The 112167-nt window shown below is 61.2% G+C and carries 112 protein-coding genes and 2 tRNA genes (2 of these 114 cut by a window edge); 51 read left to right on the top strand and 63 right to left on the bottom strand.

Features of this window, described 5'->3' with window-relative positions; genetic code table 11:
* From FHT28_RS19600 to zwf, 3 genes are all read left to right on the top strand, one after another.
* Positions 1-653 carry the end of a TerC family protein gene (locus FHT28_RS19600; RefSeq protein ID WP_168597089.1) on the top strand. 907 nt of this gene lie to the left of the window's left edge, so the window shows 653 of its 1560 coding nt (coding positions 908-1560); its start codon lies off the left edge, out of view; its stop codon occupies positions 651-653.
* Between the two features lie 15 nt (positions 654-668).
* On the top strand, positions 669-1439 hold the full coding sequence (gene tam / locus FHT28_RS19595) for a trans-aconitate 2-methyltransferase (protein ID WP_047559658.1): 771 nt from the start codon (positions 669-671) through the stop codon (positions 1437-1439).
* Between the two features lie 171 nt (positions 1440-1610).
* A complete protein-coding gene (gene zwf / locus FHT28_RS19590) occupies positions 1611-3131 on the top strand; it encodes a glucose-6-phosphate dehydrogenase (RefSeq protein ID WP_168597088.1) in 1521 nt (506 codons plus the stop codon).
* A gap of 51 nt (positions 3132-3182) precedes the next feature.
* Here zwf and FHT28_RS19585 read toward each other — a convergent pair whose 3' ends face one another.
* The 3 genes from FHT28_RS19585 to FHT28_RS19575 all read right to left on the bottom strand — a co-directional run bounded on the left by FHT28_RS19585 (position 3183) and on the right by FHT28_RS19575 (position 5618).
* Complete coding sequence (locus FHT28_RS19585; protein WP_168597087.1) at positions 3183-3506, bottom strand: hypothetical protein; 324 nt, start codon at positions 3504-3506, stop codon at positions 3183-3185.
* A gap of 200 nt (positions 3507-3706) precedes the next feature.
* Entirely contained in the window at positions 3707-5062 is a 1356-nt protein-coding gene (locus FHT28_RS19580) for a metallophosphoesterase (RefSeq protein WP_168597086.1), read from the bottom strand.
* A gap of 160 nt (positions 5063-5222) precedes the next feature.
* A complete protein-coding gene (locus tag FHT28_RS19575) occupies positions 5223-5618 on the bottom strand; it encodes a hypothetical protein (protein ID WP_037193654.1) in 396 nt (131 codons plus the stop codon).
* Between the two features lie 219 nt (positions 5619-5837).
* On the opposite strand from FHT28_RS19575, the gene FHT28_RS19570 reads away from it, so the two are divergent.
* The gene (locus FHT28_RS19570; RefSeq protein ID WP_168597085.1) at positions 5838-7352 is read left to right on the top strand and encodes a helicase HerA-like C-terminal domain-containing protein; all 1515 of its coding nucleotides are present in this window, start codon (positions 5838-5840) and stop codon (positions 7350-7352) included.
* A 124-nt stretch (positions 7353-7476) separates the two neighbouring features.
* Here the strand turns inward: FHT28_RS19570 and FHT28_RS19565 are convergent, their stop codons facing one another.
* Positions 7477-8253 (bottom strand): VOC family protein, encoded by a 777-nt coding sequence (locus tag FHT28_RS19565; protein ID WP_037193650.1) that lies wholly within the window; start codon positions 8251-8253, stop codon positions 7477-7479.
* Between the two features lie 219 nt (positions 8254-8472).
* Entirely contained in the window at positions 8473-9195 is a 723-nt protein-coding gene (locus FHT28_RS19560; RefSeq protein WP_168597084.1) for a thioredoxin family protein, read from the bottom strand.
* A 71-nt stretch (positions 9196-9266) separates the two neighbouring features.
* Here FHT28_RS19560 and FHT28_RS19555 point away from each other — a divergent pair, with 71 nt between their 5' ends.
* Complete coding sequence (locus FHT28_RS19555; RefSeq protein WP_168597083.1) at positions 9267-9713, top strand: MarR family transcriptional regulator; 447 nt, start codon at positions 9267-9269, stop codon at positions 9711-9713.
* Positions 9714-9717: 4 nt separating this feature from the next.
* Here FHT28_RS19555 and FHT28_RS19550 read toward each other — a convergent pair whose 3' ends face one another.
* From FHT28_RS19550 to FHT28_RS19540, 3 genes are all read right to left on the bottom strand, one after another.
* Positions 9718-10470 (bottom strand): RES family NAD+ phosphorylase, encoded by a 753-nt coding sequence (locus tag FHT28_RS19550; protein WP_168597082.1) that lies wholly within the window; start codon positions 10468-10470, stop codon positions 9718-9720.
* Positions 10430-10813 carry an MbcA/ParS/Xre antitoxin family protein gene (locus FHT28_RS19545; protein ID WP_113119239.1) on the bottom strand — a complete coding sequence of 128 codons (384 nt, stop codon included), beginning with the start codon at positions 10811-10813 and terminating at the stop codon, positions 10430-10432. Before FHT28_RS19545 ends, FHT28_RS19550 begins: the two co-directional genes overlap by 41 nt.
* A 129-nt stretch (positions 10814-10942) precedes the next feature.
* Complete coding sequence (locus tag FHT28_RS19540; RefSeq protein ID WP_092572891.1) at positions 10943-11365, bottom strand: organic hydroperoxide resistance protein; 423 nt, start codon at positions 11363-11365, stop codon at positions 10943-10945.
* Between the two features lie 132 nt (positions 11366-11497).
* Here FHT28_RS19540 and FHT28_RS19535 point away from each other — a divergent pair, with 132 nt between their 5' ends.
* Entirely contained in the window at positions 11498-11962 is a 465-nt protein-coding gene (locus FHT28_RS19535; RefSeq protein ID WP_113119240.1) for a MarR family transcriptional regulator, read from the top strand.
* A 103-nt stretch (positions 11963-12065) separates the two neighbouring features.
* On the opposite strand, the gene FHT28_RS19530 is transcribed toward FHT28_RS19535, so the two are convergent.
* Together FHT28_RS19530 and FHT28_RS19525 are read right to left on the bottom strand one after the other, a co-directional pair.
* Complete coding sequence (locus tag FHT28_RS19530; RefSeq protein WP_037193632.1) at positions 12066-12797, bottom strand: L,D-transpeptidase; 732 nt, start codon at positions 12795-12797, stop codon at positions 12066-12068.
* 159 nt (positions 12798-12956) lie between these two features.
* A complete protein-coding gene (locus FHT28_RS19525; protein WP_037193630.1) occupies positions 12957-13763 on the bottom strand; it encodes a L,D-transpeptidase in 807 nt (268 codons plus the stop codon).
* A 156-nt stretch (positions 13764-13919) separates the two neighbouring features.
* Between FHT28_RS19525 and FHT28_RS19520 the strand changes: the two genes are divergently transcribed.
* Both FHT28_RS19520 and scpA read left to right on the top strand, forming a co-directional pair.
* Positions 13920-15272, top strand: a complete 1353-nt coding sequence (locus FHT28_RS19520; RefSeq protein ID WP_168597081.1) for a methylmalonyl-CoA mutase family protein — start codon at positions 13920-13922, stop codon at positions 15270-15272.
* 67 nt (positions 15273-15339) lie between these two features.
* A complete protein-coding gene (scpA, locus tag FHT28_RS19515) occupies positions 15340-17472 on the top strand; it encodes a methylmalonyl-CoA mutase (RefSeq protein WP_168597080.1) in 2133 nt (710 codons plus the stop codon).
* Positions 17473-17581: 109 nt separating this feature from the next.
* Here the strand turns inward: scpA and FHT28_RS19510 are convergent, their stop codons facing one another.
* From FHT28_RS19510 to FHT28_RS19495, 4 genes are all read right to left on the bottom strand, one after another.
* On the bottom strand, positions 17582-18568 hold the full coding sequence (locus tag FHT28_RS19510) for an alpha/beta fold hydrolase (RefSeq protein WP_168597079.1): 987 nt from the start codon (positions 18566-18568) through the stop codon (positions 17582-17584).
* Positions 18569-18657: 89 nt separating this feature from the next.
* Entirely contained in the window at positions 18658-20295 is a 1638-nt protein-coding gene (locus tag FHT28_RS19505) for a cisplatin damage response ATP-dependent DNA ligase (RefSeq protein WP_168597078.1), read from the bottom strand.
* Entirely contained in the window at positions 20295-21305 is a 1011-nt protein-coding gene (locus FHT28_RS19500; RefSeq protein WP_168597077.1) for a ligase-associated DNA damage response exonuclease, read from the bottom strand. The genes FHT28_RS19505 and FHT28_RS19500 overlap by 1 nt, the downstream gene beginning before the upstream one ends.
* Before the next feature lie 28 nt (positions 21306-21333).
* Positions 21334-22080 (bottom strand): carbon-nitrogen hydrolase family protein, encoded by a 747-nt coding sequence (locus FHT28_RS19495; RefSeq protein WP_246704898.1) that lies wholly within the window; start codon positions 22078-22080, stop codon positions 21334-21336.
* A gap of 242 nt (positions 22081-22322) precedes the next feature.
* On the opposite strand from FHT28_RS19495, the gene FHT28_RS19490 reads away from it, so the two are divergent.
* Positions 22323-23693 (top strand): TIGR03808 family TAT-translocated repetitive protein, encoded by a 1371-nt coding sequence (locus FHT28_RS19490; protein ID WP_168597075.1) that lies wholly within the window; start codon positions 22323-22325, stop codon positions 23691-23693.
* Here FHT28_RS19490 and FHT28_RS19485 read toward each other — a convergent pair.
* The 7 genes from FHT28_RS19485 to FHT28_RS19455 form a co-directional block, all read right to left on the bottom strand.
* Positions 23690-24478: a crotonase/enoyl-CoA hydratase family protein gene (locus FHT28_RS19485; RefSeq protein ID WP_037193611.1), complete on the bottom strand. Its 789-nt coding sequence runs from the start codon at positions 24476-24478 to the stop codon at positions 23690-23692. The two genes, FHT28_RS19490 and FHT28_RS19485, sit on opposite strands and share 4 nt — an antisense overlap.
* The gene (locus tag FHT28_RS19480; protein WP_047559605.1) at positions 24475-25344 is read right to left on the bottom strand and encodes a hydroxymethylglutaryl-CoA lyase; all 870 of its coding nucleotides are present in this window, start codon (positions 25342-25344) and stop codon (positions 24475-24477) included. Before FHT28_RS19480 ends, FHT28_RS19485 begins: the two co-directional genes overlap by 4 nt.
* Positions 25341-27329, bottom strand: a complete 1989-nt coding sequence (locus FHT28_RS19475) for an acetyl/propionyl/methylcrotonyl-CoA carboxylase subunit alpha (protein WP_168597074.1) — start codon at positions 27327-27329, stop codon at positions 25341-25343. The genes FHT28_RS19480 and FHT28_RS19475 overlap by 4 nt, the downstream gene beginning before the upstream one ends.
* A gap of 9 nt (positions 27330-27338) precedes the next feature.
* Positions 27339-27722 (bottom strand): RidA family protein, encoded by a 384-nt coding sequence (locus tag FHT28_RS19470; protein ID WP_047559598.1) that lies wholly within the window; start codon positions 27720-27722, stop codon positions 27339-27341.
* Between the two features lie 10 nt (positions 27723-27732).
* The gene (locus FHT28_RS19465) at positions 27733-29340 is read right to left on the bottom strand and encodes a carboxyl transferase domain-containing protein (protein WP_168597073.1); all 1608 of its coding nucleotides are present in this window, start codon (positions 29338-29340) and stop codon (positions 27733-27735) included.
* Positions 29341-29375: 35 nt separating this feature from the next.
* Positions 29376-30539, bottom strand: a complete 1164-nt coding sequence (locus FHT28_RS19460; protein ID WP_037193601.1) for an isovaleryl-CoA dehydrogenase — start codon at positions 30537-30539, stop codon at positions 29376-29378.
* A gap of 69 nt (positions 30540-30608) precedes the next feature.
* Positions 30609-34127, bottom strand: coding sequence for an indolepyruvate ferredoxin oxidoreductase family protein (locus tag FHT28_RS19455; RefSeq protein WP_348644998.1), 3519 nt, complete (start codon positions 34125-34127; stop codon positions 30609-30611).
* A 391-nt stretch (positions 34128-34518) separates the two neighbouring features.
* Here FHT28_RS19455 and FHT28_RS19450 point away from each other — a divergent pair, with 391 nt between their 5' ends.
* Complete coding sequence (locus FHT28_RS19450) at positions 34519-35178, top strand: glutathione S-transferase family protein (RefSeq protein ID WP_168597072.1); 660 nt, start codon at positions 34519-34521, stop codon at positions 35176-35178.
* Positions 35179-35185: 7 nt separating this feature from the next.
* Here FHT28_RS19450 and FHT28_RS19445 read toward each other — a convergent pair whose 3' ends face one another.
* Positions 35186-36082, bottom strand: coding sequence for a LysR substrate-binding domain-containing protein (locus FHT28_RS19445; protein WP_092572901.1), 897 nt, complete (start codon positions 36080-36082; stop codon positions 35186-35188).
* Positions 36083-36231: 149 nt separating this feature from the next.
* On the opposite strand from FHT28_RS19445, the gene FHT28_RS19440 reads away from it, so the two are divergent.
* Entirely contained in the window at positions 36232-36417 is a 186-nt protein-coding gene (locus FHT28_RS19440; RefSeq protein WP_168597071.1) for a hypothetical protein, read from the top strand.
* A 27-nt stretch (positions 36418-36444) separates the two neighbouring features.
* On the top strand, positions 36445-36807 hold the full coding sequence (locus FHT28_RS19435; protein WP_168597070.1) for an MmcQ/YjbR family DNA-binding protein: 363 nt from the start codon (positions 36445-36447) through the stop codon (positions 36805-36807).
* Here the strand turns inward: FHT28_RS19435 and FHT28_RS19430 are convergent, their stop codons facing one another.
* Both FHT28_RS19430 and FHT28_RS19425 read right to left on the bottom strand, forming a co-directional pair.
* The gene (locus FHT28_RS19430; protein ID WP_168597069.1) at positions 36808-37428 is read right to left on the bottom strand and encodes a glutathione S-transferase N-terminal domain-containing protein; all 621 of its coding nucleotides are present in this window, start codon (positions 37426-37428) and stop codon (positions 36808-36810) included.
* 154 nt (positions 37429-37582) lie between these two features.
* Entirely contained in the window at positions 37583-37939 is a 357-nt protein-coding gene (locus FHT28_RS19425) for an NUDIX hydrolase (RefSeq protein ID WP_037193584.1), read from the bottom strand.
* Between the two features lie 123 nt (positions 37940-38062).
* Here FHT28_RS19425 and FHT28_RS19420 point away from each other — a divergent pair, with 123 nt between their 5' ends.
* Positions 38063-38818 (top strand): DeoR/GlpR family DNA-binding transcription regulator, encoded by a 756-nt coding sequence (locus FHT28_RS19420; protein WP_168597068.1) that lies wholly within the window; start codon positions 38063-38065, stop codon positions 38816-38818.
* A gap of 142 nt (positions 38819-38960) precedes the next feature.
* Positions 38961-39437: a DUF2127 domain-containing protein gene (locus tag FHT28_RS19415; RefSeq protein ID WP_051963340.1), complete on the top strand. Its 477-nt coding sequence runs from the start codon at positions 38961-38963 to the stop codon at positions 39435-39437.
* Positions 39438-39469: 32 nt separating this feature from the next.
* Here the strand turns inward: FHT28_RS19415 and FHT28_RS19410 are convergent, their stop codons facing one another.
* On the bottom strand, positions 39470-40477 hold the full coding sequence (locus tag FHT28_RS19410; RefSeq protein ID WP_168597125.1) for an asparaginase: 1008 nt from the start codon (positions 40475-40477) through the stop codon (positions 39470-39472).
* Between the two features lie 258 nt (positions 40478-40735).
* On the opposite strand from FHT28_RS19410, the gene FHT28_RS19405 reads away from it, so the two are divergent.
* On the top strand, positions 40736-42160 hold the full coding sequence (locus FHT28_RS19405; protein ID WP_168597067.1) for an MFS transporter: 1425 nt from the start codon (positions 40736-40738) through the stop codon (positions 42158-42160).
* Here the strand turns inward: FHT28_RS19405 and FHT28_RS19400 are convergent.
* The 4 genes from FHT28_RS19400 to FHT28_RS19385 all read right to left on the bottom strand — a co-directional run bounded on the left by FHT28_RS19400 (position 42141) and on the right by FHT28_RS19385 (position 46260).
* A complete protein-coding gene (locus FHT28_RS19400; protein WP_168597066.1) occupies positions 42141-43139 on the bottom strand; it encodes an NAD(P)H-quinone oxidoreductase in 999 nt (332 codons plus the stop codon). The two genes, FHT28_RS19405 and FHT28_RS19400, sit on opposite strands and share 20 nt — an antisense overlap.
* A gap of 78 nt (positions 43140-43217) precedes the next feature.
* On the bottom strand, positions 43218-45023 hold the full coding sequence (locus FHT28_RS19395; protein ID WP_047559776.1) for an EAL domain-containing protein: 1806 nt from the start codon (positions 45021-45023) through the stop codon (positions 43218-43220).
* Between the two features lie 210 nt (positions 45024-45233).
* Positions 45234-45485 (bottom strand): amino acid ABC transporter, encoded by a 252-nt coding sequence (locus tag FHT28_RS19390; protein ID WP_047559563.1) that lies wholly within the window; start codon positions 45483-45485, stop codon positions 45234-45236.
* Between the two features lie 226 nt (positions 45486-45711).
* Entirely contained in the window at positions 45712-46260 is a 549-nt protein-coding gene (locus tag FHT28_RS19385; RefSeq protein ID WP_168597065.1) for an HdeD family acid-resistance protein, read from the bottom strand.
* A gap of 154 nt (positions 46261-46414) precedes the next feature.
* On the opposite strand from FHT28_RS19385, the gene betI reads away from it, so the two are divergent.
* The 4 genes from betI (at position 46415) to betA (ending at position 50929) form a co-directional block, all read left to right on the top strand.
* Positions 46415-47002: a transcriptional regulator BetI gene (betI, locus tag FHT28_RS19380; RefSeq protein ID WP_113119244.1), complete on the top strand. Its 588-nt coding sequence runs from the start codon at positions 46415-46417 to the stop codon at positions 47000-47002.
* Between the two features lie 5 nt (positions 47003-47007).
* Positions 47008-47649 carry a glutathione S-transferase family protein gene (locus tag FHT28_RS19375; RefSeq protein WP_113119245.1) on the top strand — a complete coding sequence of 214 codons (642 nt, stop codon included), beginning with the start codon at positions 47008-47010 and terminating at the stop codon, positions 47647-47649.
* Entirely contained in the window at positions 47649-49112 is a 1464-nt protein-coding gene (gene betB, locus FHT28_RS19370; RefSeq protein ID WP_047559773.1) for a betaine-aldehyde dehydrogenase, read from the top strand. Before FHT28_RS19375 ends, betB begins: the two co-directional genes overlap by 1 nt.
* Positions 49113-49279: 167 nt before the next feature.
* A complete protein-coding gene (betA, locus tag FHT28_RS19365) occupies positions 49280-50929 on the top strand; it encodes a choline dehydrogenase (RefSeq protein WP_168597064.1) in 1650 nt (549 codons plus the stop codon).
* Between the two features lie 12 nt (positions 50930-50941).
* Here the strand turns inward: betA and FHT28_RS19360 are convergent, their stop codons facing one another.
* On the bottom strand, positions 50942-51241 hold the full coding sequence (locus FHT28_RS19360) for a type II toxin-antitoxin system RelE/ParE family toxin (protein WP_047638856.1): 300 nt from the start codon (positions 51239-51241) through the stop codon (positions 50942-50944).
* Positions 51238-51510, bottom strand: coding sequence for a YlcI/YnfO family protein (locus tag FHT28_RS19355; protein ID WP_113119281.1), 273 nt, complete (start codon positions 51508-51510; stop codon positions 51238-51240). The genes FHT28_RS19360 and FHT28_RS19355 overlap by 4 nt, the downstream gene beginning before the upstream one ends.
* A 182-nt stretch (positions 51511-51692) precedes the next feature.
* On the opposite strand from FHT28_RS19355, the gene FHT28_RS19350 reads away from it, so the two are divergent.
* A complete protein-coding gene (locus FHT28_RS19350; RefSeq protein WP_037193561.1) occupies positions 51693-53054 on the top strand; it encodes a chloride channel protein in 1362 nt (453 codons plus the stop codon).
* Between the two features lie 3 nt (positions 53055-53057).
* Here the strand turns inward: FHT28_RS19350 and FHT28_RS19345 are convergent, their stop codons facing one another.
* Positions 53058-53504 (bottom strand): Rrf2 family transcriptional regulator, encoded by a 447-nt coding sequence (locus FHT28_RS19345; protein WP_037193559.1) that lies wholly within the window; start codon positions 53502-53504, stop codon positions 53058-53060.
* 490 nt (positions 53505-53994) lie between these two features.
* On the opposite strand from FHT28_RS19345, the gene FHT28_RS19340 reads away from it, so the two are divergent.
* The 3 genes from FHT28_RS19340 to cysN all read left to right on the top strand — a co-directional run bounded on the left by FHT28_RS19340 (position 53995) and on the right by cysN (position 57307).
* Positions 53995-54732 (top strand): phosphoadenylyl-sulfate reductase, encoded by a 738-nt coding sequence (locus tag FHT28_RS19340; protein ID WP_092572905.1) that lies wholly within the window; start codon positions 53995-53997, stop codon positions 54730-54732.
* Positions 54733-54858: 126 nt separating this feature from the next.
* Entirely contained in the window at positions 54859-55812 is a 954-nt protein-coding gene (gene cysD, locus FHT28_RS19335) for a sulfate adenylyltransferase subunit CysD (RefSeq protein ID WP_047638858.1), read from the top strand.
* A 1-nt stretch (position 55813) separates the two neighbouring features.
* The gene (gene cysN, locus FHT28_RS19330; RefSeq protein ID WP_047560559.1) at positions 55814-57307 is read left to right on the top strand and encodes a sulfate adenylyltransferase subunit CysN; all 1494 of its coding nucleotides are present in this window, start codon (positions 55814-55816) and stop codon (positions 57305-57307) included.
* Positions 57308-57490: 183 nt separating this feature from the next.
* Here the strand turns inward: cysN and FHT28_RS19325 are convergent, their stop codons facing one another.
* A complete protein-coding gene (locus tag FHT28_RS19325) occupies positions 57491-58063 on the bottom strand; it encodes a TetR/AcrR family transcriptional regulator (protein ID WP_047560561.1) in 573 nt (190 codons plus the stop codon).
* A gap of 143 nt (positions 58064-58206) precedes the next feature.
* Between FHT28_RS19325 and FHT28_RS19320 the strand changes: the two genes are divergently transcribed.
* Both FHT28_RS19320 and FHT28_RS19315 read left to right on the top strand, forming a co-directional pair.
* Positions 58207-58569 (top strand): DoxX family protein, encoded by a 363-nt coding sequence (locus FHT28_RS19320; protein WP_047560565.1) that lies wholly within the window; start codon positions 58207-58209, stop codon positions 58567-58569.
* Positions 58570-58758: 189 nt separating this feature from the next.
* Entirely contained in the window at positions 58759-59337 is a 579-nt protein-coding gene (locus FHT28_RS19315) for a flavodoxin family protein (RefSeq protein WP_168597063.1), read from the top strand.
* Positions 59338-59646: 309 nt separating this feature from the next.
* Here FHT28_RS19315 and FHT28_RS19310 read toward each other — a convergent pair whose 3' ends face one another.
* Complete coding sequence (locus tag FHT28_RS19310; protein ID WP_047560571.1) at positions 59647-60570, bottom strand: LysR family transcriptional regulator; 924 nt, start codon at positions 60568-60570, stop codon at positions 59647-59649.
* A 179-nt stretch (positions 60571-60749) separates the two neighbouring features.
* Between FHT28_RS19310 and FHT28_RS19305 the strand changes: the two genes are divergently transcribed.
* The 4 genes from FHT28_RS19305 to FHT28_RS19290 all read left to right on the top strand — a co-directional run bounded on the left by FHT28_RS19305 (position 60750) and on the right by FHT28_RS19290 (position 65890).
* Complete coding sequence (locus FHT28_RS19305) at positions 60750-62312, top strand: MFS transporter (protein ID WP_168597062.1); 1563 nt, start codon at positions 60750-60752, stop codon at positions 62310-62312.
* Positions 62313-62466: 154 nt separating this feature from the next.
* Positions 62467-62856: a hypothetical protein gene (locus FHT28_RS19300; protein WP_245297423.1), complete on the top strand. Its 390-nt coding sequence runs from the start codon at positions 62467-62469 to the stop codon at positions 62854-62856.
* A 436-nt stretch (positions 62857-63292) separates the two neighbouring features.
* On the top strand, positions 63293-64354 hold the full coding sequence (locus FHT28_RS19295) for a porin (protein ID WP_037193535.1): 1062 nt from the start codon (positions 63293-63295) through the stop codon (positions 64352-64354).
* Between the two features lie 474 nt (positions 64355-64828).
* Positions 64829-65890: a 3-deoxy-7-phosphoheptulonate synthase gene (locus FHT28_RS19290; RefSeq protein WP_348644997.1), complete on the top strand. Its 1062-nt coding sequence runs from the start codon at positions 64829-64831 to the stop codon at positions 65888-65890.
* A gap of 30 nt (positions 65891-65920) precedes the next feature.
* Here the strand turns inward: FHT28_RS19290 and FHT28_RS19285 are convergent, their stop codons facing one another.
* The 6 genes from FHT28_RS19285 to FHT28_RS19260 form a co-directional block, all read right to left on the bottom strand.
* Positions 65921-66364: a DUF6314 family protein gene (locus tag FHT28_RS19285; protein WP_037193531.1), complete on the bottom strand. Its 444-nt coding sequence runs from the start codon at positions 66362-66364 to the stop codon at positions 65921-65923.
* On the bottom strand, positions 66333-66860 hold the full coding sequence (msrA, locus tag FHT28_RS19280; RefSeq protein ID WP_168597060.1) for a peptide-methionine (S)-S-oxide reductase MsrA: 528 nt from the start codon (positions 66858-66860) through the stop codon (positions 66333-66335). The genes FHT28_RS19285 and msrA overlap by 32 nt, the downstream gene beginning before the upstream one ends.
* The gene (msrB, locus tag FHT28_RS19275) at positions 66857-67306 is read right to left on the bottom strand and encodes a peptide-methionine (R)-S-oxide reductase MsrB (protein WP_037193527.1); all 450 of its coding nucleotides are present in this window, start codon (positions 67304-67306) and stop codon (positions 66857-66859) included. Before msrB ends, msrA begins: the two co-directional genes overlap by 4 nt.
* A 179-nt stretch (positions 67307-67485) precedes the next feature.
* Positions 67486-67983, bottom strand: a complete 498-nt coding sequence (locus FHT28_RS19270) for a GAF domain-containing protein (protein WP_168597059.1) — start codon at positions 67981-67983, stop codon at positions 67486-67488.
* Positions 67984-68025: 42 nt separating this feature from the next.
* Complete coding sequence (locus tag FHT28_RS19265) at positions 68026-68844, bottom strand: pentapeptide repeat-containing protein (RefSeq protein ID WP_081938704.1); 819 nt, start codon at positions 68842-68844, stop codon at positions 68026-68028.
* A 278-nt stretch (positions 68845-69122) separates the two neighbouring features.
* Positions 69123-69199 (bottom strand) — tRNA-Pro (locus tag FHT28_RS19260).
* Between the two features lie 301 nt (positions 69200-69500).
* Here FHT28_RS19260 and FHT28_RS19255 point away from each other — a divergent pair.
* Positions 69501-69905: a hypothetical protein gene (locus FHT28_RS19255; RefSeq protein WP_037193522.1), complete on the top strand. Its 405-nt coding sequence runs from the start codon at positions 69501-69503 to the stop codon at positions 69903-69905.
* A 71-nt stretch (positions 69906-69976) separates the two neighbouring features.
* On the opposite strand, the gene FHT28_RS19250 is transcribed toward FHT28_RS19255, so the two are convergent.
* The 3 genes from FHT28_RS19250 to FHT28_RS19240 form a co-directional block, all read right to left on the bottom strand.
* Positions 69977-71701 carry a hypothetical protein gene (locus FHT28_RS19250; protein WP_168597058.1) on the bottom strand — a complete coding sequence of 575 codons (1725 nt, stop codon included), beginning with the start codon at positions 71699-71701 and terminating at the stop codon, positions 69977-69979.
* Entirely contained in the window at positions 71701-72774 is a 1074-nt protein-coding gene (locus tag FHT28_RS19245) for a glycosyltransferase family 2 protein (protein WP_168597057.1), read from the bottom strand. Before FHT28_RS19245 ends, FHT28_RS19250 begins: the two co-directional genes overlap by 1 nt.
* A gap of 178 nt (positions 72775-72952) precedes the next feature.
* Positions 72953-73027 (bottom strand) — tRNA-Gln (locus FHT28_RS19240).
* Positions 73028-73183: 156 nt separating this feature from the next.
* Between FHT28_RS19240 and FHT28_RS19235 the strand changes: the two genes are divergently transcribed.
* Together FHT28_RS19235 and FHT28_RS19230 are read left to right on the top strand one after the other, a co-directional pair.
* Positions 73184-73486 (top strand): cupin domain-containing protein, encoded by a 303-nt coding sequence (locus tag FHT28_RS19235; RefSeq protein WP_092572912.1) that lies wholly within the window; start codon positions 73184-73186, stop codon positions 73484-73486.
* Positions 73483-74391, top strand: coding sequence for an MBL fold metallo-hydrolase (locus FHT28_RS19230; protein WP_092572913.1), 909 nt, complete (start codon positions 73483-73485; stop codon positions 74389-74391). Before FHT28_RS19235 ends, FHT28_RS19230 begins: the two co-directional genes overlap by 4 nt.
* Before the next feature lie 6 nt (positions 74392-74397).
* Here FHT28_RS19230 and FHT28_RS19225 read toward each other — a convergent pair whose 3' ends face one another.
* Positions 74398-75330, bottom strand: a complete 933-nt coding sequence (locus FHT28_RS19225) for a DUF1499 domain-containing protein (RefSeq protein ID WP_092572914.1) — start codon at positions 75328-75330, stop codon at positions 74398-74400.
* Between the two features lie 242 nt (positions 75331-75572).
* Between FHT28_RS19225 and FHT28_RS19220 the strand changes: the two genes are divergently transcribed.
* Both FHT28_RS19220 and FHT28_RS19215 read left to right on the top strand, forming a co-directional pair.
* Positions 75573-75989, top strand: a complete 417-nt coding sequence (locus tag FHT28_RS19220) for a hypothetical protein (protein WP_092573021.1) — start codon at positions 75573-75575, stop codon at positions 75987-75989.
* Between the two features lie 93 nt (positions 75990-76082).
* Positions 76083-76364 carry a hypothetical protein gene (locus FHT28_RS19215; RefSeq protein WP_037193513.1) on the top strand — a complete coding sequence of 94 codons (282 nt, stop codon included), beginning with the start codon at positions 76083-76085 and terminating at the stop codon, positions 76362-76364.
* Positions 76365-76492: 128 nt separating this feature from the next.
* On the opposite strand, the gene ppdK is transcribed toward FHT28_RS19215, so the two are convergent.
* The 5 genes from ppdK to FHT28_RS19190 all read right to left on the bottom strand — a co-directional run bounded on the left by ppdK (position 76493) and on the right by FHT28_RS19190 (position 85866).
* The gene (gene ppdK, locus FHT28_RS19210; RefSeq protein WP_047638867.1) at positions 76493-79159 is read right to left on the bottom strand and encodes a pyruvate, phosphate dikinase; all 2667 of its coding nucleotides are present in this window, start codon (positions 79157-79159) and stop codon (positions 76493-76495) included.
* A 206-nt stretch (positions 79160-79365) separates the two neighbouring features.
* On the bottom strand, positions 79366-80691 hold the full coding sequence (locus tag FHT28_RS19205) for a hemolysin family protein (RefSeq protein ID WP_168597056.1): 1326 nt from the start codon (positions 80689-80691) through the stop codon (positions 79366-79368).
* 134 nt (positions 80692-80825) lie between these two features.
* Positions 80826-84287, bottom strand: coding sequence for a chromosome segregation SMC family protein (locus FHT28_RS19200; RefSeq protein ID WP_113119256.1), 3462 nt, complete (start codon positions 84285-84287; stop codon positions 80826-80828).
* A gap of 186 nt (positions 84288-84473) precedes the next feature.
* Positions 84474-85202 (bottom strand): DsbA family protein, encoded by a 729-nt coding sequence (locus tag FHT28_RS19195; protein WP_037193498.1) that lies wholly within the window; start codon positions 85200-85202, stop codon positions 84474-84476.
* A gap of 169 nt (positions 85203-85371) precedes the next feature.
* On the bottom strand, positions 85372-85866 hold the full coding sequence (locus FHT28_RS19190; RefSeq protein WP_047560593.1) for a DUF721 domain-containing protein: 495 nt from the start codon (positions 85864-85866) through the stop codon (positions 85372-85374).
* Positions 85867-85964: 98 nt separating this feature from the next.
* Here FHT28_RS19190 and mutY point away from each other — a divergent pair, with 98 nt between their 5' ends.
* The 3 genes from mutY to FHT28_RS19175 are packed head-to-tail and all read left to right on the top strand — an operon-like array spanning position 85965 to position 88055.
* Positions 85965-87053 (top strand): A/G-specific adenine glycosylase, encoded by a 1089-nt coding sequence (gene mutY / locus FHT28_RS19185; RefSeq protein ID WP_168597055.1) that lies wholly within the window; start codon positions 85965-85967, stop codon positions 87051-87053.
* A 17-nt stretch (positions 87054-87070) separates the two neighbouring features.
* Positions 87071-87685 carry an HAD family phosphatase gene (locus FHT28_RS19180; protein WP_168597054.1) on the top strand — a complete coding sequence of 205 codons (615 nt, stop codon included), beginning with the start codon at positions 87071-87073 and terminating at the stop codon, positions 87683-87685.
* 4 nt (positions 87686-87689) lie between these two features.
* Positions 87690-88055, top strand: a complete 366-nt coding sequence (locus tag FHT28_RS19175; RefSeq protein ID WP_047560602.1) for a nuclear transport factor 2 family protein — start codon at positions 87690-87692, stop codon at positions 88053-88055.
* A 188-nt stretch (positions 88056-88243) separates the two neighbouring features.
* Here FHT28_RS19175 and FHT28_RS19170 read toward each other — a convergent pair whose 3' ends face one another.
* A complete protein-coding gene (locus FHT28_RS19170; protein WP_037193489.1) occupies positions 88244-89374 on the bottom strand; it encodes a site-specific DNA-methyltransferase in 1131 nt (376 codons plus the stop codon).
* Between the two features lie 349 nt (positions 89375-89723).
* The gene (locus FHT28_RS19165) at positions 89724-90623 is read right to left on the bottom strand and encodes an SDR family oxidoreductase (protein WP_168597053.1); all 900 of its coding nucleotides are present in this window, start codon (positions 90621-90623) and stop codon (positions 89724-89726) included.
* 98 nt (positions 90624-90721) lie between these two features.
* On the opposite strand from FHT28_RS19165, the gene FHT28_RS19160 reads away from it, so the two are divergent.
* The gene (locus tag FHT28_RS19160) at positions 90722-91546 is read left to right on the top strand and encodes a helix-turn-helix transcriptional regulator (protein WP_047560605.1); all 825 of its coding nucleotides are present in this window, start codon (positions 90722-90724) and stop codon (positions 91544-91546) included.
* An 18-nt stretch (positions 91547-91564) separates the two neighbouring features.
* On the opposite strand, the gene FHT28_RS19155 is transcribed toward FHT28_RS19160, so the two are convergent.
* Entirely contained in the window at positions 91565-91930 is a 366-nt protein-coding gene (locus FHT28_RS19155; RefSeq protein ID WP_037193485.1) for an antibiotic biosynthesis monooxygenase, read from the bottom strand.
* A complete protein-coding gene (locus FHT28_RS19150; RefSeq protein WP_037193482.1) occupies positions 91927-92256 on the bottom strand; it encodes an NIPSNAP family protein in 330 nt (109 codons plus the stop codon). The genes FHT28_RS19155 and FHT28_RS19150 overlap by 4 nt, the downstream gene beginning before the upstream one ends.
* Before the next feature lie 71 nt (positions 92257-92327).
* Here FHT28_RS19150 and FHT28_RS19145 point away from each other — a divergent pair, with 71 nt between their 5' ends.
* Positions 92328-93026 (top strand): helix-turn-helix transcriptional regulator, encoded by a 699-nt coding sequence (locus tag FHT28_RS19145; RefSeq protein WP_168597052.1) that lies wholly within the window; start codon positions 92328-92330, stop codon positions 93024-93026.
* Here FHT28_RS19145 and FHT28_RS19140 read toward each other — a convergent pair.
* From FHT28_RS19140 to FHT28_RS19130, 3 genes are all read right to left on the bottom strand, one after another.
* Positions 93023-93448 (bottom strand): DUF1284 domain-containing protein, encoded by a 426-nt coding sequence (locus FHT28_RS19140; protein ID WP_047638873.1) that lies wholly within the window; start codon positions 93446-93448, stop codon positions 93023-93025. The genes FHT28_RS19145 and FHT28_RS19140 overlap by 4 nt on opposite strands.
* A complete protein-coding gene (locus tag FHT28_RS19135) occupies positions 93445-94035 on the bottom strand; it encodes a biotin transporter BioY (RefSeq protein WP_047560617.1) in 591 nt (196 codons plus the stop codon). The genes FHT28_RS19140 and FHT28_RS19135 overlap by 4 nt, the downstream gene beginning before the upstream one ends.
* A 285-nt stretch (positions 94036-94320) precedes the next feature.
* Complete coding sequence (locus tag FHT28_RS19130; protein ID WP_168597051.1) at positions 94321-94989, bottom strand: GntR family transcriptional regulator; 669 nt, start codon at positions 94987-94989, stop codon at positions 94321-94323.
* Between the two features lie 235 nt (positions 94990-95224).
* On the opposite strand from FHT28_RS19130, the gene FHT28_RS19125 reads away from it, so the two are divergent.
* Positions 95225-95917: an HAD family hydrolase gene (locus FHT28_RS19125; protein ID WP_037193470.1), complete on the top strand. Its 693-nt coding sequence runs from the start codon at positions 95225-95227 to the stop codon at positions 95915-95917.
* Between the two features lie 124 nt (positions 95918-96041).
* Here the strand turns inward: FHT28_RS19125 and FHT28_RS19120 are convergent, their stop codons facing one another.
* Entirely contained in the window at positions 96042-96668 is a 627-nt protein-coding gene (locus FHT28_RS19120; RefSeq protein WP_037193468.1) for a hypothetical protein, read from the bottom strand.
* A 313-nt stretch (positions 96669-96981) separates the two neighbouring features.
* Between FHT28_RS19120 and thrC the strand changes: the two genes are divergently transcribed.
* The 4 genes from thrC to FHT28_RS19100 are packed head-to-tail and all read left to right on the top strand — an operon-like array spanning position 96982 to position 103272.
* Positions 96982-98403, top strand: a complete 1422-nt coding sequence (gene thrC / locus FHT28_RS19115; RefSeq protein ID WP_092572919.1) for a threonine synthase — start codon at positions 96982-96984, stop codon at positions 98401-98403.
* Positions 98400-99698 (top strand): pitrilysin family protein, encoded by a 1299-nt coding sequence (locus FHT28_RS19110; RefSeq protein WP_037193460.1) that lies wholly within the window; start codon positions 98400-98402, stop codon positions 99696-99698. Before thrC ends, FHT28_RS19110 begins: the two co-directional genes overlap by 4 nt.
* Before the next feature lie 50 nt (positions 99699-99748).
* Positions 99749-100363, top strand: a complete 615-nt coding sequence (locus FHT28_RS19105) for a GNAT family N-acetyltransferase (RefSeq protein WP_034508238.1) — start codon at positions 99749-99751, stop codon at positions 100361-100363.
* On the top strand, positions 100360-103272 hold the full coding sequence (locus tag FHT28_RS19100; RefSeq protein ID WP_047560630.1) for a sensor domain-containing phosphodiesterase: 2913 nt from the start codon (positions 100360-100362) through the stop codon (positions 103270-103272). The genes FHT28_RS19105 and FHT28_RS19100 overlap by 4 nt, the downstream gene beginning before the upstream one ends.
* Before the next feature lie 28 nt (positions 103273-103300).
* Here the strand turns inward: FHT28_RS19100 and FHT28_RS19095 are convergent, their stop codons facing one another.
* The 3 genes from FHT28_RS19095 to FHT28_RS19085 all read right to left on the bottom strand — a co-directional run bounded on the left by FHT28_RS19095 (position 103301) and on the right by FHT28_RS19085 (position 105384).
* Positions 103301-104356, bottom strand: a complete 1056-nt coding sequence (locus FHT28_RS19095; protein ID WP_168597050.1) for a putative zinc-binding metallopeptidase — start codon at positions 104354-104356, stop codon at positions 103301-103303.
* 135 nt (positions 104357-104491) lie between these two features.
* Positions 104492-104683 carry a CsbD family protein gene (locus FHT28_RS19090; RefSeq protein ID WP_037193442.1) on the bottom strand — a complete coding sequence of 64 codons (192 nt, stop codon included), beginning with the start codon at positions 104681-104683 and terminating at the stop codon, positions 104492-104494.
* Positions 104684-104778: 95 nt separating this feature from the next.
* Positions 104779-105384: a YqgE/AlgH family protein gene (locus tag FHT28_RS19085; protein ID WP_037193441.1), complete on the bottom strand. Its 606-nt coding sequence runs from the start codon at positions 105382-105384 to the stop codon at positions 104779-104781.
* Positions 105385-105524: 140 nt separating this feature from the next.
* Here FHT28_RS19085 and FHT28_RS19080 point away from each other — a divergent pair, with 140 nt between their 5' ends.
* Positions 105525-106364, top strand: coding sequence for a protein-disulfide reductase DsbD domain-containing protein (locus FHT28_RS19080; RefSeq protein WP_210255797.1), 840 nt, complete (start codon positions 105525-105527; stop codon positions 106362-106364).
* Between the two features lie 82 nt (positions 106365-106446).
* Positions 106447-106932, top strand: coding sequence for a peroxiredoxin (locus FHT28_RS19075; RefSeq protein ID WP_037193438.1), 486 nt, complete (start codon positions 106447-106449; stop codon positions 106930-106932).
* Between the two features lie 87 nt (positions 106933-107019).
* On the opposite strand, the gene FHT28_RS19070 is transcribed toward FHT28_RS19075, so the two are convergent.
* Positions 107020-107397: a VOC family protein gene (locus tag FHT28_RS19070; protein ID WP_047560637.1), complete on the bottom strand. Its 378-nt coding sequence runs from the start codon at positions 107395-107397 to the stop codon at positions 107020-107022.
* Between the two features lie 222 nt (positions 107398-107619).
* Here FHT28_RS19070 and FHT28_RS36680 point away from each other — a divergent pair, with 222 nt between their 5' ends.
* From FHT28_RS36680 to FHT28_RS19055, 4 genes are read left to right on the top strand one after another with little or no spacing between them, the layout of a single operon-like run.
* Positions 107620-107748, top strand: a complete 129-nt coding sequence (locus FHT28_RS36680; RefSeq protein WP_280518117.1) for a hypothetical protein — start codon at positions 107620-107622, stop codon at positions 107746-107748.
* Positions 107745-108527, top strand: coding sequence for a metal ABC transporter ATP-binding protein (locus FHT28_RS19065; protein ID WP_168597048.1), 783 nt, complete (start codon positions 107745-107747; stop codon positions 108525-108527). The genes FHT28_RS36680 and FHT28_RS19065 overlap by 4 nt, the downstream gene beginning before the upstream one ends.
* The gene (locus tag FHT28_RS19060) at positions 108524-109396 is read left to right on the top strand and encodes a metal ABC transporter permease (RefSeq protein ID WP_092572925.1); all 873 of its coding nucleotides are present in this window, start codon (positions 108524-108526) and stop codon (positions 109394-109396) included. The genes FHT28_RS19065 and FHT28_RS19060 overlap by 4 nt, the downstream gene beginning before the upstream one ends.
* Positions 109397-109415: 19 nt before the next feature.
* Complete coding sequence (locus tag FHT28_RS19055) at positions 109416-110318, top strand: zinc ABC transporter substrate-binding protein (RefSeq protein WP_047638881.1); 903 nt, start codon at positions 109416-109418, stop codon at positions 110316-110318.
* Between the two features lie 82 nt (positions 110319-110400).
* Here FHT28_RS19055 and FHT28_RS19050 read toward each other — a convergent pair whose 3' ends face one another.
* Both FHT28_RS19050 and FHT28_RS19045 read right to left on the bottom strand, forming a co-directional pair.
* Positions 110401-110709, bottom strand: a complete 309-nt coding sequence (locus FHT28_RS19050) for a Dabb family protein (protein ID WP_113119269.1) — start codon at positions 110707-110709, stop codon at positions 110401-110403.
* A 162-nt stretch (positions 110710-110871) separates the two neighbouring features.
* Positions 110872-111756, bottom strand: coding sequence for a LysR family transcriptional regulator (locus FHT28_RS19045; protein ID WP_168597124.1), 885 nt, complete (start codon positions 111754-111756; stop codon positions 110872-110874).
* A 237-nt stretch (positions 111757-111993) separates the two neighbouring features.
* Here FHT28_RS19045 and FHT28_RS19040 point away from each other — a divergent pair, with 237 nt between their 5' ends.
* Positions 111994-112167 carry the 5' end (the start) of an alpha/beta hydrolase gene (locus FHT28_RS19040; protein ID WP_168597047.1) on the top strand. The gene runs 645 nt beyond the window's last position, so only the first 174 of its 819 coding nucleotides appear in the window; its start codon is at positions 111994-111996; its stop codon lies off the right edge, out of view.

Raw genomic sequence — 112167 nt, 5'->3', positions numbered from 1 at the left:
CCCGCTCGATCATGACACCGCGCACGGATATCGTCTGCCTCGACCTCGACAAGCCGCGCGAGGAGCAGCAACGCCGCGTCATCGAGATCGGCCATTCGCGCTTTCCGGTCATCCGCGGCAGCTTCGACAATTTCGTCGGCATCGCCAGCGCGCGCGACGTCATGCGCGATCTGCTGCAGGACGGCGAGATCGATATTAAGCGCTCCATCCGTCAGCCGCTTGCCGTGCATGAAAGCATCAATGTGCTGAAGTTGATGGAGCGGCTGCGCCAGTCCAACCAGGCGATGGCGCTTGTTCTCGACGAATATGGCGAAATCGAAGGACTGGTGACGACTACCGACCTCTTCGAAGCGATCGCCGGCGAATTCCCCGATGAGGACAATGAGCCGCTGACCATCGACAAGGGCGAGGACGGATCGTTGACCGTCGACGGCTGGATCGACATTCGCCATCTGTCGAAGCTTGTCGGCACCGACCTCATCGACGAGGCGGATCGCTATTCGACGCTTGCCGGCTTCATTCTATGGGGCCTTGGCCATTTGCCGCATGAGGGCGAACGCTTCAACTCTGGCCGACTCGCCTTCGAAGTGGTCAAACTCAATGGCCGAAATATCGACAAGGTCCGGATTCAACCGATGGAATATGCAATCTAGGTAGAGGATACGCTCATGGCATGGTCTGCTGGCCAATATGTGAAATTCGAGGATGAACGCACGCGTCCGGCGCGCGATCTTCTGGCGCAGGTGCCGCTGGAGCGCATCGAACGAGCGATCGATCTCGGCTGCGGCCCCGCCAATTCGACAGAATTGATCGTCGAGCGCTATGGCGCCGCCGGTGTCTCCGGTCTCGACAGCGATGAGAATATGCTGGAAGCGGCGCGCAAGCGCATGCCCGGCACGACTTTCGTCAAGGCCGATCTTGCCACATGGCGCCCTGAAGAGCCCGTCGACCTGCTCTTTGCCAACGCCGTCTTTCAGTGGCTGCCCGATCATCTTGAGATTTTCGATCACCTGATGGATGGGCTGAAGCGCGGCGGCGTACTGGCTATCCAGATGCCCGATAATCTGACCGAGCCCAACCATCTGATGATGGAGGAAACCGCGAAGAACGGCCCCTGGAGCGACGCTTTCGCGAAAAAAAGCGTGCGCCGCAATCCCCTTCCCACACCCTCGGCCTACTATAACAGGCTGATCGGCAAGTCGGCACGCGTCGATATCTGGCACACCAACTATAATCACGCGCTGGAGAATGCTGCTGCCATCGTCGAATGGGTCAAAGGCACAGGCCTGCGTCCCTATCTCGATCACGCTGGCGCCGAGCATCGGGACGCTTTCGCGGCCGAGTATCTGAAACGCATCGAAAAGGCCTATCCGCCGCTCGTGGACGGCAAGGTGCTGTTGCGCTTCCCGCGGCTCTTCCTGGTCGCCGTGAAGAAGTAGGCGACACCCCATCCCAAAAGTCGGGCTGACAGCGGTCTGTCGATCCCATCGACAACCGGCGTTGGCCCGCGCTAGAACACGAGCAGCCAAAGCTGAAACAGCAATAGCTCCGAGGAGATAGTCGATGTCGTCCAGAAGCCCCTTGTATGGCCGCCAGAAGGAGATGCGCTCATGACCAGCCCCGACGTTGCACCGGCCCCGCCGCTGACATTCGTAATCTTCGGCGCGACCGGCGATCTTACCCGGCGCCTTCTTATTCCGACACTGATCAACATGACCTACAACGGGCTTGTGGGCGAAGATCTGCATGTTCTCGGCATCGGCATCGAACCCGGCAACGTCGAAATGCTGCTGGAGCGCCTGGATGCATTCTTGAAAACATCAGGCGACATCGAGGATCAGGAGCGAAAAGCGGCGTGGCAAAGCCTGCGCAAGCGCATCAGCTACATCTCCGGCGACTTCACCCAGAATGCTGTCTACAAGAGTATCGCGGATTATCTTTCGCATGCGCCGAGCGCCAATGCGGCTTTCTATTTCGCCGTGCCGCCGAGTTTCTTCGGTGATATCGCCGAAAAGCTTTCGGAAAACGGCCTAACCGACGAAACGACCGGCGCATTCCGGCGCATCGCGATCGAAAAGCCTTTCGGCCACGATCTTGCCTCGGCCCAGGCGCTGAATGCGCGACTCCTCAATCATGCCGAAGAAAGCCAAATCTATCGCATCGACCACTTCCTCGGCAAGGAAACCGTCCAGAACATCATGACGACGCGTTTTGCGAACATGATGATCGAGGCGCTCTGGAACAACAATTACATTGATCACGTCCAGATCACGGCAGCGGAACTGGTGGATGTTGGCCTTCGGGGCAAGTTTTACGATGCGACCGGCGCCTTGCGCGACATGGTGCCGAACCATCTCTTCCAGCTCCTGGCGATGGTGGCCATGGAGCCGCCAAACAGCTTCGACGCAGAATCGATCCGCAACGAAAAAGCTAAAGTTCTGAAAGCTCTGCGCCATTATTCGCGTGAGGAAGCAACCCAGAACGGTGTGCGCGGCGCCTATACGGCCGGCCCGCTCGCCGGCAGGGATCTGCCCGCCTATACTCAGACCGCCGATATTGCGCCTGACAGCGATACGGAAACCTTCGTGGCACTGAAGCTCCTGGTCGACACTTGGCGCTGGGCCGGCGTGCCCTTTTACCTGCGCACCGGCAAGGCGATGAAGACGCGCGATACTGAGGTGGTCATCACCTTCCGGCAGGTGCCCTTCGCACAATTCCCCCGCCACGATTCGCGCCCTCAGCTGCCGCCGAACAGGCTCATCATCCAGGTGCAGCCCGATGAGGGGCTGGACATGGAAATCTCGATCAAATCGCCGGGGCTTGTGCTGAAAACCGCGCCGATTTCGCTCGATTTCCGCTATGCCGATCGTTTCGATATCGGCAAGCAGACGGGCTATGAAAGCCTGTTCTACGAGCTTTTCGTCGGCGACCAGACCCTGTTCCAGCGCGCCGACGGCATCGAGGCCGGCTGGGCAGCCGTGCAGCCATTCCTCGATCTCTGGGCCGAGGGCGGCAAGCCCGATCCTTACGCGCCCGGCAGCATGGGGCCGGCCTGCGCCGACGAACTCATCGGACGCGACGGCCGCATCTGGCATCAGCCGGGCGATAAACCGGGCAGAAAGACGGTTTGAATGTGCACGGGCCGGTATCGATAGATGCCGGCCCTTATCGCAATGATTTTATTACTTTTTCGCTGTTGATTTTGAACAATTTACAGCGGCAATGGTATTGTTATCCGAATTCTGAACTGTCTCTCTAAGAACGGTGCAGCCAGTAGCTGCTTCGATAGCTTTCACATTCCCCGCATAGATGGTCGGATCTATAACGATCAGCGACGCGCCACTCGGGCGATTTAGGCTAGCTTGCCAGGAGTTCTTGCTTGAAAGCGGCCTGACCGAATATTCTATGCCGTCAACGATTGCGACCTTAGCATTTGGAAAAAAACTTGATACACCTTGGCAACCAGCCAGTCCAACGAGCGCAATGACTGTTAAAAACCGCTTCATATTTACCCCTCTGCCCCCCAAAAGATTTGCTCTCAACTACAATGCACGCGCAATAGTTGCAAGCTTGCTTCCGGCAACGGACGGAATATATCTTTTATATCCCGCAATAAGGGTGTCAAAAAAATTTAGGCTCTCTTGGATAGAATACCCGCATCCCCGGCGACGGCATTTTCAATTTCAACCGATCCGAGGCTTGGCAATCATACCGCCGCCGTAATCTGAACCTGCAGGCCATCCCCTATGAAGGGGCGATCCACCGGACCGCCCTGACCATGTCCCACGCTCCATTGCGCCGGCCAGACCATATGCTCGAGGCCGGTTGCGGAGGCTCCGTGGAATGAATTCCATCGGTGATCCTCGTGCTTACGATAGAGCATGCCGCCCGGTCCCATGCCGGCATGCAAGGCGATGTCGATATCGAAAGGCTGGCCGGGGATCAGATCGGGTCCGAACCAATAATGAGGGCTGCGGCCGGGCTTGCGGCCGAGAATCAGGGTCAAGGTCTGATGCGGGCCGCGCAGGCCGAGCCAAAGCGGCGCGATGATTTGAGGATCGAAGGCGGAGAAGAGCGTTTGCGCCGGTGCATGCGGCCCATCTGCCATGAACCCCGTAATCCGCAGTTCGACGACATGGTTCGGCCCTTTGGAGCCGCCGAAGCCTGCCGCATGCGATCCCGGCGACAGATTCTGCCAATTCTCGGCCGGCTTGAAAGGCCATTGCAGTTTCTCGCGAACCACGCCATCGGTGTCCAGCACCTGATAGCGAAACCCGTCCGCATCCAGCGCGGCCTGGATGCAATGCAGATATTCCACCTCCTCCGGCATCCGATGCGCAGTACCTGCCCCTGCCGTGCAGAGCTGCAGGACGCCACGATGAACCTGAACGTCGAAGGCGAGCATATGGCTGCAGACATAGGCAAGCACATCGGCTTCCACGAGAATATCCCAGAATCGCCCGGCATATTCGGGACCGATTTCGCGTTGGTATGCACCGGAAAAGCCGTTGACCGGGAAGACCGGATGATGGCCGAGGACGATCTTGTGCCTGACATCGGCATGCTCCCTCAGCGTCGCCTCCAGCCATTCCGTCTCGACATGCCCCTCGCCGCCAAGACCTGTCCATAGCGTATGGACGAAAACAAGCAGAAGATCGCCGCGGCGGACCCAATAGGACAGTCCCTCCTGCCCCGGCGGCCCGTTTTCCGGCAGCTGAAGCACCTCGCGGAACACCCGCTCGCTCATCTCGTCATAGGTCGTGTGGTTGCCGGTGGTGTGCCAGAGCGGCGTCGCCTGCCGGTCGAGCCATGCCATTTCATGATCGAGCCAATGCCGCCATTGCGCCCGCAGCGCTTCCGGATCGGCCGTCAGCCCGATGATCTCGTCACCCGGAAACAGAATGAATTCCGGCGGCGGATCGAGCCGGCGCAAGACGGCGTTGACGGCAGCGAAGGTGCCTTCATGCAGGGCACCCGGAACGCCGGAGCAGGAATCGCCGTATAGCACGAAACGATGCCCCGGCCCTCCCGGCAAAAGGGAGGGAATAGCGCTGACGGACATGAGGCGACCTCCCCAAAAGCCACGGCCCTCGCCTCACAAGGGATGGCGAAGGCCGGAAGACATGAAGATTAGACCATCGCTCGCTGGCGGCGCCTGCAAAAATCGACGCGCGCCGGTGGCTGCCGGCCTCTCCGAGCTTTCCGGAAAGGCCTTACCTATCTCAGAGGAACTGATGCAGGCCAGGAACGGAGTTGACGACCTGGTCGACCACTTCGTCGCCGGCATGCTGGCGGGCGGTTGCGATCGTTTCCTTGGCGAGCGAGGTGATCTCGCCCATGCTGAGACCGCTGCTCATCAATTGCTGGCCGAGCGCCATGAGGCCGCCACCGCCGCCAACGGCGCTAAGGAGGCCGCCGAGCAGGCCGCCGCCCGATGTTTCCTCGCCATTGTATTGCGCAACGAGATCAGACGCGCCGGGGATCGATTCGATCATCTTGGTGACGGGGCCATCCGGAGCCTCGCGTTGCAGAAAGCCAAGGATCATGCCAACGGCCTTCTCTGCGAGATCAGGAGCAATGCCGGCTTTGGTCGCGATCTGATCAATAACTTCGTTCACTTTGGCCTCCTGCCTTTTTACGACGTTAACGTCAACGTAACTGAACGGGCCAACCGACACAAGCCGCGCCGGACCTCGTTATACTACCAGAAACATAACCGTGACGCGAATGGTTGTCCCCGTTCAAGTCAGTTCTTATAACAGTGTCAGGACAAATCGATGAACGGTTCTGGCAACCTTTAAGCGTTGCTGTGCCGCCGCCCAAAGGGAGACGACACCATGCCGCAGCAGGATGGACAGATTTTCGTCGGCGCCAGCCGCAATCCGGACGAAAGCATCAACAAGGACGAATTCCTGACGCTGAAATTCGGCAACCGCCACGGCCTCGTCACCGGTGCGACAGGCACAGGCAAGACGGTGACGCTGCAGGTGCTGGCGGAAGGATTTTCCAAGGCCGGCGTGCCTGTGTTTTGCGCTGACATCAAGGGCGACCTCTCCGGCATCGCCGTCAAGGGCGAGGCCAAGGACTTCCTGCTGAAGCGAGCCGAGGAAATCGGCCTGTCCCCTTATGAATTCGATCAGTTCCCTGTCATCTTCTGGGACATCTACGGCGAAAAGGGCCACCGCGTGCGCACGACCATCGCCGAGATGGGGCCACTGCTGCTCGCGCGCCTGATGGACGCTTCGGAGGCGCAGGAGGGCGTGCTCAACATCGCCTTCAAGATCGCCGATGAAAACGGTCTGGCGCTGCTCGATCTCAAGGACTTCCAGGCGCTGCTGAACTATATGGGCGAAAACGCCAGCGAGCTTTCCAGCAAATACGGCCTGATCTCGAAATCGTCAGTCGGCTCGCTCCAGCGATCGCTTCTGGTGCTGGAGCAGCAGGGTGCTGAAAACTTCTTCGGCGAACCGGCGCTGAAAATTTCCGACATCATGCGCGTCAGCAACGACGGCTACGGGCAGGTCTCGGTGCTGGCCGCCGACAAGCTGATGATGAACCCCCGCCTCTATGCCACCTTCCTGCTCTGGCTGCTGTCGGAACTCTTCGAGGAACTGCCTGAGGTCGGCGATCCGGAAAAGCCGAAGCTCGTCTTCTTCTTCGATGAGGCGCATCTGCTCTTCAACGACGCGCCGAAGGTGCTCATCGAGCGTGTCGAGCAGGTCGTGCGCCTGATCCGCTCCAAGGGCGTCGGCGTCTATTTCGTGACGCAGAATCCGCTCGATGTGCCAGAAACGGTGCTGGCGCAGCTCGGCAACCGTGTGCAGCATGCGCTGCGTGCCTATTCGCCGCGCGAGCAGAAAGCCGTGCAGACCGCAGCCTCGACATTCCGGCCCAATCCCGCCTTCGACTGCACTGAAGTCATCACCACACTCGGCACCGGCGAAGCGCTCGTTTCGATGCTCGAGGGCAAGGGCGCGCCGTCGATCGTCGAGCGCACGCTGATCCGCCCGCCGTCAGGCCGTATCGGGCCCGTCAGCGATGCGGAACGTCGGGCCGTCATCAACGCCAGCCCGGTCGCAGGCTTGTACGACCAGACGATCGATCGCGAATCCGCCTATGAAATCCTGACCGAACGCGCGCGCAAGGCAGCCGCGCCGCAGAGCGATAATGCTGGCGATGGCTGGACGCTCCCCGGCTTTGGCGGAGACAGCAACAAGACATCAAGCCGCGGCCGCTCCGGCTATCAGCGCGAGACGATCATGGAAGCGGCCTTGAAGAGCGTGGCGCGCACGGTCGCCACGCAGGTCGGCCGCGCGCTGGTCCGGGGGATTCTGGGAAGCTTGAAGCGGTAGAAGGGTACCCTCCCCTTGAGGAGGTCGCGGCAAAGCCGCGGGTGGGGGTGACATGCCGCAAACTTGGAGATCACCCCACCCCGGCCCTTTGGGCCGACCCTCCCCCTCAAGGGGAGGGTAGAGATCACCGTATCGGCGCGACCAGGGAGAAAAACGCTCCCTGCGGGTCGGTGGCTTGGACGATCCAGCTACCGCCGGGAACCTCCATCGGGCCGTTGACGATCGCGCCGCCGCCCTCGCTGATACGCGTGATCGCCGCATCGATCGCCGGCACGTTGATGTAGAAATTCCAGGCCGGCACCGGCATTTCCGCGGGCTTGGTCATGATACCGCCGAAGTCCCGATCGCCGATCTTGAAGATCTTGTACGTGCCCATCGGGCCCATATCGAAGTCGGAACTCGATTCCCAGCCGAACATCTCGCAATAGAAATCGAAGGCCTTCTGGCCGTCGCCGGCATAGAGTTCATGCCAGCCGATATAGCCGGCAGCAGCGGGCTCCGACGGACCCCAATCCTGCCCGGGTAGTGGCGTGAAGATGCAGAAGGCGGCTCCATAGGGATCGGCCACCACAGCAAACCGGCCGATGCCCGGAATATCCGTCGGCTCGCGATAGACCTTGCCGCCCTTCGCGACGATGGTCTTGGCTGCCTCGTCGACGTTAGGCACGCCGATATAGCCGGTCCAGCAGGGGGGCGTCCCCATGGCCTTCGCCTCTTCAGGCAGCACCATCAATCCGGCGACGGGACCCGCACCGGCGCTAAACAGTGTGTAGGCCATGCCGACATCCGGCATGCCGGCGTCCTCTGCGTCCCAGCCGACAACCTTACGATAGAAAGCCTCTGCCGCTGCCATGTCGGTGGTCATCAACTCGTACCAGACAAAATAACCCTTCTCAGCCATCGAATCTCTCCCTATTCGTTTGTGGCATTCGTCCAGCTCAATTTGAGCCGGTTGTCAGCGCGAGCCATCATCGCCGATGAAAGTGACGGCCGAACGATAATCGATCAATCGACCTGTTTGTTTCGCTGCAAGCAAACGCTACGTCTTACCTAAATACAAAACACAATATTTCGACCCCTGCTCCCACGGAATCAACAAATATCACAGTCCTGTAGCGTCTCAATGGCAGGAATGCGCCTTGGCGGTATCCTCATATTCATCATGACGACGAACGAAATTCATCGTGCTGCTTTCGTTGCGCCCCTTGGGTGCGCGATCAAGGATCATCAGCGTGCCGATCAACTCTTCCGGGCCGCGGGCATAGCTTGAATAGGTATGGAAAATATTACCAACCTCGTCCTTGTAGAAAGCGCTGAGACCAGGCAGCTCGTCATTGCCTTCAGCCGAATCCATGGGCGTGAAATTGTAGAAGACCGTCTCGCCGGCAAGCTGCTCCTTCGAGAAGGAGACATGATAATCGAAGTTGAAGTCGTTGGCGAAGGACGATACCCAGGGGAAGTTCCAGCCCATCCGTTTTTTGTAGGCCTCCACCTTGTCGATCGGGGCACGGGAAACGACGACCAATGTGACGTCATGATGGTTGAGATGCACAAGCGTTCCATCGAGATGATCCGCGAGGAAAGAGCAGCCAGGGCATCCAGCCTCCCAATCCGGACCGAGCATGAAGTGATAGACGATCAACTGGCTGCGGCCATCGAAGAGATCGGCAAGCGATTTCCTGCCGGTCGGCGTATCGAAAACATAGTCTTTCTCGACCTTCACCCAGGGCAAGGCCATGCGCTCCGCATTGACGCGATCGCGCAAATGCGTTGCCTCCTTCTCGCTGGCAAGCAATTGACGGCGGGCCTCCAGCCATACGTCTCGGGAAACGACCTGGTTCATTGTCAGCGCCCTCCTCCGGCGTTTTCCAGTCCAAATCTTGACAAATATATTGATATCAATATTAATGAATCATGTCAAACGCGATCGAAATTCCCTTTGAAACTACCCTGTTGGTGCGTGACACCTGCCTTTGCCTGCATGTCCAGCGTGCGGCGCGAGCTCTGGCGCGACGTTTCGACGAGGCGCTGAGGCCGCTCGGGCTCACCAACGGGCAGTTTTCCCTGATGATGTCCTTGAACAGGCCGGAGCCCGCGCCCATGGGTCCTGTCGCGACACTGCTTGCAATAGATCAGACGACGTTGACGGCAGCCTTAAAGCCGCTGGAGCGGCGCGGATGGGTGAATATCATGCCCAATCCCAAGGATCGCCGCGCCCGCCTGCTCAGCCTCACACCATCAGGCAGGGCGATGCTCGCCGCCGCCGTGCCGATCTGGAAGACAACGCATGCGGCCTTGGAAGAGCGTCTGCCCGATGGCAATGGCGACCGGTTGCGGAGTGACCTGGCGGCGTTGCTCTGAGCCGCTATCCCGCCAGGCGGGGATCGCTGCCAAAATCCTTCCGTTCGAAGCCGATACGGCGCCTGGGGAATTCACAAAGCGCCTGAACACCGGCTCGCGACAGCCTGATGCGCCAGGTCTGTCGTTCCACAGGTTCGCGCGCCGCGAAGGCCCTGGCAGTTAGAAGCGCCATGTTTCTGCCGCCTTGCGGATCCCGGACCGAGCGATAGAGGATCGCCTCGATGCCCCCTGCCCGCGCTGCCACGGCAAGCGATTGACATGCCTCGTAATTGACCGGATCGGTCCATTGCCGCTGGTCGCGATCCAACGGCGGCCTTGTCAGATCGATCGCCTCCTTCGTCGCGATCGCCGCGGCAAAGGCAGTATATTCCGCAGCATTGGTGGGCAGTGGGGTATCCGGGGAATCGCGGAAGAAGAGCAGCCGATAGAAGCTCATTTCCGCTAGGGACGTCTCCACCTGTTCGGAGGCGTAGAAAACGCCGAGCGTGCGGCCGGCACGGCGGAAGCGGGAACCGTGCGGATAGATCGCGCCATAGCGAAAGGGCGTGGCGAGCAGATAGTCGAGCCCGGCACATTCCGGCGGCAGGACCGGCTTGCTTTCTTCCAGAAGATTTTCGAGGAGCGCCTGCTCTTCCAGCGTATCGACCAGTTTCAGCGTCGAGACCTGATGCTGCGATTCCACCAGCCGCCAATAACGGCCGGAAATTGCCCCCGCCTCAGATGAGAGCGCGGCGGGCGTCCAGATAGGCAAGGACATCGGTCAAACCAGAAATAGAGGTGATCTTATCTTGCGGCGCGGCGCCAAGGGCGAGATTGCCGTTGCGCAGCCATTGGCGCGCCACCATCTCATCGCCGCCCACAATGGCATCGAGCGAGCGAAAGAGACGAACGAAAAGCACGGCAAGTTCGAATGGCTTGCTGTCACGCTCCAGAAGGTGATCCTGCCGTTTCATGCGCGAGACGGTCGCCTCGGAAACGCCGATCACCGCAGCCAATATGCGCGCATTCAATCCCAGCCGCTCGGCGGCATTGACAACGGCCTTGGTGATGACGGCAGCCTCACCAGGCGCCGAATGACCTGCTATTTGAGCTTTTGCCATCGCCTTATCCTTTCCTGAGAAAATATATAGCATCTTTCTTGCAAAAGAAAAGGAGCGGCAAGCAAAAAGCTCACCGCTCCCAATTTTGATTTGTCCGCCTCTCACGCGGCCGCGTGGGAGGATTTCGTTTTAGGCGACCGTGACCGGCACTTCGGTCGACGTGCGCAGGGCGTGGCTATAAGGGCAGACGATGTGGGCGGCGGCGGCGAGCTTCTCAGCCTCGGCCTTGTCCATGCCGGGAATGTGGACGGACAGAGACACCTCGATGCCGAAGCCGCCGCCGTCCTCGCGCGGGCCGATGCCGACAGTCGCGGTCACCTTGGCGTCTTCCGGAATCTTGACCTTCTGCTGGCCTGCCACAAATTTCAAAGCGCCGAGGAAGCAGGCAGAATAGCCAGCCGCAAAGAGCTGCTCGGGATTGGTGCCGGTAGCGCCATCGCCGCCGAGTTCCTTCGGCACAGTCAGAGTGACGTCGAGGACGCCGTTTTCGGAAACAGCGCGGCCAGCGCGGCCACCGGTGGCGGAAGCTTTGGTGGTGTAGAGAATAGGCATGTCATCTCTCCTTCGGGTTGGATGTCGATTTTATATATCACGATTTAATCGTGCGCAATATATATTTTTGCAATTTGATTTCGCAAAGTGAATTTGTGACAATGCACCCAACAAAAAAATGGCGGAGCAGCAATGACGGACAAGCCAAATGGGCAAAGCATGATCCCCGACGAAGAAAAGCGGCTTGAAAGGCAGCTTTGTTTTGCCGTCTACAGCGCCGCACATGCCTTCAACCGTGCTTACAAGCCGATCCTCGATCGCGTCGGCCTCACCTATCCACAATATCTCGTCATGCTCGTGCTGTGGGAAAAGGGTCGCCTTTCGGTCAAGACCATCGGCGAAAAGCTGGATCTTGATTCCGGCACACTGTCGCCCCTGTTGAAGCGATTGGAGCAGGCTGGCCTGATCAGCCGCACGCGCGACCCGAAGGACGAGCGGCAGGTGATCATTTCACTGACGGAGAAGGGTACCGGTATGAAATGCCAGGTCGGCACCATCATGGACGCCATCGGCGAGGCCACCGGCTGCGACATGACTGAAATCGCCAATCTGCGCGACAGGCTACAGCAATTGAAGATCAATCTGACGGCCGAGTGAGCGGCGGCTGCCTTAGGTCATCTCGCCCGCCCGTTCGGTAGGATAGAGGGGCGAGGAAGGACGCCCGCATTCGTGGCGTCCCGCTTACGACAATAACTCGATGTTAAGACGTCACCAGGATCGGCGCGCGTTCCGGCACGCGATCATAGAGATCGATGACGTCCTGGTTCAGCAGACGGACGCAGCCGGAAGAAACGGCCTTGCCGATGGAGCGCCAGTCCGGGTTGCCGTGCAGGCGATAAAGCGAATCCTGCTTGCCCTCGAAGATATAGAGAGCGCGCGCGCCGAGCGGGTTCTTCAGACCCGGATCCATGCCGCCATTGGCGATGGAGAACTTGACGAGCTCCGGCTGGCGGGCAACCATTTCGTCCGGCGGGTTCCAACGCGGCCACTTCTTGCGCCACTGAATGACGCCGCGGCCCTGCCAGGCAAAGCCTTCGCGACCGACGCCGATGCCGTAGCGCATCGCCGTGCCGCCCTGCTCGGTGACGTAGAGCATGCGCTGGGTGGTATTGACGATTACACTGCCCGGCGCTTCGCCTGTGGGATCGACGACGCGCTGGCGATAAAAGCGCGGATCGATCTGCTGATAGGGAATCGCCGGGAGATGGAAGCCGCCATCGTCCATGGCCGCATAGATCACGGCTGGATCCGGTTGCTCACCGTCATAGCTGGAGAGCCAGGTACGGAACGGCCTGGGCGCGCCGGTATATTGCACCGGGCTGACGACAGGGCCGTTGTCGATGGTGGAGGCACAGCCGGCGAGCGTCGAGACGGCACCGATGCCAGCAAGGGCGAGGAAATTACGTCGGGAAAAGGATGAAGGCAGGCTCATGTCGACAGCATCGTTCCTATTGAAGGGAAGCAAGAACCCGCAACAAAAAGCTGATTCGGCTGCCCCGAGGTTCGCAGAGACAGGAGCAAAACTAAAGAGCGCAGCCGAGCGCGGCTATCGCACTTATGCAACATCACGAAAATTTGTGGTAAATTACCGCTACAAAACGACGATTTCCGCTTTGTCGGGCACGCGGCTGTATAAATCCATCACATCCTGGTTGAGCATGCGCACGCAGCCGGAGGATGCTGCCTTGCCGATCGACTGCCAATCCGGCGTGCCATGGACGCGGTAAAGCGTGTCCTTGCCATTCTGATAGATGTAGAGCGCACGCGCGCCGAGCGGATTGGTCGGCCCCGGATTCATGCCGCCGCGCTCGGCCGAAAGAGGCCTCATCTGCGGTTCGCGGGCAACCATTTCGGCGGGCGGAGTCCAGCGCGGCCATTTCTGCTTCGACTGAATGACGCCCCTGCCATGCCAGGCGTAACCTGCCGCACCGAGGCCTACGCCATAGCGCATGGCCTTGCCGCCCGGCTCGATGAAATAGAGATAGTGGCTTCTGGTATCGACGACGATCGTGCCGGGCCGCTCGTTGGTCGTGTAGTCCACCTCCTGCCGCAGGAAGCGTGGATCGATGCGCTTGTAGGGGATGGCCGGCAGCGTGAAATCGTCCTCGTCTCGCTGCGCATACATGGCCTGATGCACCGGATTGAAGGTCGGCAGGCCATAGGTCTGATGGAATTGCGTGCGGAAGAGATCGCGCGATTGCGGCACGGGCTGCACCGGCAGGCGCCGCACCTTTTGCGGATCGATGCCTTCGGGCCGATAGAAGACCGGTGACGTTTCCTGCACGAACCGATCAGGATCGGTCGCACCGGTATCGGGAATGACGCTGCAGGCGGACAATGTCGCCAAAGCGGTAGCGGCAAGCAGGTGGCGGGAAACGGGCAGCAGATCGGCCATCATCGGAAACCAGTTGGAACACACGTCGGGTCGGCGGCATGATGACCGGCGCGGCTGGAGCGAGGCTGGCGTCACGGGCGAAGATATTGCACGGATTGGCCAAACTCCTGTTTTCCCCCGCGACATCATGGGCTAGACCATTGCGGGACGGAGGATGGCATGAATATCGACAGTCTCGACCCGAACATCTTCGCTGGAGCCGATCGCAAGACATGGCTCAAGCTGGTGGAACGGGCGCTGAAGGGCAAGGATTTTCAGGAAACGCTGGTCTCGCAAACCGATGACGGCATCGCGATCGAACCACTCTACGAGCGCCGCCGCGATTGCGCGCCGCTATCGCGCGGACGAGCCGATCTCCCCTGGACAGTCACCCAGCGACTGGACGATCCCGACATGGATCGTGCCCTGCAACAGCTCGATGACGATCTTGCCAACGGTGCAAGCGGGATTTGCCTCGTCTCCAAAACCTCGGCCTCAGGCTTCGGCACCGGAATCGACACGGAGAGGGAGGCGCTCGCTAACCGGCTTGTTACGGTGATGTCGGGCAAGAATGTCTCGCTGCGCCTCGATGGCTTCACTCCCGACACCGCGAAGACTCTGATCGCTGCCTTCGGAGAAAAACCGCCCGCGGCGCTGCATCTTGGCCTTGACGCTTTCTCGATGGGCGACAAACAGGCCGAGACAGCAAGGGACATTCGCCGTTTGTCCGAACAGAAGCTGCCCGGCACCACCGTCAATGCAGACGGCCGCTCAGTCCACAATGCCGGCGGAACCGAGGCGCAGGAGCTGGCGGTCATGGCCGCAAGCCTCGCAGGCCATCTGCGGTCGCTGGATGAGGTGGGACTTTCACCGGAGGCCGTTCTGGCCGCAACGAGCCTCTGCCTTTCAGCCGACCAGAACCAATTCACGACCATGGCCAAGGTCCGTGCCGCGCGATTGATCTTCAGCCGCATCGCCGAGGCCTGCGGCGCCTCCGATCCGCAGCCCGCGCATATCTTCATGGAAACGAGCTATCGCATGCTCACGACGCTAGATCCGGAGACCAACATTCTGCGCAATACGATCGCGGTCTTTGCGGCGGGCACCGGCGGCGCCGACGAAATCGCCGTGCTGCCGCACAGCCTGACGCATGGCATCCCCGATCCGCTGGCGCGGCGCCTGGCGCGCAATACGCAGACGATTCTGATCGCCGAAAGCCATCTCGACTATGTCGCCGATCCCGCCGCCGGCGCCGGCGGCATCGAGGCGCTGACGGACGCTCTTGCCGAAAAGGCATGGGAGATCTTTACCGGCATCGAACGCGACGGCGGATTGGCGAACGTCATCGCCAGCGGCCGGCTGGCGGCGATGGTTGCCGAGGCGCGCGCAAGCCGCATCGCCAAGCCGATTGTCGGAACCACATTGTTTGCGATGAAGGCGGACCGGCCGGTTGCGGTCTTGGGGCCGCTGGGTCCGCTCGTTGGCGGGATGGGGCTGACGCCGATACGGCTGGATGAAGGATTGGGGGCATGAGAACGATCATCGAATTCGTCGCAGCTGGGCGTAACGCAGGCTCGGCATTCGCGGAGGTACCGGCCGCATGACCCTGATTCCCGATTTCGCCAATATCCCCTGGGCAAAGCCGCAAGCCAAGACACGCACGACAAGCGCGCCGGCCTGGGACACGCCGGAAGGGATCGCCGTCAAGCGCAGCTACGGTGAGAGCGACCTCGCCGGCTTGCATTTCCTCGATACCCATCCGGGCGCCGCCCCTTTCCTGCGCGGGCCCTATCCGACCATGTATGTCCAGCAGCCCTGGACCATCAGGCAGTATGCGGGCTTTTCCACCGCCGAGGAATCCAACGCCTTCTATCGCCGCAATCTTGCCGCCGGACAGAAAGGCCTCTCCGTCGCCTTCGATCTCGCCACCCATCGCGGCTATGACAGCGATCATCCGCGCGTGGCGGGCGACGTCGGCATGGCAGGCGTCGCGATCGATTCCATCCTCGACATGCGCCAGCTCTTTGACGGTATACCGCTCGACGAGATGAGCGTGTCCATGACTATGAACGGCGCCGTGCTGCCCATCATGGCGCTCTATATCGTCGCGGCGGAGGAACAGGGCGTTTCCGAGGACAAGCTTTCCGGCACGATCCAGAACGATATCCTCAAGGAGTTCATGGTCCGAAACACCTATATCTATCCGCCGCAGCCTTCGATGCGGATCGTTTCGGATATTTTCAGCTACACCAGCCAGCGCATGCCGAAGTTCAACTCCATCTCTATCTCCGGCTACCACATGCAGGAGGCCGGTGCGAGCGCGGATCTGGAGCTCGCCTATACGATCGCCGACGGCATAGAATATGCACGGGCCGGGGTCGCTGCCGGACTGGACATAGACAGCTTCGCCCCCCGCCTCTCCTTCTTCTGGGCAGTCGGCATGAACTTCTTCATGGAAGTCGCCAAGATGCGCGCCGGCCGCCTGATCTGGGCCGCGCTGATGCAGAAGAATTTCGCGCCGAAGGACCAGAAATCCCTGGCGCTCAGGACGCACAGCCAGACCTCCGGCTGGTCGTTGACGGCGCAGGACCCGATGAACAACATCATCCGCACCATGGTCGAGGCCATGGCGGCGACGCAGGGGCATACGCAGTCGCTCCACACCAATTCCTTCGACGAGGCGCTGGCGCTGCCGACCGATCATTCGGCCCGCATCGCGCGCAACACGCAGATCCTGCTGCAGAAGGAATCCGGCACATCAGGCATCATCGACCCCTGGGGCGGCTCGGCCTATGTCGAGCGGCTGACCCATGATCTTGCAGCCCGCGCCCTTGCCCATATCGAGGAGGTCGAGGCGCTCGGCGGCATGGCGAAGGCGATCGAGAAGGGCATTCCGAAGCTCAGGATCGAAGAGGCGGCCGCACGCACGCAGGCACGCATCGACAGCGGCCACCAAATCCTCGTCGGCATCAATTTTTCAAGGCCGGAAAAGGACATCGAAGTCGACGTGCTCAAGGTGGACAATTCCGAGGTGCGCGCCCGGCAGCTCTCGAAGCTGCAGCAATTGAAGGGCACGCGCGAGACGGCTGCGGTGGAAACCGCCTTGGATGCTCTGGCAGATGCCGCGCGCAACGGCACCGGCAATCTGCTCGACTTCGCGGTCAAGGCGGCGCGGGCGAGAGCGACGGTTGGCGAAATTTCGCTGGCGCTGGAAAAGGCCTATGGCCGGCACGTTGCCGAGATCAGGACCATTTCGGGCGTCTATCGCCAGGAAGTCGGCGATGCCGACCCAGCATTCAACAAGGCCGTCGCCAAGGTCGAAGCCTTCCGCAAGGCGCGTGGCGAGAAACCCCGCATCCTCATCGCCAAGATGGGTCAGGACGGTCACGATCGCGGCCAGAAGGTCATCGCAACGGCATTTGCCGATCTCGGCTTCGATGTCATCGTCGGCGCGATGTTCCAGACACCGGAGGAAGTGGCCGATGTCGCCGTCCGTGAAGGTGTTGATATCCTCGGCGCATCATCACTGGCTGCAGGCCACTTGACGCTGGTGCCGGAGCTGAAGGAAGCGCTCGCCCGCCGCCATGCCGGCAATATCCTGATCGCCGTCGGCGGCGTCATCCCGCCCCAGGATTTTGCAGCGCTGGAGGCCGCCGGCGCGGACGCGATCTTCCCGCCCGGAACGGTGATCGCGGAAGCGGCGGCGGCACTGATAGAAAGACTGATGGCATAGCCGATACATAGCGCGGCGCAGCGTTTCACGGACTCGCCGAACCGCTCTATGCGTTGCTCTGAGGCAATTCCGGACGGAAAACCGCTGTGCATTTTTCCTGGAATTACTGTTAGGCGGCCACGCTTTCGAAGAACCGGATGCTTTGCTCGATCTCGCCCGGCAGCGCGGAATTGTGGCTGCCCGGCATGGTTTCCATGTCCATCTTCACGCCGCCCGCCGTCGCCCGCTTGGCGAGCAGAGCGAGCCGCGAGTCGAAATGAGCCTCCTCAGTGCCGTGAAACAGCTTCATCGGGCATTTGAAGTTGTGCGCATAGCAGAGCGGCGAGCGCATCTGATATTCGCGCGGGTTCTTGGTATTGAAGCGGATATCCTGCGGATAACGGCTGAAGAAGGCATAAGCATCCGGATTGCCTGATATCGGCGCGGCCGCGCGGAAGCGCCTGGTCGACATGGCAACGAGCATTGTCAGCGTACCCCCCACGCTATGTCCAGCCAGGAACATGCGATGCGGGTCGACGCCGGGCAGATGCCGCAGCCGGTTGGAAGCGGCCAGCACATCCGAAACCTCGTCATAAAACCCGGAGAAATTGCCCTTCTGGCCGTTTTCACCCCGCATCGAAGGGATCATGACGACGTAGCCAGCCTCGATATAAGGCTTCATCAGCTGCCAATGACCCTGGCCGATCGCGTTGCCGCCATGCAGGAAAAGCACGGCCGGTTTCGGCTTGGCCGTTCGCGTGTAGCGGGAAACCCAGGCGACGAGCTCCAACTCGCTGCCGACGCCGCTGCGATAGAAAAGCTGGTCGGCGGTCGACGGCGTTACCAGCGGTTCGTATATGTCGGGAGCAGGCCCCTTGCTCAGCAGATCCGTGCGGAACAGGTGGCGCTCCTTGGCATAATCGCCCGACAGCAGCGGCGGCGCATCCGCTGCCTTTTCCTCATTCTTTGCGACAGCGCTCTTGCCATCGGCAGGCTTAGGTCCGGCCGTGCTGTCATCGGCAGCCCTAACGATGTTGGGAGCGAAAAGCACGGAGGCGAGGCCGGCAAGAACGCCGCGGCGATTGGGACGGAATGTGTTGTCGTCAGACATGGTCATAGGCTCTGTCCAATTATCCCGGCGCAGTTCAAAATTGCACGGGTTGAAAGGCAGGGCCAACTCACATTGTGGTGAGGAATCGCCCTCACCTATTCATCAACAGCGGGAGCCTTCGCGTCAATCAGTGCGATCAAACTTTCTAGCCGATCCGCCTCATAGGGCGGCTTGTCCGGCCGAAGCCTGGCAATGCGGGGAAAACGCATCGCAACACCGGATTTATGACGGGTGGAGCGGTTTATCCCCTCGAAGGCGACTTCGAGAACGAAGCCGAAATCGCGATCGGCGCGCACCGCCCGCACCGGACCGAAGCGATCGACCGTATTGTTGCGAACGAATTTGTCGAGCACTTCGAGCTCGGCATCGGTGAAACCGAAATAGGCTTTGCCGACGGGCACCAGCTGCTCGCCCTCAGGCGTCATCGACCAGACGCCGAAGGTGAAGTCGGAATAATAGCTGGAACGCTTGCCATGACCGCGCTGCGCGTACATCAGCACGGTATCGACATTGTAGGGGTCGCGCTTCCATTTGAACCAAGGGCCTTTGGCCCGTCCGGCAAGATAGGCGCTGTCCCGGCGCTTGATCATCACGCCTTCGATCACCGGATCGGGCGGCGAGGCGCGCAGCCACTCCAGTTCCTCCCAGGAGGTGAACTCGACAAGGGGCGAAAGATCGAAACGGTCATGGGGTGCCGCCTCGACGATCTCAGCCAGCCGTTCGCGCCGATCGAGAAAGCCGCGGCCGCGCACATCCTCCTCGCCGTCGAACAGCAGGTCGTAGGCGCGGATGAAGGCAGGATATTCCTCCAGCATCTTCGGAGTGACCGTCTTGCGGTTAAGGCGCTGCTGCAGGTCTGAAAAGCTGCGCGTCGGGTTGTTGGAGCGCACCGTGCCGCCGATCAGCAGCTCGCCATCCATGACGCCCTCGAAGCTCATCGCATCGACGATGTCGGGAAAGGCGCCGGAAATATCGTCGCCGGAGCGGGAATAGAGCTTGCTCGTGGACCCGGCACGCGAAAGCTGGACGCGGATGCCGTCCCATTTCCATTCGGCTGCAAAGTCCTTCGGGTCTAGCCCATCGAGATCGCCTGGCTCGACCGGGTTGGCCAGCATGACGGAATGGAAGATCGCCGGCGTCGCCAGCACCGGCCGCTCTGCCCGCCCTTCAAGCCAGCGGAATAGGCTCTCATAGGGTGGCTGCAGACCATGCCACAGGGTTTCGATTTCGGTCACGTCCTTGCCGCTGAGCTCGGCCAGCGCCTGCTTGGCGAGCCGGGCCGATACGCCGATGCGCAAGGCGCCGGTGGCGAGCTTCAGGAAGGCGAAGCGGCCCGAGGTATCCAGCCGATCAAGCAGGTCTCGAACGAAGCCGCGCACCTCGGTACGGCCAAGCGCATTCATGCCGCGGACGACCTCGCCGAGCCTGGGCTGCTCGCCGGCCGGGCGCACGATGTCGCTTTCCTTGTCCCAGACCAGCGATATGGTCTCGGCGAGATCGCCGACATAGTCGTAGGAATAGCGGAACAGCACGTCGTCCATGCGCTCCAGCACCAGCTCGCGCAGCATCGCGGGCTTGACGTTGCGAACCTCGAGCGTGCCGGCGATGGCGGCGAGACCATAGCCGCGATCGGGGTCCGGCGTGTCGCGGAAATAATCGGTCAGCAGCTTCAGCTTGCCGTTGCGGCTCGGCGTCAGCACCAGGCGGTCGAGAAGATCGGCGAAGGCTTTCATCAATCGCCCTCGTCTTCATAGCCGATGAGATGCAAAGGCTTCGCCGCAATACCCTGCAGCTCGCACCAGCGCACGAGCGCTTCCTCGCGTCCGTGGGTGACCCAGACCTCGCCCGGCTTCAATTCGGAAATCGTCTCCGTCAGCTCAGGCCAATCGCAATGATCTGAGATGACGAGCGGCAGCTCGACGCCGAGCTGCTTGGCACGCTGGCGCACCAGCATCCAGCCGGAGGCAAAGGCCGGCAGCGGATCATGAAACCGCCTTGCCCAGCGATCGGAAAATGCCGATGGCGGGCCGACGACCACGGCGCCCTGGAAGATCGACTGATCGCGGCTCTCGACCGTTGCCGGCCGCAACTCGCCGAGCACAATGCCCTGACTGATGTAGTAATCGCACAGGGTCTCGAGCGCTCCGTGAATATAGATCGGCTCGTCGTAGCCGGCATCGCGCAGCAGCCGGATGACGCGCTGCGCCTTGCCAAGCGCATAGGCGCCGATGAGATGGGTCCGCTCCGGGAATTGGCGAAGGGAAGCCAGAAACTTCTGCGTCTCTTCCATCGGGTCGGGATGGTGGAACACCGGCAGCCCAAAGGTAGCCTCGGTGATGAAGATATCGCAGGGAACGGGTACATAGGCGGCGCAGGTCGGATCCGGCCGGCGCTTGTAATCCCCGGAGACGACGATCCGCAGCCCATCCTTCTCCACCGCGATCTGCGCCGAGCCGAGAACATGACCGGCCGGATGGAACCGCACCTTAACCTCGTTGATTGTCACTTCCTCACCGAAGCCGACCGCCTGTTCCGAGCCGGCAAAGCCGGTGCCGTAACGAATACGCATGATATCCAGGGTCTGGCGCGTGGCGAGCACATGGGTATGGCCGGAGCGGGCATGGTCGGAATGGCCATGCGTGACGAGCGCCCGTTCGACCGGCTGCACGGGGTCGATATAGAAGCCGCCGATCGGACAGAACAATCCCTCGGGCGCTGGATAAAGCAGTTGTTCTGGTCTCATGGATGAAAGGATAGCGTGATTTGCGCGATTATGTAGCGATGACACCAGCTTTTTGATCGAATTTGCCTTCATGCTGTCGATCGGGCAGATCGAAGACCAGCACATCCTCGCTGTAAGGCTTCGCCTTCGCGACGACGACGCCGTTGGGATCGACGATCGCTGAGCTGCCATAACTGAGCCAGCCGTCGTCGTTGCTGCCGACGACATCCGACGCCATGACCCAACATCCTGAATGCTTGGCGCATGTCTGCAGGCCTGATATGCCCGGCCTGTGCCACATCTCCGCCTTGTGCGGGCGAAGCATCAGGTTGACAGGATTGCAGATGAGGCCGGCACCCTTTCTGGCAAGCCGGGATGCCGTGTAGGGATATCTGAGGTCGGCACAGATATTGATGCCGAAGCGCCAATCGTCCAATGCCCAGATAGGAAAATCCGTTCCCGGCGTGCAGCCGCTCTCGAGGGGATGCGCCTTGGCATAGACCCCGATTATATGACCTGCCTTGACGACGATTGCGCTGTTGCAGATCGCCTCCCCTCGCCGCTCGAAAAGCCCGATGACCGCGGTCGTCCTTGCCGATGCGCAGCGGCCAATCAAGGTATTCAGGGCGGGATCATCGAGAGAGAGGGCGCGCCGCCTGGCAATCGCCTTGTTGTAGCTGTGTCCCTGAAGGTAGCATTCGGGAAAAAGGGCAAGGTCAATGCCTTGTGTTTCCGCCCACGCCAGATCGCGCGCCAGCACCTCCGTCGTCCGATCGACGGCGTCGAAGAGTGCCATACGTTGAAAGGCTGCGATCCGCATGTGCCAGAGCTAGCATGCGCCGCGATTCGCCCACAGCGCGAACCGATCGAATTCCAGCCATCGTCCGGGCCGGATCGGTAAACGAAACGATAAGCGCGCGACCCGACGCCCAGGAGGAAAGCGTCCAAGTCGCAGATTCGGCGTCGCATGCGTGCCAAAACGGGACAGATGCTCGTGGCACGATTTCTGCTTGCTGAGTGCTATTTCGGGAGTCCGCAATGATCCAGCGCCGCGCCTTCATCGCCTCTGCGGCCGCTTTCGCCGCCGCCGGCCTGTTTGCGCCCCGCCTTTTTGCTGCGCCGCTTGCCGGGATGAACGGCGCCGCGCTGCGCGGCCCGATCGACGCCATCGCCTACAAGGCGACGCCGGGCACGAGCGACATCAAGAGCGGCAAGCTGCAGGCGATGATCGATAGTGCCGCGCGCAACAACGTGCCTCTCCTCCTGCCGCCAGGCAACTACACCGTCTCGAACCTGACGCTGCCTGATAATACCCGCATAACCGGCGTGCCCGGCGCCACGCGCCTCGTCTATGGCGGCGACGGCCACCTGATGAACGCCGATAAGGCCAGGCGCATCGAGCTTTCCGGCATCGTCTTCGATGGCGGCAATCGCTGGCTTGCCGACTATGCCGGTGGTCTCCTGCAATTCACCGGTGTCGACGAGGTGCTGATCGATAATTGCTTGATTGCCGGCAGCCGCAAGCATGCGCTGCAACTGGAGCGCTGCGGCGGCCGGATCGAGCGCAGCCGCATCTCCGGCGCCGCCGAGGCCGGCATCTATTCCGTCCAATCGGCCGGATTGATGGTCACAGGCAATAGCGTCGAGGATTGCGGCAATGGCGGCATCCTCATTCATCGCTGGGAGAAGGCTGAGGACGGCAGCAGCGTCACCGACAACCGCATAGCCCGCATCGGCGCCAATGGCGGCGGCACCGGCCAGAACGGCAACGGCGTCAACGTCTTTCGGGCCGATGATGTTCTGGTTTCCGGCAACCGCATTGCCGATTGCGCCTTCACCGCGATCCGCGCCAATTCGGCATCGAACGTCCAGATATCGGCCAATCAATGCCTGCGCTCCGGCGAGACGGCAATCTTCTGCGAATTCGAATTCGAAGGCGCCGTCATCAACAACAACCTGATCGACGGCGCGGCAAACGGCATTGCCGTCGCCAATTTCGACAAAGGCGGTCGGCTCGCCACCGTGACGGGCAATATCGTCCGCAACCTGTCGCTAACGGCGCCTTACGCTCAGGAAAGCGGTTTCGGCATCGGGATATCGGCCGAGGCCGACACGCTGATTGCCGATAACGTCATCGAAAACGCGCCACTTTGGGGCCTGAAACTCGGCTGGGGGCCTTATCTCCGCAACGTCGTCGCCACAGGCAACATTATCCGCCATGCCGGCATCGGCTGCGTCGTATCGGTAGCGGATGGCGCCGGCTCGGCGCTCATCTCAAACAATCTCTTCCAGGAAATGGAGAAAGGCGCGATCATGGGCTTTCGCTGGGACAAGCCAGCTTCCGGCGACCTGGCGGCGGGAAACAGCGAGTTCCCGCAACTGACTATCGAACGTAACAGGGTCGTCTAGGCCTCTCGCCAGTTCGGTGGCCGCTTTTCGAAGAAGGCGGCAACGCCCTCCTTTGCCTCCTCGCTTTCCCACGCATCCGCCAATTGCTCGACAACGTGATCGATCATGCCGTCGGTAATCGGCCTGCCGACCGAGCGAGCCAGCGCCTTGGCGCGGGCTGCAGCTTGCGGAGACGCGGCAAGGAAATGGCGGACTTCCGCTTCGACGGCCTCGTCCAGCGCCTCCTCGGGGACGACACGGGAAAGCAGGCCGGCGGCATGCGCTTGCCAGGCATCGATGATCTTGCCCGAGAGGAAGAGCGGACGGGCGTTTGCCTCGCCGATGCGGGCAACGACGTAAGGGCTGATGGTGGCGGGGATGATGCCGAGGCGGACCTCCGTCAGACCGAAGCGTGCCGTGGACGCGGCAATCACCAAGTCACACACGCTGAGGATGCCGATGCCGCCACCGAAGGCATTACCGTGGACACGCGCGACCAGCGGCTTGGGCAATTCGTTCAATGCCTTGAAAAGCATGGCAAGCCGGCGAGCCTCAACCATGCGCCCGGCGCGCGTTGCGTCGAATTGGGCGCGCATCCAACCGAGATCACCGCCGGCGCAAAAGCTTGCCCCCTCGCCTGCAAGCACGACGACGCGGACAGTTTTGTCGTGGCCGAGATCATGGATTGCAGCGGTCAAGTCATCGATCATCTCTGCCGACAGGGCATTGTGCTTTTCCGGGCGCGCCAGCGTCAGCTGGGCGACACCACGCTCATCGACAAGGACATGGATCGTTTTCGATATCATGCGGCACTCCTCAGGCTTCGCGCGAAGGCAGCGGCTCGGCCGAGCTTCTCTTCGTCAAGGCCGGTCCGGAAGCCGCGCGAAACCAGATAGTCATGCACGGCCACCGTATCGACATTGCCTTTTGCGCCAGGTGCGAAGGGGCAGCCGCCGAGGCCGCCGGCGGCGGCATCGAACACCCGCAAGCCGCGCTCCAGGGCAACAGCGATATTGTCGAGCGCGCGCCCGGACGTATCGTGAAAATGGCCGGCGAGTGCTGCGACGGGAAGTTCGGCCAGAACCGCCGCGAGCATTCTGTCGACAGCCTCCGGCGTTCCCTTGCCGATCGTATCGCCGAGGCTGATTTCATAGCAGCCGAGCGCCCGCAATTGCCAGGCAACATCGGCAACCTTCTCCGGCGATACCGGGCCTTCATAAGGGCATTCGACAACGCAGCTGACATAGCCGCGCAGAGGAAGTCCGTGATCGCGGCTCGCGGCCGCCACCGGCCGGAAGCGCTCGATGCTCTCGGCTATGGAGCAATTGATATTGCGCATGGAGAATGTTTCGGAAGCAGATGCAAAGATCGCCACTTCGTCTGCACCGGCCGCAAGTGCCGCCTCGAAACCCTGCATGTTCGGCGTCAGCGCAGCATAGCGCACACCTGGTCTACGCTCTATCCCGGCCATGACGGTGGCGGCGTCGGCAAGCTGCGGCACCCATTTCGGGCTGACGAAGCTGGTGACCTCGATGCGCTCGAAACCGCAATCGGAGAGCAGGTTCACCAGCTCGATCTTTCTTGCCGTATCGATGGGTTGCTTTTCGTTCTGCAGACCGTCACGCGGAGCCATCTCGACGATCGTGACATGGTGGGAGGGCTCTTCAATCATGCCGTATCCTCCGGGCGGAGCAACAGAAGGACGGCGCTCTCACTGGTCTGATCGCCCTCGCCGACATGCAGGCTCTCCACGACGCCGTCGCGCATCGCCGTCAGCGTCAATTCCATTTTCATGGCCTCCATGATGATCAGCGCCTGCCCCTTGGCCACCGCCTCGCCCTCGCGGACGCGGACGATCTTGACGAGGCCCGGCATCGGGGCGATCAGTCGATCGCCGCCGGCGGTCGCCTCTTCGCCGCCGTCCAGCGGATCGAGGCGATGGAAATGATGCGTGCGCCCGTCGAGGAACAGCGTCATGCCATGCGATGCCTCGAAGATATCGACGCTCGACTGCCGGCCGTCGATCTCGACGCGACGGACACCATTGCCATCTGCCATGAGGCGGACCGGAATGGTGCGGTCATCGAAGGCGACCCTGAAAAGCTGCCCGCCTTTTGCGATCACGCGGCAATTCGTCTGCTCGCTGCCGAAATGCAGCGTCACGGGCCGGCTCATTTCGCCCCAGAGCTGCCAGGCGCCGAGCGCATGCCAGGGATCACTTCCATCGAGCCGGGCAAAGCCGCCTGCCTCGACAATGGCTGCAATAGCGAGCGCCGCATCGTCAGGCTGTTGCGCCGATGTCAGGGCCTCCGCTTCCCGGTCGATCAGCCCCGTATCCGGACGGCCGGCGCAGAAATCCGGCTGGCGGCTGAGGCGAATGAGGAAATCGAGATTGGTGGTGGCTCCCGCCACCTGCGTCTGCTCCAAAGCCCGCGTCAGCCTGGCAAGTGCTGCCGGGCGATCCGGCGCGTGAACCGTCAGCTTGGCGATCAGCGGATCGTAGTGCGGCGTGATGCTGTCCCCCTCGCGCACGCCCGCATCGATGCGGACATCGCCATCGGGAAACCTCAGATGCGACAGCGTGCCGGTTGCCGGCAGGAAGCCGCGCGACGGATCCTCTGCGTAGATCCGCGCTTCGAAGGCCCAACCGTTTATCGCAAGTTCGGCCTGCGTCTTCGGTAAAGGCTCGCCACCGGCGATCCGCAACTGCCATTCCACCAGATCGACGCCGGCAATCGCCTCGGTGACGGGGTGTTCGACCTGCAGACGGGTATTCATCTCCATGAAGAAGAAGTGATCCGGCGACAGGCCATCAGAGACATCGACGATGAACTCGACTGTGCCGGCGCCGCGATAGTCAATGGCCCGTGCCGCCCGTACCGCCGCCCCGCCCATGGCGCTGCGCATCTCCTGCGTCATGCCGGGCGCCGGCGCCTCCTCGATCACCTTCTGGTGCCGGCGCTGCAGCGAGCAATCGCGCTCGAAGAGATGCACGACATTGCCCTGGCTATCGCCGAAAACCTGGATTTCGATGTGGCGAGGCTGGATGAGATATTTTTCGATCAGCACGGCATCATCGCCGAAGGCCGATTTCGCCTCCCGCTTTGCAGCTTCCAGCGCGGCTGGAAAATCGTCAGGCCGATCGACACGGCGCATGCCCTTGCCGCCGCCGCCCGCCCGTGCCTTGATCAACACGGGAAAGCCGATGCTACCAGCCTGCTCGATCAGGAAGCCCGGCTCCTGCCTCTCGCCGTGATAACCGGGCACGACGGGCACGCCGGCCCGCTCCATCAGCGCCTTGGCCGCATCCTTGAGGCCCATGGCGCGGATCGAGCCCGGCGAAGGGCCGATGAAGATCAGTCCGGCCTTCTCGACCGCCTCGGCAAAATAGGCATTTTCCGACAGGAAGCCATAGCCGGGGTGAATGGCTTCCGCGCCAGTACGCTGAGCGGCCGCGATGATCTTCTCCTTCGAAAGATAGCTTTCGCCGGCGGCGGCCGCGCCGATATGGATGGCTTCATCGGCCAGCGCCACATGCATCGCGCCGATATCCGCATCCGAATAGACGGCGACCGTGCGAACGCCCAGGCGTCTTGCCGTCCGGATGATCCGGCAGGCGATTTCTCCGCGATTGGCGATCAGTATCTTCGAAAACATCAGCGGACCCTATTGCGCGGCGATGACCTCGACTTCGAGGAGCCAGGCCGTATCGAAAATACCGGCAATCACCACCGTCATGGCCGGCGTGAGCGAACCCAAATATTCGCTGCGGATCTCGCGGTTCTCCATCGTGTGGTGACGATCGGCAAGAAAGGTCGTCACCTTGACGATATCGGCCTTGCCCATGCCGGCCGCTTTCAACTGGGCATCGATATTAAGCCAGACCTGGCGGGCCTGGGCCTGGAATCCCTCGGGAAGCGCATCATCGGCGGTCGTCGGAATCTGGCCGCTGATGAACAGCAGTTTCTCGAAATTCTCGAGCTTTACCGCCTGGGCATAGCCGCCGCGCGGCTGCGGCGCATTCTTGGCATTGATGGTATCGCGTTTCATCTCAATCTCCTCACATTCTGAACAGGCCAAAGCGTGTGTCTCCGATCGGCGCATTGAGCGCGGCCGAAAGCGATAGAGCCAGTACGTCACGGCTCTTGCGCGGGTCGATGATGCCATCGTCCCAAAGCCGGGCCGAGGCATAGAGCGGGTGGCTCTGGATCTCGAACATCTTGAGCGTCGGCGCCTTGAAGGCGGCCTCTTCCTCCTTCGTCCAGGGCTTGCCGGCACGGGCCAGCGCCTCGCCGCGCACCGTTGCAAGCACACCGGCCGCCTGCTCGCCGCCCATCACTGAGATGCGGCTGTTGGGCCAGGTCCAGAGGAAGCGCGGCGAATAGGCGCGGCCGGCCATGCCATAATTGCCGGCGCCGAAAGAGCCGCCGATCAGCATAGTGATCTTCGGCACCTTGGTGGTGGCGACCGCCGTCACCAGCTTGGCGCCGTTCTTGGCGATGCCCTCCGTCTCATACTTTCTGCCGACCATGAAGCCGGTGATGTTCTGCAGGAAGACCAGTGGGATCTTGCGCTGCGAGCAAAGCTCGACGAAATGCGCGCCCTTCAGCGCCGATTCCGAAAACAGCACGCCATTGTTGGCAATGATGCCGACCGGAATGCCGTGGACATGGGCAAAGCCGCAGACCAGCGTCGCGCCATAGCGGGCCTTGAACTCATCGAAGCGCGAACCGTCGACGATGCGGGCGATCACCTCGCGCACATCATAGGGCGTGCGCGGATCGGAGGGGACGATGCCGAGGATTTCTTCCGGATCGTAAAGCGGCGGCTCGGGCGCGCGCAGTTCGACCGTCATGGGCTTGCGGCGATTGAGATTGGCGACCGCCTGCCGCGCCAGGGCAAGCGCATGGGCATCGTCGCGCGCCAGATGGTCGGCAACGCCGGAAAGACGCGTGTGAACATCGCCGCCGCCGAGATCTTCGGCCGAAACCACTTCGCCCGTCGCCGCCTTCACCAGCGGCGGGCCGGCGAGAAAGATCGTCCCCTGCCCTTCGACGATGATGGCCTCATCGGACATGGCAGGCACATAGGCGCCGCCTGCGGTGCAGGAGCCCATGACCACGGCGATCTGCGGAATGCCGGCCGCCGACATATTGGCCTGATTGTAAAAGATACGGCCGAAATGATCGCGGTCCGGAAAGACCTCATCCTGGTTCGGCAGATTGGCCCCGCCGGAATCGACCAGATAGAGGCAGGGCAGATTGTTTTCCGCCGCGATCTCCTGCGCCCGCAGATGCTTCTTCACGGTGATCGGATAGTAGGTGCCGCCTTTGACCGTGGCGTCGTTGCAGACGATCATGCAATCGCGGCCGGAAACACGACCGATGCCGGCAACGAGCCCGGCGCCCGGCGCGTCGCCGCCATAGAGGCCATGGGCTGCCGTCGTGCCGATCTCCAGAAACGGTGTTGCGGGATCGATCAGTCCCATCACCCGGTCGCGCGGCAGCATCTTGCCGCGGCTGACATGACGCTCACGCGCCTGCGCACCGCCGCCTTCCGCCGCCTGCAGGGCTGCAGCGTCCGCCACGCCGATCGCCTCCAGCATGGCGACGCGATTGTCCCTGAAGCGATCCGTATGCGTCGATATCTCTGATTTCAGGACGGTCATGCGGCTTCACCGTTAATGGGAATGGAATTGCGCAATCAGGCAGTTTCAGCGAACAGTTCGCGGCCGATCAGCATGCGCCGGATTTCGGAGGTGCCGGCGCCGATCTCGTAAAGCTTGGCGTCGCGCAGCAGCCGGCCGGCGGGATAGTCGTTGGTATAGCCGTTGCCGCCGAGCGCCTGGATGCATTCGAGCGCAAGAGCCGTCGCCTTTTCGGCGGAGTAGAGTATGCAGCCGGCGGCATCCTTGCGGGTCGTCTCGCCGCGATCGCAGGCCGCGGCGACCGCATAGACATAGGCGCGAGCGGCATTCATCGTCACATACATGTCGGCAAGCTTGCCCTGCATGAGTTGGAACTCGCCGATCGACTGGCCGAACTGCTTGCGCTCATGCAGATAGGGCAGCACGACATCCATACACGCGGCCATGATGCCGACGGGACCGCCTGATAGTACGACGCGCTCGTAATCGAGACCCGACATCAGCACATGGACGCCGCCATCGATCTGGCCGAGCACATTTTCCTCCGGCACTTCGCAATCCAGAAAGATCAGCTCCGACGTATTCGAACCGCGCATGCCGAGCTTGTCGAGCTTCTGGCCGACCGAAAAGCCGGCGAACCCTTTTTCGACGAGAAAAGCGGTGATCCCGCGCGGTCCGGCATCCGGCGATGTCTTGGCGTAGACGACGAGAACATCGGCGTCCGGGCCGTTGGTGATCCACATCTTGCTGCCGTTCAGTAGATAACGGTGCCCGCGCTTTTCGGCTTGCAGCTTCATCGACACCACGTCCGATCCCGAGTCCGGTTCCGACATGGCAAGCGCGCCGATATGTTCGCCGGAAACCAGCTTCGGCAGGTAGCGCTCCTTCTGCGCCGTCGTGCCGTTGCGGTGGATCTGATTGACGCAGAGATTGGAATGGGCGCCATAGCTCAGGCCGACGGAAGCGGAGGCGCGGCTGATCTCCTCCATCGCGACGGTATGGGCGAGGTAGCCGAGGCCGGCGCCGCCATAGGCGTCGTCGACGGTGACGCCGAGCAGGCCAAGCTCGCCCATCTCCCGCCACAGATGCGTCGGGAAACTGTTGTTGCGATCGATCTCGTCGGCAAACGGTGCGATGCGGCGGTCGGCAAAGCGGCGCACCTGATCACGCAGCGCATCGATCTCCTCGCCAAGTGCGAAGTTCAATCCCCCTTCAAACATCCGGCTTCTCCTCCCGTGCTTCCCAAACGCATCTGTCGATAGGCTTGTTTCATATCCGCCCGGAAGCCGTCAGGCCGCGTCGGCCGGAACACGTTGCTTCTCCCGCGGCGCCTCATAGGCCTTCAGCTTGTCGACTATTTTGGCCATGATCTTCCGGGCAGCCTCCTCCTTGACCGGGCCGAAGCCTCTTATCTCATCGAACAATGAGAGGATGGCAAGGGCTTCCGCCTCGTTGTCGTGATTGAGGCCCGCAAGCACGCGCCCGGCGATGCCTTCATATTCGGCGATCAGCCGGCGCTCCAGCCGGCGCTCCGCCATGTAGCCAAAGGGATCGAGGGCCGTGCCGCGCAGCCGCTTCATCGGCGCGAGCATGCGAAGAAGCGGCAGAATCCACGCGCCGAATTCGCGCTTCTTCGGCCGGCCGTTCGGATCCTTGCCGCCGAGAATGGGTGGGGCGAGATTGAGGGCCAGCTTGAAATCGCCCTCCATCTCGTCGCGCAGATGTGCTTCGAAGGCGGGATCGGTCAGAAGCCGCGCCACCTCGTATTCGTCCTTGTAGGCCAAGATCCGGGCATAGGTGACGGCAACGGCAAAAGGCACTTTGTCCGAAAGGCGCTCCCTTGCGGCCAGGGCGTTGGCGCGGGCGACGAAGGCGGCGTAGCGGTCGGCAAGCGCGGTGTCCTGATAGGCTGTCAGATGCGCCTTGCGATGCCTGATAAGGTCTTCGAGGCTCATTTCCGCCAGCGTCTTGCCGACATTCGGCTCGGCCATCATGTCGTGTACCGATTGCGGATCATGGGCGAGAAGCCTGCCCCAATGGAAGGCCGCGCGGTTGGCCTTGACGGCGACGCCGTTGAGCTCGATCGCCTTTTCGATCGCTTCGAGCGACAACGGCAACAAGCCGCGCTGCCAGGCAAAGCCCGTCAGCATGATATTGGTCGACATGGCATCGCCGGTGACCTCGGTGGCGACATGGCCGAAATCGAGGAAGACGGACTTATCGCTCACAGTCTTGGCAATCGCATGCTGCACCGAGCCGACCTTGAAATCGAAATCGCGGTTGCGGACGAAATCGGCGACCGGCATCAGGCCCGTATTGACGATGGCCGTGGTGCGCGTCGACGAGCAGAGCGTGATCGCATCCTTGGATGCGCCCACTACCTCATCTGCTGACAACAGCAGGTCGGCGCCGCCATTGACGATGCGCGACGAGGTGACGTCGGCCTGATTGAGGCCGATGCGAAGATGGCTCATGACGGCGCCGCCTTTTTGCGCGAGGCCGGCCATGTCGAGGATCATCGGCACTTTGCCGTCGAGATGGGCAGCCATGCCGAGAATGGCGCCGATGGTCAGAATACCGGTACCGCCGACGCCGGCAATGGCGATGTTCCAGGGCCGTTCGCCGACAATGGGGATCTCCGGCAAGGGCATTTCGACATCCGCGTGTTCCAGCGCCTTCCGCTTGCGGCGCTTGCCGCCATGGACCGTCACGAAGGAAGGGCAGAAGCCTTTGACGCAGGAGAAATCCTTGTTGCAGCTCGACTGGTTGATCTGGCGCTTGCGGCCGAATTCGGTCTCCAGCGGCTCGACGGAAATGCAGTTGGATTGCACCGAGCAATCGCCGCAGCCTTCGCAAACCGCCGGATTGATGAAGACGCGCTTGGCTGGGTCTTCCATCAGGCCACGGCTCCTGCGGCGGCGCTTCTCTGCCGCACATGTCTGCACATAGACGATCGCCGAGCAGCCCTGCGTCTCGCGCAGCGTCAGCATTACCTGATCGATATGGTCGCGGTGCAATACCTTGACGCCAGGCGCAAGCGCGGAGGCTCGATAGACGCCGGGATTGTCGGAGAGCAGGTAGATCGGCGTGACGCCCTCGTCGTGCAGCTGCTTCGTCACCAGCTCCGGCGTCAGATAGCCGTCTATCTGCTGCCCGCCGGTCATCGCGACGGCATCGTTGTAGAGCAGCTTGTAGGTGACGTTGACCTTGGCTGAGACGGATTGACGGATGGCGAGAATGCCGGAGTGGAAATAGGTGCCGTCGCCGAGATTGACGAACATGTGCTTTTCGTCGGTGTAGCGGGCAATCGCCGTCCAGGGCACACCCTCGCCGCCCATCTGGGTGAAGGTCTCGGTGTTGCGGTCCATCCAGGTGACCATGTAGTGGCAGCCGATGCCGGCGATCGCGCGGCTGCCCTCGGGGACGCGGGTGGAGGTGTTGTGCGGACAGCCGGAGCAGAAGAAAGGCGTGCGGTTCACCGGTGCGACATGGCTGCGGCTGATCTGGCCGCGCTCGGCAAGGTAGGCGAGTTTAGCAGCGATACGGTCGTGCAGCGAAGGGTCAAGATCGAGCTTGACGATGCGCCCGGCGATGGCTCTGGCGACAGCGCCGACGGTCAGTGCCGCCGATAGGCTGAGATAGGGTTTGTCGTGTTCGTCGAATTTGCCGACGATGCGCGGGCGGACATCGGCGCGCCAGTTGAAGAGCTGCTGCTTGATCTGGTTTTCGATGATCTCGCGCCGCTCCTCGACAACGAGCACCTCGTCCAGCCCTTCGGAAAAATGCCGCACGGCCTCCGGCTCCAGCGGCCAGGGCATGCGGACCTTGAGGATGCGCAGGCCGATCGCGGCCATTTCCCTCGGACCGATCTCCAGCTCGCGCAGCGCCTGCAGCACATCCTCATAGGCCTTGCCTGAGGAGATGATGCCGAAGCGGGCATTGGGCACGTCATGGGTGATTTCGTCGACGCGATTGGCGCGGGCAAAGGCGATGGCGGCATAGGCCTTGTAGGTCTGCAGACGATCGTCCTGCACCAGAGGCGGATCGGGCCAGCGAAGATTGAGGCCGCCTGGCGGCAGCTCGAAATCGGTCGGCAGCACGAATTGCCGCTTTTCGCTCGAGAGATCGACGGCGGCCGTCGTCTCGACGGTGTCGGCAATGAACTTCATGCCGACCCAGCAGCCGGAATAGCGTGACATGGCGATGCCGAGCAGGCCGTATTCGAGAAATTCGTGAATGGAGGAGGGATAGAGGACCGGAATGACAGCCGACATGAAATCATGGTCGGTCTGGTGCGGAATCGTCGAGGATTTGGCCGAGTGGTCGTCGCCGGCGAAACACAGGACGCCGCCGTGCTTCGATGTCCCGGCGGCGTTGGCATGTTTCAGCACGTCGCCGGAGCGGTCGACGCCTGGGCCTTTGCCGTACCAGATGCCGAGCACGCCATCCTTGCGCGCACCGGGCGACAGCCCGACCTGCTGCGTGCCCCAGACGGCGGTGGCCGCAAGATCTTCATTGATGCCGGGCTGGAAGGTGACGTCGTGGGCGTCCAGGTAAGTCTTGGCTTTCAGGAGCTGCTGGTCATAGCCGCCGAGGGGTGAGCCGCGATAGCCTGAAATGAAGGCTGCCGTATTGAGACCGGCGGCGTGGTCACGCCGCATCTGGGTCATGGGCAGTCGAACCAGCGTCTGCAGGCCGGTCATGAAAACGCGGCCTTCCTCTGCGGTATATTTGTCGTCTAGCGATACGCTGGTTGCAAGCATCTGCTCTCCTCCCGAGATCGCAGTCACCAATTGCGCGTATTTCACCGAATGCCTCCTACCGCACCCGACGAAACCACAACCCCAATGTAACATGCACGGGCGCTAATTTCCGAACGAAGGCTGGGCATCGGCAGCATGATTTGCAAAGATTTCGGGCGGCTTGCGGATATTTTCGTGCTTGCCCCCCAGGGCCCGCCATCCGCCCCGCCCTTCGAGGCTCCAGCACCTGGGCTAACCGCCACTGTTGATCTCAGAGCTCTCTCCAACCCTCATGGTGAGGTGCCTTGCCGGCGAAGCGGCAAGGCCTCGAACCGCGAGGGTTGGCCAGTTGGCCCACCGCTCATCAAAAGCTTTGATCTCAGATATCAGCGCAAGCCTCTTCCGTTTGACAGGACGTACGCATAACGTCCTGCCGACTCAAAAATCGGAGAACGACATGCTGACGATCTATGGCGTTTATCGCTCGCGCGCATCGCGCAACTACTGGATGGCTACGGAGATCGGCATCGCGTTCAACTCCGTGCCGGTCATCCAGGCTGGGCGCGTCGCCAATCCCCTTGCCGCCGATGCCCCGATCAACACGATGTCGCCGGAGTTTCTGGCCATCAATCCGATGGGCATGATCCCCTGCATTAAGGACGGTGATCTCGTCATGCATGAATCGCTCGCCATCAACCTTTACCTTGCCCGCAAATATGGCGGCCCGCTCGCCGGCAAGACTGTCGAGGAGGAAGGCATGATGTCTATGTGGACCATGTGGGCGGCGACCGAAGTCGAGCCCTACAGCGTCGCGATCGTCCGCATCTATGACAATGCCCAGGAGAACAGCGAGCCCGGAAAGGCCGGGATCGCAGTTGCCTGCCGCTCGCTGAAGAAACCGTTGGATGTGCTGGAAAAGCACCTGCAAAACCAGGACTACCTCGTCGGCAATCGCTTTACCGCCGCCGATCTCAATCTGGCGGAAGTGCTGCGCTATGCGCAGACGGAGCACGAACTCTTCGACGCACGACCGAAGGTAAAAGCCTGGATCGAACGCTGCCAGTCACGCGACGGCTACAAGGCCATGCAGGCAAACCGCAGCAAGGAGCCGGTCTGAGTCCCCGCTATTGGAAGAGACGCATGCTTTCTTCCATCTCCTCGCGGATCCAGGCCTTGAAGGCGGTGACCTTCTGCGCCTCGCGCACGCCTTCGGCGGTGATGAAGTAATGGCCGAAACCGGTTCTGGCGCGGATGCCGAAGGGGTCGACGAGGCACTTCTGCTCCAGCGCATAGGCTGCCAGCGTCTGCCAGGCGAGCATCGTGCCCTGCCCCGCCATGGCAGCATCCAGGCAGAGTGATGCGTCGTTGAAGATATGCCGCTCCTCCATGCAACGGCCGGAGAGGCCAGCCTCGCGAAGCCAGACGTCCCATTTGAACATCGCGTGTCCGTCGACGACGGCAGGCACTTTCAATAGGTCGGCGGGCTCGCGAAGCGTCGCTGCGATCTGCGGCGTGACGACCGGAAAGATCTCCTGCGCCAGCAACAGCTCGGACTTGACGCCCGACCAATGCCCGCTACCGACCCGGATGCCGATATCGACATCCGAGGTTGCAGGGTTGACCAGCTGCGTGGTGGCATCGATGCGCAAGCGGATATCCGGATGGCGGCCTGCGAAGCGATCAAGCCGGTACACCAACCAACGAGCAGCAAAAACCGGCGCAACTGAAATTGTGAGGATATTGTCGTCCCTGTGCTGCGCAAGGGCGACTGCAGCCGACAGCGCCTGAAAGCCCTCCCGAAGCCGCGCCAGTATCGAAGCTCCCGTCTCCGTGACCGTCATGCCCTTGGGCGTGCGCTCGAACAGCGGTCGGCCCAGCTGTGCTTCGGACTTGATGACCTGTTGGCTGACGGCGCCGATCGTCACGCCGAGCTCATCAGCGGCGGCTTGCAAGGAGCCCAGCCTGCCGACCGCCTCGACGGCGCGAAGACCATTCAGATGAACGCTGTTGAGATTCTTCATATAGATTATCTATATCAGCATCTCGTCATTCTCAATTGCATAAAGCGGTCATAGGCGCGATTATTGCAGCATGGAATTGAAAACTGCCGCCGCCCGACTGGCCGATGCCCTCGTGGTTGCATCGATGCGGAGATCCAAGGAGGCATGCCATGTCTATATTGAAGCTTTTCTTCAGTCATTTGCTGGATGAGGCTCGCGAAGAAGAAAGCGATCCCCTGCAACATCCTACACTCGCGGCCATGTCGCTCGAGGAGTTGGCCGACTTGCCGCTGATGCCGGAAAATCTGGGGCGGCCTATGGACAAGCGCGCCGTTCAGCCGGAAGAATGCGCGTAAGAGAGACCCTATATCGCCGGCACGAGCATGGCCTCACCTGTCGACATCGATAGCGTCGCTGCCCGCCTGCAGCAGCTCATCACGCAGGCGCAGCTGCCGGGCGTCGAACCTGGTGCGCATTATGGCCTGCCCGCCTTCAAAGTCGGCGGCAAAGCATTCGTTACGGTCAAGAACAACGAGACCGTCGTGCTGGCCATCCCCATCGACCGCAAGGAGCAATTGATGGAGATGGCGCCGGAGATTTATTTTCAGACCGATCATTACGTCGGCTGGCCGTCCCTGCCCCTGCGCATTACCGCGATCGGCGACGAGGAACTGCAGCAGCGCTTGATCGAGGCGTGGCAGTACCGCGCGCCGAAGAAGCTTCTGGCGGCATTCCGCCAGATGTGATCAGCCCTTCTCGACGGCAAGCGCTCTCTGAACGGCCGGGCGCTCGAGCATGCGAGCATAATGAGCGCTGACCTTCGCGAAACCGTCGCGATCAACGCCGTCGCCGGGCAACCAGGTTTCCATGGCGAAGAGATAGCCGTCTGCGACGGTATATTGCTCGCCCATCACCCAAGGCCCCTTCAGCATCTTGTCTTCGATCAATGCGAAGCTTTCGGCCATGGTCTGCGGCACTTTTGCCTTCATCGTCTCGATTGCCGCCGCATCGTCGGTCCAGCGATAGCCGCGTCCCTTGTGCGAATGGTTCACATGGACGGTCGAGACAATATAGCTGTTGAAGGCCTGCATCTCAGCAAATTCAAAGGGATCGTCGAACGGTGCCAGTTTTGCTGCCGGCGCGATCTGAGCGATATAGGTCATGATCGCAATATTCTCAGTGATGACGCCTCTGTCGGTCACCAGTGCCGGCACACGTCCCTTGGGGTTGATGGCGAGATATTCCGGCTGGCGCTGATCGCCGTTGGCAAGGATGAGACGCCGGGGCTCATAGGCAAGACCCGCCTCTTCCAGGGCGATCAAACTGGCGAGCGCGCAGCTGCCCGGTGCAAAATAGAGTGTGAGCATGTTCCATTCCTTGGTTGGATTCCAGCGGAAAGCTAAAGGCAACCTGGCAAATACGGAAGTGGCTGGCGTTGATGGCCGCTACAAAAGGTTTTGATCGATCAAGCCGGCATGCCCATCCGCATGACATCGGATCACGAGGATGGGCGGCTAGCGATCAGGCGCAGCCGGGCACGTCTTCCAGCTTGTACCAGACGGGAATGCCGCGCTCGCGGGCGATGCGGACATCATTGTCGGCGCCCTTGGACTCACCCGGCAATCTCAGAACACCCTCGCAAAGCTGAAGCAGGCGACCGGCGGTCGGATGGAAGATCTCCTCATAGAGGTCGTCGCCGACGCTCCTGCCGCCGGCGGCATGCCAAACCGGCAAGGCCACCCATTCGCCGATGACAGGCAGATGCCCGGCCTTGAACAGGGCATAGGACGGCGCCTCCAGGCGCTTGAGATTTTCGGCCATTTTAACGGGGTTATCCCCGGTGCCGGAACGATAGGGGCCGGCGATCAGGATCAACATGTCACATCTCCTTTTTCTCCTGCTTGCTGCAGGAATTTGCACGAATATGCGCATATTTTCTTGATTGTCGACTCTATTCTGGTAGATTCATGAAAATTCATGAATTATCGTGCGGAAACAAACATGCTCACCAGCCAAAGAAAAGCTCTCATTCTCGATATTCTGCGCCGTGACGGCCAAGTCATCGCCAAGGCGCTGGCCGATGATCTCGGCCTCTCCGAGGACACGATCCGCAGGGACCTGCGGGAAATGGCTGGGGAAAAACTGCTGAAGCGGGTGCATGGCGGCGCACTGCCGCTCTCGCCCGACCTGCCGGACTTTTCGGCCCGGCAAAGCGTCTCCTCGGATGAGAAGCGGCGGCTCGGCGCCCATGCGGCTGGCATGGTTCGGCCTGGCCAGACCGTATTCCTCGATGGCGGCACCACCAACGCCGAGATTGTCCGCCACCTTCTGAAAGATCTGCCCGTCACCATCGTCACCCACAGCCCGACGATTGCCGGCGAGCTGGAACATCATTCCGCCGCCGACGTCATTCTGATCGGCGGCAAGCTCTACAAGCATTCGATGGTGGCAACGGGCGCCGTGGCCATGGCGGCAATCGCATCAATAAGGCCGGATACGTTCTTTCTCGGCGTCACCGCCATCCATCCCGCTCGCGGATTCTCAACCGGCGACTTCGAGGAGGCCGCCATCAAGCGGCACATCGCGCAATGTTCGGCGGAAACCTATGTGCTGGCAACGCGCGAGAAGCTGAATGCCGCCTCTCCCTGCCAAATCCTGCCGATGACGAGCGTCTCCGGCTTGATCGTATCGTCCGATATCCCTGAGGAAAGCCTGGCTCCCTATCGCGATGCGGAGGTGCCCCTCTTGACGGCCTGATGAAAGTGCCACCATTCAACAGCCGGGAAAAATGCGGCATTGGAAATTGCTTCGCAATGATCATGATCCGGCCGAAGATTGATCCTATGCCGGCCTGATACCAGTGCATTTCAAGAGCATCCCAAAGAGGTTACGATCGCATATGAATGAGCGCCGGATTCATCAGCTCTTCGAAATCAGCGTCCTGTTAAAGGGCGCGCATGCATTGATCGAATGCATCGGCGGCATCGTCCTTGGGCTTGTCAGCACCGAGTCGATCCTCCGGCTGGCGAACAGGGTCTCACAGCCCGAACTGCTCAACGATCCGAAAGACTTCGTTGCGACGCATCTGCTTGCCTGGGCGCAGGGTTTCTCCGTCGGCACCAAGAACTTCTATGCCTATTACCTACTGAGCCACGGGTTGGTGAAGATACTGCTCGTCATCGGTTTGCTCAGAGGCAAGATGTGGGCCTACCCGGCATCATTGGTGGCTTTGGCGCTTTTCATCGCCTACCAGCTCTACCGCTTCACCGAGACGCACGGCATCGGGCTCATCATCCTCACCGTCTTCGATTTGGTGGTGATGATCCTGATCTGGCAGGAATACAGGATCGTGCGGCAGCACGTGCCGGCCGAATAGAACGAAAATCGAGCGGAATCAGCTGGGGAATACTACGCCATCAAAGCCGCCGCCGGCCTGATATCCCCGACATGGATGCCGTTCCAATTCCTGAACGGTCTGTTGGCCATGGCCATAAGGCCGGCGTGAACTTCGCCATCTTTTTCGAAGAAACGGGAGAGCGCCGTCGTCACCATAACTTCGGCGGCGCGACCATTGCCGTCGTCGCATTTGACTGAGATGGCGATGCCCTGTTCGGGGATTGCAGCGCAAAAGACGCCTTCGGCACCGGTCTTGGCAAAGATGCGGCCGGGCGCGATCTGCATCAGCTTCGTGCAGGCGCGGTCGGTGCCGGCAACGTAAAAAGGCTCTGCCATGCAGGCCTCGAACAGCCGGCGTGACGCCTTGGCGCGCAGCGGCTCCAGGCCGACGCCGGTTGCCATCCTTGCAAAGCCTTGCGCCAGCCCCTTGAGCGGTACGGAATAGGTCGGGATCGAGCAGCCGTCCGTGCCGCAATTGTCATGGCCGAGAACCGCCCCGGTGAGGCTTTGCATCGTCTCGCGGATCTGCTGCTGCAGCGGATGGTCGTAGCCGACATAATCTGTCGGATCGATACCCTGATGGCAGCAGGCGCAGACGAAGCCCGCATGCTTGCCCGAGCAATTGTTGTGCAGGGCCGTTGGCTTGTCGATGGTGCGCGCCTGATGGATGACCGTCTTCAGATCGGAAGACCAATGCGCGCCACATTCGAGCGTGCCGACATCACGACCGGCGCGGGCGAGCATGGATGCGGCGAGCGCGACATGCTCATCCTCGCCATTGTGGGAGGAACAGGCAAGCGCCAGCTCCCTGTTGCCGAAACCGTATGCATCGGCGGCACCGCTTTCGACCAGTGGCAAAGCCTGCATCGCCTTGCAGGCCGAGCGGGGAAACACGCCCCGTTCGATATCGCCGACCGAAAAGACCAGCTTCCCCTCTCCGTCGACCGCAACGACGGAGCCGCGATGGCGGCTCTCCACCAGGGCACCACGGGTGACTTCGACGCAGACGGGATTGAACATGACGGAATGCAGCCTCTGATTTGCCGGGATGGCCAGTGATAGCCGCTGCACCCCGGATTGCCAATCTCCGATGACATCGACGGCTCTCAAAAAGACCCCAGCCGAGACTGCTCCGAACCCTTGGCTGCGGCGAGAGGTTCCGCCGCCGTCAAATCCAATTTTCCAAGTTATAACTTGTTTTAATTTCGCAGTGATGTAATTTTCCAAATTATAACTTGGAAAATAATTGCCTACTAGGGAAACGCCGAGGATCTTCCGATGTCGAGCATCGAAAACACCATGCCGCCCAAACCCGCCTCCCTCTTCACGCTATTCTCGCCAAGGCTCTTGCCTGCGACGCTGATGCTCGGCGGTGGCGTTACGCTCTATGCCGTGGAAGCCTATATCATGGCCACGGTTGCACCTTCGATCGTTCGGGATATCGGCGGCCTGGAGCTGTTTTCCTGGATGACGACGCTTTTCGTCGCCGCTGGCGTACTCGGTTCAATCACCGTCGCAACTAGGCCGAAAGGCATGGGTCTGCGTGCTGTCTATATCGCGGCCGCCATCCTATTCGGCGCCGGCAGCCTGATTTGCGCCGCCGCGCCGGCAATGCCGGCGCTGTTGGTTGGTCGCGCCGCGCAGGGCTATGGCGCCGGCATGCTGTCCGGTCTCGCCTATGCCTTCATTCGCTTCGTCTATCCCGAACCTCTGTGGCGCAAAGCGTCCACGCTCTATGCTGCCATCTGGGGCGCAGCGACAGTGCTCGGACCGACGCTGGGCGGCTTCTTCGCCGCCGGAGGCGCCTGGCGCGAGGCCTTCATCGTCCTGGTGCCGCTGACCCTGGTCATGGCAGTTTCAGCACGGTGGCTGCTGCCTGACGTCGCCGACGACCGGGCCGAGCAAAGGACGCCGCTCACGCAGATCATGCTTCTGCTTTCCTCGGTGCTGCTTGTCAGCGTCGCCGGCACCATCGAACATGGGTCCTACAAGGTCGTGCTGATCGTAGTTTCAATCGCGGTCATCGCGGCGATGGTAGTCATCGAGCGCAGAAGCAATGCCCGGCTGCTGCCAAATGGCGCCGCCATGATTACCAACCCGATCTCACGGCTCTATCTGACGATGTTCGTGCTCATAGTGGTGCTGACGAGCGATATCTACATCCCCTATTTTCTGCAGACGCTGCATGGCGTGACGCCCCTGGTCTCGGGCTATCTCGTTGCGCTGGTAGCGCTCGGCTGGACGATCGGGGCTTTCTTCAGCGCCTCGTTTTCGGGCAGGCGGGCGGCCGTCGCCATCGTAACCGGCTGCATCCTTGAAACGGCCGCCACCGCAGCCTTGATCCCATTCATGGCGACCACCGCTTCCTTTGGCGATCTTGTCCAGCTCGCGCCCGCCGTCGCCGCCATGTTCCTGATGGGCTTCGGCGTCGGCATCGGCTGGGCACATCTCGTCACCAGGATCATCAGTATCGCCAGCCGGGCCGAGCAGGACAAGGCATCGGCAGCGATCTCGATGGTTCAGTCGCTCGGCGGCGCATTCGGTGCGGCGCTCGCCGGCGTCATCGTCAACGGCGCGGGACTGACCCATCCGGGCGGCATTGCCGGAAGCCTGTCAGCGGCGACCTGGCTCTACGCACTGATGGCACTGCCCGGCCTGATCGCCATCGCCATGTCCGTGACGATCAAGCCAGCTTCAGCATGATCTTGCCGATATGGTCACTGGTCTCCAGCAACCGGTGCGCCTCGATCACATCGTCAAAGGCAAATACCCGATGAATGACGGGGGCAATCGTGCCCTCGTCCAGCAGCGGCCAGACCTGGGAGACAAGGTCGTCGCGGATGGCCCGCTTTTCCTCCGCCGTGCGCGGGCGCATGGTCGACCCGGTCACCGTCAGGCGCTTGACCATGATCGGCTGCAGATTGACCTTGTCAGCCACGGCGCCGCCGAGGAAGGCGATGATCGAGAGGCAGCCGTCGCGGGCGAGCGAGGCCAGATTCTTCTCCAGATAGGCAGCACCGATCATATCGAGGATGATATCGACGCCACGGGTCGTTTCCGCCTTGATGACCTCGGCAAAATCCTCTTGCCTGTAATTGATGGCCCGCTTCGCGCCGAGCTTCTCGCACGCCTCGCACTTTTCTTTCGATCCGGCCGTCGTGTAAACAGTTGCGCCGAAAGCGCGGGCAAGCTGGATCGCCGTCGTGCCGATACCGCTGGAGCCGCCGTGGATCAGCACGCTTTCGCCTTCGGTCAGGCCGGCCATCTGGAAGAGATTGGCCCATACGGTGAAGAAGGTTTCGGGGACCGCCGCGGCGCGCACTGCATCATAGCCATTGGGAAATCGCAGGGCCTGACCGGCCGGCAGCACGCAATATTCGGCATAGCCGCCGCCGTTGGCAAGGCCGCAGACCTTGTTGCCAATGGCGAATTCCTTGACGCCGGGGGCGACGTCGACGACCTCGCCGGCTATTTCGAGGCCGAGTATCGGGCTGGCATCCTTGGGCGGCGGATACGTGCCCTGCCGCTGCGCCACATCCGGCCGGTTGACGCCGGTGGCCTCGACACGAACCAGGATCTCGCCTGCTTTCAGAACCGGCAGAGGCTTCCGGGCGATGGTCATGACCTCCGGTCCGCCGAAAGACGGCAAATCCACGAAACGCATTTCAGACGGCAAGGGCATGGCGTATTTTCCTCTCCAGTAAAGCAGTGGAGATAGTTTAGCGCAGGGCGCTTGAAAAGGCGCGAATGCGGGAGGGCGTCAATTCGTCTCGGCCAGACTGAGGAATGCGACGCCGGCGGCGCTCTCCTTCGCCTTCGTCTTGATGCCTGCGATGGAGGTACTGACGCGGTTGATATTGTCGATCACCAAACCTTCTGGCAGTTGCAGGATGCCGATGGAGCAGCGCATCAGCGGGAACTCGGCCTCGACGCCGCTACGGTCATGACCGCGAATGCGGCCGGCCGCCCGGTCCTCCGCCGAATAGAGATCGAGAACATCAGCATGAAAATCGGCAAGCAGCCGGTCCAGGATTTCGCGAAGCTCCTCCATGCTCCAGCCGGCGACGCCGATGAAGAAATCGTCGCCGCCGACATGGCCGAGGAAATTGCGCTCGGCAAAGAAGTAGCGGCGCATCAGCGCCGCGAACAGCGAGATGGCATGATCGCCCAGATGGAAGCCGTAGGCATCGTTGAACGGCTTGAAATTGTCGAAGTCGCAATAGCAGAAGTGCCTGACCTCATCGCCGTCGCGACCGGCACCCTGCATGAAATCATGGATCGCCCGGTTACCCGGCAGGCCGGTCAGCGGATTCTGATCCTGGGCGATCTTGAGCTGCTTTTCGTTGATGACCTTGATCAGCGACGCAGCCGAAACAATACCGGCATAATGCGTGCCCTCGGTGACGATCAGGCAATCGCTGCTTTCCATATTGGCGAAGATCGCCATCAGCGTATCGGCATCGGAATCGAGGCCGACGATCGGCGCCATCTCGACGAAATGCGAGATCGAGCGCTCGTAGACCTTGTTCTTCAGGAGATCGCGCCCGAAGGGCTGATAGATGTATTCCTTGAGCTGGTATTCATGGATGATGCCCCGCGGCTCGTCATTGGCGTTCACGACCGGGAAATAGGCCCGGCGCGGATTGCGGCGGAAGAGCTCGAAGACGCTGTCCATGCTGTCGCCCTCACGAATGGTCGGCAGCACTTCGATCTGCTTGCGGATGAGAATTTCGTCCAGGGACTGGCTGTTGCGCATCGTTTTGCCAAGGTCCTGCAGATGCGGATAGCTCTGTTTCAGTTCATTGACCAAAACCGTCGGGCGCGCAATGAACCAACCCTGGACGAGATCCACCCCGAATTCGCGGCAGGTCAGGAACTCCGCCTCGGTTTCAATGCCTTCGGCAATGACGCGGGTGCCGAGGACATGGGCGATATTGACGAGGTTTCTGAGAATGTGGCGCTTGCGGGCGCTGCGATCGATATTGACGATGAGATGCCGGTCGATCTTCAGGTAATCGACGGGGTAATCGGACAAAAGCTTCATTTCGCCGTGGCCGACGCCGAAATCGTCGATAGCCAGCTTGAAGCCCGCATTGCGCATCCGTGCAACCAGATCACGGAACTCGGGCACGCTCGTATTGTCGAAGCGCTCGGAAAACTCGAAGCAGACGGAGGAAGGGGCGACACCCGCCTTTCTCATGTGCTGCAGCAAGCCATCGACCAGTGCGACGCCCTGCGGGATCAACCGGACATCGAGATTGAGGAAAAGAGTGGCGGCAACGGCATTGGGCAGGGTGGCGAATTTCGCCAGTGCGCGGCTTGTGACCATCTGCTCCAGCCCGAAAAGCTGGCCGGTGCGCTCGGCTTCGTCGAGTATATCGACCGGGCTGTCGAAACCGATACGCTCCTGTCCGCGCATCAGGGATTCATAGCCGAAAACAGTGCCGGTGCCGGCCTCCACGATCGGTTGGAGCGCATTTTCGATAACGAGTTTGGCGAGAGTGACAATCTGGTCGCTGGCATACCGGCGCAATAGGCCCGGCTCGACTGCGGCAGTCAGGGACATGCCCATCTCCACTTGCGGATTCTTGATCTAATTATTTGAGTAAAACTTTGTATTTACCGCGTTTTCAACCCAAGATGCGCCAGAAGACGTCAACGAAACCTTTCCCCTGTGTGAAAGTTTCGTGAATGGTAAAGGTATATTAACCATCCATTCAGCGGCCACGAGCAAGGGATCCGCGACGATCTTCCGATGTTGCGGAGGCCTTGCGGCTCAGTTGTGCCGGCGTCTCTCCGCCTCGTAGTCGGCGAACATGTCAGCAACGCAACGGCTGCTTTTTACCGCCGTTTCCAGATCTTTGGCTGCTTGGGGCGCATCGCAAATGTCGCCGCGCTTGCGTGCGGCATCCCACATGCGCAGGGCCTCCCGCACGACTTCACTGCTCGAGGCGTAGGTGCCGGTGTCGACTGCGGCACGAATGCCTGCGGCCTGAAGCGGAGAGATGGAAACCGTTACCATCGGCATGATATTCCTCCCTTGACGTTGTTTAAGCGGAATTTTCGCTGGAGACATATTCTGCGGGCTTAAACAGTGCCTGTGAGACACGTCCTTCGGACATGCATGCTCCAGTTGATGGCACCGTCGTTACATTCGTTCGACGCCGTTCCGCCTTACACGGCAACAGGCAAAGAGTAGCGCTGCTCACGCTCCTTGTCAAAAAGTAGTAGTTCGTTACTCCTTAGGAAGCGGTCTACCGCCTGAGGAAGAGGCCGAAGGCCACCTGCGTCCAGCCCTGGAAAATCAGATCAAACGCCAGGAAAAGACCGAGAATCCACAGGCTGTTGACCGGCCAGCCAAGCGCGATGGCGATGCCGGCGATGGCGGTTGCAACGCCGCTGATGACGATCCAGAACCAACCGCTCTCGGGCTTCACCTTGCGGCCGACCCAGACGCGAAATGTGCCGGCGATGAGCAGCGCGATGGCGAGGAACAGGGTCAAGGCCTCGGAGGCCAGCAAGGGATTGGTAAAGGCAAGGACGCCGGCAAGCGTATAGAGCAGGCCGCTGAGCACCCAGAACAGGATATGCTCCCAACCCCGCACCTGAAAGGCATGCGCCAGATGCACGATGCCGCCGATCAGCATCAGCATGCCGACATAGTACACCGAGGCTACGGTGGCGATAAACAGATTGCCGAGAGCTATGCCGCCGCAAATCAGCAGCAAGATGCCGAGGCCAACAAACCAACCCCACTTGTCGCGCATCGCGGATGGGGGAACTTCATTAGGAATATCGACCATGACTGTACCTCCTCCTGTCAGGAAGTATGGCACAGAAATGCAACTCGGAAAGAGGCTGCGGATTTTTTGACGCGGCCCGGTCCGGCACGAGATTTTTTTGTTGATTGATCAGTCAATCAAAAATACACTCGCTCCAAGCCTTCAGGAGTCACGCATGCCGAAAGTCGGAATGGAACCGGTGCGCCGCAAGGCGCTTGTGGATGCGGCGATGCGCGTGATCGGCGATCACGGCTCGCTGACCGTTACCATGTCCGAAATCGCCAAGCAGGCGGGCGTTTCCCCTGCCCTCGCGCATCATTATTTCGGCAGCAAGGAACAGTTGCTGATCGAAACCGTCCGCGCTCATCTACAGCGCCTGCGCGACAGCGTCGTGACGGCGCTCCGGGCCGCGAGAACACCCCGAGAGAAGCTGTCAGCCGTCATTCGCGTCAGTTTCCAGGCGGACCAGTTCGCACCGGAAACGATCGCCGCATGGCTCGCCTTCTATGCCGAGGCGCAACGCTCCGAGGAAACGCGCCGCTTTCTCGTTATCTACGCGCGCCGGCTGCATTCGAACCTGGTGGCAAATCTGAAGCCTCTGTGCCCGGCCGAGGACGCGGAGCGTATCGCCGAAGGTGCCGCTGCCATGATCGACGGGCTTTATATCCGTCAGAGCCTGCGATCCGCTCCGATCAGCATCGAGGCGTCGATCGCGCTGACCGAGGATTACCTGACGACCTACCTCAACGCGCTGAAAGGCTGAAGAGCATGCTGACCGTATGGGGCCGTAAATCGTCATCCAACGTACAGGCGCTGATGTGGTGCATCGGCGAGCTCGGCCTTGCCTATGAACGCATCGATGCGGGCTTCAAATATGGCGTCAACGACACCGCTGAATTTCTAGGGATGAATCCGAACGGCACCGTTCCGGTGCTGCGCGAGGATGATGGCGAGCCGCTCTGGGAAACAGGCGCCATCATCCGCTATCTCGCCGCGCAACATGGCGATGAGGCCTTCTGGCCGGATGACGCGCGACGCCGCGCTCAGATCGACAAATGGGCTGAGTGGGCCAAGCTCAACATTACGCTGAACTTCACCGGCCCGGTGTTCTGGCGCGTGGTGCGCACCGCACCGGCTCTGCAAGACCAACAGGCCATTGCGGCGGCGCTGACTGCGCTCGGCGCGAAACTCGACATCGCCGAGAGGCAACTCGAGCGGCATCGCTTCCTTGCAGGAGATGACCTGACGCTGGCCGATATACAATTCGGCCATGTGCTCTATCGCTATTTCGACATCGATATCCCGCGCCCCTCCCTTCCGCGGCTGGAGCGCTATTACGAAAACCTGACCGAACGACCTGCCTTCCGGGAGCATGTCATGGTGTCTTACGAAGAACTGAGGGTTCTATGATGCGCGCACAACCGAAAGCCTCGCATTTCATCGACGGCGAATATGTCGAGGATACCGACGGAACCGTCATCGAAAGCATCTACCCCGCCACCGGCGAGGTGATCGCACGGCTGCACGCGGCAACACCTGATATCGTCGAGAGGGCCATTGCCAGCGCCAAGCGGGCGCAGCCGGAATGGGCTGCGATGAGCCCGACGGCGCGCGGCCGCATCCTGAAGCGTGCCGCCGACATCATGCGCGAGCGCAACCGCGAGCTTTCCGAGCTCGAGACACTGGATACGGGCAAGCCGATCCAGGAAACCATCGTCGCCGACCCCACTTCCGGCGCCGACAGTTTCGAATTCTTCGGCGGCGTCGCGGCAGCCGGCCTCAACGGCTCCTACATCCCGCTCGGCGGCGATTTCGCCTATACCAAGCGCGTGCCGCTTGGCGTCTGCGTCGGGATTGGCGCCTGGAACTATCCGCAACAGATCGCCTGCTGGAAGGGAGCGCCTGCACTTGTGGCGGGCAACGCCATGGTGTTCAAGCCTTCGGAGAACACGCCGCTCGGCGCGCTGAAGATCGCCGAGATCCTCATCGAGGCCGGTCTTCCCAAGGGGCTCTACAACGTCATCCAGGGCGACCGCGAAACCGGGCCGTTGCTCATCAACCATCCCGACGTCGCCAAGGTTTCGCTGACCGGCTCGGTGCCCACTGGCCGTAAGGTCGCCGCTGCGGCCGCGGGCAACCTCAAGCATGTCACCATGGAGCTCGGCGGCAAGTCGCCGCTGATCGTCTTCGAGGATGCCGACATCGACAGCGCCATCGGCGGCGCCATGCTCGGCAATTTCTATTCGACCGGCCAGGTCTGCTCGAATGGCACCCGCGTTTTCGTCAACAGGAAGATCAAGTCCGAATTCCTGAAGCGGCTGAAGGCTCGCACCGAAGCGATGCTGATCGGCGACCCGATGGACGAGGCGACCCAGATCGGCCCAATGGTCTCCTGGGCGCAGCGCGAGAAGGTGCTGTCCTATATCGAAAAGGGCAAGGCGGAAGGCGCGACACTGGTGGCCGGCGGCGGCATTCCGAACAATGTCTCCGGCGAAGGCTACTATATTCAGCCGACCGTCTTCGCCGACGTGACCGACGACATGACCATCGCCCGCGAGGAGATCTTTGGGCCGGTCATGTGCGTTCTCGATTTCGATGACGAGGCTGAGGTCATCGTCCGCGCCAATGCCACCGAATTCGGCCTCTCCGGCGGCGTCTTCACCGCCGATCTCACCCGCGCCCACCGCGTCGTCGACCAGCTCGAGGCCGGTACGCTGTGGATCAATGCCTACAATCTCGCACCGGTGGAAATTCCCTTCGGCGGCTCGAAGCAATCCGGCTTCGGCCGCGAGAATTCGCTCGCAGCACTAGAGCATTATTCGGAATTGAAGACGGTTTACGTCGGTATGGGGCCGGTGCAGGCGCCTTATTGATCTACCTCCCCTTGAGGGGAGGTCGCCGCATAGCGGCGGGTGGGGGTGACCAGCCGCTATGCGCATACCAACGATCACCCCTCCCCGGCCTTCGGCCGACCCTCCCCTCAAGGGGAGGGTATAGAACCGCCTCGACTTTCGCCGCTATCCACCTGGAGCACATGGTCATGCAAGCAGATTTCGTCATCGTCGGCTCGGGCTCGGCCGGCTCCGCCATGGCCTACCGCCTGTCGGAGGATGGCAAGCATTCGGTCATCGTCCTTGAATTCGGCGGCAGCGACTTCGGCCCCTTCATCCAGATGCCGGCGGCCCTTGCCTGGCCGATGAGCATGGACCGCTACAATTGGGGCTATCTTTCCGAGCCGGAGCCGCAACTTAACAACCGGCGCATCACCGCGCCGCGCGGCAAGGTGATCGGCGGCTCCTCCTCGATCAACGGCATGGTCTATGTGCGAGGCCATGCGGAAGATTTCAATCGCTGGGAAGAACTCGGCGCCCAAGGCTGGGCCTATGCCGACGTGCTGCCCTATTTCAAGCGGATGGAACACTCGCACGGCGGCGAGGAAGGCTGGCGCGGCACCGATGGGCCGCTGCATGTGCGCCGCGGGGACGCCCGCAATCCGCTGTTCCATGCCTTCATCGAGGCGGGCAAGCAGGCAGGCTTCGAGGCGACCGAAGACTATAATGGCAGCAAGCAGGAAGGCTTCGGCCTGATGGAGCAGACGACCTGGATGGGCAGGCGCTGGTCTACGGCGACAGCCTATCTCAAGCCCGCCCTCAAGCGGCCGAATGTCGAGCTCATCCGCTGCTTCGCCCGCAAAATCGTCATCGAAAATGGTCGCGCCACCGGCGTCGAAGTGGAACGCGGCGGCAAGATCGAAGTCATCAAGGCGAACCGCGAGGTGATCATTTCGGCCTCTTCGTTCAATTCGCCGAAGCTGCTGATGCTCTCGGGCATCGGACCGGCGCAGCATCTGCGCGATATGGGCATAGAGGTGAAGATCGACCGCCCCGGCGTCGGCGCCAACCTGCAGGACCACATGGAATTCTATTTCCAGCAGACCAGCCTGAAGCCGGTTTCGCTCTATTCCTGGCTGCCCTGGTACATGCAGGGGATTGTCGGTGCTCAATGGATGTTCTTCAAATCGGGCCTCGGCACCTCGAACCAGTTCGAAGCCTGCGCCTTCCTGCGCTCGGCACCCGGCGTCAAGCAGCCCGACATCCAGTATCACTTCCTGCCGGTCGCCATTAGCTACGACGGCAAGGCGGCGGCCAAGAGCCATGGCTTCCAGGCGCATGTCGGCTACAATTTGTCCAAGTCGCGCGGCGCAGTCACCTTACGCTCGTCCGATCCGAAGGCCGATCCCGTGATCCGCTTCAACTACATGAGCCATCCGGAGGACTGGGAAAAATTCCGGCATTGCGTGCGCCTTACCCGCGAAATCTTCGGGCAGAAGGCCTTCGACGACTATCGCGGGCCGGAAATCCAGCCAGGCCCGGGCGTCCAGACGGACGAACAGATCGACGCCTTCCTGCGTGAGCATCTGGAAAGCGCCTATCACCCCTGCGGCACCTGCAGGATGGGCTCGAAGGACGATCCGATGGCAGTGGTCGATCCGGACACCCGCGTTATCGGCGTCGACGGGCTGCGTGTCGCCGACAGCTCGATCTTCCCGCACGTCACCTACGGCAATCTGAACGGCCCCTCGATCATGACCGGCGAAAAGGCCGCCGACCATATCCTCGGCAAGCAGAGGCTGGCGCGCTCGAATCAAGAACCGTGGGTCAATCCGCGCTGGGAGACGAGCGACCGGTAAGATCGACAGGCATCAGTGATAGTCTTCCTCGCGCTGAGGCCTGATCGCCAATATCGTCACCGTCTCGCTATCCTCGATTTCAAACAGCGCGACGTAACCGGCAGACCCAAACGGAATGACGAGCTCGCGGAGAAATGGATTATCCACCGATGCCTTGCGGCAGCTGAACGGAAAGTCCGCTAACATCTTCATCGCACTTTCAATGACCGAAATGGCACGTTTGGCGGTGTTCTCATCGCGGTCGAGCAGATAGGCATAAAGCCGCTTGATATCGTCACGAGCCGAGCTGGCATAGCGAACTGCATATTTCAATTTGCTTTGCGCGCTATCTTTGCTGCAAGCATCTCCTTCAATTCGCCAACCACCTCATCGGCGCTATAATAGATCCCTGTACGCTTGGCTTCCTCTCGCGCAGCCAAGCCGTGCGCGATGAATTCCGCGTGTGCCCGTCTGTGATCGATTTGAGCCCTTAGCGAATTCTCCACAAAAGCCGAGAGCGTTTCCCCCTCTTTCAGCACACTCTCAGCGGCGGCGCGCAGTTCCGGGTCGACTCTTAACGAAGGAATGGAAGCGGATTTTATGACCCACCTTTGTGCGTTGCAATTGCGATGCAATTGGAACATGTCAACGCTCATGTAAACGTCCGCGGTTAATTGAAGTCTTGTAAGACAGTGTGAGTATCCTCATCCGCCATTTTTAAGCAGACTGTTCAGACTTGAGTCCTAAATGGACACATCGCTCGATCCACCGGTTAAAAAGCCTCATGCCCCCCATCTATCGCAAGTCCAAGCTGCTCCGCCGTTCCCGCGTCTTCTGGGGTTCGTTTCAGCTCTGGCGGCCGCGATTGGTCTTCTGGACGGGGGCTCTGGCGATCGGCGTGATCAGTGTCGGCTTTGCGAAGCTTGCCGATCTGGCGCAGCGCGCCTTTGCGGGTGTTACCCATTCCGGAGAATGGACTTGGCTGCTGCCGCTCGTGCTGACGCCGCTTGGCTTCGTGCTGTCAGCCTATCTGGCCACGACCTTGTTTCCCAACGCGCAAGGGAGCGGTATTCCGCAGGCAATCGCCGCGCGGCATCTGCATCACCCCGAGGACCGTACGAAACTGCTGTCGCTACGGCTTGCCTTCGGCAAGATCGTGCTGACCGTTCTCGGGCTCCTCAGCGGCGCCTCGATCGGCCGCGAAGGACCTACGGTGCAGGTCGGCGCGTCCTTCATGCTGGCCGTTGCCCGGTTCGGCGGTATGGCGCAGGCGAAGGGGTTGATCCTTGCCGGCTCCGCGGCCGGCATCGCGGCAGCCTTCAACACGCCGCTTGCCGGGATCGTCTTTGCCATCGAGGAGATGAGCCGCACCTATGAATCGCGTGCCAACGGCCTGGTATTGACGGCCGTCATCCTTTCCGGCCTTGCAGCTCTCGGCCTTTCGGGCAGCTATAATTATTTCGGCACCGCCGATGCCGCGCCGACGATGCTCAGGGATTGGATCGTCATGCTGATCTGCGGCGTCGGTGGCGGCGCTCTCGGCGCCACCTTCAGCGGATTTGCGCTCTATGCCGGCATCCGCATCCGCCGCTGGGCGCAGCCTCAGCCGCTCCAGCGCATGCTGATCCTTGCCGGCCTGTGCGGCCTCGTCGTGGCCGCCATCGGCGTCTTCTCGGGCGGCCAGACCTTCGGCACCGGCTACGACCAAGCCCGCGGCGCTGTGGAGGGACATGCCCTGCCCGCGCTCTTCTTCGTCGAAAAGCTGCTTGCGAGCTTCCTGTCGATGATCTCAGGCATTCCCGGCGGCATCTTTGCGCCTTCGCTTGCCGTCGGCGCCGGCTTTGGCAGCACGGTCGGCCAACTCGTCGGTGGCGGTGTCGCACTTGCGGCAATTCTCGGCATGGCCGGCTATTTCGCCGGCGTCGTCCAGGCACCGATGACGGCCTTCGTCATCATCCTGGAAATGACGGGCGACCATCAGGCAGTGATTCCAATCATGGCGGTCTCGATGATCGGTTATGTGACGTCGCGGCTGCTATCGCGCGAGCCGCTTTATCACGGCCTGTCGCGCGTCTTCATCGCGGCGGCCATCCGCGCGCGGCGTGCCATGGAGAAGGAAGCGGGCGAGGAAACCGCCGCTCACTAAAGGTCAGGCCATCAGCCTCGTGACCGCGGCACCGTCAGGCTGCGCCACCGCATCGGCGATGGTCGTCGAGAAAAGAACCTTGCGGGTTGCATCGGCGACCCTGGCGAAGACATGCCGGATTTCGCAGGTCTGCTCACCGTCACAATCGTCACAACGACGATAGGCGGTGAGCGACAGACAGGGCAGCGGCGCCAGCGGCCCGTCGATGACGCGCAGGATCTCGCCGAAGGTGATTTCGTCGGCCGGCTTGCGGAGGAGATAACCTCCCTGCTTGCCGCGCCGGCTGATCACGATGCCCTGATGCTTCAGGTCGAGAAGGATCTGCTCCAGAAACTTTTTCGGGATCCTTTGCTGCGCCGCGATATCGGAAATCATCATCGGCGCGCCTGCCTCGGACTGGGCAAGGGCCGATAGCGCACGCAGCGCATATTTTGCTTTCTGAGTAATCATTTCGAACCGCTTACACACACATGCGATACGTTCGGCCGATCGGTTCAGCCGGATCGTTTGAGAACTCTGCAGACTTCGTCCACGGCTAATTCCGGAGCGAAGACACCAATGGGGCAACGTCGGGAAAACGCTGGCAACCCAGCCTTGTTTTCATTCTTTTGTCTCTATGCTCATAGTTTAGCTCAAAATCCGCCAATATGCATCATTTTGGCCATCACTTCCGATTTCCGTTTGACAAGCTATGTGTAACTCTACTATTTCTATAGACATTAAAGCAAGTACTTAAAGATGGCTAGCCATTTCAGGTGCTTCCGAGCAGCCGCTTCAGGTGGCAAAACGCCTTGGTTAACAGCCGAGGCGGTCGCTTTTCCTTATCGGCGCAGCTTCATGGAGATATTTACTCTCCAGCCGCTTGCTTTCGAAATCTATTTTTCTGTCCGCTGCCCCTGCGAGCTGCGATACTCCTGAGAATATCAGGACAGGATCCCCCATGACTGCCATTACCCTTATTGAAGACGCCGCGACGCTGAACAGCCGCTTGGCATCGCTCGATCTTGCAGGCCGTCTGTCCCTGGTCGCCAGCCTTGGCGGCCGCGCCGTGTTCACGACCTCGCTCGGGATAGAGGACCAGGTCATCACGGCGGAGATCGGCAACCATCGCCTGCCGATCGAAGTCGCGACGCTGCAGACCGGCCGTCTCTTTCCCGAAACGCTCACCTTGATCGACGAGACGGAAAGCCAGTACGACATCCATATCGTCCGTTACGAACCGGAAAAGGCTGATATTGACGCCTATGCCGAAAAGTACGGTCTCAACGGCTTCTACGAGAGCGTCGAAGCCAGGCATGCCTGTTGTGGCGTGCGCAAGCTGAAGCCGCTTGCGCGTGCACTGTCCGGCGCCACGATCTGGATCACCGGCCTGCGCCGCGGCCAATCCACCAACCGCGCCGATACGCCGTTTGCCGAATTCGACCCGGAGCGCAACCTGATCAAGATCAATCCGTTGGCCGATTGGGATATCGATGCTATCCGCGCATACGTCGCGGATAACAGCGTCCCGGTAAACCCGCTGCATGCCCGCGGCTATCCGTCGATCGGCTGCGAACCCTGCACCCGTGCCATCAAGCCAGGCGAGCCCGAGCGCGCCGGCCGCTGGTGGTGGGAGAACGACGAAAAGCGCGAATGCGGCCTGCATGTTCACGAAGAGGCCACGGTCGCCGCTCAATAGCATACCTCGCCGGTTCCCGGCTCCGATCTGAAGCGCGTTTCATCGCCGCCGATCTACCGGGAACCAACGCAGCCATTCTTTCCGGCCAAATTTCCGGTCGGGACAATTGAAGTTCTGGAGTCATACATGCCCGATAGCCGTCCGGATACGGAACTTTCCAATCCGCAAAGCGTCAAGCCGCCGCTCGATCCGCACCTGAAGGCGCTGGAAAACGAAGCCATCCATATCTTTCGCGAAGTTGCGGCCGAATTCGAGCGTCCCGTGATGCTCTATTCGGTCGGCAAGGATTCCTCGGTGCTGCTGCATCTGGCGCGCAAGGCCTTCTATCCCGGCCGCATCCCCTTCCCGCTGCTGCACGTGAACACCGGCTGGAAATTTGCCGAGATGATCACCTTCCGCGACGAGATCGTGAAGAAGTACGATCTCGACCTGATCGAGCATATCAACCCGCGCGGCAAGGCGGAGAACATCACGCCCTTCACCCATGGTTCGGCTGGCTACACCGACATCATGAAGACGGAGGCCTTGCGCCAGGCGCTGGATGCCGGCCAGTTCGATGCCGCCTTCGGTGGCGCCCGCCGCGACGAGGAGGCTTCGCGCGCCAAGGAACGCATCTACTCCTTCCGCACGCCCGATCATCGCTGGGATCCGCGCAATCAGCGCCCGGAGCTCTGGAACATTTATAACGGCCAGATCCGCAAGGGCGAGAGCGTGCGCGTCTTCCCGCTCTCCAACTGGACCGAGGTCGACATCTGGCGCTACATCCAGGCCGAGGACATTCCGATCGTGCCGCTCTATTTCGCCGCGAAGCGCCCGATCGTCGAGCGCGACGGCATGATGATCATGGCGGCCGATCCGCGGCTCGAATTGCTGCCGGATGAAGTCAAGCGCGAGGAACTCATCCGCTTCCGTACGCTCGGCTGCTTCCCGCTGACCGGTGCGATCCGCTCCACCGCCACGTCCCTTGAAGAAATCATTGCAGAGCTGGAAATCGCCACGGTTTCCGAACGTCAGGGCCGCGCCATCGACCGCGACCAGTCCGGCTCCATGGAAAAGAAGAAGCGTGAAGGATATTTCTGAGATGACCGCAAACGCCAACGCCGCCGTCACCCTGCCCGCTGTCGGGGCCGCCGCCGAACCGGCCAAGGCCGTCCGCGACTCGCGCCCGCTTCGCTTGCTCACCTGCGGCAGCGTCGACGACGGCAAGTCGACGCTGATCGGCCGCCTGCTCTGGGATACCAAGGCGGTCAAGGAAGACCAGGCCGCCACGCTGCAGCGCGATTCCACCGGCAAGCAGAACGATCTCGGCTTGCCCGACTTCGCGCTCCTGCTCGACGGCCTGCAGGCCGAGCGCGAACAGGGCATCACCATCGATGTTGCCTATCGTTATTTCTCGACCGACAAGCGCTCCTTCATCGTTGCCGACACGCCCGGCCATGAGCAATATACCCGCAACATGGCGACGGGCGCTTCCACCGCCGATCTGGCGGTGCTGCTTGTAGATGCCCGCATGGGCATTCTAGAGCAGACGCGCCGGCACGCGACGATCGCTTCGCTGCTCGGCATCAAGCAGTTCGTGCTGGCCGTCAACAAGATCGACCTGACGAACTACGACCGCGCCGGCTTCGAGAAGATCTCGCACGATTTCCGCGAATTCGCCCTTTCGCTCGGCGTCAAGCAGATCACGGCCATTCCAATGTCGGCGCTGAAGGGCGAAAATGTCGTCTATTCCGGCCAGGCCGCCATGCCCTGGTACAATGGCCCGACGCTCGTCGAGGCGCTGGAATCGGCAACCGTTCGCTCGGCGCAGACGGTCGGCTTCCGTCTCTCCGTGCAGCGCGTCTCGCGCCCCGGCGAAAGCTTCCGCGGCTATCAGGGCACGGTTGCCGGCGGCTCGGTGAAGCCGGGCGACAGCGTCATGATCCTGCCTTCGGGCATGGTCGCCAACGTCTCGAAGATCGTCACCTTCGATCTGGTGCGCAACGCCGCCGTTGCCGGCGACGCGATCACGCTCGTCCTCGACCGCCAGGTTGACGTCTCGCGCGGCGACATGATCGTCGCGATCGACAGTCAGCCGCAATCCGGCCTCTCCTTCGATGCGCAGATCGTTGCGCTGCAGCCTGAGGGCATCGAGCCGGGCAAGCGCTACTGGCTGAAGAGCGGCAGCCGCCGCCAGCGTGTACAGGTGCAGCCGATCGCTCAGCTCGAACTGAAGACCGGCGCCTGGGCACCGGCGCAATCGCTGTGGATGAACGCCATCGGCAAGGTTCGCCTTTCCTTCGACGAAGCCGCCGTCTTCGACCCATACGACCAGAACCGTTCGACCGGCTCCTTCATCCTGATCGATCCCGAGAGCAACAACACGGTCGCCGGCGGCATGATCACCGGCAAGCGCACCGATGTCGGCGGCATCCACAAGGAGGGCCAGCGCGTTCTCCTGTCTCTGCCGGCCGATCTCGCCGAGCAGATCATGGCGAGCGAACTCTTCGCCAGCCGCCGCGACGAGACGGAAGTCCGCCGCGTCACCTCGGCGCAGGCCGCGGAAATCTGGTCGAACGCAGCCAGCGATATCTGATCACGGCTGGGCATTCAGCAGCAGAGAGGCCGACCTCGGGTCGGCCTCTCGCCAATTAATGGAGCAAATGCCACCATCGAACGGCATCTTTCGGCAGCCAAACTCCAAGAGCTTTGGTCCTTTGCCTTGTCCCACATTTTCCAAGCCATTTATGCGTGACCGGATTAATCGCAAGACCCGCTCTCAGAGTTGACCCGACACCATCTGCATGAGGAGCGTGATACGGTGAGACCGGAAAGCGGGCCTTATCCTGCCGTGGCGCTCAAGCTCCGCCAATCCGTGGAGTGCCGCCCAGAAAGTTTCAGTAGCGGTATCCACATCCTGGGAGAACGGCGCGATCACGGTCGCCATGGCTCCGAAACCCGCACGGAGCGGTGCCGGCGTGTCGGACCTGGCGAAGCGAAGGCCGGTTGGAAGGATAAACATCGCCTCGTACATCGCAGGCCGGGCGAAAGCGAAATCGAGGTAGGCGGTCGCGACGCCTTCCACCGACTCCTTTGGCGTGGATGATGGCCGGATCGCGGCACGGAGTATCGTGGCCAATTCGCCGAAGCCCTCAAGAGCGACCGCTCCGACGATCTCATCGCGATTTCCGAAATGCGAATAGAGAACAGGCTGACTGTATTCTATCTCGTCGGCGAGACGCCGGATCGTGACTGAAGCCCAGCCATCACGTTCCGCGATCGTCCTCGCAGCGACGACTATCCGGCGTTCGCGCTCCTCACGTTCCCTGATCTTGCGTTCGCTGCTGCCCACCTCATGCCCTCATCTTCATGCGCGCGAATTTTGTAAGGCCAAAGCTATCAAAAAGAGCAGCGATTGACAAACTAGCGATGCTAGAATATATTGTATTGCTAGAATATCCAGAACGGCATGATTCATCATCGAAGAGAAAATCAATGAATCTTCCAATTCAAACTTTCACGGGCGCAACGGTCCTCGAAAACGTCCTCGTCTGGCTGGCCGCCGCGGCGTTCCTCGTCGGCGCTATCGTCAACGCGAGCGGTCACCCAAAAATCCGCGCGGGTTTCGTGCAACTTGGATTTCCATTCTGGTGGTGTTGGGTAACGTCCGCTCTCGAGCTTGTAACCGCGTTGTTGTTGATCACAGCCGGCACCCGCTACATCGGGGTCGGATTGGGTGCCTGCATCATGCTCGCCGCAATCGCGTCCATTGTCCGTATCCGGAACTATCGGGAACTCCCGCCGCCAATGCTGTTCCTACTACTGCTGATACTGGCCGGTCTCAGCGGCCTCGCCTGAGCATCTTGCGGCAAGCAGAGGCGGCACCATGAGAACCAGCGCGTAACCGGCTGGATAACGGTCTTCATCGCCGCGGCATCGGGTGTCGTCCGAACTCCCGTCATCAATCCATCTCGAAGAAGACGCCAGACGGAGCGAACTCGCTTCCGGACAGCACAAAACAACGGCCCGAAGGAGGCCAAAACCAGCATGTCAAATCGTACAGCAAGCACAGTCGTCGTCTATCATTCCGGCTACGGCCACACCCAGCGGATGGCGGAAGCCGTCGCGGAAGGTGCGGGCGGAGTGCTTTACGCCGTCGATGCAGACGGCAGCCTCTCCGATGACGGATGGGCCGCGTTGGATGCCGCCGATGCCATCATCTTCGGATCGCCAACCTACATGGGTGGCCCGAGCTGGCAGTTTAAGAAGTTCGCGGACACTTCCTCGAAGGCCTGGTTCACCAATAAATGGCAGGACAAGGTTTTCGGGGGCTTCACCAACAGCGCCAGCCTGAACGGCGACAAGCTCAACACGCTTGAATACTTCGTTCTTCTGGCAGGACAGCATGGGGGACTGTGGGTCAGCCTGGGGATAAAGCCAGCGAACGTGAAGGCGTCGACGCGGGACGATGCAAACAGGATGGGATCGTATATCGCGCCCATGGCGCAGTCCGATGCCGACGCAGCCCCGAACGAAATGTCGGTCGGCGATCTGGAGACTGCCCGGACTTACGGCGAGCGCGTGGCACGAGTCGCACAGCGGTTCGCGTTGGCTCAGGACGCCTGAGGCCGTGTCCTGACTCCCGGCATATGAAAGGCAGATGAATCTGGCGAGCAGAGCAGTCGTTTTCAGCATCACCGACCGACCCGCGACGCAGCGGTGCAATCGCGTCAACAAACACGACATAAACGGAAGTCACTCGCTCTGCTCGCCCGGCTACGCCGCCATATAGGGCTCTGCCCAATCGCCAAGCATGCCGCGTGCATCGGCACCTTTGCAAAATCCGCTGTTGGCGCAAAGTTGCCGCCGACACCGTTGCTATCTCATTCCGCAATTTTGCATTGCCGTTGAAGATTGGCCCGGATAGGCCTTGATTCAAGCTTTGAGAGCAGCGGGCAAGACTTCGCAGCTCTTTGCAAAGAGCCGCTCGCCCACAAAATCGACGAACACGCGGACCTTGGGCGACAAATGACGGCTCGAGGGCCAGAGCACATGGAAATGGCCGGGCTCATTGATGAAATCATCGAGAACAGTTCGCAACTTTCCTTCCGCAAGCGGACTGCGCGCGAGGAAATCCGGCATGCATCCGATGCCAAGGCCGGCGACGGTGGCACCGCGCACGGCTTCCATATTATTGCAGGAAAAAGCCGTTCGCATGCGCAGTTCTGGCTCGCCCTCCGGCAAGGTCAGGGGCCAATCCTGCAGCTTGCCGCTGTTCGGAAAGCGAAACCGCACCGCCACATGCTCATTGAGCGCGCGCGGGCAATCGGGAACGCCGTGGCGCTCCAGATAGCTGGGGGCCGCGCAAAGCAGCATCTGAAACGGCCGCAAGGTGCGTGACATCAGACGCGAATCCGGCAGATCGCCACTGCGGATCGCCACATCGACCCCCTCCTCGATCATATCGACGATCCGGTCGTTGAAATCGATGTCGAGCTCGACATCGGGATAGCGGGCCACGAATTCCGGCACGACCGGCAGCAGGAAATGGTAGCTGACGATGGGAACGCTGACACGCAGCCGCCCACGCGGCACCGCCACCGCCTGCGCGAGCGAGGCCTGCGCGTCGTCGAGATCGTCGAGCACGCGTCGGCAGCGCTCATGAAAGAGGCGCCCCTCCTCGGTCAAGCGGATGCTGCGAGTGGAGCGCTGCAGCAGCCGAACGCCAAGCTGCCGCTCCAGATTGCTGACCGCCTTGCCGACCGCTGAGGCCGAAAGGCCAAGCACGCGACCGGCAGCGGCAAAGCTGCCGAGATCTGCCGTCCGGACGAAAGCATTCAAGCCGCTCAAGCGATCCATGCGCACCTCATTCAAGCGTTTTTTTCCGGTATATATGGAGTTATAGCCTTATTATCATCCGATTACAGCAAAACTATCTTCATCGGGTCATTTGAAGCCCATGGGCGAAGGCGTTCAAGCCTTCATCGTTCCCAAGCCGCCCATGGGCTCGCCCTTGCTCAAACCCAACGGAAATCCCGATGACCCTCAGCAAGACAAAGGTCGCAACTGCGACCGAAAAACTCTTCGTCCTCGTCGCAGTCTGCTGCGCCGCAGCGGCGATGCCCCTGACCTTCACCGGCCCGGCCGTTGCCTTGCCGGCCATCGGCCGCACGCTCAGCGGCAGCCCGATCGCCCTCAACTGGGTGACCAATGCCTTCATGCTGACCTTCGGCAGTTGCCTGATGGCGGCCGGCGCGCTTGCCGACAGTTTTGGCCGCCGGCGCATCTTCCTGACCGGGGTCGGTTGCTTCGCGCTGTTTTCGGCCGGACTGGCGTTTGCCGGCAACATCGTCTGGTTCGACATATTGAGAGCCCTGCAGGGCCTCGGCGCCGCCGCCGCTTTTTCGGGCGGCATGGCGTCTCTTGCCCAGGAATTCGATGGCACGGCACGCATGCGGGCCTTCAGCATCGTCGGCTCGAGCTTCGGCGTCGGTCTGGCTTTCGGGCCGATTGCCTCCGGCCTGATGATCGATGCATTCGGCTGGCCCTCTATCTTCCTCCTCGTCGTTATACTGGCTCTAATGGCGCTCGGCCTCGGTGCGCGCTTTCTGCGCGAATCCCGCGATCCGGATGCGGCCGGGATCGACTGGCCGGGAGCGCTGAGCTTCACGCTTGCCCTCACGTTCTTCACCTATGGCGTGCTGCGCGCGCCGGAGACCGGCTGGAGCGACCCGATTGTCATTATCTTGCTGGCCGGCGCCGCATTGCTCCTCCTGGCCTTCGGCATCATCGAACGTAGCGTGAAGCGGCCGATGCTGGATCTCACCTTGTTTCGCTATCCGCGTTTCGTCGGCGTGCAATTGCTGGCGGCAGCGCCGGCCTATGCCTTCGTCGTGCTGCTGATCCTGCTGCCGGTGCGCTTCGTCGGCATCGAAGGCATGAGCGAGATTGCCGCCGGCCGAATGATGATCGCCCTTTCGGCGCCGCTTCTCATCCTACCGATCGCCGCCGGCCTTTTGACGCGCTGGTTCAGTGCCGCCGCGATCTGCGGTGCCGGCCTTGTCATTTCGGCTATGGGTCTCTTCTGGCTCAGCCATTTCGCTGCCGGCTCGGCGTCGTCGGCGCTGATCGGCCCGCTGCTGACGATCGGCGCCGGCATCAGCCTGCCCTGGGGCCTGATGGACGGGCTGGCCGTCAGCGTCGTTCCGAAGGAACGCGCCGGCATGGCGACCGGTATCTTCAGCACTACCCGCGTCGCCGGCGAAGGTGTCGCCCTTGCCGTCGTCAGCGCTGTTTTGAGCGCCTTCATACAGTCCAATCTCGGCACATCGGCGGGCGAGCACGCGGCCACCACGGCGCAACGGCTCGTCACAGGCGATCTTTCCGCTGCGGCAGCGAACGCACCTGCGATCGGACAAGCCACACTGATCCACGGTTATAGTGATGCCTTCAGCGCACTGCTTTGGCTCCTGACCGCGATCACCGCCATCACCGCGATCGTCGTCTTCTCTTCCCTCGGACGAGGATCGTCGAGCGACACCAGCGAAGCCGCAAACCAGGTGCCCGACGACGACGAGGCTCTGACGGCGTCGGAGGCATAAGCCGCCGAGAGGCATGCCAGCAAGGCAAATCGAAGGCCAAAGAACGCAGAAATCTTTGCCATAACGCAACAGAATGTTTCGCCGCCACATAAATTGTGCGCGCCGCATCGCATCGATCGCAGCCTTTGGAATGGCAGGAGACTGGAGTTTAAATGTGCCGCTGCTATATCATATCCCAATGATATCAGACCGGTTTTTTAAGATTATCGCATGGACCTATATCGCGGCGCTCATCGCCGTGACCTTTGCGCATCTCAATTGGCAAGCCGCGTTTGGCAATCCCTTCGACCTATTTCGTGCCGGCGCGCTTTGCGTGGCCGGCATGCTTGCGCGACTGGCCTACCCGCAGTCGCCATCCTTCACCTGCCTCTTGATGATCGGCAGCGTGTTGGCACTTTGGCTTTCGCATTTCCTGGCGAGCGGCGACTCCGGTTCATCCCTTGATATCATCATCGGCATGATCAGCGGTCTTTGGGGCATTATGATCGGCGCGGCGCTCAGCAAGCTGATATCTCCGGCTTCGAAACGAACCGTGTCGTACTGAGCAAACCGGCGCCTGCCTCCTCACGCCAGCTTGACAGCCGCGCAGGCATGCTTGGCTTTTGCCCTCGCCTGAGCGCATGTCGGCTCGGCCTCTCCAGTCGCCTCTGCCACTCCGCTGAGCCATTCGAACGACAGCCGAGGCCGTCCTTTTCAGCGATCTATTCTTAAGAATGACTATTGCGTAGCCAATATTATGGCGCACTTACTATTTGTATTTGCAGATGTTGCTTTCCTGCAACTGGAATTTAAAATTCACGAAAAAGTCATTCCGAGAAAAATATATCATATAACTTTACAGGAATTCGTCTTTAATAGCGAACAGAAGCGGGTGGGGCCCGTTTCTCCCGAGTCGGGGTTTTTAAACAGGGATAGGGTCAAGGCACGTCGATTTTTCGACGCGACAGCCTGTGCCCAATCTATATTGGATTGGAGTTTTTATGAACATCAAGAGCCTTCTTCTCGGCTCCGCTGCTGCTCTGGCAGTAGTTTCTGGCGCTCAGGCAGCCGACGCTGTCGTCGCCGCTGAGCCGGAACCGCTCGAATACGTCCGCATCTGCGACGCGTACGGCGCTGGTTATTTCTTCATCCCGGGCACGGAAACCTGCCTGAAGGTCGGCGGTATGGTTCGTACCGAAGGCAAGTGGTACAACGCTTACAACCCGGCTGACCGTTACGGCACGCTGTGGCACACCCGCGCTCAGCTGAGCGTCGATACCGCATCGGACACCGAATACGGTCCGCTGAAGACCAACACCGTCTATCGTTTCGACTGGCAGGATGGCGGTTCGACAACCACCAAGCTGCTGTTCGCCAATATCAGCCTCGGTGGCTTCACCATTGGTAAGGCCGACTCGCAGTACAACTCCTACATCGGTTACGCCGGCAACGTCATCAACGACGACGTTGTTTATGACGGTCCGTACGAACTGAACCAGTTGACCTACAACTACGACGCAGGCAACGGCTTCACGGCTGTGATCTCGGTCGAAGACAGCAACTCCGGTTCGGGCGCCAAGGGCGTCAACGGCGAAGACAGCTCCGACCACTACGCTCCCGACGTTGTTGCCGGTGCCGGCTACAAGGTTGGCAACTTTGGCTTCAAGGTTGTTGGCGGCTACGACTCGATCGTCGAAGAAGGCGCCATCAAGGCCCGCGCCGATGCCGACTTCGGCGTCTTCAAGGCCTTCGTCATGGGCGGCTGGAACACCGACGGCGACAAGCTGAACAAGTACGCAAGCTCGAACGGCGCTGGCCCGGCCAAGACCATCGGCTGGGGTGACTGGGCTGTTTGGGGCGGCGTCACCGTTCCGATCGACGCCAAGCTGCAGGCCAACGCTCAGGTTGCCTACACCGACTCGAAGATCTTCGCTGCGACCGCCAACCTTCGTTGGAACCCGGTCAAGAACCTCCTGGTTCAGCCGGAAGTTTCCTACACCAACTGGGACTCCATCAATCAGGACCAGTGGGCTGGCGTTCTGCGCTTCCAGCGTAGCTTCTAAGACCTCGTTTTCGAGATCTGATCTGACTTGACCCCTGATCGGATGGGGACTGGTCCGACTTCCAGCGAAGTCGGGCCGGTCCTTCCGAGGCAGGGGTTAAATTTTGGGGTCCGTGCCTCTCAAACGAACAACAGCGGCATCCGTAGAGAATTGTAGAATATCTCACCCAGACCGACGATCCGCAAATAGGCGCTGAAGACCGGATCTGTCAGTAAGATGGAATGGCGGCGCCGCAGCCAATCTCCTTCATTTTGCCCGCATCAACATCATCGACATCAAGCATTTTTTGTCGTAGAGACAACTCATGTCGATCATCTGCGTATACGCCTCGCGATTTTATTCGTACCGCTGCTTTCAGCGGAGGCGGGCCTGTGCGTAGTTAACACTGACGCGACACCAAAGACCCGAACAGCCGCTAGTCTACCTGGCGGCTTTTTTTGTCGCCGCGGTATGATCTTACAAGGAACTGATACCGTGCTGAATTCCACTGATGATTTGCGCATTGTCGAGATCACGGCGCTCACGCCGCCCTCTCGCATCATAGATGAGATCCCCCGCGACGAAGCGGTGACGACAACCGTCACCGAGGCGCGCAACGCTGTCCATAACATCCTGCGCGATGAGGACGACCGGCTGATCGTGGTCATTGGCCCCTGCTCCATCCACGATCCGGATGCCGCGCGTGAATATGCGGCATGGCTGAAGGAACAGCGCGACCGTTTCGTCGACGATCTCGAGATCATCATGCGGGTCTATTTCGAGAAGCCGCGGACCACCGTCGGATGGAAGGGTTTGATCAACGACCCGCATCTTGACGGCAGCTATCGCATCGAGGAAGGCCTGCGCATCGCACGCAAGCTTCTGGTCGATGTCAACGAAATCGGTCTGCCGGCCGGTTGCGAATATCTCGATACGATCACGCCGCAATATATCTCCGATCTCGTAAGCTGGGGCGCGATCGGTGCGAGGACAACCGAGAGCCAGGCGCATCGGCAATTGGCGTCCGGCCTCTCCTGCCCTGTCGGTTTCAAGAACGGGACGAATGGCGATGTGCGGATCGCGCTCGACGCCATCGTAGCGGCTTCGCAGCCGCATCATTTCCCGGCCGTGACCAAGGAAGGTCTGGCGGCGATCGCCTCGACACGCGGCAACGAGGATTGCCACCTCATCCTGCGCGGCGGCAAAGAGCCGAATTACGATGCGACCAACGTGCAGGCCGTATCGGAACTGGCATTGAAAGCCGGGCTCGAGCCGCGGATCATCATCGATGCCAGCCATGCCAACAGCAGCAAGAACCCGGAAAACCAGCCGGCGGTGGTCAGCGCCGTGGCGGAGCAGATATCGGCCGGCGACCGGCGCATCAAGGGCATGATGATGGAGAGCAACCTCATCGCCGGCCGCCAGGATCTCGTTCCCGGCAAGCCGCTGGTCTATGGCCAGAGCATCACCGACGGCTGCATTGACTGGCAGACCTCCATCCGCACATTGGAGGATCTGGCGCAAGCGGCGCAGGCAAGGCGGCGGCTTGCCCGATAAGGCAAGCCCAACCAGAACAGGCGGCTTTGATTAAGCGCGTCGATAGTGCGCGAGGCTGAGATAATGCTTCCGAGGCCCGCGCACGTGCCACATCTCGGCCCAGGCGTCCGGCCCTCGAAAGAAAAAACGGCCCCGGTAAAGATCGGGGCCGCAATGATGAACGACATGCTGTGACGCGCCGTCACCGATACGGATGAATTCGGCAAGATCGGGAAAGCGGACGACGAGATCTTCAACCGCATCGTCAAGCCGATACGCGCGGCTGCTTCTGAGCGTCGCGTGATCGCTGTGCGTGTCGCCATGTTCTTCGAACTGGACAGGCGTCACAAAAGCCTGCCCTTCGAATGTCACCAGCGAATGATTGAGGCGGTCGATGATCCGGCGCCTGACATCCCATGTGCCGAGATAGGGTTTCAGCCGTCCGATTGAGCTGTTCCCCGCGTCAGGACGCCGCGCGCTGCGCTGCGTCGGCATGCCGGACCGGAAGCTTCCAGCCGGGCCTGACGAAGTGGCAGGTATAGCCGTTCGGATAGCGCTCCAGATAATCCTGGTGTTCCGGTTCCGCTTCCCAGAAGTCGCTGACCGGCGCTACCTCGGTGACGACTTTGCCCGGCCAAAGGCCGGAGGCGTCGACATCGGCGATCGTGTCCAGAGCGACCCGCTTCTGCTCCTCGCTCGTGTAAAAGATCGCCGAGCGGTAGCTCATGCCGACATCATTGCCCTGGCGATTACAGGTGCTCGGATCGTGGATCTGGAAGAAGAATTCCAGAAGGTCACGGTAGCTGATCTTCTGCGGATCGAAAACGATCTCGATCGCTTCGGCATGCGAACCATGGTTGCGATAGGTGGCATTGCGGACATCGCCGCCGCTGTAGCCAACGCGCGTCGAGATGACGCCGTTGTAACGACGGATGAGATCCTGCATGCCCCAGAAACAACCGCCGGCGAGAACTGCACGCTCCGTAGTCATCTTACATCCTCCACTTGATCGATATAGGCACCATACCCCTCGGCTTCCATGCGGTCACGCGGCACGAAGCGGAGGGAGGCGGAATTGATGCAATAGCGCAGGCCGCCACGGTCCTGCGGTCCGTCCGGGAAAACATGGCCCAGGTGGCTGTCGCCATGCGCCGAGCGCACTTCGGTGCGCACCATGCCGTGCGAGATATCGGTCAGCTCGCTGACATTGGCTGGTTCGATCGGCTTGGTGAAGCTCGGCCAGCCGCAGCCAGAATCGAATTTGTCGGAAGAGGCAAACAGCGGCTCCCCCGATACAATGTCGACATAGATGCCCGACTGCTTGTTGTAGAGAAGTTCGCCCGTACCGGGGCGCTCCGTGCCGCTTTGCTGCGTCACGCGATATTGCTCAGGGGTAAGCTTGGCTATCGATTCTGCTGTCTTGCTATAATTGCCCATGTTGTTCTCCTTGCCCTTGGCACGCATTTCAAACTTGACCGGTACCAGCGAAAGGAAGCGGGTTGGCGGATATCAAGCTCGATCAGCGTTATGGGAGTGGTTGCGAGGCGAGATATAGGTATCGCCGGTCCAATTTGCCATATCGATCACGAGCGCGTAACACTCCACGGTGTCGGCGCTCAATCGCCCGTTTGGCAAGAGGCGGTGTAGATTGCGGCAAGCGCCTCGATGCCGGCCTGATCATCGCGATCGAAGCGGCCGGCAACCGGACTATCGAGATCGATGACGCCGAAAACCTTTCCATTGCGGACCAACGGCACCACCAGCTCCGAGCGCGAGGCCGCGTCGCAGGCGATATGACCGGGAAAAGCATGAACATCTTCCACGAGGATCGACTGTGCCTTCTCGACCGCCGTTCCGCAGACGCCGCGGCCGACGGCTATGCGAACGCAAGCCGGCTTGCCCTGGAACGGCCCGAGCACAAGCTCGCTACCCGACCGCAGGAAATAGAAGCCGGCCCAATTCAGATCGGGCAACATCTGGAAGATCAGCGCGGATGTATTGGCTGCATTGGCAATCGAATCCGCCTCGCCATCAAGCAAGGCTTGCAGCTGGCCGGCAAGCTCGCGATAGAATTCGGGCTTGCTGGCGTGCTCAATCGTCTTCTCTGCAAACATCGCACACTGCCTTCTTAAGGATCTCTTCTCTCAGGACCAGCGTCAGTCCTTGTCATCCGGATCGTCCGGCGGGCATGGCCAGACGGAGGGCGCCTGCAGCCACGAGGGCAGCTTCGTCGTATTGTCGCCGCAAGCCAGATTGATCTGCGCCTGCTGGAGGCCAGTGGCAGCCGTCAGATCAAGACCTTCGATGCGGGTCAGGTACATGAAGGCCCCGCCGAAGGAGACCGGCCCCTGCATCACCGCGCCGGCCAGCGTCGCGCGGGAGAGATTGGCGAAGGAGAAATTCACGCCCGAAAGGACCGCCTTGTCGAAATCGGCGCGGCCGAGCTCGGCCTTCTGGAAATCCGCATTGGCAAGCTTAGCGCCGCCGAATTCTGCCCGTTGCAGCTCGGCATTGGCAAAAGATGCGCCATTGGCAGAGGCGTTGCTGAAGTCGGAGCGATAGGCCTCGATCCTTGAAAAATTCGCCCCGTCGGCAAGCACTGTCTTCAACCATGCGCGCACCAGCGTCGCCTTTTCAAGATTGGCGGAGGTCAGATTGGCGTCGCTCAGATCCGTGCTGTCGAAGTGAGCGCCGGCAAGATTGGCGCCGTGCAGATCGCTGCTTGGCAACATGATATTGGTCTTGCTGCATCCGCTCCAGTCGAGGCCGGGCGCTGCGACATTGCCGCAATCAGCGGCGCGCGCGGGATCTCCGCCTGAAGCAAGGAGAAATGCGGCACCTAGAGCCAACACACCGACGCCGGTTGCAATCCCCGGCTTTTGTCCGATAGCGTCGCGAGACCACGCGCCATAGCGCTGCCGCCGCCACGCAAGTCCCTCTCCCGCCAACCCAGCCACCCTTTCAACAAGACTCATCCCGTCACTCCGCTTCAACGCCCGCAAGCCGTCCGACGGTCGAGTCGGGTGCATGCGCGCCTCCTTTGTATATGGTGCTTTGGACGACAAAAAGAGCCGGTTTTGCAAAAGCAGATCCTCAACGCGGTCTCGGTGTCAGTGGCGTGCGATAACGGCGCGCACAGCCTTGAAGGCAACTCAACGAACCTCCAAGGGTATGGCCAGCTTCGCCGTAGTACAACGCCGCTGAGACGACTGCTTTGGGTGGATTTTTCGGGAGAAAGATCAGTGTTTTAAGCTGGTCGGAGTGGAGTGATTCGAACACTCGACCCCCACGTCCCGAACGTGGTGCGCTACCAGACTGCGCTACACTCCGTGACCAGCGGCGCTTCTATAGACCAGCCATTTTTGATGCACAAGCACCAATCTCAAAAAACCGTTTGATTTTTGACGAAAAGATTACAGGGCCGCTGCCTAGAAAATCGGCAGGAAACAGGCGCTGGAAGGGCCGGCGTGCAAAAGACGCAACAGATTGACTAAAATCCCACTTGAACACGCGGATGGGAATTTTCTTTTGCCGGCTTTGGCGCTAAAGCCCTAGGCGGGACAGGTGGAAACGTCGTGGGACAGCGGCCTTTCCGCGACCGAATGCGTGACAGAAGCTCAAGGACGACACGATGAATATCCGCATGATCACCGCGGCGGGACTGTTGCTGGCGCTAGCCGGTTGCAGCACCACGACAGCAACGACAACAGGCCTGCCGCTGATGGCGAGCAACCCCGTTCAGGATCGCTGGGAAGGCCAGTCCGCTGGACGCTTCTTCGCGGCCTACGGTCCGCCGCTCTCCGACCGCGACGAAAGCGGCAATCGCGTCTATACGTGGCGCGGCGGCTACAAGACGATCACGATCGCGACCAAGGATGGCAAGAAGGGCGGCAAGCGCTATCTCAGCTGCAAGGCCGATATCGTCACCAATCAGAGCTATGTCATCCGCTCGGTCCACATCCTCGGCGACCAGCCGGGCGTCAGCGGCTCGTCCTATTGCGCCGAACTTCTGGCTCCGCCGGAAAAGGCGAGCTGAAACAGGGACTTTATCGGGAAACCAATTCGACGGGCGGCTCGAAGGAGCCGCCTGCTTGACTTGATGCGGCCTCAGCCATCTGCTGCGGCGAACGCGGCGCAGCTCTTCGGCCGCACCGCATCCGCAGGCGGCACGAAGGCCTTGTCGATGGCATAGAGCTTGGCAAAGGGCGTTTCCGCGGCAAGCCGCACGCCGCTCGGAATCGTGCCGCCAAAACGATCCTCGACATCCGCATTGACCAGCAGAATGAAGTCGAAGCGCTGCCGCCAATTGACGAGATAGGGCGCAAAGCTGCTGACGGTGCCGATCTCATCGGGGCAATCGAGCAGGCCAACGGAGAGGAGATTGCCTTCCGGCACAGCGATATCGCTCCAGGGCGGCAGGACGGTCAATGGCTGCTTGCCCTTGGCGGTAAAGACCGTCGGCACGAAGCTATGCGCATAAGGGATAGCAAGCGTCGGCAAATGCCGGAACGTGTCCTGATTCCACGCAGAGTAACGATGGTCGACGACATGCGGCGCACTCTTTTGCTGCCGCATGACAGGCAGGATCGCCGCGCCCTCCGGTACCGCGGCAAGCACAGTGCGAACATCTGCGACCTCGGCCTCGCCCTGCCACCAGTTGAAACCGATCCAGGCGGTCCTGCCAAGCGCAACCGCTGAAAGCATGGTGACGACAAGCAGGGCCTGCCGGCGCGACAGGCGAGGCAAGGGACATACCATCACCATGGCCGCCAGCGCCGCCATGATCGGGAAGCGCCAGCTGATCCAGCCAGTAGCCAATAGATGGCGCGGCGAGAGGCAGGCGAACAGCAGCAGACCGGTTGCCGTGACCGCAAGCCCCGCATGCAGCTGCAGCCGGCGTGTCCGCACAGCATTGGTGCAGACGAGGATCAGCGGGATCAGGAACAGCATGTCCACCAGGACCGTATAGCTCCAGAACGCCGACATCAGGTTGGCCAGGATCAGAACCAGGGAATCATTCCAGGACGCGCCGAGATTGCCGTTGCCGGCATCGGGCAGCACCGGCTGGTAGAGGAAAAGACAGATCGCCGGCAAGGCGCAGGCCAGCACCGCCATCGCCAGCCTGCCGCATAAGCGCATGAAATCGCGAAATGACTTCATCGCCGCCATGGTGGGCGAAAACTCGAGCCCGCAGACGAGCGCCATATAGAAGCCGAGCGAAAAGATATGCATGGTGGTGAGCAGCAGGCCAGCCAGCAGGCGAAAGACAAACAGCACGGCCCGGTTTCGCGATTGCAGGGCATGATCGGCTGTTGCGAAGAACAGTGCCATGCCGAGCCCAATCTGGAAATTGATGAAGCCGCCGATCAGCGTTGCGCACCAGGCGAAATAAAGAATGGCGATCTGCCAATAGTAGCCGCCGCCAAACAAGCGCCTGTGCAAAGCAATCGCTCCGAGCGGCGGCAGCACGATCGCTAGGAAAAGCAGGCTGCGCGCCAGCAGCAAGACACCGATCAGCGGTCCCAGCCAGTAGGCCATGAGATCGATGCCGACATTGGTGAAGCTCCTGTTCCAATCGATCGCATAGATCCGCTGAAACGGCGGTGTATCGATGCCGCCGGCAAGCAGCCACATGCGCGCATAGTGGTTGGGATAGTCGAGGATCGGCGGGAATTTGAAAATGGCGACGAAGACGGCCACTGCCGCCACGAAGGTAGCGATGACGACATCGGGCCTTTGCCTGACAACGACGGCATCCGCCTCCACAGTGGTCCGCGCCGGAGCCGCGGCCGTCGCCCCGCCCCATGACGAATTGGCGGACTGATGGGACATCAGCGGGCTGCCCTGACTTGCGCCGCGCCGTTGCCCGCCTCACCCGGTCCACCCAAAGCTTGCTCCAGCGCACGGCGTTTGGTCGCTGCATCCAGTTCGGAAAAATCGCCGGGGATATCGAGCGATCGATTGCCCTGCACGAGGCTTTCGATCATGAACATCGGGCGTCTCTTGTTCTCCTGCACCAGCCGGCCGACATATTCGCCGATGATACCGATGCAGATAAGCTGGATGGCGCTGAAGGCGGTGATCGCCGCCATGATGCTCGACCAGCCGACGATCGTCTCGCCCGCAATCCAGCGCGCGAGCGTGTAGACCAACAGCAAGGCCGCGCAACCGGCGCTCGCAAGGCCGAGCCACGTGCTGATCCGCAAGGGCACGGTGGAGAAGCTGGTGATGGCGTCGATCGCGAAATTGATCATCTTGCGCAGCGGATATTTGGTCGTGCCGGCGAAACGCGCATCGCGCTCATAGGGCAGCGCCACCTGCCGCCCGCCGATCCAGCTCACCATGCCGCGAATGAAGCGATCGCGCTCCGGCATCGACAGCAGGATATCGACCACCCGGCGGCTCATCAGCCTGAAATCACCGACATCGCGCGGGATCGTAACCGAGGCGAGCCGCGACAGCAGGCGATAAAAGAGCGAGGCGGAGGTGAGCTTGAACCAGCTCTCCCCCTGCCGGCGCACACGCTGGCCATAGACGACATCCGCGCCCCGATCCATGATCGGCATCATCATCAGCAACAGTTCCGGAGGATCCTGGAGATCGGCATCGATGAGCAGCACCCGCTCGCCCCGCGAGGCGGCAAGGCCTGCGGTGGCGGCAAGCTGGTGACCATGATTGCGCATCAGGCGCACGCCGAGCACCTGCGGCGTCTCCCGCGCAAGCGAGGCGATGATCTCCCAGGTGCCGTCGGTGGAACCATCATCCACCAATATGACCTCGAAGGCTTCACCGACCGCACCCCGCGCCGTCGCCACCGTCCGCCGGCAAAACTCCTTCAGCCCCTCCTCCTCATTGTGGCAGGGGGCAACGATGGAGAGCAGTAATTTGGGGGAGGTCTGGTTCATGATCGCCTGTATCGAGATGATGGCGATGAGAGTGTCTGAAAATGGTCAAACAATATTTAAGCGCTGGGAATAAAGGGGAGCGGATACTGGGATTTCTCGAGCGAATTTCCTTCGTAAGTTAAAGAAAGACTGCCCTTGTGTTCTACAAGACAATAGCCGGAACGGACCCAGAGATATATGGCTGGGGCGCCAGGATTCGAACCTGGGAATGCCGGTACCAAAAACCGGTGCCTTACCGCTTGGCGACGCCCCAACAGAGGAAGTGGCCGCAACTCAGCCAAATCGGCGTCTGATTAGCAAAGGTCGCATCCGGCCACAATCACTAAGTTGCGCGTGGATGCATATTTCTGTGCGCTTCTCGGGTCGCTATGATAGGTCTTGCCGCACTGCAATCCAATCAGGAGATCCGATGAGCCAGTTTCGCGCCCGCCCGCCGGCTGTCCCGACCGTGCTTCTCGACGATGCCGTCGTGCGCATCACCCGCTGGGATTTCGAGCCGGGCGCCGATACCGGTCATCATGTGCATGGCCTCGGCTATGTCGTGGTGCCGATGACGGATTGCCAGTTTCTTCTGGAAGAGCCGGGCGGCAATCGGCGCGTCGATATGGCCAAGGGTGCCGCCTACCGGCGCGAGGCCGGCGTCGAGCATAATGTGGTCAATGCCGGCCCCGAGCCGATGTCCTTTATCGAAATCGAATATAAGCAATCATGAGCACGCCCGACTTCGACCTTGCTTTCGAGCCGGCCTATGGCCGCGCTGTTCCCGTTGCGCCCGGCATCGAGCGGATGACGGTCAACAATCCCAGCGCCTTCACCTTTCATGGCACCAACAGCTACATCGTCGGCGGCTCGTCCGTGGCGGTCATCGATCCCGGGCCGGAGAACGAGGAGCATTTTGCCGGTTTGATGACGGCACTGAAGGGGCGCGAGGTCACGCATATCTTCGTCAGCCACACCCATCGCGATCACTCGCCGCTCGCAAGGCGGCTGAAAGAGGCGACGGGGGCGCTCACGGTCGGCGAAGGGCCACATCGCGCCGCGCGGCCGCTCTATCAGGGCGAGGTCAATCCTTTCGCCGAAAGCTCCGATATGGAGTTCCGGCCGGATATCGTGCTTGCTGACGGCGAAAGCGTCTCGGGAGACGGCTGGCAGCTGACCGCGCTGCTGACGCCCGGCCATACGGCTAATCATGCCTGTTTTGCGCTTGATGGCAGCGGCATCCTCTTTTCGGCCGATCATGTCATGGCCTGGGCGACGTCGATCGTCGCCCCGCCTGACGGTTCGATGGCCGATTACATGGCCTCGCTCGAGCGGCTGCTTGTTCGAAAAGATCGCCTGTTTCTGCCCGGCCATGGTGGCCCGGTGAGGGAACCCGCTTCTTTCATGCGCGGCTTGAGAACCCATCGCCGCATGCGCGAACGCGCCGTACTGGAGCGCATCAAGGCCGGCGACCGGCTGATCCCCGACATGGTGAAAGCCATCTATCGCGATACGGACCCGCGTCTCCACGGCGCGGCGGCGCTTTCGGTGCTGGCGCATCTCGAAGATCTCGTGGAAAAAGGCCGGGTGGAAACCGACGGGCCGCCGGCGCTCACCGGAGCGTATAGACCCGCCTGAGCCGCGTCAGCCTCCGGCGATCCCGAGCAGCTCCGCATCCAGCGCCTTCAGAAAGCCGTCCGCCATATCGGCGCTGACGCCGAGATCATCCTGGCCGTAGCGGGAGGAAACGCGGATATCGACGAGCGTCGTCTCGGCCTCCTCGCGAAGACGGATCAGCACATCGCATGGGAGACCGAAAATGCGGGTGCGGGTCGCCCCCTGCAGAACAACGTCCGTATTCTGACGGATCAGATCGGCCACGCCATCCCGAAGGGGGCGCGGCTTCGGCACCGGAACGATATCGGGCACGTCACCGACTGTGCTGTCGTCCTGTGCCGGGCCGGTGTTCTGCGGGCGGGTGCGGTGCCTCGGCTTCGCATTGCCGTTCGGGTCGGCGACATCGGCGCCATCGGCCTTGACGATGGTGATATGACTGTCCCTCGCAACCTTTCGCACCGCCTCCAATACCCGATCGGTGGCCCCTTCGTAGCGGCGGCTGATCAGGGCCGGATAGGCTTCAGATTGTGAGTCGCGCTCCTGCTGCGTCACCAGATGGCGTGCCGGCAGCCAGATCTGCCTGGCATCCGGCGTCGCCAGCCACTCCGGCGGGTCGCTGAGATCGGTCGATATCTCGTAGATCGGGGGCCGGGTCCAATAGCGCTCGGCGCCGTAACCGACGATAGCCAAGGGCAAGGTGGCATAGATGAGTGCCTTGACGGCTGAGACGCCGCCGATGGCGGCGCTCTGCCAGAGCTGGGCAAGGCCGAGCATCGCAAGCACTACCGCCAGGGCGGCACAGCCGGCTGAGATCAACAGCAGCAGCACGAAATAAGGCGTTTCCAACGGCCCGAAACGCTGACCGATCAAGGTCACCCCGCAAAGCACCAGCGCAAAGGAGGCGATCAAACGCCCGGCGCGGGCGGCATGTGAAACGGGACGGTCGAAGCGAATGGTCATCAAGGGCTCATCGGCGCGTCGGATCGGAAGCCGGATGCACCGAATCCCAGAAAGCGATCTATGTTTAGAACAAGAAACAGTGAAAATAAATCGAATGTCATGGCGTCGACGAGCAATGTCCTGTCAGAGCTGAAGCCAGTAACGGCTAGAACAAAAATGTGAGTGCTTGCTTAAGTTCCAAAAAAAGGCCATTCTTCCAGTGTTTTATCGAGGCTGTGAAAGGACTTGATGAGATGGAACCGATGCTTTCCAAAGACATCGCTGCCAAGCCACTGCCGGGAGGGGCCATTGCCGCGGCCGATGCAGTCGAGCCGACCTTGCCGCTCGAACTTCTCGAGCTTGAACTTTCGCTCGAAGGTTTTTCCGGTGGCGAGGCCTCCTTCTGCGAGGCCGTGCGAAGCGCAGCTTCGGCCGTGAGCGGCGACTTTCTGTTCGATCTTCCCGCCGCGGGGCTGATTCCGGATTGCCGCAGGTTGGCTGTCATCAGGATTCCCGAAGGAGACGCGGCGATGCGCACCCTCTTTGCGGCTCTCGATGAAGACGGCGCGGAAATCCGCCTGCTGCAACCGGATGAGGAAACCGAGCATCTGCTGCGTTTCGCCGATGCCTTCGTCGATCTGCTGCGGCGGCTGCCGAAAAAGCCGAGAGAAGCTGCCTGAGCATTCCCGCCGGCAACCGATGATAGGCCTTTCGCGCGGCACCGCGCGGCGCTATAATTCGCGTCTGCATATTTGCGTTGAGGACATCAGGTCATGCGTATCGTCGCTCCCGTACTCTCCCTTCTCGCCATGACGTTCGTGCTCTCTTCCTGCCAGACGGCGGAGGAGATTCGCGCGGCGGACGAAGCCAGATGCGGCAGCTACGGTTTTCGGCGCGGCTCGGAAAATTTCGCCAACTGCCTGATGAATCAGGATCTTAGCCGACGCGCGGACCAGCGTGCCTTCATGGAAAGCAATGATGATTTCTTCTGGGGACCGACAATCGTGGTCGGCGGACCGGGATATTACCATAACCGCGGCTATTGGCGCCGCTGAGCGGCGCGGCGTTCCGCCATTAGAGCGTTTTCGCTTTTCTCCGAATCGCGAAAACGATCTATCTTCTTGTTTTTACGCATTCCGGACGGAAAACTGCTGCGCACTTTTCCTGGAAATGCTCCAGAGAATCAGGCTCGCCCCTTGATCGCCGCCTGTGCTGCCGCAAGCCGCGCAATCGGCACGCGGAAGGGTGAGCAGGACACATAGTCCAGCCCGATATCCTCGCAGAAATGGATGGAGGCGGGATCGCCGCCATGCTCGCCGCAGATGCCGAGCTTCATGTCGTTGCGTGTGCGGCGGCCGCGCTCGGCGGCGATGCGGATGAGCTCCCCTACGCCGTCGAAATCGAGCGATATGAACGGATCGTGCTCGATGATGCCCTTGCGCTGATAGGTCGGGATGAAGGCGGCGGCATCGTCGCGCGACATGCCGAAGGTGGTCTGAGTCAGGTCGTTCGTGCCGAAGGAGAAGAACTCGGCAGCCTCGGCGATGATATGGGCGCGCAGCGCCGCGCGCGGCAGCTCGATCATCGTGCCGACGAGATAATCGATCTTCATCATGGCTTCCGACATGACGGCGCGGGCCACCTCGTCGATCCGCGCCTTGACGTAGTCCAGCTCCGAGCGCAGGCCGACGAGCGGCACCATGATCTCGGGCACGACCGGGGCACCCGTCTCGCGCGCCGCCAGAACCGCCGCCTCGAAGATGGCTCGCGCCTGCATCTCGACGATCTCGGGATAGGAAATCGCCAGCCGGCAACCACGATGGCCGAGCATGGGGTTGAACTCGTGCAAGGCATCGACGCGCTGGCGCAAAATAGCCGGCTCCATGCCCATGCTTCCGGCAACCTCAGCAATTTCCTCGTCCGTCTTCGGCAGGAACTCGTGCAGCGGCGGATCGAGCAGGCGGATGGTTACAGGCAGGCCATGCATGATGGTGAACAGGCCAGTGAAATCGAGCCGCTGCATCGGCATCAGCTTGGCAAGGGCGGCGCGGCGCCCCGCCTCGTCTTCGGCAAGGATCATCTCGCGCATCACATGGATGCGGTCTCCCTCGAAAAACATGTGCTCGGTGCGGCAAAGACCAATGCCTTCGGCGCCGAATGAGCGCGCCGCACGGGCATCGGCCGGCGTGTCTGCATTGGTGCGCACTGTCATGCGCCGCGACCGGTCGGCCCAGGCCATGATGAGCCCGAAATCACCGGACAATTCCGGCTGGATCATCGGCACCTCGCCTTTCAGCACCTGGCCGGTGGATCCGTCGATGGTGATGATGTCGCCCTTCTTCAACGTGACGCCGATGCCGATCAGCTTTTCATTGCGCATATCGATGCGCATGGTGCCGGCGCCGACGACACACGGAATGCCCATGCCGCGGGCGACCACGGCGGCGTGGCTGGTCATGCCGCCGCGCGTGGTGAGGATCGCTTCGGCGGCATGCATGCCGTGAATGTCTTCCGGGCTTGTTTCGATCCGCACGAGAATAGCCTTTCGGCCTTCCTCTTCGGCGATGATCGCCTCCTCGGCCGTGAAGACGATCTCGCCGGTGGCCGCACCAGGAGAGGCGGGCAGACCGGACCCGATGACCTCACGACGGACGCGCGGGTCGATGGTCGGATGCAAAAGCTGATCGAGCGTCGTCGGATCGATGCGCGTGACGGCTTCGTCTTCCGTGATCAACCCCTCCCCGACCATATCGACGGCTATCTTCATCGCCGCCTTGGTGGTGCGCTTGCCCGCTCGGGTCTGCAGCATCCAGAGCTTGCCGCGTTCGATGGTGAACTCCAGATCCTGGACGTCGCGGTAATGCGTCTCCAGCTGCGCGCAGATGCGGCGGAATTCGGCGAACGCCTCCGGCATCACCTTTTCCATCGACGGCCGGTCGTAGCCGGAAGCGATGCGGGCGGCTTCGGTGATGCTCTGCGGCGTGCGGATGCCGGCAACAACATCCTCTCCCTGCGCGTTGACGAGGAATTCGCCGTAAAGCTCCTTTTCCCCGGTCGACGGATTGCGGGTGAAGGCCACCCCGGTCGCGGAGGCATTGCCGAGGTTGCCGAACACCATCGCCTGGATGTTGACGGCCGTGCCCCAGGCCTCGGGAATATTGTGCAAATGGCGATAGGTGACGGCGCGCGGGTTCATCCAGCTGGAAAAGACGGCGCTGACGGCGCCCCAGAGCTGGACCTCCGGATCCTGCGGGAAGGCCACACCGAGTTCCTCCTCGATGACGGTCTTGTAGATGGAGACCACGTGCTGCCATTCGACGGCGGAAAGATCAGTATCGAACTCGTGACCGAAACGGGCCTTCTCATCTTCCAAGATCTCTTCGAAGACCTCGTTGTCGAGTCCCATGACGACATCGGCATACATCTGGATGAAGCGTCGATAGCTGTCCCAGGCGAAACGCGCGTCGCCGGCATCGTGGCCAAGCGCCTGCACCGTGGCATCGTTGAGACCGAGATTGAGGACGGTATCCATCATGCCGGGCATGGAGGCGCGACCACCCGAGCGAACGGAGACCAATAGCGGCCGCTCGGTATCGCCGAACTTGCGCCCCGTGATGGTTTCCATCTGCTTCAGGCCCTGCATGACCTGTGGCTTCAGCTCATCGGAAATATTACGGCCGTTCTTGTAATAGAAAGAGCAGGCCTCGCTGATGATCGTCAGGCCAGGGGGAACCGGCAGGCCGAGGCTGCACATTTCGGCAAGATTGGCACCCTTGCCGCCGAGCCTCTCAAAGTCTCCGGCGCCTCCCTCGGCTTTGCCGCCGCCGAATGTATAGACCCACTTCGTCATTGTCCCCGTCCAACTCCTAGGGTTGAACTTAATTCATTGAGCGGCAAATGAAAATCGACAAATGCGGCAAAATGTTGCGCTGCACAATAAATATGACCCACAGGCTCCCGATTTCAATCGATTGATCGAAATCGGAGGCCTTCCGGCCATTCCAAAAGCGAGAGAGGGTGGGCAAGCGGTATTTCGTCGCTGCCGTCGGCCGGCGTTTAAGCCCCCGCCTCCCGCCGCGCCAGAATCTTGTCGATCCGCATCCCATCGAGATCGACGATTTCGAAATGCCAGCCGCCGAAGGTGAAGCTTTCGCCGACGTCGGGCAGGTGGCCGAACTGGTAAAGAGCAAAGCCCGCGAGCGTATGGAATGTCACGTCTTCCTCGCCCTCGCGCAGACCGAGCCTCGCAAAGGCGTCATAGACCGGCATCATGCCCTCCATCAGCAATGAGCCGTCGGCGCGCTCGACAACATCGGGCGTCTCGTTATCCATATCGGGCAGATCGCCGGCGATCGCTTCCAGGAGGTCGGTCTGCGTGACGATGCCCTCCAGGCTGCCATATTCGTCGATGACCATGGCGAGGCGCACGGGTGCGCGCTTGAAGCTTTCGAGCACCTTGAACACCGCCGTCGCCTCGTGCACGACCAGCGGCTGGCGGATGACGGCCATCGGGTTCAGCAGCTCGCCGTTCAGCAGTTGATCGAGAAGATCCTTCTTCAGGATCATGCCGATAGGCTCGTCGATCGATCCGCGGGCGACCAGAAGCTGCTCGAAACGGCTTTCTCGGATGGTTTTCTGCATTTCCTCCGGCGTATCGTCGGCATCGATCCAATCAACCTCCAGCCGCGGCGTCATGATGTTGGAGACATCGCGATTGCCGATGTTGAAGATGCGTTCGACCAGATCCTGTTGGGCTGGCTCCAACAAGCCGGCTTCCTGACTTTCGGCGATCAAAAGCTTGATCTCGGCGGGCGAATGCAGCGAGCCCTCGCCAGTCCCAGGCCGCAGCCCGAAGAGACGCAGGACCAGATTGCCAAGGCCGTTAAGGACGGTGATCGCGGGACGCAGCAGGAAGAGGAAAAGACCGAGCGGCCGCACCACGCCGAGGGCCGTATCCTCGCTGCGCTGCAACGCCAGGCTCTTCGGAGCGAGTTCGCCGAGCACGATGTGGAGCGCGGTGATGATGACGAAGGAAATGACGACGGCGATCGCATGCGAGCTGGCCGCGGCCCATGCTCCGGGAAGGAAATCGAGAAGCGGCTCCAGAAGATGGGCGAGCGCCGGCTCACCGACCCAACCGAGGGCGAGCGAGGAAATCGTGATGCCGAGCTGCGTGGCCGCCAGATTGGCGTCGAGATTGTCGACCGCCTTCTGCAGCGACTTGGCGTTCATCCGCCCTTCGGCAACCAGCTCCGTCACGCGACTGCGACGAACGGAAACGAGAGAGAACTCCGCCGCGACGAAAAAACCGTTGGCGGCAACGAGCAGCAGCACGGCGAGTATTCCGAAGAAATCGAAAATACCGCCACCAGATCCAGACATGCTTCCCTTCCGGGCGGATTAGCGCCACATATTGTTGATCGAAAACAAAGCTATCACGCTTTACGGCTGCACGGCAGCCGACACCGCAATTTCTTGTCGATATCAGACCAGTTTTCTTGCCCGTGGAAAGGCGCTCAGGCGATTTCGCGCAGCCGCTCGGCGGTCTGCAGGTCGACGGAGACGAGCTGTGACACGCCCTGCTCGGCCATGGTCACGCCAAAGAGGCGATCCATGCGGGCCATGGTGATGGGATTGTGGGTGATCACCACGAAACGCGTCTCGGTCGATGCGGCCATCTCGTCCATCAGATTGCAGTAGCGCTCGACATTGTGGTCGTCGAGCGGCGCATCCACTTCGTCCAACACGCAGATCGGCGCGGGATTGGTGAGGAACACGGCGAAAATCAGCGCCATGGCCGTCAACGCCTGCTCGCCGCCGGACAGCAGCGTCATGGTCTGCGGCTTCTTGCCCGGCGGGCGGGCGAGAATTTCCAGGCCCGCTTCCAGCGGATCGTCGGATTCGATGAGCTGAAGCTCGGCCGTGCCGCCGCCGAAGAGATGCGTGAACAGCCGCTGAAACTGCGCGTTGACGACGTCGAAGGCGACGATCAGACGCTCGCGGCCCTCGCGGTTGAGGCTCTGGATCGCTCCGCGCAGCTTCCTGATGGCGTCGATGACGTCGTCGCGCTCCTTGATCAGCGCCTGCAGCCGCTCGCTCAGTTCCCGGCTCTCCTCCTCGGCGCGCAGGTTGACGGCGCCCAGGCGCTCACGCTCGATCTTCAGCCGTTCCAGCTCGCGCTCGACTTCGCGCAAATCCGGCGTGCTCTGCATCGCCGACAGGCCGGTGAGCCGGAGCGCTTCATGCGGCTCGACGTTCAGGGCCTGGCGAATGCGCAGCTCGCTCTCCTGCCGGCGCTCGCGGGCGGACGCCAGCCGCTCCTCGACACGGCCGCGCTTTTCGCGGCTTTCCGCCAGTTCGGACAGTGCTGTAGCCGCGTGCCGATCGGCCTCGCGCTGAACGGTCTCCGCTTCGGCCAGGCGGTCGGCGGCCACGCGGCGCGCCTCCTCGGCCTTCTGCAATTCGTTCATCAGCGCGCGGCGCTTGTCATCGAATTCATCCGGCGCGAGATCGAGCTCGGCGGCCTCGTCACGCGCTTCCTCTTCGCGGTCGCGCAGCGTCTGGATATGCTCCTCGGCGCTGGCGGCGCGCTGGCGCCAGGTATCCCGCTCCTGCTGGATCGCCAGGATGCGCCGTTGCCGCGCCTCGTTTTCCCGGTTCAGGCCCTCATGGCGGGCGCGGGCCTCGGCCAAGATGCCGCGATCGGTCGCGACTTCAGCCTGCTGGGCATTCAACTTCAGATCGATGGCTGCGAGATCGGGCGCATCTTCCAGCTCGATGCGGGCATTTTCGTCCTGCATCGCCACGTCTTCGAGCTGCTCCCGCAGCCGGCTGACCGCCTCGACGATCACATCCCGGCGGCGGATGAGATCGCCGGACGCGCGCTCGGCCGCAGCCAAGGCTTCACGGGCTTCAGCGAGATGACGGGCGGCAAGCCGGCTGGCGTCGCGGGCGGTGCCCAGACGCCCCTCTTCCGCCCGGATCGCCTCCGCGGCGGCCGACAGATGCTCTTCAGCCTCGATCAGCACGTCGCGTGCAAGCTCGGCCTCGGCTTCCAGTTCGGAAAGGCGGTTCTTCTGCGCCAGCCGCAGGGCCGCGGCACTCGGCGCATCGGCTCCGGTCACATGGCCATCCCAGCGGAACACCGCCCCATCCTTGGTGACCAGCCGCTGCCCTGGCTTCAACGCCGGCATCAGCCGCTCAGCGTCGCCCGCCGCGACGATGCCGATCTGACGCAGGCTCCGCGTCAATGCTGCCGGCGCACCGACATGTGAAATCAACGGCACGGCTCCGTCAGGCAGGGCCGGATCGGTCGCGCCGCTGCCGTTGTCGGACCAATAAATCGGCGCCTGGGGATCAAGAGGCGATTCCAAATCATCACCGAGCGCCGCCCCGAGCGCAATCTCGAAGCCGCGATCGACGCGCAGATCCTCCGCAACCGGCGAAAAGGCGCCGGACGTGTCGCCCGCCGCCAGCATCTTGGAAATGGTGCGCGCTTCCGTTTCAAGCGCGTTCAGCGCCGCCCGCGCCTGCTCGACCGGTCCACGCGACAGGGCTTCGGTTTCGCGCGCTTTGGAAAGAGCCGTTTCCACGAGTTGGATTGCCGCTTCCGCTTCCGCGACGACGTCTTCGGCCGCCTCGACCATGCTGCGTTTTTCGTCGGGGTCGGGCAGATCGGCCATCTTCTCGTCGATGGCGGCAAGCTCGCGGTTCGCCTCGTCGGCCTGGCGTTCGAGCCGCATCTTGCGGTCGGCTAGATCACGGATGGCGCGTTCAAGCTGGTTGCGGGCGGCTGCGGCCTCGGCACGCTCGGCCGTCAGCGCGGCGAAGATCCGTTCGCTATCGGCGAGCTTTGCGGCAGCCTCCTCGAACGCCTCGCGTGTCTCCTCTGCAAGACGGCCGGAATCGGCAAGGGTCTCGGCAAGATCGGCTTCTTCCGCGTCCAGCCTGGCAAGGATCGTGGCGTTGTCGGCGACAAGGCGCTCCTCGCGGCTGATATCCTCGGCCAGTTGCGCCAGCCGGCGGGTCAGCTCGTCGCGGCGACGCAGGATGCGATTAGCATCCTCTTCCAGCTGGTTGCGGGCGAATTGCAGCCGTTGCAGCGCAGCGGCGGCCTTTGCCTCGTCTTCGCGCAGTTCGGGTAGCTTGAAGCTGGCGATGCCCTGGGCCTTCGCCGCCTCCATCTGGATCTGTGCCTTTTCGGCAACCAACACCGTCGCTTGATTGAGGGCACTGTCGGACTCGGCTTCGGCCTCCTTCGCCTGCACCCAGCGGATATGCAGCAGCATGGCTTCGCGGGCGCGGATATCGGCTGATAGCATCTTGAAGCGGCTGGCCTGACGCGCCTGACGCTTCAGGCTCTCAATCTGGCTTTCGAGCTGCGAGGTCACATCGTCCAGGCGCTCGAGATTGCCCTCGGCCGCACGCAAGCGCAGCTCGGCCTCATGACGGCGCGAATGCAGGCCGGAAATGCCAGCGGCCTCTTCCAACAGCTGCCGCCGTGCCTGGGGCTTGGCCTGGATCAGCTCGCCGATGCGCCCCTGCCCGACCATGGATGGCGAACGCGCCCCGGTCGAGGCGTCAGCGAAGAGAAGCTGCACATCCTTGGCGCGGGCCTCCTTGCCGTTGATGCGGTAGACCGAGCCCTGCTCGCGCTCGATGCGGCGCGTCACCTGGATCTCGTCGCTATCATTGAAGGCGGCCGGCGCCGTGCGGTCGCTATTGTCGAGATAAAGGCCGACTTCGGCGGTGTTGCGCGCCGGGCGGTTGCCGGATCCGGAGAAGATGACGTCATCCATGCCGGACGCGCGCATGTTCTTGTAGGAATTCTCGCCCATCACCCAGCGCAGCGCTTCGACCAGATTGGACTTGCCGCAGCCGTTCGGCCCGACGACGCCAGTCAAGCCGCGCTCGATGACGAATTCCCCCGGCTCTACGAAGGATTTGAAACCGACCAGTCTAAGCCTGTTGAATTTCATAGGCTGATCTCCACCCTCCCCTTGAGGGGGTGGGTCGGATCGAAGGTTCGAGGTGGGGCGATCCTGCGTTCACCCAGGAAATCACCCCCACCGACGCGTTCCGCGCGACCTCCCCGCTCGAGGGGGAGATAATAGAAAGCAGGCGTGCGGCCTCGGCCGCCCGCCTGTGCATCAAAAAGGCGCGGATCAGAGAAGGCCGTCGATGAGCTTCGACATGGCACCAACAGACATGTCCCCTGCGTAGCGCTTGCCATTGATCAGGAAGGTCGGTGTCGCATTGACGCCGAAGTCCTTGGCCGCGCGTTCCCTTACTGAATTGACATCATCCAGAAGCTTCTGGTTCGTCAAGCACTTCGTAAAGCTATCCTCAGTAAAACCGGCGAGTTTCGACATTTGCAGCAGTGCGGAGCGGCCATCGACATCCGGAGACGCCCAGGCGATCTGCTGCTTGAACAGCATTTCGACCATCGGCATGTACTGTTCCTGCGGGGCGCAGCGGGCCAGCATGAAGGCTGCGGCGGCGCGCGGATCGAACGGGAATTCGCGGATGATGAAGCGAACCTTGCCGGTGTCGATATACTTCTGCTTGATCGCGTCAAAGGTCGTGACGGCGAAATGCGCGCAGTGCGGGCAGGTCAGCGACATATATTCGACGATCTTGACCGGAGCATCTTCCTTGCCGAGTGCGATTTCCGGCAGCGCGCCGGGCTTCAGCACTTCGCTCATGTTGACATCGCCATCCGCCGGGGGAACCGCGTCGTCGCCGGAGCTGGTCGTCTCCTGTCCGCCCGCGGCCGTCGAGGCATTTGCGGCGGATGCCGTGTCGGCAAAGGCCGAGAACGCCACGGAAAGCGCTGCAACGGCAGAACCGCCCAGTAGGTGGCGTTTGGTCAAGAACATGTCGGACATCGGCATAGAGTCACCCGTCGTTAAAAGAGGTCTTCGAATGTTTCATGCGATATAACGGCTGGTTGCCGCTAACAAGGCACGGTTGGGCAACTTTCTTCAAAGAATTGTGACCTGGCAAAGACAAACAACTTAAATTTCTTCCACAATTCAGGAAATATGCGGTTCGCCCGGTCTGTTACCGCCGCTTCCAGACCATCGCGGTGCCCAACCTCTGAATAGCCGCCCGCAACTTCTCGTCCTCGATGCCATCCATCATGCCTTCGAGCTTGCGAGCAGCCTCGCCCTTCAGCGGCGGCGGCGTGCGGGAGCGCTTCGACGCGGTCGAGACCGGCTTTTGCACGATGCGGATCTGGCTGATGGCGTGGAAGCCGAAGAAACCGTTGATGCGCTGGATGAGCTCGCCCTGCGCATGAGTGAGAAAAAGCGCGCGGGCGCCTTCGCAGGCGATGGTGAGTACGCCGGGCTGGTAGCGGCCGTCATCGCCCGAACCTCCATGCCTTGCCCAGGCGATCTTTTCCGGCCGCGTGCATTCCGCGAAATCCTCGCCGGCGATTTCATCCCAGGAACCGAGCAGCGCCGTATTGATCCCGGCGCGCTTCGCCAGCACGGGATCGACGATGCCGTTGGTCAGCTCGGAAATCTGCTTCTCGCCTTTTCGGGGATAACTCATCTCAATCAGGTTCCGGCACACGCTTTGTACGTTCTGGACCTTGATCGCCCGACGCAGCTTAGCCAAGTATAGAGCACTTCCCCTCGACGCGGCAAATCATGACCAAGACTTCGCAATCCCCTTCGGCCGCATCCCTGCTTGCCTGGTACGACCGCCATCATCGAGACCTGCCCTGGCGCGTCTCGCCGCCGATGGCCGCGCGCGGCGTCAAGCCAGACCCCTATCATATCTGGTTGTCGGAGGTGATGCTGCAGCAGACCACGGTGCCTGCGGTCAAAGCCTATTTCGCCAAGTTCCTCGAGCGCTGGCCGACAGTCGGCGATCTGGCTGCGGCTCCCACCGACGATGTGATGGCCGCCTGGGCCGGCCTTGGCTATTACGCGCGTGCCCGAAACCTGAAGAAATGCGCTGAAGCCGTGGCGGCGGACCATGGCGGGCACTTCCCCGATACCGAGGACGGTCTGCGGGCCCTGCCGGGGATCGGCGACTATACGGCGGCGGCCGTCGCGGCCATTGCCTTCAACCGCCAGGCGGCCGTCATGGACGGCAACGTCGAGCGCGTCATTTCCAGGCTCTATGCTATCTCGACGCCGTTGCCTGCAGGCAAGCCCCTAATGAAGCAGAAAGTGGCATTGCTAACGCCTGCCGACCGCCCCGGCGATTTCGCGCAGGCGATGATGGATCTGGGTGCTACGATCTGCACGCCGAAACGACCGGTCTGTTCGCTGTGTCCTTTCAACAATGCATGCGTGGCGCTGGCGTTGCATGATCCTGAGCATTTTCCAGTGAAGGCGGCAAAGAAAGATAAGCCCGTGCGGCAGGGAGCAGCCTTCGTGGCGGTCAATGGCGAGGGCGAAATCTATCTGCGCCGGCGCATCGCCAGCGGGCTGCTCGGCGGCATGACCGAGGTTCCGACCACCGGCTGGACGGCACGGATCGATGGCGAGACCGGCACGGACGCCGCCCCCTTCCCGGCCGATTGGCAGGCAGCGGGGACCGTGACGCACGTCTTCACCCATTTCGAACTGCGGCTGTCGATCTATCGCGCTCAGGTGGCATCGGGCAGCAACCGCAATGACGGATGGTGGGAACCGGTTACAAATCTTGAAGCGCAGGCCTTACCAACCGTCATGAAAAAAGCGATCACCCAGGCTATTCCTCGCGCATTCATTAAAGCCAGTGCCTAAACATCAGGAACTCATTCATGACCACGGAAATACGGCATATCGTTTTCGATATCGGCAAGGTTCTTCTTCATTACGACCCCACCCTTCCCTACAGCCGCGTCATCCCGGACGATGCCGAGCGCGAATGGTTCCTGACGAACGTCTGCACCCATGAATGGAACATCGAGCAGGATCGCGGCCGTACGTGGGAAGAAGCGGAAGAGCTGTTGATCGCCGAACATCCGGAGCGGGCGGAACAGATCCGCGCATTCCGCAAGCACTGGAACGAAATGGTGCCCCACGCCTATGACGACAGCGTCGCGATCTTTGAAGGATTGATCGCTGAGGGACGTGATGTCACCATGCTGACCAACTTCGCCTCCGACACGTTTCGCGAGGCGCAGGTGCGCTTTCCGTTCCTCAACAAACCGCGCGGCGTCACGGTCTCCGGCGATATCGGGCTGATCAAACCGGATGTCGCAATCTACGATGCGCATGCCAGGAGCTTCGGCCTCGACCCCGCGTCAACGATTTTCATCGACGATTCGCTCGCCAATGTCGAAGGCGCCAAGGCTGCCGGCTGGCACGCGGTCCATTTCACCGGCGCCGAGAAGCTGCGCAGCGATCTCGCCGCCCATGGCATAAAGGTTTGAACCGATGATCTTCGATCCCGCAGAACGCATCGACCTGTTCCACGACGCCATCAATCGTCTTGACTACGAGGCGATCGAGAATTTCTTCGCTGACAATGCCACCTATGTCTCCAACGGTGTCGGCAGCCTCTCCGGCCGCGCCGAAATCATGGAGGCCTTCCGTGGTTATTTCGATACCTATCCCGACCAGACGGCGTCCAATTCGCTGGTGGAAACGCTGACGCCGCTTTCGGGCCGCGCTGTCTGGTCCGTTCGCGCCACCAACAGCAAGACAGGCAAGCCGCTGATCCGCGAGGGCGAGGAAACGATCACCTTCGACGAAGACGGTCGCGTCGTGCGCGTCGACGTCACGGACTATCAGGACTTCTGAGACCGGAAGCTAAAGAGACGCCCAGGGCCTTACCGGACGTATCGTGCGGTAAGGCCCTGGGCGTTTCGCCTTCTTCCCTAACTGGAGGTACATGACGGAAGAAGGCGGTATTCGGATCCGGCCTCAGGCGACGTCCCGGAAACCGTGGGGCGGTTTACAACCGGACCTGCCCGCGCTTGCGACTGAGGCTACTCCACCTTTGCCATATCGCTGCGGATGATGGCCCGGAGCTCGTCGATCGGGCGCAGGGACCGCCCGTCGTCGACATGCCAGAACATCCATCCGTTGCATGCATCAAGGCCCTGGACCTTCGCGCCAAGGCGATGAATGGAACCGGCCTCACCGCCGGAAGCAACCGTGCCGTCGGCGCGCACGATGGCGCTATAGCGACGCTTCGCATCCGTCAGCACCTGACCGGGCTTGATAAGGCCGCTCTCGATGAGCACATTGAAGGCGACGCGAACTTCGGCCTTCTTGCCGGTCATGACGGTCAGTTCCGCCTTGCCGAGCGGCTCGACGGCGGCGATGCGAGCACTGGCAGCGTCGATATAATCCTGCTCGCGCTCGATGCCGACGAAGTGGCGCCCGAGGCGCTTGGCGACGGCGCCGGTCGTGCCCGAGCCGAAGAAGGGATCGAGAATGATGTCGCCGGGCTTGGAGGAAGCCATGATGACGCGGGCGAGCAGCGCTTCCGGCTTCTGTGTCGGATGCGCCTTCTTGCCGTCTTCGCCCTTCAGCCGCTCGTTGCCGCTGCAGATCGGGAACAGCCAGTCCGAGCGCATCTGCACGTCGTCGTTGGCGGCCTTCATGGCGTCGTAGTTGAAGGTATAGCCCTTGGCCTTGGCGTTCGGGCTCGCCCAGATCATGGTCTCATGCGCGTTCTGGAAACGGCGGCCCTTGAAATTCGGCATCGGATTGGTCTTGCGCCAGACGATGTCGTTGAGGATCCAGAAATTCAGGTCCTGCATCGTCGCGCCGACACGGAAGATGTTGTGATAGGAGCCGATGACCCAGATCGTGCCTGCCGGCTTCAGCACGCGGCGGCAGGCAAGCAGCCAGGCGCGGGTGAAGGCATCATAGGCTTCGAAGGAGGCAAACTGGTCCCATTCGTCATCGACTGCGTCGACAAGCGATTGGTCGGGACGATGCAGCGTGCCGCCCAGCTGGAGATTATAGGGCGGGTCGGCAAAAATGACGTCGACGGAATGATTGGGTAGTGCTTCAAGAGCCGCTACGCAATCGCCCTTGATGATCGTGTCGATCCAGGACCCCGGAACTGCTGAGGTCCTGAGGTCGGCAAGCGGGAAAACTGACGCCATGTGATACTCTCTGTTACACTTACTCGATGCTCTTAACTGGGTGTTATGGTTACCTAACTTGGTTACCAAAGGCTGAAGCGGAGAGCATTTTCTCGAAATTCCGGTGGGACGGGTTAAATGGCGCCGACAACGCCAATGGCACAGATGACCATCGGGACGGTCCCTGGCAGTCGCAGCCAAAGATCAATCTGTTGGACAATTTTGGCAGCTCCGTCGACTTCGATCGAAGCTGAGCCCGTGCCGTTCGCTTTTGACGAACTGGCCCTGGAGTTGCGTAAAAACAATAACATGCAGCCGACAGAGACGCGGAAATCCGCGGCCCTGCCTTCATACACCTAGCGTCAATGCTTCAGCGAGCCACTTCACCGTATTGCATTGCGTCGAGATCGGCGATCAGCGACGGACCGGTCGGATGCCATCCGAGCCGTGCCTGGGTCTGAGCACTGGAAGCGGGGAAATCCATGCCGGCAAACGCCGACATCCATCCAAAATAATCCGCTGCCTCCTCGCGCGAAATGGACACGGCCGGCACATTCAAGCCGCGGCCAATGGCCTCCGCGATTTCGCGGGCTTCAACCCCCTCTTCGTCAACCGCATTGTAACGTGCTCCCGGTTCCCGCTTTTCCAGCGCGAGCCTGTAGAGACGCGCCACATCGAGCAGGTGCGCAGCAGGCCAGCGATTGCGTCCTTCGCCGATATAGGCTGCGACGCCCTTTTCGCGAGCGATGGCGATGAACGGCGTGATGAGGCCCTGCCTGCGCGTATCATGAACCTGCGGCAATCGGACCACCGATACGTTCACTCCCGCATTCAACAGCTCAGCGCCCGTCAGTTCGGAAGCGATACGTGGATTGGGATGGCTGGTGTTGAAGACATCTTCGGTCCCGGGCTGGCCGGGCTCATGATTTCCCATGCCGGTGCCGGAGGTTATGACCAGCGGCCGATCCGAGCCGGCAAGTGCGGCGCCGAGCGCCCGGATGGCGTGTCGATCCTTTTCGCAATTTTCCACGAACCTTGAGAAATCGTGGTCGAAGGCTGTGTGGATCACGCCGTCCGCCTTCGCCGCGCCGCTGCGCAAGCTCTCCGGATCCTCAAGAGTTCCCCTGTGCACTTCGGCGCCTGCAGCCGCCAGCGATTGCGCTCCGGCGTCCGACCGGGTCATGCCGATCACCTGATGGCCAGCGTTTATAAGTTCCGGAACAAGGGCTGAACCGATAAAGCCGGTCGCACCCGTAAGAAAGATACGCACGATGACGTCTCCTTGTTGGTCGAGCACGCACTATCCGACCATCCTTTATTCTGTTAAAGTAGTGACCTCATCATATTATAATTGCTAACAGGATCATCATGCCGATCAATACCGGCAACTCATTGGGAGCCTTCTTGAAGGATCGCCGCAACCGGCTTGATCCGGCGACTTTCGGCTTTTCGGGGCGCCGACGCACCCCCGGACTGCGCAGGGAAGAGGTAGCCCAACGCGCCAACATAAGCCCCACCTGGTACACATGGTTGGAGCAGGGTCGCGGCGGCTCTCCCTCCTCGGACGTATTGAACCGGATCGCCACCGGGCTGATGCTGACCGAACCGGAGCGCGAACATCTTTTCATGTTGGGGCTCGGGCGGCCACCCGAGGTTCGTTACAGGACCACCGAAGGCGTCACTCCTCGGCTGCAACGCCTGCTGGACTCGCTCGACGCAAGTCCCGCCTTGATCAAGACCGCCACCTGGGATGTCGTCGCGTGGAACCGCGCCGCAGCCGTGGTCCTGACCGACTATGGCGCACTTCCCGTCGAGCAACGCAATATTCTGCGCCTGCTATTCGGCAATCCCGCCATTCGCGCTTCACAGCATGACTGGGAGAACCTGGCCCGTTTTGTGGTGGGAGCCTTTCGGGCCGATGCGGCCCGCGCCGGTGCGGTGTCGGAAGTCAGCGAGCTTGTCGATGAACTCTGCAAAGTCAGTTCGGAATTCGAAGCGTTGTGGCTTGAGAATAACGTTCACGTCCAGGGGGAAGGATTAAAGCACCTGCGCCATCCCAAACTTGGCCCTATCGAGCTGGAATATTCCGCCTTTGCCGTCGACGGCCGACCCGATCTCGGTTTGGTCATCTATACCCCGGCCGACAGATCGGTTGCCGACCGTATCCGCTCACTTGTCATGCAGCAGCTTTGACTTTGCCGAGGCCGACTATCAGGCCCCGGCTCTCTCGGCTGAATCATGAATTTCCCGGCTATCAGCCGGCGCCTCGTCCCGCTCGTTCATGCCGTAGTCGCGGACGACATGGGCGATACGCAGACGGTAGTCCGCAAAAACAGTTCCTCGACCGGCCTTCTGCGCCGCGCGATGGGCTTCGCGGTTGCGCCACTCCTTGACCGCCGCCTCGTCGCGCCAGAAGGAAAGCGACAGGATCTTGCCGCTCTGGCTGAGACTCTCGAAGCGCTCGATGGAGATGAAACCTTCGATCGTTTCGAGTTCGGCGCGCAGCTTTCCGGCTATGTCGAGATAGTGCTGACGCTCATCGGGATGGGGAACGACTTCGAAAATGACTGCGATCATGGCGATATCCTCGGCGTATGCGGCAGGGATATATTTTTCAGGAAAATACGATCCTCCTGCAAGATGAAACGCTCGCGGCGGGAGAAATCGTGATTCGCCTGGGCCTGCGGATCGGCGGCCAGGCTTTTGCGATAAGCCTCGTAGGCGGCCAGGCTCTCGATATTGTAGACGCCGTAGGCTGTCGTCAATGAGCCCTCGTGCGGGGCGAAATAGCCGATAAGATCGGCGCCATTGCGCGGGATGATCTGGCCCCAGGCCTTGCCATATTCGGCGAAGGCCTCCTGCTTGAAGGGGTCGATCTGATAGCGGATGAAACAGGTGATCATGGCTTTCTCCTTTGCTGATACGGATGTTTTCGCACATTGAAGAACGGAGATGCTTCGGCTACGATCGAAGTATGAAAGAAGGTCCTGACATAGCGCAGATCGGCTCGTTGATCGGCGATCCGGCGCGAGCAAACATACTGACGGCCTTGATGGGCGGCCGCGCGCTGACGGCAACAGAGTTGGCGGCCGCGGCCGGCGTGACGCTGCAGACGGCAAGCGCCCATCTTTCCAAGCTCGAAACGGGTGGTTTACTGGCGCAGCGCAAGCAGGGCCGGCATCGCTATTTCGCGCTGGCGGATGATGGCGTCGGCAAGCTGCTTGAAGGGATCATGGGTTTTGCCGCCAGCCGCGGACACCTACGCCACCGCCCCGGCCCGAAGGAGCCGGCGCTGCGCAAGGCGCGCATCTGCTACGATCATCTTGCCGGTGACTATGGCGTGCGCATGCTCGACAGTCTGATAGAAGGTGGTTCGATTTCGGCCATGGGCGAAGGCCTGAGCCTGACGGCGCAGGGCGAGACCCACCTTGGTTCGATCGGCATAGACATATCCGGATTGCGGTCGAGCCGCCGTCCGCTCTGTCGATCCTGCCTGGACTGGAGTGAACGCCGCGCCCATCTCGCCGGTAGCCTTGGCAAGGCACTTCTCGCGAATTTCCTCGACAAGGGCTGGGCGCGGCGAACCGAAAACAGTCGCTCGATCTTCTTTACGCCGGAAGGCGAGCGCCGTTTTCTGGCGCTCTTTCCAATCGAGGCGGGCGACCTCTCCTAGGCGTGGCCGATCAGGACGGCGGCGAAATTGCCGGCAGCAATTCGGCTGCAGAGATCTCCCCATTCGCAACCAAGGCAGGCGTGGCGAATCTCGCCGCTGGCGAAATTCCGCCGCAGTTTTGCAAGCAGGGCGGCATCGGGCACCAGCATCGCGCCAATTTCGATCTCTTCGCCCAGCATGGCCACCACGTCCGCAAGAGCGGCGGCGTCCCGCTCGATGACCGACGCCTTGAAACAGTGCGGCTCCATCTCGTCCAGAAGCGGTGCGCAGATATCGTCAGGCCCGGAGACCAGCTTGATCTCCTCCCCTTTTGTCAGACGCTCGGCAATGCGGCGATAATTGTCGGTGAAGGCCGGCGTATAGCCTTCACCGACGAAGGTCAGCATGCAGAGCAGATGGTGGGCGCGAAGCCGAACAGTCAATTCAGCTTTGCCTTGCCGCTATAGACCTGGGCGGTCTTCAATACTGCGGCCGCAAGCGCGGATTTCAGCACGGCGCCAAGGATGAACGGAGCGACGCCTAAGAGCCAGCCCTTTTCAACGCCGATCAATGCCGCAAGCCATGCGCCGCCGATCGCGAGGCACAGGATATTGGCCGAGAGATGGGCGAGGAAACTACGCACGACGCGGTCGCCGCTCCAGCCGCGCTCGGCAAGCCAGCCGACCAGCGCGCCAATGATCGGGAAGGAGACGAGATAGCCGGCCGTAGGCCCCATGAAGGGCGCGATGCCGCCTGCGCCGCCGGCTAGAACCGGAAAACCGACCATGGCTTCGCCAAGCCATGCCAGAATAGTGATCGCGCCGAGACGCCAGCCGTAGAGCGCGCCGATCATGGTAATCGCAAAGGTCTGCATGGTGATCGGCACAGGCACCATCGGCACCGAAATCTGCGACGCGAGCGCCAGCGCCAGCGTTCCGGCGAGAACGAAGGCGGCCTTGACGACCAGCGACCGTTGAGCAAGGCGCAGCGGGTCAAAGGTGGCTTCTTCGTGATGATGCAACAGGGACATGAGCTCTCCTTCTAGAAATTATAGATAATTTTTAATTCCCATCTATTTTATGTCCGAGTTTATAGATCGAGGCAAGCGGCGGATGCGTAAATTTATGCTGCTTGGGGCAGGAGTGCCCGGAAAGCATGGATTTCAAAGGGAAGAAAAATGGTAGTGCCGCCTTCAGGTACGGAGCTTTAGACCAAGTCCCGTACCGCAGATCAGATAGAATGGGCCAACTCCTGCCATCGAAAAATGACTCGTGCGAGCACTTCCACCAAAAATTATCTATAATTTTTTGAGTGCTCAACCGACGATCGCGAAGGCCTCGCGCGTCGAGCCTGAGGGAGTGCGCACGGGAGCGCGACCGATCCATTGGACGTGCTTCTGCAGGATGGCGGCAGCCTCGTCGGTTCGCCCTTGGCGGAGCGCTGCCAGGATGGCGCGATGATCGTGATCCGTGCGCTTTTCCCAGCCGGATTGCCATGCGGAAAAGAGAAAGCGGGCGCTGGCGGCATGCAGATCGTCGATGGCGGCCAGCAGGCGCACCATGCCGCAGGGCGCCAGGATGAGGCGATGGAAGCGGCGATTGGCCTCCTCCCAGGCATGGACATCGCCGGCGGCATCGCCTTCCCGCGTCGCCTCCTCGGCGGCATCCAGAATGGCAGGCGTCAGGTGCTGCGCCGCATGCTTCAAGGCGAGACCCTCGAGTGCCGCGCGCATTTCGGCGACTTCGCGGACTTCCTTGAGATCGAAGGAGGCGACGCGAACGCCGCGACGCGGCAAGTTGATCGCCAGGCCTTGCGCTTCCAGCCGCCGGAATGCCTCGCGCACCGGCACATGGCTGGTGCCGAACTCCTCGGCGATATGATCCTGCCGCAGCCGCGCATCGGGCGCAATCTCACCACGGATGATGCGGTCGGCAAGCACCCGGCTGATGCGGCTGGCAATGGTGTCGTGACGCTCCTTGGCCATGGCCGATCCTTAAAGCCGGGCTTACGGATTGTCGAGCGACATGCTGAAGTCATGAAGCCTTTTGAACTTCGCCGACCCTTTCCGTCAGCGCAGCACAGCCATGCCCGCCAATTGGTTGAGCTTTGCCGGCACATCGTGTAAAGCGCGACGGTCATTTTTCTGAGCATGTTCCGACACACTGACGGTTTTCCACCGAACATGCCGAACCCCGCCCTCATCAAAGGCAGCAATTCTCATGAGTAATGGCTTCGACCTCATCATCTTCGACTGCGACGGCGTTCTGGTCGATTCGGAAATCATCGCGGCAGACGTCGAATCCAAACTGCTGACGGATGCAGGCTATCCCATCAGCGCCGAGGAAATGGGCGAGCGTTTTGCCGGCATGACCTGGCACAACATTCTGTTCGAAGTCGAGCGCGAGGCCAGCATCCCGCTCTCCGCATCGCTGCTCGACAAATCGGAAAAACTTCTGGATCTGCGGCTCGCCAACGATGTCCAGGCGATTTCCGGCGTTCCGCTCGCGCTGTCGCGACTGCCGATGCCGCGCTGTGTCTGCTCGAACTCCAGCTCCGCGCGTCTCGACATGATGCTCACCAAGGTCGGCTACCTCACGCTGTTCGCGCCGCATATCTACTCCGCCAAGGATCTCGGCGCCGACCGCGTGAAGCCCAAGCCGGACATTTTCCTGCATGGCGCCGAGCAGATGAACGCCAACCCAGCCAATACCATCGTCGTCGAGGATTCGGTCCACGGCGTCCAGGCGGCGCGCGCCGCCGGCATGCGCGTCATCGGCTTCACCGGCGCTTCGCATACCTATCCCTCGCATGCCGACAAGCTGACCGATGCCGGCGCGGAGACCGTGATTGCCCGTATGGCCGACCTGCCTGGCATCGTCATGGCCCTGGCCGAATGGGATGGCGTTTTGTGAGATATCGCAGGCTGCAAAGAAAAGGCCCCGCCGCGAGACAGGGCCTTTTCTTTTTCATTTCGTCGCGAATGACATATGCGCCCACACAATCGCGGCGCAGGTTGGATGCGCAGGCGACGTGCGCTTAGTGGCGCTTCTTGCGTGCCGGCTTCTCGCCCTTGTCAGGCTTCTGCGGCCCCTGGTCGAAACTGACCTGGACGATGGTAAAGCCGCCTGAACCACCGGTAACGCTGATATCGTCGTCCCTGAAGAGGAACTGGGCCGTGCTCTCGCCCGGCGGAATTTCAGCCGTGTAGTTGATGGTCTTGCTGTAAAGCGCGGTCTCGTTGTCCATGACGGCGACATGGATCGGCAGGGTCACCTTGCCGGAGCTACCCATCGGGCCGGCGACCAGACGCCCTTGCACGGCGACATGAATCCCGAGATTGGTGCCATCGGTCGTGCACTGGCGCGTCGCCTCCGCCAGCGAGGCCTGATAGGTCAACTGGTTCGGGTCATCCTTGGCGCCCTTGGCGTAAGTCCGGTAGACGGCTGCCTGGTCGGGGATGGTAACCTGCGGGCATTTGCCGGCGACATAGGCCTGACCACCAGTTACCTGCGGAGCAGCCCCGGTGGTACCCGCCTGCGGTGCGACCGTAACATCCGTTCCCGGCTGCTTGTCACTGTTGCCGCCAAGGCCAAGAGAGCTGCAACCAGTCAGCAATGCCAGAAGCGAAGCGGAAAAAAGACGACGCGAAACCCTGCCAAACACTATTATTCCACCCTCTCCATACAATTCACATTATCGGCCTGAAGCCTGTCGGACGGGCCTTTTATGACACTTGGCGATGGTCTATACCAGCGACGCAGCGAAAAATCGATTGGGTAGACACCGTTTTGGCTCACTTTTCGAGATCGACATATTGGCACAAACTGCCGCCCGCCGGCGCTGATCCCACGCGCCTTGCGCAAACGCGAAAACCACGCGGCTGATCCGACGCAAAAAGACAGGCCGCCGTCGTTTCGTTCCTCTACTCTCTCAACCGATCACTCAGGCAATTTTGCGACCGAAGGAATTCTAGACCGTGGACTATATCTCAACGCGGGGAGAAGCCCCTGCCCTTGGCTTCTGCGACGCCCTCCTGGCCGGCCTTGCCCGTGACGGCGGGCTCTACGTTCCCCGTGAATGGCCGACCCTGACGAAAAAAGAGATCCGCGCCTTCCGCGGCAAGAGCTACCAGGACGTCGCCTTCGCCGTCCTGTCGCCCTTCACCAACGGCGAAATCCCCGCCGATGTCTTCCGCGGCATGATCGACGACGCCTACGCCACCTTCCGTCATCCGGCGGTGACGCCGCTGGTGCAGACCGGCCCGAACAGCTTCGTCATGGAGCTGTTCCACGGCACGACGCTCGCCTTCAAGGATGTCGCCATGCAGCTGCTCGCGCGGCTGATGGACTATGCGCTGGAAAAGCGCGGGCAAAAGGCAACGATCGTCGGCGCCACATCGGGCGATACCGGCGGCGCGGCAATCGACGCCTTTGCCGGCCGCGAGCGCACCGACATCTTCATTCTATTTCCGCATGGCAAGGTCTCGCCGGTGCAGCAGCGGCAGATGACCACCTCGACCGAAGCCAATGTGCATGCTCTGGCGATCAACGGCAATTTCGATGATTGCCAGAACCTCGTCAAAGCCATGTTCAACGATGCCGGCTTCCGCGACAAGGTCAGGCTTTCCGGCGTCAACTCGATCAACTGGGCGCGAATCATGGCGCAGGTGGTCTATTATTTCACCACGGCCGTTGCGCTGGGCGGCCCGGACCGGAAAATCTCCTTCACCGTGCCGACGGGCAATTTCGGTGATATTTTCGCCGGCTACGTCGCCAAGCGGATGGGCCTGCCGATCGACCGCCTGGTCATCGCCACCAACGAGAACGACATCCTGGCGCGCACGCTGAAGACCGGCCGCTACGAGATGCGCGCCGTCAAGGCAACCACCGCGCCGTCGATGGATATCCAGATCTCCTCCAACTTCGAGCGGCTGCTGTTCGAAGCGAATGGCCGTGACGCCTCGAAGGTGCGCGCCGCGATGGAAAGCCTGAAACAATCGAGCGGCTTTTCGATCAGCGAAAAGGCCTTGAAGTTCATCAAGAAGGACTTCCGCGCCGGTCGTGCCAGCGAAAAGCAGGTGGCAGAGACAATCCACAAAACACTGGCGGAAACGGGTTACCTACTCGATCCGCACACGGCCATCGGCGTCTTCGTGGCGAAGAAAAACGAGCGGTCGACGAGCCCGATGGTGACGCTTGCCACCGCGCATCCCGCGAAATTCCCCGCCGCAGTAAAATCCGCATGTGGTATTGACCCGGCGCTTCCAACGTGGCTTGCTGGTCTGATGACCAGGGAGGAGCGTTTCGACGTTCTCGATCCGGAGCTTAAAGCCGTGGAAAGTTTTATCGGCGAGCATGCCCGGGCCGGGGAACAACAGACGCGGAAAGACAAGCGATGACAGTGGAATGCACCCGGCTTGCGTCCGGGCTGACAGTAGCAACCCAATCGATGCCACACCTCGAAAGCGTGGCACTCGGCGTTTGGATCAAGTCGGGTTCGCGTAACGAGACCGAAGCGGAACACGGGATCGCGCATCTGCTCGAGCATATGGCGTTCAAGGGTACGGCGCGGCGTTCCGCGCGGCAGATCGCCGAGGAGATCGAGAATGTCGGCGGCGAAGTCAATGCCGCTACCTCGACCGAAACGACCTCCTATTATGCACGCGTGCTGAAGGACCATGTGCCGCTCGCAGTCGATATTCTTGCCGACATCCTGACGGAGTCCGCCTTCGAAGAGGAGGAGCTGGCCCGCGAAAAGCAGGTTATCCTGCAGGAAATCAATGCGGCGAACGACACGCCCGACGACGTGGTCTTCGACAAGTTCTCCGAGGTCGCCTATCGCGGCCAGACGCTCGGCCGCGCAATTCTCGGTACGCCGGAAACCGTCGTCTCCTTTTCGCCAGAGCAGATTCGTCACTATCTGGACCGCAACTACACGACCGATCGCATGTTTGTCGTGGCGGCCGGTGCGGTCGATCATGAAAGCTTCGTGCGTCAGGTGGAAGAGCGCTTCTCCAGCCTGCCGACCAAACCCTCCACTTCGCCCGTCATCGAGCCGGCTCGCTATATCGGCGGCAACATCCGCGAAACGCGCGACCTGATGGATGCGCAGATCCTCCTGGGCTTCGAGGGGCGTGCCTACCACACGCGCGACTTCTACTGTTCGCAGATCCTTGCCAATATCCTCGGCGGGGGCATGTCCTCGCGTCTCTTCCAGGAGGTGCGCGAATTCCGGGGTCTCTGCTATTCGGTCTACGCATTTCACTGGGGCTTCTCCGATACCGGCATCTTCGGAATCCACGCCGCCACCGGCGGCGAGAACCTGCCGGAGCTGCTGCCCGTCATCGTGAAAGAGCTCCATAAGTCCTCACACGACATCCAGCAGCAGGAAATTGAGCGTGCCCGCGCCCAGATCCGCGCGCAGCTGTTGATGGGCCAGGAAAGTCCTGCTGCCCGTGCCGGCCAGGTCGCCCGGCAGATGATGCTTTATGGCCGCCCGATCCCGAACCAGGAGATGCTGGAGCGCCTGGAGGGCATCACCATCGACCGGCTGACGGATCTTGCCGGCCGCCTGTTCTTCGATACAGTACCGACGCTTTCGGCGATCGGGCCGCTGGAACAGCTTGCACCGATGGAAGACATCGTCATGTCGCTGTCGTCGCCGGCGCCCGCCTCCAGAAGCGCGAGCGGCTAAGGCCACGCCGCGGGCCGATGGGTTCAATTCTCGGGGGAGTGCTTGGCGGCATGCAAAAATCTGTCTTTCGGTTTCTCTCACGTCATCCGGACGCGGTTGAACTCGAAAACGACCAATATTTGCTGCGCCTGCCGCGTTACTCCGATTTCAATCAATGGCACAGGCTGAGAGCCGAAAGCCGCCGCTTCCTGGAGCCTTGGGAACCGACCTGGCGGCATGACGAGCTGACCGAAGGCGCCTACCGGGCGCGCATCATCAGGGGCAAGCAGGAATATAGTTCCGGCCAGGCCATACCGTTATTCATTTTCCTTAGGGAAAACATGACGTTGGTCGGAGGCATAACGATCGGATACATTCGCCGCGGTGCTGCGCAGAGCTGCATGATCGGATACTGGATGGGCGAGCGCTATTCCGGTCAGGGTCATATGTTCGCCGCACTTCAGTTGGTTATACCCTATATCTTTTCCGGACTTGAGTTGCACCGTATTGAAGCAGCCTGTATTCCGGATAACGAGCGTAGCATGCGGCTTTTGGAAAAGGCCGGTTTCCAGCGAGAAGGTCATTTGCGCGGGTATCTAAAAATCAACGGTCAGTGGCGCGACCATGTCATGTTTTCAAGGTTGGCAGCGGATGCCGACCCGAACCGAAAATACGACCAGCGATGACCACCGGATTGATGCCAGCAATGCCGACCGCCAAGCGGCTCTGCGCGCTGCTCGCAACGCTCGCGGCCACCATGCTGCTCCTGTTTGCCGGCATGGCGCACGCAGCCGAGCCCGTGAAGATTTCCCGCGACGACACAGCCCTCGACCTGACGGCAACAACGGAGATCTATACCAACCAGGGCGAGGCCTTTCAGGTCTCAACGGCCGCCGGCGCCGACGGCATCCGGCGCCGGATTGAGGTACGATCCTCCTCACCGAACCATCAGGGCGACTGGGCCGTTTTCGCGCTCGCCAATGTTTCCGAAGAGCAGCTGGAACGCGTCATCGTCGCCCCGCATTTCCGCCTGGTGAATTCGAAGGTCTTCTGGCCGGACCTCGGCTCGCAGCGCATCGTCGCGATCACGCCGAGCGAAGGCTTTGCGCTCGACCGGCAACCGAGCGACGAGGCCGATGTGTTCCGCATCACGCTGAACCCCGGCGCCGTCGTCACCTTCGTTGCCGAACTCTCGTCTCCGAACCTGCCGCAGCTCTATCTCTGGGAACCCAACGCCTACAAGGATACGGTCAACGCCTTCACGCTCTATCGTGGCATCGTGCTCGGCATTGCCGGCCTGCTGGCGGTGTTCCTGACCATTCTCTTTGTCGTCAAGGGCACCTCGATGCTGCCGGCAACGGCAGCGCTCGCCTGGGCGGTGCTCGGCTATATCTGTGTGGATTTCGGCTTCCTCGGCAAGCTCATCATGATCACGTCAAGCGATCAGCGAATATGGCGCGCCTGTGCGGAGGTGGCGCTCGCTTCAAGCCTGGTGATCTTCCTGTTCACCTATCTCAACCTCAATCGCTGGCATGCGCACCTGGGCTACGTCACGCTCGCCTGGGTCCTTGGCCTCGCCCTGCTCTTCGGCGTGGCGATCTACGATCCGTCGATCGCGGCCGGCATCGCCCGGTTGTCGCTGGCACTGACTGCGACTGCGGGTCTGCTGCTCATCATCTATCTGGGCTTCAGCCGCTATGACCGCGCCATCCTGCTGGTGCCTGCCTGGGCGCTGATCCTCGTCTGGCTGTTCGGCGCCTGGATGACGGTGACGGGCAAGCTCGACAACGACATCATCCAGCCAGCACTCGGCGGCGGCCTCGTGCTGATCGTCCTGCTGATAGGCTTCACGGTCATGCAGCATGCCTTTGCCGGCGGCGCATTCCAGCAGGGCCTGTTCTCGGATCTCGAACGGCAATCCCTAGCGCTTACCGGCTCCGGCGACACCGTCTGGGACTGGGATGTAGCACGCGACCGCGTGGTGACGACGCCCGACATCTCGACGAAGCTCGGCCTGTCGCCGGGCACCATGCATGGCGCGGCGCGCAACTGGCTGCCGCGGCTGCATCCCGACGACCGCGACCGCTTCCGCGCGACCCTGGACGTGCTTCTCGAACATCGTCGCGGCCGGCTGAACCACGAATTCCGCATCCGCGCCGAAGACGGACATTTCCACTGGCTGTCGATCCGCGCGCGGCCGGTGCTTGGATCGAACGGCGAGATCATTCGCTGCGTCGGCACCATCGTCGATATCACAGAGCAGAAGAATTCGATCGAGCGGCTGCTGCACGACGCGGTGCACGACAATCTGACCGGACTGCCGAACCGACAGGTCTTTCTCGATCGCCTGCAGGCCGTTCTGACGCTGGCGCCGGAGGGCAACCAGCTGCGGCCGACCGTCATGGTGATCGACATCGACCGCTACAAGCTCGTCAACGACACACTCGGCGTCGCTGCGGGCGACAATATTCTCATCGCGCTGACGAGACGCCTTCGCCGCCTGCTGAAGCCTCAGGACACGCTCGCGCGCCTTTCCGGCGACCAGTTCGGCTTGATCCTCGTTTCCGAGCGCGATCCGGCCAAGGTGGCCGACTTTGCCGACGCGATCAGCAAGGCGATCATGGTGCCGATCAACTTCGCCAATCGCGAGATCATCCTGACGGCATCGGTCGGGCTGACGTCCTGGGTCGACCAGCAGGAAAATGCGCCCGGCATGCTCAGCGACGCCGAGCTTGCCATGTACCGCGCCAAGCGCGCCGGCGGCAATCGCGTCGAGCCCTTCCAGCCCGCCTTCCGCAGCTTCGGTACTGACCGTCTGCAGCTCGAAACAGACCTGCGCCGCGCCGTCGAACGCAAGGAACTCTCGCTGGTCTATCAACCGATCGTGCGGCTTGAAGACGCCGAGGTGGCCGGCTTCGAGGCGCTGATGCGCTGGGAACATCCGAAGCGCGGCAATATTCCGCCAACGGAATTCATCCCCATCGCCGAGGCCTCGGACATTATCGGTCCGCTCGGCATGTTCGCGCTGGAGCAGGCGACCAACGATCTGATGGCTTGGCAGCGACAGACCGGCGACCTGCCGCTCTTCGTATCCATCAATCTCTCCAGCGTGCAGCTGCTCAACAACGAGCTCTACGACGATATCCGTGCCCTGCTCGCCAAGACCCATTGCGATCCGAGCCGCATCAAGCTCGAGCTGACGGAATCGCAGGTGATGGAGAACCCGGAGCAGGCGCGGCTCGTGCTCGACAAGCTGCGCGAAGCCGGCATCGGCCTGGCGCTCGACGATTTCGGCACCGGCTATTCCTCGCTCGCCTACCTTACCCGCTTCCCCTTCGACATGATCAAGCTCGACAAGGCGATGGTCCGCGACGAGAGCGACAAGAAGGCCATCCTTCTGCGTTCCGTCATTTCCATGGCGCGCGAACTCAACATGCGCGTCGTCGCCGAGGGAATCGAATCCGAAGAGGATGCGCTGGAGCTCGCCAAGATCGGCTGCACCTACGGTCAGAGCTTCATCTTCGGGCCGCCGATGGGCACGGATTCCGTGATCAGGCTGTTGAAGGAACGCTTTCCTCTGACGAAGCGTGCATAGACCTTCCCCTCCCCGGCTGGGTGGCGGATCAGGCGTCGTTGATTAGGGTGCGGACATAGTCCAGCTTCGCCACCACCGGCGGCGACAGGATGAAGGGATAGGAGTCCGGCTGCCCCATGCTGCGCTGAATGGCGTTGATCGCGACGCTCAAGGGGATCCAGGCGCTGACGAGCTGGTCGGCGCTTTCGGCTCTATAGGGATTGAAATCCACCTCCGCCGCCATCTCGTGATAACCAAAGGGGTCGACCGCCAAACCGAAGGAGCGCGCGGTTTCCAGCGTATCGACGATGTGCAGGTAATGCGCAAAGCATTCCGCAAAATCTTCCCAGGGATGGGCGCTGGCATAGGCACTGATGAAGTTTTCGTGCCAGTTCGGCGGCGGGCCATTGTCATAGTGAGACTGAAGCGCCATGCCGTAATCCGCTCTCTCGTCTCCGAAGACGGTGCGGAAAACATCGAACCGGCCACGGTCGCGCACGAGCTTGTTCCAGATGAAGTGGCCGGTCTCGTGGCGGAAATGGCCGAGCAGCGTGCGGTATGGCTCGTTCATGGAGGTGCGCGCCTGTTCGCGCGTCACGTCGTCGGCTTCGGCGGCGCGAATAGCGATCAATCCCTCTTCATGGCCGGTCCTGGCGGGCACGACATTGCTGCCCTGCACCTCATCTTCGAGGAAGTCGAACACCAGCCCGCCCACAGGATCCTGTTGTCGATCAGGATGCGGCAGGTTCCAGCGCAACAACGAATAGAACAGATGCCGTTCGGCCTGACCGATGCGCCGCCAGCGGTCTATGCCCTGTTGGGTATCCGTGTTGGGCACCAGGCGGTTGTGACGACAGGCTGTGCAGAATGGCTGCGGGTCGTCCGCATCGACAAGCCAATTGCAGATATCGAGTTCGGCGTTGGCGCAGAAACGGACGTGGCTCGATGGCTCGGCGACCAGATGCCAATTCGCTCCTTCCTCGGCCTCCAGCGCATATATGGCCAGCCGATCCGGGACGAATCCGAGCTGATGACCGCAGCGCACACACTGCCTGTTGTCGAAATGCACCGGCTGGCCGCAATGGTCGCAAGTGAAAAGCCGCATGGAAACCCTCTTCGAAATAACGTCCCATCGACACGAAAGAGCCCGTCGCGTCTCCGAGACAGGCTCTACTTAGCGGGCCGCTTCTGCGGCATCATCTCAGATTGCACAGCGACCTGAAATTGGCGAGCAGCCGGATTACATCCGATCCACTGCACCCTTGACCTTATCCTTGGCCTTGCCGACGGCGCCCTGCACCTTGCCCTTGGCTTCCTGGGCCGCGCCTTTTGCGCGCAGTTCCTTGTCGTTCGTGGCCTTGCCGGCCATCTGCTTGGCCTTGCCGGCCACTTCGTTGACCTTGCCGGATACCTTGTCGGTCGTGCTACCCATGTCTAACACCTCCATAATTGGCACAGCGTTATTGCCGTTGCCCTGCCATGAAAACGTCACGGGCGTTACTTCGTTCCAATATAATGCAGTTCGGCTCAGCCATGCCCCGCATGCGGCGACAGCATTGCGGGGTTGATACCCATCAAAGCCAAGGCGCGCTCGTACTTGTCGTCGAGGCTTCGGTCGAAGATCAATTCCTCTTCGGCGGGGCAGTTCAGCCAGCCGTTATTGCCGATCTCGGCCTCCAATTGGCCGGCGCCCCAGCCGGCGTAACCAAGCAGCATGGTGGCGCGTTTGGGGCCGCTTCCCTTGGAGATGGCCCGCACGATATCCAGCGTCGCCGTCAGGCTGATATCGTCGCTGACCGGAATACTGCTGTCGCTGATATAGTCGTCGGAATGCAGGACGAAGCCGCGGCCGCTTTCGACCGGTCCCCCGGTCTGGATGGGGAAATCGCGCGCGACGGGCGGGAGAACGATGGCGTCGTCGTCCTTGATCATATCGAGATGCAAAAGGACATCCGTGAAGGTCAGCTTCTGGCCCCGGTTGATGACGAAGCCCATGGCCCCGGCATCGGAATGAGCGCAAATATAAATAACCGTCCGGTTGAAGTTCCGGTCCTCCATGCCCGGCATGGCGATCAGGAACTGGCCGTCGAGAAAACCTCTTTCGCGTCTATTCTTCAGCGTCGATAGGGACATTGTGCCTCCTGACCGCAGTCCATAACTGCACCGCTAAAAAAGAAGATGGGGCAATGTCATAAATCAATCAACTGAAAATGATCATTTCTTTTTTAAGCCGCGCTGGCTCCGGGCCAGCCAATCCGCTAAATCCTGCTCTCATGATTGGAACAGTTGCCCTCCCCCGTCTGCCAACACTTCTTGCCGAAACGCTTGCCGCCATCCTGTGCATCGGTACCGCCGCTTCCGCTGCAACGAGTGATTGGGTGGACAATCAGGGCGGCCGCATGCGCCTGGTTGCGCTGGCACCGGATGCTGAAGGGCATATCCGCGCCGCGCTGCAGATCGAACCACAGCCCGGCTGGATCACCTATTGGCGCGAACCGGGCCAGAGCGGCATCCCGCCACAGGTAACGCTGGCCCCCAATAGCGGAATAAAGCTGGAGAAGACCGGCTATCCGATCCCGAAAAGGATCACGGTCGGCGCCATACAGGAAATCGGCTATGACGCGCCGGTGACATTGCCGCTCGATTTCACCATCGAGGGCAAGACGCCGGCAAAACTGGAATTGACCGCCTTCATCGGTCTCTGCAAGGAGATCTGCATTCCATTCCAGGCTGAGTATTCGCTGGCGCTACCGACGAGCGAACAGCCGACGGCGCATGAACTGGCACTGCTGGACGCAGCCAAGGCCTCCCTGCCGCAGGCTCCATCCTCTGATTTCGCCCTTGAGAGCCACAGCCTTTCCGCGGATGCGAAAAACCTTTCGCTGCACCTCACCCTGCCTGAGGCGACCGGAGAAAAACCGGCGATCTATGTCACCGGGCCGACGGGCTACGTGTTTTTCCAGCAGGCGAATGCGAAGCGGGAAGGCACGGCCTACTCGGCCGATATCGCAATCGCCAAGCTGCCGAAGAACTACGATATCAAGGGCAAGACCTGGGGTGTCCTCGTCGTCGACGGCGATCGCGCCATGGAAACCACGCTTGCGTTCGAATAGCTCCGATCTATATTCGCCCAACAATCCCTATCCAATCGGCGGCCGTTCAAACGCCCCGAGATCGCGCCCCAAGGAGAGAGCCATGACCATTGCAATCGGCGATAAACTGCCCGCCGCCACTTTCAAGGAAAAGACCGCCGACGGCCCGGTCGAGATCAGCACCGAGCAGCTTTTTGCCGGCAAGCGCGTCGTGCTTTTCGCCGTTCCGGGCGCATTCACGCCCACCTGCTCGCTCAACCATCTGCCTGGCTATCTCGAAAACCGGGACGCCATTCTCGCCAAGGGCGTCGATGATATCGCCGTCATCTCGGTCAACGACTGGCATGTGATGGGCGCCTGGGCGCAATCATCCGGCGGCATGGGCAAGATCCACTTCCTCGCCGACTGGGACGGCTCCTTCGCCAAGGCGCTCGGCCTCGAAGTCGACCTCTCCGCCGGTGGCCTCGGCATCCGCTCCAAGCGCTATTCCATGCTGGTGGAAGACGGCGTGGTGAAGTCGCTGAACATCGAGGAAAGCCCCGGCCAGGCCACGGTTTCGGGTGCTGCCGCGATGATCGAGCAGCTTTGAGATTTCGACGGATTGAGGGGGCTGGTCGTATGACTGCCGCTCCAGACTGAACCGGGAATACTTGGGTATGCCCAAGTGTTCCCATTTCTATGCCCTATGTCTGCTTGTCACCCGGATATAATAGCCATCCGGATCTATGATGCGAAAATCGCGTAGACCCCATGGTTGCAGGACAAGCTCGGATACCGGGTGACCACGCGTTCTGGTGGTTTCATAGAAGCCCTCTATGTCCGCAACGTTCAATACGATTTCGACGCCGAGGCCGAGCCGCTCTCCATCGGTGGCTCGAAGGGGATGATCGTGTCCGAGGGCCTCCCGCTTGTTGACAGAAATGGCCGCCTCGCCATTCGTGAGCATCGTATAGTCTGCGCTTGCCTGACCAATCACCTGGAAATTCAGCACCCGGCGATAGAATTCTATCGATGCCTGAACGTCGGTAACAAATAGCTCCAGCCGCAATTTCAAGACAGCCTCCTCTTCCAGCCCTGTCCAGCATTCTCCAGATCTCAATATCGCGGCAAGATAACTTTGTAGCAATCGCCATGGCGATTGGGAGCCAACGGCATTGGCCGACAGATATTCCAATATCGTTCGTAGCAATCGGCGGGTAATCCAGCCCACGCCTCTTTTCCGCCGCATTTTCTCGGCTACAACACGTAATGTTATTACATAAATGAAAGCCCCCACATGCCTTTCGACCACAACCCCTTCGCGTCCTCCCTGATGGGGCGTTCCGCCCTTGTGCGCCTTGCCTATGTCGCGGTCGGCATAGCGGTACTCTGGGCGGCCATCGGCTGGGCGGTGGCCTTGGCATGAGCGATCTGATCCGTCTCGACAATCTTACCGTCACCTACGAGCGTCATCCCGCCGTGCACCACATTTCCGGCGCCTTCCGGACCGGTAGCCTCACGGCGATCGCCGGGCCGAATGGTGCGGGTAAATCGACGCTCTTGAAAGCGATCGTCGGTGAACTCAGGCCGGCGGGAGGGTCGATCGATCGCGGGGCGCTGACGCGCAACGATTTCGGCTATCTGCCGCAGGCCGCCGATATCAACCGCCGCTTTCCGATCTCGGTCGCCGACACGATCATGCTCGGTGCCTGGAAGAATGCCGGCGCATTCGGCCGCTTCTCGCGCCAGGATGCGGAGCGCGCGCGCGACGCGCTTTCGGTCGTCGGGCTTTCCGGTTTCGAGAACAGACATATCGGCTCGCTCTCGGCCGGCCAATTCCAGCGCGTGCTCTTCGCGAGACTGCTGCTGCAGGACGCGCGCGTCATCCTGCTGGACGAACCTTTTACCGCCATCGACCAGCGCACCACGCGCGATCTGCTCGACCTCGTTCTGCGATGGAACAACGAAGGGCGCACCGTCATCGCCGTTCTGCATGATTTCGATCAGGTGCGCGCTCACTTTCCCGAGACGATGCTGATTGCCCGCGAGCTTGTGGGATGGGGCGACACGCAGGACGTGATGAGCTCCGCCAACCTCATCAGGGCGCGGGCCATGGCCGAGCGCTGGGACGAGGAGGCCGAAACCTGCCTGCCGGACGATGAGCTTGCCGAAGGTGGTCTCGCAAAGCGGGAGCCGGCCGAATGACCGCCTACGATATCTTCCTCGCGCCCTTCGCGGATTATGGCTTCATGCGGCGCGCGCTCATCGCCTGCCTCTGCCTCGGCCTCGGCTCCGGCCCGATCGGCGTTTTCCTGATGCTCAGGCGCATGAGCCTGATGGGCGATGCCATGAGCCATGCGGTGCTGCCCGGTGCTGCCATCGGCTATCTCATCGCCGGTTCGCTGTCGCTGACGGCCATGGGGCTTGGCGGTCTGGTGGCCGGCCTTTCGGTGGCGCTGCTCTCCGGCCTCGTCAGCCGCATGACGGTGCTGCAGGAGGATGCGAGCTTTGCCAGCTTCTATCTGACGTCGCTGGCGCTCGGCGTGCTGATCGTGTCGCTGCGGGGGTCGAATATCGACCTGCTTCATGTGCTCTTCGGCACGATCCTCGCGATCGACGCCCCTGCCCTCTACCAGATCGGCGCGATCACGACCGTGACGCTGCTGGCCCTTGCCGTCATCTACCGGCCGCTGGTCATGGAATGCTTCGATCCGGGCTTCCTGCGCGCCGTCGGCGGGCGTGGGCCGGTCTATCATTTCCTGTTCCTGCTGCTCGTCGTGCTCAATCTTGTCGCCAGCTTCCAGGCGCTCGGCACGCTGATGGCCGTGGGGCTGATGATGCTGCCGGCGGCGATCGCGCAGCTCTGGTCGCGCAGCCTGCCCGCGATGATGGTGATCGCGACGGGAACGGCAGCGGCTTCCGGCTATATCGGCCTCATCGCCTCCTACCATCTCGAATTTGCCTCGGGCCCGACCATCATCATCACGGCAAGCCTGATCTACGGCCTCTCCATCCTCTTCGCACCTTCGGGCCTTGCCCGGCGGTTCTTTCCCCGTCCCCATCTCCGGGGCTAATCCGAACAAGGAGACTCGCATGAACAAACAGAAACTGCTCCTCTCAGCCGCAGCAGTGGCCTTCGTCGCCTTTGGCGTCGCCCGCCCCGCCGCCGCCGAGACGCTGGATGTCGTCGCTTCCTTCACCGTGCTCGCCGATGTCGTCAAGCAGGTCGGCGGCGACCATGTGAAGGTGTCGAGCCTCGTCGGCCCGAACGGCGACCCCCATGAATTCGAGCCGTCGCCGGCCGACGCCAAGAGGCTCAACGCCGCCAAAGTCACCTTCGTCAGCGGCGAGGGCCTGGAAGGCTGGATGGACCGGCTGATCAGCGCATCGGGCTACAAGGGAACGCCCGTCGTCGCCTCCGATGGCATCAACACCCGCACCATGGTCGATGACGGCAAGACGGTCACCGATCCGCATGTGTGGAACAGCCCGGTCAACGTGAAGGTCTGGGTCGCCAATATCGAAAAGGCGCTCTCCGCGGCCGATCCCGCCGACGCTGCCGATTTCAAGGCCAATGCCGAGCGCTACACCAAGGTGCTCACCGAACTCGACGCCTATGCCCACAGCAAGTTCGACAAGATCGCTGACGATCGCCGCAAGGTGCTGACGAGCCATGACGCCTTCGGCTATTTCGGCCGCGAATACAATGTCAGCTTCCTGTCGCCGCTCGGCGTCTCGACGGAAACCGAAGCCTCGGCCGCCGATGTCGCCAAGCTGATCGAGCAGATCAAGACCGAGCATGTGAAGACCTATTTCTTCGAAAACTCGAACGATCCGCGCCTCGTCAAGCAGGTCGCCAAGGCCACCGGCGCCGAGCCGGGCGGCGAGCTCTACGTCGAATCCCTTTCCAAGGCCAATGGTCCGGCTTCGACTTACGAGAAAATGTTCCGTTATAACGTTGACCAGCTGGCCGCCGCGATGGCGAAGTCGAGCTGAGCCGCCGACTGAACGAACACTGAGCAAACCGGGTCGCAGGTATGTTTCGCTTGCGGCCCGTTCTGCTTAAAGCCCGTTGTGCTTAAAGATTGAGATCGAAGACCAGCAGGCCGGCCAGGCCGCCATCGGTCGAAGAGACGATCCGCTCGCCGACGGCGACATGCTGCGGATGCACCAGATAGGCATCCCGCGCCTCGGCGCTCTCGAACGTTACGGCAAAACCATCGACAAAGCCGCCATGCAGCCCCTCCGGCGAGACATTCGGCCCGTATTTGACATCGACAATGCCGGGAATGACCTGCTGCAAAGCGGCCACGGATTCGAAGAGCGCCTTCTTCTCATCCTGTGTCATGGCGGATTTAAGCCGAAGAAAAACGCAATGCAGGATCATGGATACAGCCTCCCTGGATGTTGGAGGCAGCATAGAGGGAAAGGGGGATGGGGCAAGATGCAGGGTGGGTGATGTTTGTGCTTTTCAAAGGCAATCGCTACCATGACCGAATTGGGGCCGGGAGCGGTCTGTCCGCATTCGAGGACTAAATTGCGATAGCGCCTAACCCGCTCTCAATATTTGCTCTGTCCGAGATAGCAGCTTCTGAAGCAGGCGAGAGCTGTTTGCCGGGTTGTAACCCAACGTGAGTTCGATCGTCGGGGGTGTGCCCTCCAGAGGTCGCGCAACGACGTTTGGGGTCAAAAGATCCTCGGCATAGGCCGGGATGAGCGTAACTCCGCCGCATGACACAACCACAGATATCGTCGCTGAAAGGCTTCCAGCATCAAACCTAGGCTTGAGATTGATGCCGACCCTCGCAGCATATTGTTTGACGATTGCATCTACCGCCGGAGAGGCGGTTACGGAACCGACGTAGATTTCTTCAGCAAGATCTTGGGGTGTAATTGTCTCGCGTGCCACCAAACGGTGGTCGGCGGGCAACATCACGACCAATGGCTCCTCGAACAGGCTTCTGAAGCATAGGTTGGCGGCGCTCTCCTCTCGCCGGAGGAGTGCCGCATCAAGGCTCCCTCGCACCAGCGCGAGAGCGAGTTCAGGAGACGACTGGCTCGAAAGTTTGAATTCAACGCCGGGGGCTTCTTCCCGGAGAATGCGCATCACGCTTGGAAGCCAAGCCTCGTGACCGGCGAGAAACCCGATAGCGAACACGGGCCTCTCTGGCCTCCCGGCTCTCCGGGCGCCTTCAACCGCGGCTTCGACCTGCGCAAGCGCTAGCCGAGCGTGATCCAGAAAGACTTTCCCAGCTTCCGTGAGCGAGACACCCCGCGCTTGCCGGTCCAGCAATTTCACGCCGATCTCGGCCTCTAGGTCGCGGATTTGACGGCTCAGCGACGGCTGTGAGGTGTTGAGCTGCTGTTGTGCAGCCGCCAGCACGCTCCCGCGTTCGGCGACTGCGACGAAATAGCGAAAATGACGTAGGTCCATGAAGCATGTACTATACCTCTTAGGCATAGCTTGGCCAGACAAAGTCTTTGTTGCCGCCCGCGCCACCAGTTATTTCGTACCCGTCTCAACAGGGCGAGCGGAATGTCGAAGTCTAAACCCACCATCGTGTTCTGCCACGGCGTCCGTGCCGACGGATGGCGCTACAGGCCAACTGCCATCTGCGGCGAAAGCCCTTTTAGTCAACCTTTCAATGACTTCATATAATGGAGCAATTCGATGCCCACGATCACTACTAAAGACGGCGTAAACATCTTCTACAAGGACTGGGGCTCAGGCCAGCCGATCGTATTCAGTCACGGCTGGCCGCTGTCGGCGGACGACTGGGATGCCCAGATGATGTTCTTCCTTCATCACGGTTACCGGGTGATCGCGCACGATCGGCGCGGCCAC

Origin of the sequence: Rhizobium sp. SG570, from assembly GCF_012275345.1 — a bacterium.
Lineage (GTDB): Bacteria > Pseudomonadota > Alphaproteobacteria > Rhizobiales > Rhizobiaceae > Rhizobium > Rhizobium lusitanum.
Note: the sequence above shows the minus strand (reverse complement) of the source record. Positions and strands in the feature narration are given on the sequence as shown.

Coding starts and splice junctions, on each gene's coding strand:
- FHT28_RS19480 (WP_047559605.1), bottom strand. CDS start 25,344: ATGATTGAAGAGCCCTCCCACCATGTCACGATCGTCGAGATGGCTCCG.
- FHT28_RS19195 (WP_037193498.1), bottom strand. CDS start 85,202: ATGCCGATGTCCGACATGTTCTTGACCAAACGCCACCTACTGGGCGGT.
- FHT28_RS19555 (WP_168597083.1), top strand. CDS start 9,267: ATGTCAAACGCGATCGAAATTCCCTTTGAAACTACCCTGTTGGTGCGT.
- FHT28_RS19390 (WP_047559563.1), bottom strand. CDS start 45,485: ATGCCGATGGTAACGGTTTCCATCTCTCCGCTTCAGGCCGCAGGCATT.
- FHT28_RS19505 (WP_168597078.1), bottom strand. CDS start 20,295: ATGAAAGCCTTCGCCGATCTTCTCGACCGCCTGGTGCTGACGCCGAGC.
- msrB (WP_037193527.1), bottom strand. CDS start 67,306: ATGGGCAATTATAGCAAGACAGCAGAATCGATAGCCAAGCTTACCCCT.
- FHT28_RS19450 (WP_168597072.1), top strand. CDS start 34,519: ATGCTGACGATCTATGGCGTTTATCGCTCGCGCGCATCGCGCAACTAC.
- FHT28_RS19080 (WP_210255797.1), top strand. CDS start 105,525: ATGATTGGAACAGTTGCCCTCCCCCGTCTGCCAACACTTCTTGCCGAA.
- FHT28_RS19495 (WP_246704898.1), bottom strand. CDS start 22,080: ATGGCACTCTTCGACGCCGTCGATCGGACGACGGAGGTGCTGGCGCGC.
- FHT28_RS19250 (WP_168597058.1), bottom strand. CDS start 71,701: ATGTCCCATCAGTCCGCCAATTCGTCATGGGGCGGGGCGACGGCCGCG.
- FHT28_RS19345 (WP_037193559.1), bottom strand. CDS start 53,504: ATGATTACTCAGAAAGCAAAATATGCGCTGCGTGCGCTATCGGCCCTT.
- FHT28_RS19340 (WP_092572905.1), top strand. CDS start 53,995: ATGACTGCCATTACCCTTATTGAAGACGCCGCGACGCTGAACAGCCGC.
- FHT28_RS19560 (WP_168597084.1), bottom strand. CDS start 9,195: ATGAACCAGGTCGTTTCCCGAGACGTATGGCTGGAGGCCCGCCGTCAA.
- FHT28_RS19535 (WP_113119240.1), top strand. CDS start 11,498: ATGACGGACAAGCCAAATGGGCAAAGCATGATCCCCGACGAAGAAAAG.
- FHT28_RS19585 (WP_168597087.1), bottom strand. CDS start 3,506: ATGAAGCGGTTTTTAACAGTCATTGCGCTCGTTGGACTGGCTGGTTGC.
- FHT28_RS19530 (WP_037193632.1), bottom strand. CDS start 12,797: ATGAGCCTGCCTTCATCCTTTTCCCGACGTAATTTCCTCGCCCTTGCT.
- FHT28_RS19430 (WP_168597069.1), bottom strand. CDS start 37,428: ATGCTCACACTCTATTTTGCACCGGGCAGCTGCGCGCTCGCCAGTTTG.
- FHT28_RS19060 (WP_092572925.1), top strand. CDS start 108,524: ATGACCGCCTACGATATCTTCCTCGCGCCCTTCGCGGATTATGGCTTC.
- FHT28_RS19050 (WP_113119269.1), bottom strand. CDS start 110,709: ATGATCCTGCATTGCGTTTTTCTTCGGCTTAAATCCGCCATGACACAG.
- mutY (WP_168597055.1), top strand. CDS start 85,965: ATGACCAAGACTTCGCAATCCCCTTCGGCCGCATCCCTGCTTGCCTGG.
- FHT28_RS19190 (WP_047560593.1), bottom strand. CDS start 85,866: ATGAGTTATCCCCGAAAAGGCGAGAAGCAGATTTCCGAGCTGACCAAC.
- FHT28_RS19440 (WP_168597071.1), top strand. CDS start 36,232: ATGTCTATATTGAAGCTTTTCTTCAGTCATTTGCTGGATGAGGCTCGC.
- FHT28_RS19105 (WP_034508238.1), top strand. CDS start 99,749: ATGCAAAAATCTGTCTTTCGGTTTCTCTCACGTCATCCGGACGCGGTT.
- FHT28_RS19200 (WP_113119256.1), bottom strand. CDS start 84,287: ATGAAATTCAACAGGCTTAGACTGGTCGGTTTCAAATCCTTCGTAGAG.
- FHT28_RS19155 (WP_037193485.1), bottom strand. CDS start 91,930: ATGATCGCAGTCATTTTCGAAGTCGTTCCCCATCCCGATGAGCGTCAG.
- FHT28_RS19375 (WP_113119245.1), top strand. CDS start 47,008: ATGCTGACCGTATGGGGCCGTAAATCGTCATCCAACGTACAGGCGCTG.
- FHT28_RS19485 (WP_037193611.1), bottom strand. CDS start 24,478: ATGATATCGAAAACGATCCATGTCCTTGTCGATGAGCGTGGTGTCGCC.
- tam (WP_047559658.1), top strand. CDS start 669: ATGGCATGGTCTGCTGGCCAATATGTGAAATTCGAGGATGAACGCACG.
- FHT28_RS19215 (WP_037193513.1), top strand. CDS start 76,083: ATGCGTATCGTCGCTCCCGTACTCTCCCTTCTCGCCATGACGTTCGTG.
- FHT28_RS19410 (WP_168597125.1), bottom strand. CDS start 40,477: ATGTTCAATCCCGTCTGCGTCGAAGTCACCCGTGGTGCCCTGGTGGAG.
- FHT28_RS19395 (WP_047559776.1), bottom strand. CDS start 45,023: ATGTCCCTGACTGCCGCAGTCGAGCCGGGCCTATTGCGCCGGTATGCC.
- FHT28_RS19520 (WP_168597081.1), top strand. CDS start 13,920: ATGAATATCGACAGTCTCGACCCGAACATCTTCGCTGGAGCCGATCGC.
- FHT28_RS19125 (WP_037193470.1), top strand. CDS start 95,225: ATGAGTAATGGCTTCGACCTCATCATCTTCGACTGCGACGGCGTTCTG.
- FHT28_RS19310 (WP_047560571.1), bottom strand. CDS start 60,570: ATGGATCGCTTGAGCGGCTTGAATGCTTTCGTCCGGACGGCAGATCTC.
- FHT28_RS19420 (WP_168597068.1), top strand. CDS start 38,063: ATGCTCACCAGCCAAAGAAAAGCTCTCATTCTCGATATTCTGCGCCGT.
- FHT28_RS19385 (WP_168597065.1), bottom strand. CDS start 46,260: ATGGTCGATATTCCTAATGAAGTTCCCCCATCCGCGATGCGCGACAAG.
- FHT28_RS19400 (WP_168597066.1), bottom strand. CDS start 43,139: ATGCCCTTGCCGTCTGAAATGCGTTTCGTGGATTTGCCGTCTTTCGGC.
- FHT28_RS19315 (WP_168597063.1), top strand. CDS start 58,759: ATGTCAAATCGTACAGCAAGCACAGTCGTCGTCTATCATTCCGGCTAC.
- FHT28_RS19235 (WP_092572912.1), top strand. CDS start 73,184: ATGAGCCAGTTTCGCGCCCGCCCGCCGGCTGTCCCGACCGTGCTTCTC.
- FHT28_RS19460 (WP_037193601.1), bottom strand. CDS start 30,539: ATGTTTGAAGGGGGATTGAACTTCGCACTTGGCGAGGAGATCGATGCG.
- FHT28_RS19150 (WP_037193482.1), bottom strand. CDS start 92,256: ATGATCACCTGTTTCATCCGCTATCAGATCGACCCCTTCAAGCAGGAG.
- FHT28_RS19470 (WP_047559598.1), bottom strand. CDS start 27,722: ATGAAACGCGATACCATCAATGCCAAGAATGCGCCGCAGCCGCGCGGC.
- FHT28_RS19095 (WP_168597050.1), bottom strand. CDS start 104,356: ATGCGGCTTTTCACTTGCGACCATTGCGGCCAGCCGGTGCATTTCGAC.
- FHT28_RS19425 (WP_037193584.1), bottom strand. CDS start 37,939: ATGTTGATCCTGATCGCCGGCCCCTATCGTTCCGGCACCGGGGATAAC.
- FHT28_RS19135 (WP_047560617.1), bottom strand. CDS start 94,035: ATGTCCCTGTTGCATCATCACGAAGAAGCCACCTTTGACCCGCTGCGC.
- FHT28_RS19180 (WP_168597054.1), top strand. CDS start 87,071: ATGACCACGGAAATACGGCATATCGTTTTCGATATCGGCAAGGTTCTT.
- FHT28_RS19525 (WP_037193630.1), bottom strand. CDS start 13,763: ATGATGGCCGATCTGCTGCCCGTTTCCCGCCACCTGCTTGCCGCTACC.
- FHT28_RS19255 (WP_037193522.1), top strand. CDS start 69,501: ATGAATATCCGCATGATCACCGCGGCGGGACTGTTGCTGGCGCTAGCC.
- msrA (WP_168597060.1), bottom strand. CDS start 66,860: ATGACTACGGAGCGTGCAGTTCTCGCCGGCGGTTGTTTCTGGGGCATG.
- FHT28_RS19405 (WP_168597067.1), top strand. CDS start 40,736: ATGTCGAGCATCGAAAACACCATGCCGCCCAAACCCGCCTCCCTCTTC.
- FHT28_RS19500 (WP_168597077.1), bottom strand. CDS start 21,305: ATGAGACCAGAACAACTGCTTTATCCAGCGCCCGAGGGATTGTTCTGT.
- betI (WP_113119244.1), top strand. CDS start 46,415: ATGCCGAAAGTCGGAATGGAACCGGTGCGCCGCAAGGCGCTTGTGGAT.
- FHT28_RS19100 (WP_047560630.1), top strand. CDS start 100,360: ATGACCACCGGATTGATGCCAGCAATGCCGACCGCCAAGCGGCTCTGC.
- FHT28_RS19475 (WP_168597074.1), bottom strand. CDS start 27,329: ATGTTTTCGAAGATACTGATCGCCAATCGCGGAGAAATCGCCTGCCGG.
- FHT28_RS19085 (WP_037193441.1), bottom strand. CDS start 105,384: ATGTCCCTATCGACGCTGAAGAATAGACGCGAAAGAGGTTTTCTCGAC.
- FHT28_RS19225 (WP_092572914.1), bottom strand. CDS start 75,330: ATGACCATTCGCTTCGACCGTCCCGTTTCACATGCCGCCCGCGCCGGG.
- FHT28_RS19415 (WP_051963340.1), top strand. CDS start 38,961: ATGAATGAGCGCCGGATTCATCAGCTCTTCGAAATCAGCGTCCTGTTA.
- FHT28_RS19090 (WP_037193442.1), bottom strand. CDS start 104,683: ATGGGTAGCACGACCGACAAGGTATCCGGCAAGGTCAACGAAGTGGCC.
- betB (WP_047559773.1), top strand. CDS start 47,649: ATGCGCGCACAACCGAAAGCCTCGCATTTCATCGACGGCGAATATGTC.
- FHT28_RS19265 (WP_081938704.1), bottom strand. CDS start 68,844: ATGAGTCTTGTTGAAAGGGTGGCTGGGTTGGCGGGAGAGGGACTTGCG.
- cysD (WP_047638858.1), top strand. CDS start 54,859: ATGCCCGATAGCCGTCCGGATACGGAACTTTCCAATCCGCAAAGCGTC.
- FHT28_RS19305 (WP_168597062.1), top strand. CDS start 60,750: ATGACCCTCAGCAAGACAAAGGTCGCAACTGCGACCGAAAAACTCTTC.
- FHT28_RS19320 (WP_047560565.1), top strand. CDS start 58,207: ATGAATCTTCCAATTCAAACTTTCACGGGCGCAACGGTCCTCGAAAAC.
- FHT28_RS19160 (WP_047560605.1), top strand. CDS start 90,722: ATGCCGATCAATACCGGCAACTCATTGGGAGCCTTCTTGAAGGATCGC.
- FHT28_RS19465 (WP_168597073.1), bottom strand. CDS start 29,340: ATGACCGTCCTGAAATCAGAGATATCGACGCATACGGATCGCTTCAGG.
- FHT28_RS19550 (WP_168597082.1), bottom strand. CDS start 10,470: ATGTCCTTGCCTATCTGGACGCCCGCCGCGCTCTCATCTGAGGCGGGG.
- FHT28_RS19490 (WP_168597075.1), top strand. CDS start 22,323: ATGATCCAGCGCCGCGCCTTCATCGCCTCTGCGGCCGCTTTCGCCGCC.
- FHT28_RS19145 (WP_168597052.1), top strand. CDS start 92,328: ATGAAAGAAGGTCCTGACATAGCGCAGATCGGCTCGTTGATCGGCGAT.
- zwf (WP_168597088.1), top strand. CDS start 1,611: ATGACCAGCCCCGACGTTGCACCGGCCCCGCCGCTGACATTCGTAATC.
- FHT28_RS19045 (WP_168597124.1), bottom strand. CDS start 111,756: ATGGACCTACGTCATTTTCGCTATTTCGTCGCAGTCGCCGAACGCGGG.
- FHT28_RS19270 (WP_168597059.1), bottom strand. CDS start 67,983: ATGTTTGCAGAGAAGACGATTGAGCACGCCAGCAAGCCCGAATTCTAT.
- FHT28_RS19065 (WP_168597048.1), top strand. CDS start 107,745: ATGAGCGATCTGATCCGTCTCGACAATCTTACCGTCACCTACGAGCGT.
- FHT28_RS19205 (WP_168597056.1), bottom strand. CDS start 80,691: ATGTCTGGATCTGGTGGCGGTATTTTCGATTTCTTCGGAATACTCGCC.
- FHT28_RS19435 (WP_168597070.1), top strand. CDS start 36,445: ATGGCCTCACCTGTCGACATCGATAGCGTCGCTGCCCGCCTGCAGCAG.
- FHT28_RS19175 (WP_047560602.1), top strand. CDS start 87,690: ATGATCTTCGATCCCGCAGAACGCATCGACCTGTTCCACGACGCCATC.
- FHT28_RS19545 (WP_113119239.1), bottom strand. CDS start 10,813: ATGGCAAAAGCTCAAATAGCAGGTCATTCGGCGCCTGGTGAGGCTGCC.
- FHT28_RS19245 (WP_168597057.1), bottom strand. CDS start 72,774: ATGAACCAGACCTCCCCCAAATTACTGCTCTCCATCGTTGCCCCCTGC.
- FHT28_RS19445 (WP_092572901.1), bottom strand. CDS start 36,082: ATGAAGAATCTCAACAGCGTTCATCTGAATGGTCTTCGCGCCGTCGAG.
- betA (WP_168597064.1), top strand. CDS start 49,280: ATGCAAGCAGATTTCGTCATCGTCGGCTCGGGCTCGGCCGGCTCCGCC.
- FHT28_RS19580 (WP_168597086.1), bottom strand. CDS start 5,062: ATGTCCGTCAGCGCTATTCCCTCCCTTTTGCCGGGAGGGCCGGGGCAT.
- FHT28_RS19130 (WP_168597051.1), bottom strand. CDS start 94,989: ATGGCCAAGGAGCGTCACGACACCATTGCCAGCCGCATCAGCCGGGTG.
- FHT28_RS19230 (WP_092572913.1), top strand. CDS start 73,483: ATGAGCACGCCCGACTTCGACCTTGCTTTCGAGCCGGCCTATGGCCGC.
- FHT28_RS19295 (WP_037193535.1), top strand. CDS start 63,293: ATGAACATCAAGAGCCTTCTTCTCGGCTCCGCTGCTGCTCTGGCAGTA.
- cysN (WP_047560559.1), top strand. CDS start 55,814: ATGACCGCAAACGCCAACGCCGCCGTCACCCTGCCCGCTGTCGGGGCC.
- ppdK (WP_047638867.1), bottom strand. CDS start 79,159: ATGACGAAGTGGGTCTATACATTCGGCGGCGGCAAAGCCGAGGGAGGC.
- scpA (WP_168597080.1), top strand. CDS start 15,340: ATGACCCTGATTCCCGATTTCGCCAATATCCCCTGGGCAAAGCCGCAA.
- FHT28_RS19220 (WP_092573021.1), top strand. CDS start 75,573: ATGCTTTCCAAAGACATCGCTGCCAAGCCACTGCCGGGAGGGGCCATT.
- FHT28_RS19540 (WP_092572891.1), bottom strand. CDS start 11,365: ATGCCTATTCTCTACACCACCAAAGCTTCCGCCACCGGTGGCCGCGCT.
- FHT28_RS19350 (WP_037193561.1), top strand. CDS start 51,693: ATGCCCCCCATCTATCGCAAGTCCAAGCTGCTCCGCCGTTCCCGCGTC.
- FHT28_RS19110 (WP_037193460.1), top strand. CDS start 98,400: ATGACAGTGGAATGCACCCGGCTTGCGTCCGGGCTGACAGTAGCAACC.
- FHT28_RS19565 (WP_037193650.1), bottom strand. CDS start 8,253: ATGGCTGAGAAGGGTTATTTTGTCTGGTACGAGTTGATGACCACCGAC.
- FHT28_RS19510 (WP_168597079.1), bottom strand. CDS start 18,568: ATGACCATGTCTGACGACAACACATTCCGTCCCAATCGCCGCGGCGTT.
- FHT28_RS19570 (WP_168597085.1), top strand. CDS start 5,838: ATGCCGCAGCAGGATGGACAGATTTTCGTCGGCGCCAGCCGCAATCCG.
- FHT28_RS19075 (WP_037193438.1), top strand. CDS start 106,447: ATGACCATTGCAATCGGCGATAAACTGCCCGCCGCCACTTTCAAGGAA.
- FHT28_RS19170 (WP_037193489.1), bottom strand. CDS start 89,374: ATGGCGTCAGTTTTCCCGCTTGCCGACCTCAGGACCTCAGCAGTTCCG.
- FHT28_RS19055 (WP_047638881.1), top strand. CDS start 109,416: ATGAACAAACAGAAACTGCTCCTCTCAGCCGCAGCAGTGGCCTTCGTC.
- FHT28_RS36680 (WP_280518117.1), top strand. CDS start 107,620: ATGCCTTTCGACCACAACCCCTTCGCGTCCTCCCTGATGGGGCGTTCC.
- FHT28_RS19285 (WP_037193531.1), bottom strand. CDS start 66,364: ATGCCGACGCAGCGCAGCGCGCGGCGTCCTGACGCGGGGAACAGCTCA.